The organism is Enterobacter sp. SENG-6 (assembly GCF_001605945.1).
GTDB classification, from domain to species: Bacteria; Pseudomonadota; Gammaproteobacteria; order Enterobacterales; family Enterobacteriaceae; genus Enterobacter; species Enterobacter cloacae.
This window is the reverse complement of the sequence record NZ_LOMM01000007.1, coordinates 1-82,442: the sequence shown is the minus strand read 5'-3', so window position 1 is coordinate 82,442 and position 82,442 is coordinate 1. Positions and strand designations below refer to the sequence as shown.

The following is an 82,442-nucleotide window of genomic DNA, read 5'->3' as shown; positions in this document are numbered from 1 at the left end:
TCTCCCACGGGCTGATGGACGAGCCGGTACAAATTCACTCTCACGGCGGGCGCGTAAAGCTGCTGCAGGACGGTGAGCTGAACATTGACGTGGCGTTTCTTGGCGTGCCGTGCAGCGATGAGTTTGGTAACGCCAACGGCACGCACGGGAAATCATGCTGCGGCTCGCTGGGCTACGCGATGGTGGACGCCCATTTTGCCCGCAAGGTGGTGTTGTTGACGGAAGCGCTGGTGCCGTTCCCCAATATGCCTGCCAGCCTGGTGCAGGATCAGGTGGACTACATCGTGCAGGTGGAGAGCGTGGGCGATCCGGCAAAAATCAGCGTCGGCGCGGCGCGCGTCACCAGTAACCCGCGCGAGCTGATGATTGCCCGCTATGCGGCGGATGTGATTGAGCACTCCGGCTATTTTAAACCGGGCTTCTCGATGCAGACCGGCTCCGGCGCGGCGGCCACCGCCTGCACCCGCTTTATGGAAGAGAAGATGGAGCGCAGCGGCGTGAAGGCACGCTTTGCGCTGGGTGGCATCACCGGCAGCCTGGTAGATCTGCACGAGAAGGGGCTGATCGAAAAGCTGCTCGATACCCAGTGCTTCGACGGCCAGGCGGCGGCCTCGCTGGCGCGCAACCCGAACCACGTGGAGATCTCCACTAACGTCTATGCCAACCCCGGCAGTAAGGCGGCAAGCTGCGACCAACTGGACGTAGTGATCCTCAGCGCGCTGGAGATTGACGTCGATTTCAACGTTAACGTCATTACCGGCTCCGATGGTGTGATGCGCGGCGCGTCCGGCGGGCACTGCGACGTGGCCGCCGCGGCGAACCTGACCATCGTCGTTGCGCCGCTGCTGCGTAGCCGCATTCCGACGGTGGTGAAGCGCGTTACCACACGCCTCACGCCGGGCGAAAGCATCGACGTGCTGGTCACCGATCACGGCATTGCGGTCAACCCGGCGCGCCCGGAGATCCGCGAACGCCTCATGGAAGCAGGGCTGAAGGTTGTGGATATCAACGCCCTCTATGAGCGGGCAATTTCGCTGACAGGCGTACCGAAACCGATTGAGTTCACCGACAAAATTGTCGGGGTGATCCGCTACCGCGACGGCAGCGTGATCGACACCGTTCGACAGGTAAAGGAGTGAATATGACCATTGCGACACCCGTGCGGACGGGTGTCAGCCTGGACGCGCTGCTGGCGGCGAAAGAGCGCCGCGCAGCCCGTCAGGCTGACTGGCTTACGCACTATCAACAACCGGTGATCTCCCTCACGCTGGTAACACCCGGGGAGATCAAAGACAGCCTGCGCTATCGCAACACCATGGGCGTGGCGTTACAAATGTGCGACCAGCTGTTGTGGGAAAACCGCTGGCAGGTGCTGGACCGCCAGGTGCTGTGGCTCCCGACCGGGCCCGAAGCGCTGTGGTGTGTGGCCCATCCCGCGGCAGAAATCAAAGCCCACTGTGCGGAGCTGGAGCAGACGCACCCGCTTGGCAGGCTGTGGGATCTGGATGTGATTTGCCCTGAAAACGGCCACGTTGGACGTCAGTCGCTGGGCTCCCATCTCAGACGCTGCCTGATTTGTGATGAACCTGCCCACGCCTGTTCCCGTTCGCGCAAACATCCTGTGGAGCAGGTGGTGGCGCGCGTGGAGAAGATGATCGATGACTGGTTTGCTCGCGACTAAACCGCGCCCGCTTGACGTCCCCGCGCTTGCCGCAGAGGCGCTGTGGCAGGAGCTGGCGCTGACACCGAAACCGGGGCTGGTGGACAGGCTCAATAACGGCTCTCATCGTGATATGGATCACGCGCTGTTTGTCCGCAGCATTATGGCGATTACGCCGTGGTTTTCGCGCTTTGCTGAGTTGGGTAACACGCATGCCGATAAACCCGCAGGCGAACAGTTACGGCTCCTCCGCCCGATGGGGATGGCCTGTGAGCAGGCGATGTATGCCGCGACGAACGGGGTGAACACGCACAAAGGGGGCATTTTTGCCCTTGGTTTACTCTGCTTCGCCGCCGGGCGTGTGAAAAATATCTCCGCAGAAAGCCTCTGTTGTGAGGTGAGTAACATCTGCCACGGGCTGGTTTCGCGGGAGCTGGCCGAACGCAGCGGGCAGGCGACGGCGGGGGAGCGGCAGTTCCGGCAGTACGGCTTAACCGGCGCGCGCGGCGAGGCGGAGAGTGGATTTGCGACGGTGCGTAAAGCGCTGGCGCAGTGGAACGGACATTCACTTCACGGCCTGCTGTTACGCCTGATGGCAATCAATCAGGACAGCAATCTGGTGTCGCGCGGCGGCATTGAGGGGCTGGGCTACGTTCAGGGCTATGCGCGGGAACTGCTGGCTGACGGCTGGGATGGTGAAGCGTTGCGTAGAATGGATAACGCATTGATTGAACGCAACCTGAGCCCGGGCGGCAGCGCGGATTTGCTGTCGGTGGGGTGGGTGCTTGCTGCAATAAAATAGCCGGGTGGCGGCTTCGCCTACCCGGCACAATAATCAATGCGCGACTGGCTGTGCGCCGTGCGGTTCGCGTACATGCTTGTACTGGAACAGCACGATAAACGCGAAGAACAGCACCAGCGAGTATGCGGCGAAGATAAGCCACACTGGCTGCCAGTCGGTAATGCCGTTGGTGGTATACATCTCAACCACTTTACCGCTCACCACGCCGCCCAGGATACAGCCGAAGCCGTTGGTCATCATCAGGAACATACCCTGTGCGCTGGCGCGGATTTCAGGTTTCACCTCTTTTTCCACAAACACCGAACCGGAGATATTGAAGAAGTCGAAGGCGCAGCCGTAAACAATCATCGACAGAACCAGCAGCACGGTGCCGAACGGGCTTGGGTCGCCGTAGGCGAACAGGCCGAAGCGCAACATCCACGCGGCAATACTGATCAGCATGACGTTCTTGATGCCGTAGCGGCTCAGGAAGAACGGGATGGTCAGGATGAACAGCGTCTCAGAGATCTGCGAGATGGACATCATTACCGAGGCATGTTCAACGATAAAGCTGCCTGAGAACAGCGGGTTATTATCGAAGCTGTGCAGGAAGGTATTGCCGAACATGTTGGTGATTTGCAGTTCCGCGCCCAGCAGCATGGAGAAGATAAAGAAGATCGCCATGCGTTTGTTTTTAAACAGCGCGAAAGCGTCCAGGCCGAGCATGGTGCTCCAGCTCTGGTTTTTCTGCTGGTTAGATACCGGAATATGCGGCAGCGTCAGGGTAAACAGTGCCAGCACCACGGAGAGCGCCGCACCGATGTAGAGCTGCATATGGCTCAGTTCAAAGCCCGCGAAGCTCACGCCCCACATTGCCATAATAAAACCGATGGTGCCCCAGATACGGATCGGCGGGAAGTCGGTCACGATATCCATATCGGCGGATTTCAGGCGGTAGTAGGAGATGGTGTTGATCAGCCCAAGCGTTGGCATGTAGGCCAGCGAGTTAAGCAGGATCACCATAAACATCGCCCCCGGCGTGGTGACCTGGGCTGCCATAAACAGCGTGCCCGCGCCCACCAGGTGGCAAAGCATGTATAGCCATTTCGCACTCAACCATTTATCCGCCACGATCCCCAGCAGCGTTGGCATAAAGACCGCCGCGATACCCAGCGAGCTGTAGACGGCACCGATTGACGCACCATCGAACTTGAGCGTCACAAACATATAGGAGCCGAGTGTAGTCAGCCAGCTACCCCACAGGCAGAACTGCAGAAACGACAATATTTTAAGCTGCAGCTTAAGGTTCATGTTACTTTCCTCACAAGTGAGCGGGAGATATGTTGTTATAGGAACATTCAGGGTTGTTATTTGATGCAATTCTATCAGTTGGCAACGATATGTTTTGTTACCTCCCGCAAAAAAATGCAATCCACATTAATTTGCAGTTTGGATTGTGATGCAAATAACATTTTCGTATGGGTGGGGTGAGATGGGGTAGGTGCGGCCTGATGCCCTCTCCCACAGGGAGAGGGGAAGCAGAACACCTTCTCCTTGCAGGAGAAGGTGTGTTGATTATCGGCGACGATAGTTCTTCTGCGCCGTATTCACCTTATACAGATAACGACGGGATTCCGCAGACGGGTGGCGGGTGGTGAGGGTGGCGTACACATCCCCCGGCGCCATGCTGTTGATGATATTTGCGGCCTGCACTTTGTCATTCGAGAAGACACGCAGCACGCTGCCTGCACCGCCGTTGTACGCGGTAATGACCGCATAACGACGTGAGGTTGGGTTATCAATCCCGCCCAGATAGACATTATTCAGCATCGCCAGATAGGCCGTACCGGTATCAATGTTGCTTTGCGGGTCAAACAGATAGCTACGGCTCGGCGTGCCCGATTTCCCCTGTGCGCGGAACACGTCTTTTCCGGCGCTGTGCTGGACAACCTGCATTAGCCCCAGCGCGTCGGAACGGCTCACGGCGTACGGGTTAAAGGACGATTCGGTCTGCATGATCGCCAGGATCAGCGACTCATCCACGCCATATTTACGTGACGCCTGACGCACCATGCCCAGATACTTATGCGCACGCTTGTCGAGGTGGTTCGGCACCAGGTTAATTGTGACGCTATAAATCACTTTCAGGCCGTTGGTACGGCTTTTCAGACGCGTTTGCAGCAGATAGTCGGCGAATTTCGTGGCGCGGCCTTCCCAGCGGATTGGCTGACCGGTCTGGTCCACGACCTGACCGTACAGGAACGGCTCTTTAGAAATGGTAATGTCGTCGGCGTCGGAGTAGAGATCGATAGAACCCGGATCGTCGCCCATCAGCAGGGTTTTGATAATGGCCTGCCGTAAATGCGCCGCAGGGTCAGTCCCCGCGATGGTTTCAACCGTGATCGTACCGTCATCGAAGTTGATGTGGCTACGGGTCTGGTAGGCGTCGGTGTACTTAACGTAATCCTTAGGTCCGGCGATAAGAACTTCGTTAAATCCCCATATGTTCTCGATGTTGTGGGCAAACTGCCCCATCAAAATATCAAAACCGTTGGTGTCCTTAACCCAGGCTTCGTTGTATTCATCGCCTTTTTTGGATGAACACGAGACAAGCAACGGCGCAACAAGGGCTAGCGCTAAAATTTTTTTCATCATTCCGGGAGTGCGTGTTGTGTTTGCTTGAACGGCGGGGTTTCCCCCGCGCGCTGTTATTTTTCCGGCGGCGTATAGCCTTCGATGTGCACGTCTTTACCTTCGAACAGGAAGTTCACCATCTCCTGCTCCAGCAGCTTGCGGTGTTCCGGGTTCATCATGCTGAGTTTTTTCTCGTTAATCAGCATGGTCTGTTTTTTCTGCCACTGTCCCCAGGCTTCTTTGGAGATCTCGTTATAAATGCGCTTACCCAGTTCGCCCGGATAGAGCTGGAAGTCCTGGCCTTCAGCGTCGCGCTGCAGGAAAGTACAAAAAATGGTTCTGGCCATACTCATTCCTCTTTTTTAGCCGATGCTAAACCATTGCACCGGCACGTAATTGTTGTAACAGGCGCTCCACGGGAGCCGCCAGCCCGACTGATGGCGGTTGCGCTAAGTTATACCAGAGAGCGGTGCCTTCATCCATGCACGAGGCGAAGGAGGACACGGGAAGCCACATCGGCACAATATCCAGATGGAAATGGCTGAAAGTGTGGCGAAACGCGGTCTGCTGCGTCAGGTTATCGGCAGCAATGCCGCGCTGTTTAAGCCAGGCCCGCAGCGTGGCTTCATCTTCAAACTGTGGGAAGCAGTATAGACCACCCCAGAGGCCGCTCGGCGGGCGCTGCGCCAGAAAGACCTCGTCCCCGTGCTGCATCAACAGCATGTAACCGGTGCGCTCCGGCAGCGCCTGCTTCGGCTTTTTACCGGGATACTGCGCCCATGAATGATTTGCGTACGCCACGCACAGGTTATTGAGCGGGCAGAGCTCGCATTTTGGTTTCGAGCGCGTGCAGACCATCGCACCGAGATCCATCATCGCCTGGTTAAACCGCTCCACGCCCTTTGCCGGGGTCACCGCTTCGCTGATCTCCCACAGCCGTTTTTCGACCTCTTTTTTCCCCGGCCAGCCGTCAACCGCATAGCAACGTGCCAGCACGCGCTTCACGTTACCGTCAAGGATCGGGAAATGTTTGCCGAGGGACAGTGAGAGGATGGCACCCGCGGTGGATCGCCCAACGCCGGGTAAATCCGCCACCTCGTCGAAGGTTTCCGGGAATTTACCGTTGTGGCGCGTCGCGACCTGCTGTGCGGCTTTGTGCAGATTGCGCGCGCGGGCGTAGTAGCCAAGCCCTGTCCACAGGTGCAGCACCTCGTCTAACGGCGCGTTGGCCAGATCGGTTACCGTGGGAAAGCGCGCCATAAAACGCTCAAAGTAAGGGATCACCGTGGCAACCTGCGTTTGTTGCAACATCACTTCGGAGAGCCATACTTTGTAAGGCGTTTTTTCAATTTGCCAGGGCAGGGTTTTACGCCCGTATTTGTCGTACCAGTCCAGCACCTGGGCTGAAAATTGAGAGGCTTGCATGGTCATCGATTCGTATAATCAGGGACGCCGATTGCAGCACAGCGTCAATCTGCTGTAAACCGGATCTTTCCCATGCTTGCATAGAAGCCTTAACTTTGGATAATGCCCGTTTCCCGAACATTCTCACAAGCAGACAACTCTTTTATGAAAAACGACGTCATTTCACCGGAATTTGATGAAAACGGTCGCCCGCTGCGCCGTATTCGCAGCTTTGTCCGCCGTCAGGGTCGCCTGACAAAAGGGCAGCAACACGCGCTGGACAACTACTGGCCGGTGATGGGCGTTGAGTTCAGCGAGCAGCCGCTCGACTTTGCCGACCTGTTCGGTCGCGATGCGCCAGTGACCCTGGAGATCGGCTTTGGTATGGGCACCTCGCTGGTGACCATGGCGAAAGCCCGCCCGGAGCAGAACTTCCTCGGCATAGAAGTGCATTCCCCAGGCGTTGGCGCGTGTCTGGCCACCGCCCACGAAGAGGGGGTCGAGAACCTGCGCGTGATGTGTCACGACGCGGTGGAAGTGCTGCACAAAATGATTCCTGACAATTCTTTGAACATGGTTCAGCTCTTTTTCCCTGACCCGTGGCACAAAGCACGTCATAATAAGCGCCGTATCGTTCAGGCGCCGTTTGCTGAGCTGGTAAAAAGTAAGCTGAAACTGGGCGGTGTCTTCCATATGGCGACCGACTGGGAACCTTATGCGGAACATATGCTGGAAGTGATGTCGTCTCTGGACGGGTATAAAAACCAGTCAGAGAGCAACGACTATGTACCGCGTCCGGAATCGCGTCCGGTAACGAAATTTGAACAGCGTGGCCATCGTCTTGGTCACGGCGTATGGGACTTAATGTTCGAGAGGGTGAAATAATGGCAAAGAATCGTAGCCGTCGTCTGCGTAAAAAGATGCACATCGAAGAATTCCAGGAAGTGGGCTTCTCCGTTGCCTGGCGTTTCCCGGAAGGCACCAGCGTTGAGCAGATCGATCAGGACGTTGATGCGTTCATCAACGAGGTGATCGAGCCAAACAAGCTGGCCTTCGACGGTAGCGGCTATCTGGCGTGGGAAGGCCTTATCTGCACCCAGGAAGTGGGTAAATGCACCGAAGAACATCAGGCGCTGGTACGTAAATGGCTTGAAGACCACAAACTGGAAGATGTTCGCGTCAGCGAACTTTTCGACGTTTGGTGGGACTAATAAAGAAGTCAGGGGCCAGCATTAGCTGGCCCATTTTGTCTGAGGGAGTGTTAAAGATGCGCAAAACGTTGCTGGCTGTTGCCTTAATGGCAACCGGATTCACCGCCCATGCGGAGTATAAATGTAGCGTCACCCCGCGTGATGACGTGGTGTTAAGTCCGCAAACCGTTCAGGTTAAAGGTGAGAACGGCAATCTGGTCATCACGCCGCAGGGTGATGTCACGTTCAATGGCAAGCAGTACAACCTGACCGCCGCGCAGCGTGAGCAGGCCAGAGACTACCAGGCCGATTTGCGTACCGCGCTGCCGTGGATTGACGAAGGCGCCCTGACCCGCGTTGAAAAAGGCCGCGTCGCGCTGGACAAGATCATTACCAAAGAGGTAGGTGAGAGCAGCAACATGCGCACCCGCCTGACGAAGCTCGACAAACAGCTGAAAGAGCAGATGAACCGGATTATCGAGCATCGTACCGACGGCCTGACGTTCCACTACAAAGCGATTGATCAGGTGCGTGCTGACGGCCAGCAGCTGGTGAATCAGGCCATGGGCGGCATCCTGCAGGACAGCATTAACGAGATGGGCGCCAAAGCGGTACTGAAAGGCGGCGGTAACCCGTTGCAGGGCGTACTGGGTAGCCTGGGCGGTCTGCAGACCTCGATTCAGAACGAGTGGAAGAATCAGGAAGCCGATTTCCAGCAGTTCGGTAAAGACGTGTGTAAACGCGTGGTGTCGCTGGAAGACAGCAGGAAGGCGCTGGTGGGGACGTTGAAGTAGCCCCTCTGCGCGCAGGGCCCCTCACCCCAGCCCTCTCCCCATGGGAGAGGGTGTAATCGTTCCCTCTCCCTGTGGGAGAGGGTTAGGGTGAGGGCATCAGGCTCTGCAGTCGTTGAAGAATGATATGCAACACTTCCTCTTCGTTAACGCGAAACTCATTATTCCAGAACCGTACGACTTCCCATCCGTTGGTATTTAAAAACTCGGTACGATGCGAGTCATATTCCTCTTTATCCTGATGTTGCCCCCCCATCCAGCTCAACAATTAGCTTTGTCTTAATGCAGGCAAAATCCACGATATACGCACCAATCGGCATCTGACGGCGAAACTTATACCCAAAGAAGCGACGACCTCTGAGTAAATACCAGAGGCGTATCTCTTCGGGTGTCATTTGTTTGCGGAGTTGTTTTGATTTTTCCATCCCCACACTCTGCCAGCCTTTCCCTCAGCTGGCAGAACGGGATGCAAAATCCTGAATCAGCCTTCAGATTCTTCGGCGAGGAACAGCTCAAGAAGGGAGTTTAAGAACAGTTTGCCGTGCTCGGTGATCTGCCAGTATTCCTCACATTCCGTGAGATACCCCTGTGCCAGCGCCTCGTCAATTTGTGGGCGAATCACGGTTTCCGCCAACCCGGTATAAAGGGCAAACTCTTTACGCGGCGCGGCTTCCAGCAGGCGGAAGCGGTTCATAAAGAACTCAAACGGCTTATCCACCGCCTCGACATCGTGCTGACGTTCGAGATAACGACCTTCCATATACCCGCGCGGATGGCGCGTTTTTGCGGTACGCAGGATACGCCCGTCAGGGAACGTCACTTTACCGTGCGCGCCGCAGCCAATGCCCAGATAGTCGCCAAAGCGCCAGTAGTTCAGGTTGTGCTGGCACTGGTAGCCCGGCTTCGCATAGGCCGACGTTTCGTACTGCTGATAGCCTGCGGCGGTCAACAGTTGATGGCCCTGCTCAAAGATATCCCACAGCGCATCGTCATCCGGCAGCACCGGCGGACGAGAGCCAAACAGCGTATTGGGCTCGATGGTCAGCTGATACCACGAAAGATGCGGCGGGTTCAGGGCAATCGCCTGACGCAAATCGTCCAGCGCCTCTTCCAGCGACTGATCCGGCAGGCCGTGCATCAGGTCGAGGTTAAAACTGCGCAGACCCAGCCCAGTAGCCAGCTTTGCCGCCCGCTTCGCCTCTTCCGGGCCGTGAATACGCCCCAGTCGTTTTAACTTCGGTTCGCTAAAGCTTTGCACGCCGATGGAAATCCGGTTCACGCCCGCCCGCTGATACTCGACAAAACGGTCGGCCTCAACGGTACCGGGGTTGGCTTCCATCGTAATTTCAGCATCCGCTGCCAGATTCAGGCGCGCACGCACGCCGTCCAGCAGCGTCTGCATCGCCGGGCCTGACAGCAGGCTCGGCGTACCGCCACCAATAAAAATGGTCTTCACTTCACGTCCCTGTGCGTAAGGTACATCGGCATCCAGGTCGGCCAGCAGATGCGCAACGTAATCATCGTGCGGCACTTCACCTTTCAGCGCATGCGAGTTGAAATCGCAGTACGGACATTTCTGCACGCACCAGGGGATATGAATATAAAGACTCAGAGGCGGCAAATTAGCCATTACGCAGGGCTTCCAGTAACAGTTTCAGGGCGCGTCCTCGGTGGGAAATCGCGCTTTTCTCTTCGCGGGTCAGTTCCGCGGCGGTTTTGCCCTCAGTCGGGACAAAGAAAATCGGATCGTAGCCAAAGCCGCCGTTACCGGCGGCTTCACGGGTAATCACCCCCGGCCAGCTGCCGTGGCAGACGACAGGTGTGGGGTCTTCAGCGTGACGCATATAGACCAGCACGCAGTGGAACTGCGCGGTACGCTGTTCGTCTGGCACATCCTTCAGGGCGACAAGCAGCTTTTCCAGATTCTGCTGGTCGGTGGCGTCCACGCCTGAATAGCGGGCAGAGTAAATGCCCGGAGCACCGCCCAGAAAATCAACCGCCAGACCGGAATCATCGGCAATCGCGGGCAGGCCGGTGACCTGTGCGGCATGGCGTGCTTTCAGGATCGCGTTTTCGATAAACGTCAGGCCGGTCTCTTCGGCGGACTCCACGCCAAGCTCGGTCTGCGCCACCACATCCAGCCCAAAATCATTTAATAGCGAGGCCAGCTCGCGCACTTTACCGGCGTTGCCGGTAGCGAGAACAACTTTCTGCATCGTTTTATCCTGTTAAATCAGAGCCGCGACTTCCGTCGGGATGGATTGCGGATTAAGGATTTTTACCTGTTTATGCCGCCCAAGTTCACCCTTTTCTATGATGACCTGGCTTTTAGCAACGCGAAACTGTTTTGCCAGATATTTGGTCAGATGCGCATTTGCCTGGCCATCTACCGGTGGGGCGGTGATGGCGACTTTTAACTCGTCGCCATGCAGTCCAACAATATTGTCACGGCTGGCTTTCGGCTGAATATACAGCCGTAAAACCAGCCCATCAGTGCAGGTGCTTACTGCACTCATAGCGCCATCCACAGCCCCGGCAGCAGCATATCGCCCGTGGACTGTAACAGCTCGGCAATGCCCATATTAACGACATACAGCAGCAGAACCAGGATCATCGGGGAAAAGTCGATGCCGCCCATTGACGGGAGCAGGTTGCGGATAGGGCGCAGCAGCGGTTCCGCCAGCTGAATCAGTGCATATTCCACCGGGCTGCGGCCCTGGCTGACCCAACTCATGATGGCCATGACCAGCAGCACCCAGAAGATCAGCAGACCGATGGTTTTAATCAGGATCAGGACGGCAGCAATCCAGATGATCGGCTGGAAGGTGATGACCATAAACAGCACAATCGCTTTGATAACGCTCAGAATAAACGCTACCAGCAGAGATGCGCTGTCAATGGGGCCCATCGCCGGAATAATACGGCGCAGCGGCCCCACAACAGGTTGGGTGATTTTCACGACAAACTGCGAGAACGGGTTATAAAAATCACAGCGGGCCCACTGCATCCAGACGCGCAGCAAAAGCGCCATCGTATACAGCTCAATGACCGTTGAGAGCAGGAAAGTCAACGTCTTCATGGCGTTCCTCAGGTTTCCTTATTATTGGGTGTAGTCGCGCGCACCGAATATTGCCGTGCCGATGCGCACCATAGTGCTGCCTGCCGCGATGGCGGCTTCCATATCATCCGACATGCCCAGAGAAAGCGTGTCTACCGTTTCGTAGCGCGCTTTAAGCGCCCCAAATGCTACAGCCATTTGCTGTGCCACGGCAAACTGCCTTTCATAACTTGACTCAGGCGCCGGGATTGCCATCAAACCGCGCAGGGTTAAGCGCGGCAGCGCGGCCACTTCAGCCGCCAGCGCATCCAGCTCGCTCAGCGCAATGCCGGACTTGCTGTTTTCATCACTGATGTTGATTTGAATCAGCACGTTAAGCGCGGGCATCTCCGCCGGGCGCTGATCGTTCAGACGTGTGGCAATGCGCAGACGGTCGATGGTATGGCACCAGTCAAAGTGCTCTGCCACCAGACGGCTTTTATTCGACTGCAGTGGGCCAATAAAGTGCCATTGCAGGCCGGTATTCCCCTGCTCCTGGAAGTAGCGAATTTTATCCACGCCTTCCTGCACGTAGTTTTCACCAAATGCACGCTGGCCTGCATCAATCGCTTCTGCGATGGCGCTCGCAGGCTTGGTTTTGCTCACTGCAAGTAACGTAATTTCTTCTGAAGCACGGCCGCAACGTGTTGCTGCGGCTGAGATTTTGTCCCGGACCTGTGCCAGGTTATGCGCAATGTTGTTCATTTTCCGAGGAGTAATGTATGGATGTGGAAGAAATTGTGGCCCTTAGTGTAAAGCATAATGTCTCCGATCTACACCTGTGCAGTGATTCGCCACCGCGCTGGCGCAGAGTAGGCCGCCTTGAACCGGCTCCCTTTCCCTCTCCCGATGTGGATGCGTTACTGAAAACGTGGCTCAACGATGAGCAGCAGGGGGCATGGTGGGCAAGCGGGCAGGTGGATTTTGCCGTGACCCTTACGGGAAACCAGCGCCTGCGCGCAAGCGCCTTTAAACAGATGAAGGGCAACTCCATCACGCTACGCCTGTTGCCCCGGGCCTGTCCGCAGCTCTCCGCTTTGGGTGTTCCCCGGGCTATCCCGGAACTCTTATCCCACGACAGTGGGCTGATACTGGTGACGGGGGCAACCGGCAGCGGCAAATCTACCACCCTTGCGGCATTGGTGGATTTTCTTAATCACCAGACGGATGGGCATATTCTGACGCTGGAAGATCCGGTGGAGTTTGTCTATCAGAGTGAACGTTGCCTGATTCAGCAGCGAGAGATTGGCCTGCACAGTCTCTCATTTGCCGAGGCGCTGCGCGCTGCGTTGCGTGAAGATCCGGATGTCATCCTGCTGGGAGAACTGCGCGACAGCGAAACGATCCGCCTGGCGCTGACGGCCGCTGAAACCGGGCATCTGGTGCTGGCGACGCTGCACACGCGCGGTGCCTCTCAGGCGATTGAACGGCTGGTCGATACGTTCCCGGCGCAGGAGAAAGACCCGGTGCGTAATCAGCTGGCCGGCAGCCTGCGGGCGGTGCTGGCGCAAAGACTGCTTCCCGACCTGCAGGGTGGGCGCGTCGCGCTGTATGAGCTGCTGGTGAATACGCCAGCGGCAGCGAACCTTATCCGCGAAGGTAAAACGTGGCAGTTGCCCGGGATTATTCAAACCGGTCAGCAGGCGGGGATGCAGAACTTTGACCAGAGCCTGGCAGAGCGACGGGCGCAGGGGCGGTTGTAAGCCCCGGCGCTCAGTAACCCTGTTCGAAATAGCTTTCGAGGATAATGACGGCAGAAGCCGAATCGACGCTGCCTTTGTTGAGTGCGCGGAAACCCCCGTGCTCAAACAGGCCGGCACGCGCTTCGACGGTACTCAATCGTTCGTCGTGGAGTTTCACGGAAACGCCAAAGCGACCGTGGATTTTATTGGCAAACTTACGCGCGCGGGCGGTAAGCGGCTGTTCAGTGCCATCCATGTTCAGCGGCAGACCGACAATCACATCGTCTGGCTGCCACTCTTTGAGCAGACGCTCAATGAGGTTCCAGTCCGGTGTGCCGTCGTTCGCCTTAAGGGCCGTGAGCGGGCGAGCGGTGCCGGTGATACGCTGGCCGACGGCGACGCCAATGCTTTTCGTGCCAAAGTCGAAGGCCAGAAGTGTGCCGCTCATTACGCGTGCCCCGCTACGCCTGGCATGGTCAGAATATCAATGCCAATCAGTTTCGCCGCATCACGCCAGCGATCGGCGATAGGGGTTTTAAACAGGATATTCATATCCGCAGGTGCGGTGAGCCAGGCGTTATCCAGGATCTCCTGTTCAAGCTGACCCTTCTCCCAGGAGGCGTAACCCAGTGCCACCAGCACTTCGGAAGGCTGCTCTGCGGTGCCCAGCGTTTCCAGCACATCGCGGGAGGTGGTGATTACCGTGTTGTCAGAGATACGAATACTGGAAGAGAAAATGGGCGGCGTATGCAGGATAAAACCGCGATCCTCTGCAAGGGGGCCACCCAGCATTACCGGTTTATCAAGACGGATTTCCGGCAGGCGCGCTTCAGCTGTAATTTTCAGCTTTTCCAGAATCCCTTCAACCTGCAGGTTTTCCAGCGGTTTGTTGATGATAATGCCCATCGCGCCGTCTTCATTGTATTCACAAATATAAACCACGGAGCGGCGGAAAATCGGGTCCTGGAGAGCAGGCATGGCAATAAGAAAGTGATGCTGTAAATTCATTGTCAGAGGTACTGTTTCCTGGTTTAAAAAGCGACAGCCCCAGTATGCGGACAAACCGGGGTGCTGTCACTAATAGTATTGGTAAGTTATTTCTGGAGACGTTTTTCGATGGCGTCCATCAGCATTCCGGTGATCGAGACCGGGAATTCCGCTTCAATTTCACGAATGCAGGTCGGGCTGGTAACGTTCACTTCGGTCAGACGATCGCCAATGATATCCAGGCCAACAAAGATCAGGCCTTTGGCTTTCAGCGTTGGGCCGACGCGGCGGGCAATTTCCCAGTCGCTTTCGGTTAACGGACGCGGTTCACCACGGCCACCGGCCGCCAGATTGCCACGGGTTTCGCCCCCCTGCGGGATACGTGCCAGGCAGTAAGGCACGGGTTCACCATCCACGATCAGGACGCGTTTATCGCCATCTTTAATCGCGGGCAGATAGTTCTGTGCCATGCAGTAACGCGTACCCAGTTCGGTCAGCGTTTCGGCAATCACGCCGATATTCGGGTCGCCTTCTTTTACGCGGAAAATAGACGCACCGCCCATGCCGTCCAGCGGCTTCATGATGATATCACCGTGCTTCTGCCAGAATGCCTTAAGCTGTGTTTTGCTGCGGGTCACCAGCGTTTCCGGCGTCAGATCGGAGAACCAGGCGGTATAGAGCTTCTCGTTGCAGTCGCGCAGGCTCTGCGGTTTATTGACGATAAGCGTCCCTTTTTCTTCTGCGCGCTCAAGGATATAGGTGCAGTAGATGTATTCGGTGTCGAACGGAGGATCTTTACGCATCAGGATGACGTTGAGATCGGCGAGCGCAATATCCTGCTCGCTGCCGAATTCGTACCATTTGTCGTAATTCTGCTCGACGTTAACGATGCGGGTGCGTGCGCGGGCTTCACCGTTGATCAGATAAAGATCGTTCATCTCCATATAGTGGAGCTCATAGCCGCGACGCTGCGCTTCCAGCAGCATGGCGAAGCTGGAATCTTTCTTGATGTTAATGTTTGCGATGGGGTCCATCACGATGCCGAGCTTGATCATGTTCTTCTCCGTTAATGGGTCAACCCAGATCGCCAAACCGCACCTGTAGCGCGGTGATGGCTGTGAGTGCCGTTGTCTCAGTGCGCAGAACGCGAGGTCCCAACAGAATATCAGTAAACTGGTAACGCGCCGTCATGGCAATTTCATCTGCCGACAGGCCGCCTTCCGGGCCAATCAGCAGGCGTACACGCTCAACGGGCAGCGGCAACGTATTGATGCTGGCGCTGGCGCGCGGATGGAGATTAAGCTTGAGCCCGCTCTCCTCTTCTGCACACCAGTCTTCCAGGTCCATCGCCGGGCGGATCTCCGGAATACGGTTGCGGCCACTCTGTTCGCAGGCAGCAATGGCAATTTTCTGCCACTGCTGGATCTTCTTGTTCAGACGTTCCGCGTCCAGTTTAACGCCGCAGCGCTCAGAAAAAAGTGGCGTAATGAGGCTTACACCCAGTTCAATGGATTTCTGAATGGTGAACTCCATCTTTTCCCCGCGCGACATCACCTGGCCCAGATGAATGTGCAGCGGCGATTCACGGTCATCGATTTCGCCGCGCAGCACATTGACGTGCACGCTTTTTTTATCCGCCCGCGTAATTTCCGCGTCGAAAACCTGGTTGGAGCCGTCAAACAGCTGAATCGCCTGGCCTGCCCCCATGCGCAGCACGCGGCCAACGTGGTTGGCGGCATCGTCAGACAGGGCGATTTCGCGGCCAGCGGTAATCAGTTCAGGGTGATAGATGCGAGGAATACGCATAGTCAAAAATTCCATGTGTCATGCTGTGTAAGCGAATTGCCGCTAGTGTAGGTTAGCTCTTTTGCGCCTGGCAAGCCCGCTGGACGTAAGGGTTATGATTCCCCTGGACCCTGGCGATGCGTTCGTCGCGCTGACATTCCCACTCGGTGACCGGGTATTGTTTATTCCAGGCGTTAAACAGTTGGGTTTGCTGGCGGGAAAGGTTGAGGTTGTAACGATCGCGCATATAGAAGTACGTGCGGGCAATGCTGCCGCGTGCCCGGGCGGGTGGCTCAGCGACTTTCTCTTTAAAATCAACCTTCATACCGCACTGGCCATACTGACCTTCGCCACCGTTCCACTGGCTGTACATAAAGTTGCCGCGATCGCCATTGACTTCGCCAACCGCCGGCTGCAGGTTGTGCATATCGCTTTCCATCTGACGATAGACCGGATCTTTGGCGCAGTTTTTACGTCCGCCATCCTGCCAGCACTGGCGCTGATGACCAAACTGCCATGCCGGAACCACATGTTCCCACTCGATGCGGCTGGCGCGGTTTTCGTTTTTACGCACCTTATAGCCGCAGGATTCAAGGTCAACGATCCCTTTTTTACCCTGCCAGTTAATTTTGCAGCCACAGTAGAAATCGCCCGGCACGTCGGCGTTGACCTTCACGCCTGCCGCTTTGGCCTGGGAAAAACTGTTGATACCGTCGGCCAGAGCCTGGCCGGAGAAGGCCGTTGTCAAAAAGGCAACCGCGAGAGAGAAATTACGGGACATCTTACACTCCGTGTCAAAACGAGCCCGCAACGTAGCGAAAGTTGTTCCGGTATGCAATCAGCCAGATCAGGAAAGTTCCTGAAAGTTCAGTTGGTTATTCTGCGACCAGTGGCTCGCCGCACTTCACGCAGCGGTAGGTTGCCTCGCCGCGTACCACACGATTATGGCGACGAACGGTGAGCTGATGCTGCTGGCACTGGCAGCGGTAGGGGAAGGTATTACGGCGTACCGATTCCAGTTCAAACTGGTGAGTCCGGCGTGCCGGAACGCCGAGCACCGCCTCCATCATCCATTTCCACTCTTTGCCGTGCGGAGCCACGCGGCCGAAGTGTTTCCATACCAGAAGGTGTGCCAGTTCGTGCGGTACCACCTCCTCGATAAACGCCTGCTGGTTTTCCATCATCAGAACCGGGTTCAGGCGGATCTCATAGGATTCCAGCCAGGCGGTACCCGCCGCGGTTCCTCGCTGCTGGTAGACGAGTTTCGGCTCCGGATAATTACGGCCGAGCTTCAGGTTGGCCTGGGCGAGTTTTTCCCGCAGGCTGCGCATAACGGCTTGCTGAATGGCGATGGGGAGACGGGGTGCTTTCATAGGGGCAGAGCATAAAGCGCGAAGCGGGGAGGCGCAAGAGGCGCCTCCCGCAAGAGGATTAGTCGTGTGCGCCGATTTCGCGCAGCGGACGACCTTTCATCAGATTACGTTCAATGTGTTCCAGTGAAACGTGTTTGGTTTCAGGAACCAGCCAGACGGTGAGAACAATAAAGAACAGGTTCAGACCGGCGTAGACCCAGAAGGTGTTCGCATTACCCAGCGTGTTGAGCATGGTGAGGAACGTGGCACCGACGATCATGTTGGCAATCCAGTTGGTCGCGGTAGAGCAGGTGATACCGAAATCACGCCCTTTCAGCGGCTGGATTTCAGAGCACAGAACCCAAATCAGCGGACCGGCACTCATTGCAAACCCGACGATAAACATCAGCAGCATACCTACCGCCAGGTACTGCGCGGTTGGAGAGTGAATGCCCATGTGCATCATGGTACCGAGAATCCCCATACCGGCGGCCATCACCAGGAAGCCCAGGGTCAGCGTTGGCTTACGTCCCCAGCGGTCGACCAGACCGATCGCGATGAAGGTCGCCAGCACGTTGGTCAGCCCCACGATCACGGTGCCCCACATCTGCTCGGTGGTATTGGTATAACCCGCCAGTTCAAAGATTTTTGGCGCGTAATACATGATGACGTTCATCCCGGTGAACTGCTGCATTACCTGTAACAGCACGCCAAGGAACACCGCGCGGCGGAAGTTGCTGTTCTCTTTGAACAGCGCCCAGCCAGACTGTTTCACCTTCAGGCTTTCGCGGATCTCTTCCAGCTCGTTCTTCGCCTCTGCGCTGGTATCTCGCAGGCGCAAAAGTACCCGTTCAGCATCGTGGAAGCGGCGTTTGGCGGCAAACCAGCGCGGGCTGTCCGGCAGGAAGAAGACGCCAATCAGCAGCAGAACGGCTGGAATGATGATCACGCCCAGCATCCAGCGCCATGCGCCGCTGTAGCTGAACGCGGTATCGGACAGGTAAGCGCCCAAAATACCGATGGTGATCATCAGCTGGTACATCGAAATCATACTGCCGCGGATTTTCTCCGGCGCGATTTCTGACAGGTAAAGCGGCGCGGTATAAGACGCGACGCCCACGGCCAGCCCCAACAGCACGCGGGAAAGAATAAGCACTTCAACGTTAGGAGCGGCGGCAGAGAAGAGGGAACCGGCGACGAAGAGGATCGCGCCAATCATCAGGCTCTTTTTACGTCCCAGTTTGAAAGAGAGCCAGCCGCTGCCGACGGCCCCGACGGCCGCGCCAAACATCATGGAGCTGACCACCCATTCCTGGGTATGTGCGTTAATCTGGAATTCGTCTGCGATGAAGGGAAGAGCGCCGGCAATCACGCCGATATCCAGGCCAAAGAGTAATCCTGCCAGGGCGGCAAGGAAGCAGACGAAGAAAGTCATCGCCTTGTTGGACGTACGCCCCTGTTTATTATTGTCAGGCATTATGCCCTCCAGTTGGGTTATCAGTTTTATCGATGTTAAGGGTAGGTGAGCGACCCGTAAAAATATGTGAGACAAATCACAATGGTGTAATCGGTTACACTAAGCTGCAACCGTAAAAATAATTAAAGCTTTGAAAATATAGAGGTAAATTAATTGATGTGCATCGCGTTTGTTTGAATTTCAGACTTAACTGAAAGGAAATGTAACAGCAGAAGAAAGGCGATCATGCAAAGAGAATATTCTGAAAGCGGGGTATAGAAAGTGAGGTGTAAGCGGTTCCAAACATTGCCGCCACCCGCCATAAAAAAGGCCAGCACAAAGGCTGGCCTGTTTAAGCAGCGGGTAGTCGATTACTTCAAACCGGCAGCTTCACGCAGCAGAGCGGCTTTGTCGGTTTTTTCCCATGGGAAATGTTCGCGACCAAAGTGACCGTATGCAGCGGTTTCTTTGTAGATTGGGTGCAGCAGATCCAGCATCTGAATCAGGCCGTATGGACGCAGGTCGAAGAACTCGCGCACCAGCAGGGTCAGCTGTTCTGAAGGCACTTTTTCAGTACCGAAGGTTTCAACCATGATGGAGGTTGGCTCTGCCACGCCGATGGCGTAGGAAACCTGGATCTCACAGCGGTCAGCCAGGCCTGCAGCAACGATGTTTTTCGCCACATAGCGTGCAGCGTAAGCAGCAGAACGGTCCACTTTTGATGGATCTTTACCGGAGAATGCACCGCCACCGTGACGCGCCATGCCGCCGTAGGTATCAACGATGATTTTACGACCGGTCAGACCGCAGTCACCCATTGGGCCACCAATCACAAAGCGTCCGGTTGGGTTGATGAAGTATTTAGTTGCGCTGCTCAGCCATTCGGTTGGCAGAACAGGCTTGATAATCTCTTCCATCACTGCTTCCTGCAGGGATTTCTGATCGATATCTTCGGCATGCTGGGTAGACAGAACCACCGCGTCAATGCCGACGATTTTGCCGTCGTCGTACTGGAAGGTCACCTGGCTTTTTGCATCCGGGCGCAGCCATGGCAGGGTGCCGTTTTTACGCACTTCAGCCTGGCGCTGCACCAGACGGTGCGCGTAAGTCACCGGTGCTGGCATCAGCACGTCGGTTTCGTTGGTTGCATAGCCGAACATCAGGCCCTGGTCGCCCGCGCCCTGTTCCAGCGGATCGGCACGGTCAACGCCCTGGTTGATGTCTGGAGACTGTTTACCAATTGCGCTCAGAACCGCGCAGGAATTGGCATCAAAGCCCATATCAGAATGTACATAACCGATCTCACGTACCGTGTTACGGGTGATCTCTTCGATATCAACCCATGCGCTGGTGGTGATCTCACCGCCAACCAGAACCATGCCGGTTTTGACATAGGTTTCACACGCTACGCGCGCTTTCGGATCCTGAGTCAGGATCGCATCCAGCACCGCATCGGAGATTTGGTCAGCAATTTTATCAGGATGTCCTTCTGATACGGACTCGGACGTAAACAGGTGTTTTGCCATGTTTTATTTCACCTAAGAGGAATTTGGTTAGCTCAAGCTGCTGTGTGGAATAGCCAAAGGAGATAATTCTACCAAGGCCGCAGGTTTTTTGACACTGGCAGTATGAGTGTTAATCAGTATAGATGGATTAACATCTGGATGGCTATTTTAGGTCACTTCTTCGCCCGATTTCCAGTTTTTTTTGACAACGCTCTCACTGAGTTGAATTCATTACTGGAAATTTTTCCTGACGCTCCTGGCAACCCGCGTATTTATCTTTTGCTTTTTACCCCTGTTCTCGGTATAAAACGCGGCGCGCGGCTCATACCAAAAAAGCGCTCGATGAACTCATCGTGTCGCCACTTCCAGCCGGGTTAAGCAGTGAACTTTTAGCTTTGGCTTGTGGTCCGTTTCAGCAGAGGCGGCCGTGGAGGTGATACGAGATAATGAACCATCGTTTTCCGCTAATTCAGCGCAGCCGTTCTGGCGCGCATTTGATTCCCGCAACCCGCACTTCTAGTCTGCAAACCTGCCGATGTTATACCCATCTCGGCGCTTCTCAGGATTCCAGAGCCGGTCACGCTTTGTGAAAACTGAACAAGGGCGCTCTTGTTAATACAAGAGTTTTCTCGTGGTTTCGCCGAACCTTGTCATACAGAGTTCGGATACGTGTTTTACAATGATATGAATAAGAAACCGGTCGCACGGTCTGGATTTCAGCATACTCTGCTGGGAAACGGAGCCGTTTATGGGTTGTTATCGCCGTATAACGCTGCGATAGTAGTCAACTGTTTTACACTTAATACAAAGAGTTGAGGTTCGCTATGTCTGACGACATGTCTTCTTTTTCGCCTTCGTCAGCGGGCGAACAGGGTGTACTACGTTCCATGCAGGAGGTTGCGATGAGCTCCCAGGAAGCCAGCAAGATGCTGCGCACTTACAATATTGCCTGGTGGGGCAATAACTACTACGACGTCAACGAGCTGGGCCACATCAGCGTCTGCCCGGACCCGGACGTCCCTGAAGCGCGCGTGGATCTCGCCAAACTGGTGAAAGCACGTGAGGCGCAGGGCCAGCGTTTGCCTGCACTGTTCTGCTTCCCGCAGATCCTGCAACACCGTCTGCGTTCTATTAACGCCGCGTTCAAGCGTGCGCGTGAATCTTACGGTTACAAAGGCGACTACTTCCTGGTTTACCCCATCAAGGTGAACCAGCACCGCCGCGTCATTGAATCCCTGATCCACTCCGGCGAACCGCTGGGCCTGGAAGCGGGTTCAAAAGCAGAGCTGATGGCCGTACTGGCGCATGCGGGCATGACCCGTTCAGTGATCGTCTGTAACGGCTATAAAGACCGTGAATACATTCGTCTGGCGCTGATTGGCGAGAAGATGGGCCATAAGGTCTATCTGGTTATCGAGAAGATGACAGAAATCGCTATCGTGCTGGAAGAAGCCGAGCGCCTGAACGTGGTGCCACGTCTTGGCGTGCGTGCGCGTCTGGCCTCGCAGGGTTCCGGTAAATGGCAGTCCTCCGGCGGTGAAAAATCTAAATTCGGTCTGGCGGCAAACCAGGTACTGCAGCTGGTGGAAATTCTGCGCGAGCGCGGTCGTCTGGACAGCATTCAGCTGCTGCACTTCCACCTCGGTTCGCAGATGGCCAACATTCGTGATATCGCTACCGGCGTGCGTGAGTCAGCGCGTTTCTACGTTGAGCTGCACAAGCTCGGCGTCAATATTCAGTGCTTTGACGTGGGTGGCGGCCTGGGCGTGGACTATGAAGGTACCCGCTCGCAGTCCGACTGCTCCGTGAACTACGGCCTGAACGAATACGCGAACAACATTATCTGGGCGATTGGCGATGCCTGTGAAGAGCACGGCCTGCCGCACCCGACGGTGATCACCGAGTCTGGCCGCGCGGTGACCGCGCACCATACGGTGCTGGTCTCGAACATCATCGGCGTTGAGCGCAGCGAAATCACCGAAGCGACGCCTCCGCAAGACGATGCCCCGCGTTCGCTGCAAAGCATGTGGGAAACCTGGCAGGAGATGCACGAGCCGGGCACGCGCCGTTCACTGCGCGAATGGCTGCACGACAGCCAGATGGACCTGCATGATATTCACGTCGGCTACTCTTCAGGCACCTTTAGCCTGCAGGAGCGCGCGTGGGCCGAGCAGCTTTATCTGAACATGTGCCATGAAGTGCAGAAACAGCTGGACCCGAGCAACCGTGCGCACCGTCCGATTATCGACGAATTGCAGGAACGTATGGCGGACAAGATTTACGTCAACTTCTCGCTGTTCCAGTCGATGCCGGATGCCTGGGGTATCGATCAGCTGTTCCCGGTTCTGCCGCTGGAAGGGCTGAATCACGCCCCGGAACGTCGTGCGGTGCTGCTGGACATCACCTGTGACTCCGACGGTGCCATCGACCACTATGTTGACGGCGACGGTATCGCAACGACCATGCCAATGCCGGAATACGACCCGGAGAACCCGCCAATGCTGGGCTTCTTTATGGTCGGCGCGTATCAGGAGATCCTTGGCAACATGCATAACCTGTTCGGTGATACCGAAGCGGTTGACGTGTTTGTCTTCCCTGACGGCAGCGTGGAAGTGGAGCTGTCTGACGAAGGTGACACCGTGGCGGACATGCTGGAATACGTGCAGCTGGATCCGAAAACCCTGCTGACGCAATTCCGCGATCAGGTGAAAAACACCGGTCTGGATGACGCGCTGCAGCAGCAGTTCCTGGAAGAGTTTGAAGCGGGTCTGTACGGGTACACCTACCTGGAAGACGAATAAGGCAAACCTCCCTCTCCCTGTGGGAGAGGGTTAGGGTGAGGGGCAAAGACCGCACAATGCCCTATACTCACTTGAACCCGTATGAATTAACGGCGATAATTCGCCCCAATAAGCGATTTACGAATCAATCCCTTCCTCGTCGGGTTTAACGACGCGGAGGGGATTTTTTTTCATCTGTTTTTAACGCATCGACTTTAAAAGAGGTCAGGACATGAGCACTTTAGGTCATCAGTACGACAACTCTCTGGTATCTAACGCGTTTGGTTTTTTACGCCTTCCGATGAACTTCCAGCCGTACGACAGCGATGCTGACTGGGTGATCACCGGCGTGCCGTTTGATGTGGCCACATCAGGCCGTGCGGGCGGTCGTCACGGCCCGGCGGCGATCCGTCAGGTTTCCACCAACCTGGCCTGGGAGCATAACCGCTTCCCGTGGAACTTCGACATGCGCGAACGCCTGAACGTGGTGGACTGCGGTGACCTGGTGTACGCCTTCGGTGACGCGCGTGAAATGAGCGAAAAGCTGCAGGCCCACGCCGAGAAACTGCTGGCTGCCGGTAAACGCATGCTCTCCTTCGGTGGCGACCACTTCGTGACCCTGCCGCTGCTGCGCGCCCACGCGAAACACTTCGGTAAAATGGCGCTGGTGCACTTCGATGCGCATACCGACACCTACGCGAACGGCTGCGAGTTCGACCACGGCACCATGTTCTACACCGCGCCGAATGAAGGTCTGATCGATCCTAACCACTCCGTGCAGATCGGTATCCGTACCGAGTTTGACAAAGACAACGGCTTCACCGTACTGGACGCCTGTCAGGTGAACGATCGCGGTGTGGATGACATCATCGCGCAGGTTAAGCAGATCGTCGGTGATATGCCGGTGTACCTGACCTTCGACATCGACTGTCTGGATCCGGCGTTTGCGCCGGGCACCGGTACGCCGGTGATCGGCGGGCTGACCTCAGACCGCGCCATCAAACTGGTGCGCGGCCTGAAGGATCTGAACATTGTCGGGATGGACGTGGTGGAAGTGGCGCCTGCCTATGACCAGTCCGAGATCACCGCGCTGGCCGCGGCGACCCTGGCACTGGAAATGCTCTATATCCAGGCTGCGAAAAAAGGCGAATAAGCCTTACGCGCTGATTGCTGCTGCGCGACGCATGCGCAGCAGCAACATTCCCCCCGCCAGCAGAGTGATAATCTGCGACACCACCAGCACGGAAAAGCCAGAGCTGACCGACCCCACCGATCTCATCACCATCCCCATCAGCAGTGGAATAAAGGCGGCACAAATATTGCCGATCCCATTAATGATGCCGTACGCGCTTCCCACCGCCTCCCGCGGGGCGTGATGTTGGATCACCGCCGGAATGGCCGCGCCCTGAAGTCCCCAGAAGACGTTAGCCGACAGCATAAACAGCGCCAGCCAGGCAGGCTGATGGCTGAGCATCAGCGCGATCACGGACAATGCCGTCAGCGCCCCGCCCGCGACAAACAGCAGCGGTGCCTGTTCCGGCCGCATTTTATCGAGCAGTACCCCGCCAAGGAATTTTGAGCCCAGGCTCAACAGGAAGGGGATGGCCGCGAGCATGCCCGTGGCGTGCAGCGAGAAGTGATGTTCGTCGCGTAGCCACGCCGGGAGCCAGGCGCTGCTCCCCCAGAGATAGCTCAGCGTGGCGATTTCAACCAGCAGGATCCAGCCCAACAGCGGGGTTTGCCACGCAAGCATCACTGTCTCTGCAAGCCCCCGTTTGTGCATTTTTACTGTACCGCGCGGTGCCGGCAGGAAACGCCAGATCAGGCCGCCACCGAGCACCAGGTTGATTGCCGCCAGCGCATAAAACGATCCGGCCCAGCCCAGATGGGCCATCAGCCAGGTCACCAGCGGAAAGCCCACAGCCAGACCGAGCGAGACGCCCAGTGCGGTCACGGCGTTGGGTTTGCCAACCTCTTCCGCACGAAAGTTATCGCTGATAAAGCGGGTTTTCAGTGAAAAGAGCGGTCCCTCAGCGATCCCCAGAATCACACGGGCGATGAGCATTCCCATTAGCGATCCGAGTAAGGGAGAAATGGCGCAGACCAGAGCCCAAATCGCAATGCTGCTTAATAATCCATGTCGATAATGCAGTTTGCTTTCGATAACCGGTGTTAATAATAAAGCCGATAATCCATAACCCAGAAGAAAGCAGGTCATTAACATTCCTTGTAACATTCTGTTTTCATTTAACTGAAAATGTTCGGCAAATTCCGGGTTTAAAATCATCACCGAGATATTTACCCGGTCAATGTAGGAAATAATAATGAGAAATAACAGTGCAATTGTGCCTTGCCATCTTGCCGTCATATTGCCCGCCTTATGCGTTCTCGCATTTATATTTTTATCAATGTGATTGTCACGGATGTAAAATGGTTCACCAGTGAAACTTGTTGTTTTTAAAGATGTATTTTTAAATGTGTTTCACAGGTGAAACACGGTGCTTTTTCAGTTGTTTATTTTTAAGGAACAAAAAGAAAAGAAGTCAATATTTTTTATTTGCGCTTTGAGTTCATCACTAAAACGTATTCATTCACGCCTTAATAATGAAAATTTCATATCGCTGCATTTTTTCGTGATCCCTTGCACACTTAGCTTATTAATTGTCGATTGATTAACAAATTCGTCACATTGATGCTTGACGAAACATTCATCGCTTTTATATTGACCGTATTAAATAAGAAACAGAGTTTCATATATGAAACAAAAGCCTGGAGGATCGTGATGAGCTGGATAGGCGTATGTGACGCAGAACAAGTACAGGAAGATTTCCCTTTTAGCGGCAACGTTGAAGGTAAAGAGATCGGCGTTTATTTAATCGACGGCGAATATTACGCGCTGGAAGACGTATGCCCGCACGCCTATGCGCTGCTGAGTCAGGGCTTTGTCGAGGACGGCAAAGTGGAATGCCCGCTGCACGAGGCGGTGTTCGACGTCAAAACCGGCCAGTGCCTGCACGGCCCCGGCGGCCGAAACCTCAACCGCTACCCGGTTCGGGTATTTGAAAACCAAATCCAGATTACTTTTGTCGAGGAGACCGTGGCATGAGCGACATCCTGAACTTCAACCCGGCGCTGCCTGAAAGCCGCCAGTTTACGCCCCCGGCAGAGGGCGGGAACGGTGCCATTCATAAACCGGGTGAGTATCAGAACCTGATCTGGCAGACCCGCAGCCGGGTGCCGGAAAACTGGGAAATGAGCCTTATCGCCACGCTGGAAGATCTCTTTGAGCAGGGCGTTGAAACCTTGCCGGAGCTGGTCAACGGGCTGAACGCGGTGCGCATGCATGACCAGCAGGGCGAGCCGTGGAGCGACGCCAGCTTCCAGGCATTCTTACAGGTTAACGGCTACTGAGGACGACGCGATGACAACTACCGTACAAAACTATCTCGATAAAGGTCTGCGTGGCCTCTGGTATCCGGTGCTGGCGAGCTGGGAAGTGCAGTCTGCGCCCGTGGGCATTACTCGTCTGGGCGAACAGATTGTGGTCTGGCGCAATAAAGATGGTCAGGTGCAGGCGCTGGAAGACCGCTGTCCGCACCGCGGCGCGCGTCTGTCGATGGGCTGGAACCTTGGCGACCGCATCGCCTGCTGGTATCACGGCGTGGAAGTGGCGGGAAACGGTGAAGTGAAAGACGTGCCCGCCGTGGACAAATGTCCGCTGGTCGGCCAGCAGTGCGTGCGCAGCTATCAGGTGCAGGAGGCGCACGGTGCCATCTTCCTGTGGTTTGGCGTCACCGCCGATCAGCAGCCGGACGAGCTGACCTTCCCGGATGAACTCGCCGACACGGAACATTTCAGCAACTTCCTCTGCACCGCAGCCTGGAAATGTAACTACCAGTACGCGCTGGAAAACGTGATGGATCCAATGCACGGTACGTATCTCCACTCCTCCTCGCACTCGATGGCGGAAGGGGATCGCAAGGCCGACATGGTCCTGCAGCCGACGAAGACCGGCTTTATCTTCGAGAAAAAAGGGCAGAGCGGCGTCAACTTCGACTGGGTGGAGCTGGGCAATAGTGGCACCTGCTGGATGCGACTCTCCATTCCCTATAAGAAGCGTTTCGGACCGGGTGGCCACTTCTTCATCGTTGGCATGGTGGTGCCGGAAGATAACGACAACTGCCGCGTCTTCTTCTGGCGTATCCGCCGCGTACAGGGCTGGCAGCGCGATATGTGGCGATTCATGTACCGTAACCGCCTGGAAAAACTGCACTGGGAGGTGCTGGAGCAGGACCGCGTGGTGCTGGAAAGCCTGGCGCCAAACGTCCGCGACCATGAATACCTGTACCAGCACGATGTCGGCCTCTCGCGCCTGCGCCGCATGATGCAAAAGGCCGCTAAAGAGCAACTGGCGATGCGTGAAGCGCAGCAGGGAGCGGCCTGATGAATGCGCTGCTGAGCGGAAAACGCATTGTGGTGACCGGCGCCGCGCGCGGGCTGGGCTATCACTTCGCCAGCGCCTGCGCGGAGCAGGGCGCCGCGGTGGTGATGTGCGACATTCTTGAAGGCGAGCTGGCCGAAAGCGCACACGCTCTGCGGGCACAGGGTTTTACGATCGAATCGCACGTTATCGATCTCGCCGATCCGGCCTCCATTGAGCAGGTGTTCAATGCGATTGGCGAGCAGGGGCAGATTGACGGGCTGGTAAATAACGCGGCGATGGCGACCGGCGTGGGCGGCAAAAACATGCTCGATTACGACCCGGATCTGTGGGACCGGGTAATGCGCGTCAACGTCAAAGGCACCTGGCTGGTGACGCGCGCCGCCGTGCCGCTGCTGCGCGATGGCGCAGGGATCGTGAACGTGGCGTCCGACACAGCACTTTGGGGTGCGCCGCGCCTGATGGCCTACGTGGCCAGCAAAGGGGCCGTGATTGCCATGACCCGCTCAATGGCGCGCGAGCTTGGTGAAAAGCGTATTCGAATCAACGCCATCGCGCCGGGGCTGACCCGCGTCGAGGCAACGGAATATGTTCCCGCCGAACGACACCAACTCTACGAAAACGGCCGGGCGTTAACGGGGGCACAGCAGCCGGAAGATGTCACCGGCAGCGTGGTCTGGCTGTTAAGCGATCTGTCGCGGTTTATCACCGGGCAGCTGATCCCGGTCAACGGCGGTTTTGTCTTTAACTAAGGTAGGGCGATGATGGCAAACGATCAGGAAGTGAAGTATCTGGTACCGGGGCTGGAGCGTGGCCTGCAGCTGCTGTTAGCCTTTGGCGAGCAGCATCGCGAACTGACCTTTGCCGAGCTGCACCGGCTGGTGGATATGCCGAAGGCCACCGCCTACCGCGTGGTGCAGACCCTGGAGTATATGGGCTTTCTGGAGCGCAACACCCGTACCAATACCTTCTCGCTCGGCATGAACGTGCTGCGTCTGGGCTTTGAGTACATCGCCTCGCTGGATGTGGCGCAGGTGGGTCAGCCGGTGATTGAACAGCTGCGCGACGTGAGTCAGTGCAGCAGCCATCTGGCGATCCGCGACGGGCGCGACATCATCTACATCGCCCGCGTCAGCGCCGCCGGATCACGCATCAACCAGGTCAGCATTGGTACCCGTTTGCCGGTGCACTGCACCTCGCTTGGCCGCATGCTGTTGACCGATATTTCCCGCGCCGATTTCGAACAGCTGTTCCCGCAGGAGCGCCTGCCGGGCAACACGCCGGGTCAGCTTCACGATCGTGAAGCCCTGTGGCAGATGGTGCAGCAGGATAAAGCCCGCGGATACGTGATCGGTGAATCCTTCTTCCGCCACGGTATCTCCTCCATCGTTTATCCGGTGTTTGACCGAAGCCATCGCGTGGCGGCGGTAGTGAGCATTCTGGTGCCGTCGGAAGAGATCCCACAAGCCGACCGCGAGCGACTGCAAAACGAGGTTCGTCTGGCGGCGGACAAAATTTCTGGCTTCTTAGGGTATTTATCACAGGCCAGTTAAATCAGTGAGTTAACGTCAGGCGCTTTGCTGCGTCGGGCATGTTTTACGCCCAATTTGGGCCAGATGAGGCAACGAACGATGAGTGTAACCGGAATTGAAAAGCTGGAATTTGGCGTTGAAGACCTGACGCACTGCGCCAAATTTATGCGTGATTTTGGCCTGACGGGCGATGCCAGCGGCCAGCGTTTTACCACCCTGAGCGGCGCGCGCGTGGAACTTAACCCGATCGACAGCCCCGACCTGCCCCCGGCGTTTGAAGCGGGCAACACCCTGCGCCGCATGACATGGGCGGTTGCCGCACAGTCAGATCTGGATGCGCTGCGCCCGAAGCTTGCGCAGCAGCCCGGCTTTCGCGAAGTGGGTGATGCCCTGGAGTGTCTTGACCCGAACGGCATGACGCTGCGTGTGCAGGTCAGCCAGCAGACCGAGGTGGAACTGAATGTTGAGCCGATCAACCAGTGGGGCGACGCTCGCCGTATCGACACCCCCAGCCCGGTTTACGATCGCGCCCAGCCCATTAACGTGGGGCACGTGGTGTTCTTCGTGGAGGAGCTCGCGGCGGTGGAGACATTTTACCGCGAGGTGCTCGGCTTCCAGGTCTCTGACCGCTACATCAACCGCGCCGTGTTTCTGCGCTGCGGCGTGCGCGGGGGTCATCACAACCTGTTCCTGCTGCAGCTGCCGAACCGCAAGCGCGGCCTGAACCACGTGGCCTTTACCGTGCGCGATATTCACGAAGTGATCGGCGGCGGGATTGCGATGAACAAAAACGCCTGGAGCACGTTTATCGGACCCGGCCGCCATCCGGTGTCGTCAGCCTACTTCTGGTACGTCAACAGCCCGACCGGCGGGGCGTTCGAGTATTACACCAATGACGACTACCTGACGGAAAACTGGCAGCCGCGCGAGCTGGAGCATTCGCTGGTCTCCTTTACCGAGTGGGCGGTGGAAGGCGGGATCGATCACGACACGCGCCGCCAGCAGAAAAAACCGGAGGCGGTATGACGTCGCGCATTGTCATTATTGGTGGCGGTCAGGCGGGAGGCTGGGCGGCGAAAACCCTGCGCGACGAGGGCTTTGACGGTGAGATCTGCGTGGTGGCGGAAGAGGCGTGGGATTTCTATGAACGTCCGCCGCTGTCGAAGGCGGCTCTGCTGGAGACGGACGCGACGCTTCCGCGACTCTTTACTGAAGAGGCTCAGCAGGCGCTGAATCTGACCTGGTACCGTCCGCTGCGCGCGGAGCAGATTGACCGCAACGCAAAAACGGTGCGTTTAAGCAACGGCGAACATCTTAGTTACAACATACTTTTAATTGCCACCGGAGGGCGGGCGCGCTTGCCGGGCGAGGCATGGTCTGTGCATCCGCAGGTCTACACCCTCCGCCACTGGCAGGACGCGCAGCGCCTGAAACGTCGGCTTGCGGAAAGTCAAAAGCTGGCGATTGTGGGCGGCGGCTGGATAGGCCTGGAGATTGCCGCTTCTGCGCGCAAAAGCGGCGTCGCGGTCACCCTGTTCGAGCAGCAGCCTGCGCTGTGCATGCGCTCGGTGAGCGGCGAGGTATCGCAGCGCTTAGAGACCATTCACCGTGAGCAGGGCGTGGAGATCCGAACTGGCTGCGGCGCGCTGGAGCTGGAGGACGATAACGGCCTGCCGGTCATTCACTGTGACGGCAAACGTGAAACCTTTGATGCGGTGGTTGTAGGGATCGGCGTCGATCTCAATCTGGAGCTGGCCCGCGACGCGGGGCTGCAAACCGAACGCGGGATCGTGGTGGATGCGCAGGGCCGCACGTCGGATCCGTCCATCTTCGCTGCCGGGGATGTGGCACAGCATCATCATTACGGCCTGTGTATTCAGTCCTGGGCCTTCGCCCAGAATCAGGCGGTGGCGGCGGCAAAAGCGATGCTTAACCCCGATGCCGCAGGCTATGACGACGCGCCGTGGCTGTGGTCGGATCAATACCAGCACAACATTCAGATCCTCGGCATTCCGCAGCCGGGCAGCCGCACCATAGTGCGTGAAGACGCGCTGTACTTCTCGCTGGACGAAAACGGGCGTCTGACGCAACTGGTGGCGTTCAACGATGCGCGCACCGTCAAGCTGGCGAAGCGCTGGATGGCGGCCGGGCGGGATTTATCAGACGTGCCGCTCGCCGACCCAACTTTTTCACTGATGTCATTGCGATAGCTAACCCGCACCCGTAGGGGGAGACATGACCACATTAGAGACCAACACCGCGCCCGTTGAGGCGAGCGGTGAGGGGACCCGCACGCCTGAAAAAGCGGTGCGCTGGGCCATCCCGCTGTCGCTGCTGGCCTGCGTGCTGCTGGCGTTTTTCGACAAAATCAGCATTGCCGCACTGTTTTCTGACGGCCACTTCCAGCAGGCGATGGGCATCGATTTTGACACCACGCGCCTCGGCATTCTGATGAGCGCCTTCCTGTTGAGCTACGGCTTTTCATCGGTCTTTCTCAGTGGGCTGGGGGACAAAATCGCCCCGCTGCGCCTGCTCACCGGGATGATGGTGGTGTGGTGCGTGCTGATGGTGGCGATGGGCTTTACCCATAACTACACGCTGATGATCGTGCTGCGCATTCTGCTGGGCGTGGCGGAGGGGCCACTGTTCCCGCTGGCCTTCGCCATTGTGCGCCACAACTTCCCACAGCATCTGCAGGCGCGCGCCACCATGCTGTGGCTGCTGGGCACGCCGGTAGGGGCGGCGATTGGCTTCCCGCTCTCACTCTGGCTGCTGAACACCTTCGGCTGGCAGAGCACCTTCTTCGTGATGGCGATGCTGACCGTACCGGTGCTGATCTTCGTGCGCGTCGGTCTGCGCGGGATCCGTCTGGAGGCGAAGAGTGGTACGTCACAGACCTCCCGGGACGAACGGCGTGCCGCACGGCGCGAGCTGTTTGTCAGCCCGCACTTCTGGATCATCTGCATCTTTAACATCGCTTTCCTGACCTACCTGTGGGGCATTAACGGCTGGCTGCCGGGCTACCTGATCAAGGGGAAGGGCATTCACCTGGAACATGCGGGCTGGCTGTCGTCGATGCCATTCATCGCCATGCTGGCGGGGGAAGTGATTGGCGCATGGCTCTCTGACCGGGTCGATAAGCGCGCAGCGGCCTGCTTCATCTCCATGGCGGGGGCCGCTGTCGGGCTCACGGCCGTAATGCACCTCGATACCCCGCTGACCATCATCGCGGCGATGAGCTTCAGCACCTTCATGTGGGGCACCGGTGCACCCAACATTTTCGCCCTGCTGGCAAAGGCCACCCATCCACGGGTGAGCGCCACGGCGGGCGGCATTTTCAACGGGCTGGGAAACTTTGCGGGCGCGCTGTCGCCAGCGGTGATGGGCGCGCTTATCGCCTTCACCCACAGCATGGATTCCGGGCTGATTTTTCTGGCGGTGATGGCGGCGGTGGGCTGCGTCCTGTTACTGCCGCTGCTGAGACGTTACTGAGGAGAGTGTCATGACTGATTCAACCGTAACCAACCCATCTGGTATCAAACCTGACCACCTGACGATGGAAGAGTGGATCGAGTCCCGTATTGCGCGCTTTGAGGGCCGCAAATACGACTGGAACGCGCTGAAGTTCCAGGCCGATTTTGACCCGAAATACCGCCGCGCGCAGATGCGCTATATCGGCACCGGTGCTACCGGCGTGGCGAGCGACACCAATACCGTACAGGCGGAGCATTTTACCTTTTCCACCATGGTACTGCCGTCGAAGTGCGAAGGGCCGCTGCACCTGCACGACGATGTGGAAGAGGTGTTCTTCATGCTCAAAGGGCAGATCACGCTGATGATCCAGGACGGCGATAACTACACCGAAACCGTGCTGCGCGAGCGTGACCTGATCTCCGTTCCGCCGGGGATCTATCGCGGGCTGTTTAACCACGGCGAAGAAGAGGCGCTGATGTGCGTCATGCTGGGCACCAACAAGCCGGAAATTCCGACCTACCCGGCGGACCATCCGCTCTCGAAAGTGAAGCGGAACTAAGGGGGCATGATGACGGGTTTTCGTGAACAGGGAAGCGGCATTCCGCTGATGCTGCTGCACGGGATCAGCTCTGGCGCAGCCTCCTGGCACAAGCAGATGGCGCTGAACGGTTTTCGCGTGCTGGCGTGGGACATGCCCGGTTATGGCGAAAGCCCGATGCTGGCCGCGGAACGGGCGAACGCGGGGGATTACGCCGATGCGCTGGCGGCGATGCTTGACCGGGCTGGCGTGTGGCAGGCGGTGCTGGTGGGCCATTCACTCGGGGCACTGGTTGCCAGCGCCTTTGCGGCGAAATATCCGGATCGTGTGCTGCATCTGGTGCTGGCGGACGCCGCGCAAGGTTACGGCCGCGCCGCGCCGGAGCAGCGCGAGCAGGTCTGGCGCAGTCGCGAGCAGCAGATGGCACTCGGCGGCGAAATCCTCGCGCAGACCCGCGCCGCAAAACTGCTGCGTCCCGGCGCGCGTGAAGCGGATATCGCCACCGTGGCAGCGGGCATGCGCAGGCTTCGCCCCGAGGGCTACCTCGCCGCCGCGTGGATGCTGGCGCACGACGATATTCATGGCTGGCTGAAGCGCTATTCAGGCAACTTTGAAGTGTGGTGCGGCGAGCAGGATGCGATCACGCAACCCGAGCTGGTGCAGGGGCTGGCGCTGCGCTACGGCATGCCGTTTATCGCCATTGCCCAGGCGGGACATGCCAGCTATCTCGATAACGACGCGTTTTTTAACCAACAGCTTTTACGTATTAACGAAGAGGTGCGCGATGAATGCACAAATTGACGGACGCGTAGCGGTCGTCACCGGCGGTTCTTCTGGTATTGGCTTTGAAACGCTACGCCTGCTGCTGGGCGAGGGGGCAAAAGTGGCCTTCTGTGGCCGCGATCCGGATCGCCTCGCCAGCGCCCATGCCGCGCTGCATAACGAATACCCCGACGGGGAGGTTTTCTCTTATCGCTGCGACGTGCTGAACGCTGACGAGATGCAGGCCTTCGCGGATGCCGTTCAGGTGCGCTTTGGTGCCGTGGACATGCTGATCAACAACGCCGGGCAGGGATACGTGGCGCACTTTCATGACACCCCGCGCGAGGCGTGGCTGCATGAAGCTGAACTCAAACTGTTTGGCGTGATCAACCCGGTGCAGGCGTTTCAGCCTTTGCTGGAGCAGTCCGACATCGCTTCCATCACCTGCGTGAACTCCCTGCTGGCGCTGCAGCCGGAGGAGCACATGATTGCCACCTCTGCCGCCCGCGCTGCGCTGTTGAATATGACACTGACGCTCTCAAAAGAGCTGGTGGGCAAAGGCATCCGCGTGAATTCGATATTGCTGGGCATGGTGGAGTCCGGGCAGTGGCAGCGTCGCTTTGAAAACCGGACAGACAAAAGCCAGAGCTGGCCGGAGTGGACGGCGGAGATCGCCCGCAAACGCGGTATTCCGATGGCGCGTCTCGGCAAGCCGCAGGAGCCCGCGCAGGCGCTGCTGTTCCTCGCCTCGCCGCTGGCTTCGTTTACCACCGGTGCGGCACTGGACGTTTCCGGCGGCTTTTGCCGCCATCTGTAAGGACACATCATGAAAAAGATTATGTTGATTGGTTTTGGCGCCATGGCGCAGGCGGTGATTGAGCGCCTGCCCGCTGGCGTGGCTATCGGCTGGATTGTGGCGCGCGAGGTCCATCATGCGGCGATTCACGCGCAGCTTGGTGATGCGGTAGTGGCATTGACCTCACCGCTGGAATGCGCGCAAACGCCCGACCTGGTGCTGGAGTGCGCCAGCCAGCAGGCGGTAGCGCAGTACGGTGAGGATATTTTACGTCGCGGCTGGCATCTGGCGGTTATTTCGACCGGCGCACTGGCGGACAGCGCGCTCGAACAGCGCCTGCTCAACGCCGGCGGCAGACTGACGCTGCTCTCCGGGGCGGTAGCCGGTATCGACGGGCTGGCGGCGGCGAAAGAGGGCGGGCTGGCGCGCGTGACCTACCAGTCGCGTAAAAGCCCGGCCAGCTGGCGCGGCAGCTATGCCGAGCAGCTTATCGATCTTAATTCGGTATCTGCTGCGCAGGTCTTTTTTGAAGGCAGCGCCCGCGAGGCGGCACGACTGTTTCCGGCCAACGCCAACGTGGCGGCCACCGTGGCACTCGGCGGCGTGGGAATGGACGACACGCGCGTACAGCTGATGGTCGACCCGTCAACGAAACGTAACACCCACACGCTGCACGTTGAAGGCGCGTTTGGTGAATTCCATCTGGAGCTAAGCGGCCTGCCGCTTGCCTCTAACCCGAAAACCTCCACCCTGGCGGCACTCAGCGCGGTACGCGCCTGCCGCGAGCTGGCCATGAGCTGAGGAGTGACGATGGACGATCTGAAGATATTTATCGGCGGCCAGTGGCGACACGGTGGCGGCAACCCGATGCAGAGCTATTTCCCGGCAGACGGGTCGATCAACGCGACGTTGAATGCGGCCAGTCCCGACGATCTGCATGACGCGATCGAGGCCGGCGAGCGCGCGTGGCGCGATCCCGCCTGGCGCCACAGCCTGCCGCATACACGGGCGAAGATCCTGCACAAGGTGGCAGATCTCATTGAATCCCGCGTCGACGAGCTGGCGCAGATGCAGAGCCGCGATAACGGCAAGCCGCTGGCGGAGGCCCGCGGGCTGGTAATGAGCGCGGCGGGAACGGCGCGCTACTTTGCCGCCGCCTGCGAGCTGCTGGAAGGGGAACTTCCGACGCCGCGCCAGCCGGATTTACTGACCCTGAGCCGCTATGAGCCGCTCGGCGTGGTGGCGGCCATCACGCCGTGGAACTCGCCGATTGCCAGCGAGATGCAGAAGGTCGCTCCGGCCATTGCCGCGGGTAACGCGGTGATCCTCAAGCCCGCCGAAGCCACGCCGCTGATGGCGCTGGAGCTGGCGCGGATATTTGAACAGGCCGGGCTGCCCGCCGGGCTGCTGAGCGTGCTACCGGGCAAAGGCTCGGTGATTGGCGACGCGCTGGCACGCCACCCTAAAGTACGCAAAATTTCCTTTACCGGCGGTACCACCACGGGCCGTCACCTGGCGCACGTGGCGGCGGAAAAACTGATCCCGGCATCGCTGGAGCTGGGCGGAAAATCGCCGACTATCGTGTTGGAGGATGCGGATATCGAGCAGGCCGCGCGCGGGATCTGCTACGGCATTTTCAGCTCGGCGGGGCAGGCGTGCATCGCCGGTTCGCGGCTGTTTATCCACGAAAGCCTTTACGCCCCGCTGATGGCGCGGCTGCTGGAGTTAACCCGCGGTCTGCGCGTCGGACATCCGTTTACCGACGGTGTCCACGTTGGGCCGCTGATCAATGAAAAACATCGGCAGAGCGTACAGGCGTACGTTGAGCTGGCAAAGCGTGAAGGGGGCCGCGTGCTGTGCGGTGGAGAGATCCCGGCCGATCCCACGCTGGCAAGCGGCAGCTTCTTCCTGCCAACGATTATCGAAGGGCTGAGCAACAGCGCCCGTGTCTGCCAGGAGGAGATCTTTGGCCCGGTGCTGGTGGCGATGCCGTTTCGCGATGAAACCTCGCTTATCCGCGAGGCCAACGACTCGGTTTACGGCCTGGCCGCCGGGATCTGGACACGCGATACCGGGCGCGCGCTGCGCTTAAGCGAACAGCTTGAGGCCGGCACGGTGTGGATCAACACCTACAAAGTATTTGCGATTTCGACCCCGTTCGGGGGCTTTAAAGAGAGCGGTCTGGGCCGCGAGAAGGGCATTCAGGGGCTGAAAGCCTGGATGCAGCAAAAGAGCATTTATCTGGCGACGGGTAACAGCGTCAACCACTGGTGCGACTGAGAAAGGGTGAGCAATGAGCGAAATGATAACCGTCGGCGACGCCATCGCCAGAACGCTGGAGCAGTATCAGGTTGAGGCCATCTACGGCGTCATCTCTATTCACAACCTGCCCATCGCGGATGCAGTAGGGCAGCGCGGCAACATCCGCTTTGTACCGGCACGCGGCGAAGCGGGGTCTGTCACCATGGCTGATGCCCACGGACGTTTTTCCGGCCTTGGCGTGGCGCTGACCAGCACCGGCGCGGGCGCGGGTAACGCCGTAGGCGCGCTGGTGGAGGCGATGAACGCCTGCACGCCGCTGCTGCACCTGACCGGGCAGGTAGAAAAAGCCTGGCTGGATGCCGACACCGGGTTTATCCATGAAACCCGCGACCAGCTGACTTTCCTGAAGGCCAGCTCAAAACGGGCGTATCGCATCAGCAATGCCAGTCAGGCGATAGCGATTTTGCATAAAGCGATTCAGGAGGCGCAGACGCCGCCGTGCGGGCCGGTCTCCGTGGAGATCCCGATTGATATTCAGGGGGCGAAAATTCCGCTGTCGCTGGTGACCGCACCGGTGAAACCGGCGTCGGTTTCGCCGGTAGATGCCGGGAGTGTTACTGCGCTTTGGGCGCAACTCAAGCAGGCGAAACAGCCGCTGCTGTGGCTGGGCGGCGGTGCGCTGGGCTGCGCGGACGCAGTGAAAAAGCTGGCGGATGCAGGTATCACCGTGATCTCCAGTACTCACGCGCGCGGCGTACTGCCGGACAGCCATCGCGCCAGCCTGCGGGCATTCCACAACTCGCCATCGGTTGAAGCGCTGATCGCGCAGTGTGACTTTACGCTGATCGCCGGTTCACGTCTGCGCAGCAATGAGACCCGTTCATGGACGCTCGAGCTGCCTTCTCCGCGCGTACAGATCGATATCGACCCGGCGGCGGCAAGCCGTAACTATCTGATGGATAACACGCTGGTAGCCGACTGCTCAGCGTTGCTGAGCGCGCTGGCTGAAAAAGCACAGGGGCGTGAATGGGGGAATGCTCAGTGGGATGGTCTGGTTCAGGAGGCGGTGACACAGGCAGAACGTGGGCTGCGTGAACAGTGCGGCGTCTATACGCAACTCAACGATGCCATAGAGAAAGCGCTACCTGAAGATGGCCTGCTGGTGCGCGATATTACCGTTTCCGGCAGCCTGTGGGGCAGCCGACTGTTCCGCGCCAGAGGGCCGCTGATGAATATTCACTCTCTGGCCGGGGCAATTGGCATGGGCCTGCCGATGGCGATTGGCACCGCGATTGCCAACCCACAACGCAAAGTGGTGGGGCTGGTGGGGGACGGCGGTCTGAGCCTGAATCTGGGCGAACTGGCGACACTGGCGCAGGAGAAGGCCAACGTGACGTTGCTTATCATGAATGACGGCGGCTACGGCGTTATGCGCGGTATACAGGACAAGTATTTCGGTGGCCGTCAGTACTATAACGAGCTGCATACGCCGGACTTTACCCTGCTGTCACAGGCGATTGGCCTGCAGGCATGGAGCGTTGAGCGGGCAGAGGATTTTGATGCGGTGATGACGGAAGCGCTGGCGATGCCGGGACCGTCGGTAGTGGAAGTGCGGATGGGACAAATTGGCGCGCTGAAGTTTGCCGGGCCCCCACAGAAGACGCTTTACTAGCTGTTTTTCCCTCACCCCGGCCCTCTCCCAAAGGGAGAGGGTGATCGCGTTCCCTCTCCATTTGGGAGAGGGGTAGGGTGAGGGGACAAACTCAGAACACGTTAAACGGGTATTCCACGTAAGCGCGGATCTCATCCCCGCCCACGTTGTAATCGCTGGCGTTGCTGGAGACGCGCAGTACGGAATAGCGCAGTTTCAGCTTCAGATCTTTCGCCGGGCCGTCCTGCACCTGATACTGGATCTGGTTAAACCATTCATGCTCTTTGCCGTTACTGGTTTCAGCGGTTTTAATGTTGTCGCCACGAACGTAGGCGGTGGTCCAGCTCAGACCCGGCAAACCAAGACCGCCAAAGTCCAGCCCGTAAGACGCCTGCCATGAACGTTCGTCTTCACCGTTAAAATCAGACCAGTAGGAGTTCGCCAGCCAGATGGTGTTGCCGCCGTCACCAACACCGCCCTGGTCGCGGTAGCCGCCATAGTTGTAGCCGGTGCTTCCGCTGCTCTGCTGGTACGCCACTTTGAACGTATGGATATCCCAGATGTAGCTCGCCGCCAGGCTCCAGATGGTGTTGCTGCGGCCTGTGTCGAGGCTGTCCGCGTAGCCCTGATCCAGACGCGAGTTGTAGCCGTTAAAATCGAGTACCAGCTGCTGGCCGGTGCTGAACGGCTGTTTGAAATTCATGCCCAGATATTGCTTGTTCATCACCTCTTCATTATGGGAGGCGTACAGCGCGCCGCTGAACTGGTCATTGAACTGGTAGCTCGCCCCGCCGAAGGAGAAGCCCTTGAGGCCGCTGTCGTGGCGATCGTCACTTTTACGCTGCTCGTCGGTGAAATAACCGGCGTTGATTTCCAGACCGTCGATCTCCTTAGAGGTCAGCATGGTGCCGGTGTAGCTTTCAAACAGCAGGCGGGAACTGTCGGCGTTAATGATTGGCAGCTCGGGACGCTGATTACCGTAGCTGAGTACGGTATTCGAGATGCGCATTTTGGCGGTCGCGCCAAATTTCGCCAGATCGGATTTTGCGCGTCCGTCGTCTTCCTGTTTAAAGAAGTCAATGCCACCTGCGCCGCTCTTACCGCGGCCACCGTCCAGACGCACGCCATACTGCGCAATGCCGTCCACGCCAAAGCCAACCACTCCTTCGGTATAACCTGATTCAAAGGTGGCGATGATACCCTGACCCCATTCTGCTTTATCTTGCTGGCCCTGATGATAATCACGGCTGATATACGCATTGCGTAAAAACAGATCTAAATGGCTGTCATTAATAAAACCCTGGCTGTCTGATTGTTGGCTTGCAACGGCAGGTAATGTGGCAAATATGCTTAACGCAACTAACGATAATTCTTTTTTCACGGAGGGAACGTCTCTGTCTTAATATATTAATTTGAATTACTGCGGATTCGATAATTACCCGAAAAGTAACCGATTGCAATAATTATGTGACCAGACATTTCAATGGTGAAGATCAGGTGTGACGGGGCTTTTGTGGGTGTTACCGATATGTGCGGTTAAGTTAGCAATTCATGCGAAATAAAAAGGAGGCAAATTTGCCTCCTTCCAAAATTATTTAATTCCGTCTGCGGCCATACGGTCGCGAATATGTTGTGCACGCGCTTCTGAGGCGGGGTGATCGTCAAACATGGAGCTTTGACGTCCGGCTTCCAGTTTAGCCAGCTTTTCAAAACTGGTGGCTAAACCTGCTGGATTGATACCGCGTTTGCGCAACAGATCGTAGGAGTAGTCATCCGCTTCGGACTCCTGACGTTGAGAGAACTGGGAGTTAACCAGCTTTTCGCCCACATCGCCAAGCTGTGACTGGGACAGGCTGCCCACAATACCGCCCGCAGAAGCCGCCGCCGCGCGGATGGCGTTAGTGCCTAAGGCGACCTGCATCCCTTTCTTCACGTGGCCGAGGGCAACGTGGCCCATTTCATGGCCGATCACCGCTTCCACTTCGTTGTCGGTCATCATGTCCATTAACCCGCTGTAAACGCGGATACAGCCGTTCGCCATGGCAAAGGCGTTCACGTCTTTCGCGACGTACACTTTATAGTTTACCGGCTGACCGTTAATGTTATCGCCAAGCGCAGAGGCAATTTTATTCAGACGCTGCGTGTAGGGACTGTTGGCCGGGGCAATCGTAGCCTTTCCATCCATATCTTTACAGGCCTGGTCGCTCAGGGCTTTAACCTGCGCGTCGCTCAGGGAATAGGCCTGAAAAGCTTCTGCGCCTGAGGACATCAGGCCGTTAGAATCCATATTCTGACAACCGCTCAGCAGGAACGTTGTACCCAGGGCCAGCACTAATGCACGCATTTTCATGAGGTTGCTTCCGTACTCGTTAATCTGAATAAAATCCGAAAAGTACACCGACAGCGAAGCCGGGGTCGGGCTAAGTATAAGGAATATCGACGGGCCCGGGCGAGCAGATTGCGCAACATGCGAGCATGATCCAGAGATTTCTTAAGCGGCAAAAGAATGCTCCATGTACATGGCATGCCGCTTGGGTTACATTGTTGGCACTTTTTTCCGGCGTAGCCCAAAACGCGCTGTCGTCAAGGGCATGGCCTTTAACAGTCCGATCTGGAGTTAAAATGTCCTCACGTAAAGAGCTTGCTAATGCTATTCGTGCGCTGAGCATGGACGCAGTACAGAAAGCCAAATCTGGCCACCCAGGGGCCCCTATGGGTATGGCTGATATCGCCGAAGTCCTGTGGCGTGATTTCCTGAACCACAACCCGCAGAACCCGGCATGGGCTGACCGCGACCGTTTCGTGCTGTCTAACGGCCACGGCTCAATGCTGATCTACAGCCTGCTGCACCTCACTGGCTACGATCTGCCTATCGAAGAGCTGAAAAACTTCCGTCAGCTGCACTCCAAAACTCCGGGTCACCCGGAAGTGGGTTACACCGCCGGTGTTGAAACCACGACCGGCCCACTGGGTCAGGGTATTGCGAACGCGGTGGGTATGGCGATTGCTGAGAAGACCCTGGCGGCGCAGTTCAACCGTCCTGGTCACGACATTGTTGACCACTTCACCTACGCGTTCATGGGCGACGGCTGCATGATGGAAGGCATTTCTCACGAAGTGTGTTCCCTGGCAGGTACCCTGAAGCTGGGCAAACTGGTTGCGTTCTACGACGACAACGGTATCTCCATCGACGGTCATGTTGAAGGCTGGTTCACTGATGACACTGCGGCACGTTTCGAAGCCTACGGCTGGCACGTTGTGCGTGGCGTTGATGGCCACGATGCTGACTCGATTAAACGTGCAGTAGAAGAAGCGCGTGCGGTCACTGACAAACCATCCCTGCTGATGTGCAAAACCATCATCGGCTTCGGTTCTCCGAACAAAGCGGGCACCCACGATTCCCACGGTGCGCCACTGGGCGACGCGGAAATCGCGCTGACTCGTGAAGCGTTGGGCTGGAAACACCCTGCATTCGAAATCCCATCTGAAATCTATGCTCAGTGGGATGCCAAAGAAGCGGGTCAGGCGAAAGAAGCGGCCTGGAACGAGAAGTTCGCGGCTTACGCTAAAGCCTTCCCACAGGAAGCGGCTGAATTCACCCGTCGTATGAAAGGTGAAATGCCGTCTGACTTCGACGCGAAAGCGAACGAGTTCATCGCTAAGCTGCAGGCGAACCCATCTAAAATCGCCAGCCGTAAAGCGTCTCAGAATGCGATCGAAGCGTTCGGTCCATGGCTTCCAGAATTCCTCGGCGGCTCCGCTGACCTGGCACCGTCTAACCTGACCCTGTGGTCTGGCTCTAAGCCAATCAACGAAGATGCGGCCGGTAACTACATCCATTATGGTGTACGTGAATTCGGTATGACCGCTATCGCGAACGGTATCTCCCTGCACGGTGGTTTCCTGCCGTACACCTCTACCTTCCTGATGTTCGTGGAATATGCACGTAACGCCGTGCGTATGGCTGCGCTGATGAAACAGCGTCAGGTGATGGTTTATACCCACGACTCCATTGGTCTGGGCGAAGATGGTCCAACTCACCAGCCGGTAGAGCAGGTTGCTTCTCTGCGTGTCACCCCGAACATGAGCACATGGCGTCCATGTGACCAGGTGGAATCTGCAGTGGCATGGAAATACGGCGTTGAGCGTCAGGACGGTCCAACCGCGCTGATCCTCTCCCGTCAGAACCTGGCACAGCAGGATCGTACCGAAGAGCAGCTGGCGAACATCGCCCGCGGTGGCTACGTGCTGAAGGATTGCGCGGGACAGCCAGAGCTGATCTTCATCGCAACCGGTTCTGAAGTTGAGCTGGCTGTTGCAGCCTGGGACAAACTGACTGCCGAAGGCGTTAAAGCGCGCGTGGTTTCCATGCCGTCTACCGATGCGTTCGACAAGCAGGATGCTGCTTACCGTGAATCCGTACTGCCTAAAGCCGTTTCCGCACGCGTGGCGGTTGAAGCGGGTATCGCTGACTACTGGTTCAAATACGTGGGTCTGAACGGCGCTATCGTCGGTATGACCACCTTCGGTGAATCTGCTCCGGCAGAGCAGCTGTTCGAAGAGTTCGGCTTCACCGTTGAGAACGTTGTCGCTAAGGCGAAAGAACTGCTGTAATTGCATTTTTTGGGAAAAGGACGCGTGAGCGTCCTTTTTTTTCTGAAACAGAGGTACCAAAGTAAAGAGTATCAGTTAGTACTTTCTCCCTTATTTATTTGATGAATGTATATGGGTATAAATGCCAATATATATGTATTAGTTATCCCTTTAATCGTTTGTTATTTTATAAGCGCTGTTTAGGTAGGTAATAATGTATATGCAAAGGTTATGTATTTTATCAATATAATAAATCAATTGAAATTAATAAGGATATTGCATGAAAGTAAAGCTATCGATAATTGCTTTAGCGGTTTCGTCATGTTTGTTTTCCGCCAGTACGCTGGCTGAATTGAAAGCAAATGATGATACTAACCGGCTGGAAGGTACCTATAACAATGCGCTTATGCGTTCAACGGATAATGGAGAAAGCTGGCTTGAGCTTGAGGCGAGTAACGGTAATAGTACAGGAGTCAATAACGACTTCCCGGGCACCGAGAAAGTCGTTGTAGCCAATAAGCTTGCTGATGTCATGGCGACACCGCTTTATGACAGTACACGGACCTACAGCACCCCCAATACTAAAGTCCGTTACAATGGATATTATTGGACCAATCAGTGGTGGGCTAACCCTGGTGAAATGCCGGGAAGTAACGGGGTATGGTTAAAAGGGGCGGCGACCCATCTCGAAGAGAATGTGATAGGTACCTACAATTTTACCCCATGGACCGGGCAAATGGCTGAGGATTATCAGTCCACGCAGAAAGAAAAAGTATCTAAGCAGATTAAAGTCTATGGTTATTTTCCTGAGTGGGGTGTTTACGAGGCGCATAACTACTTTACTCCTGATAAAATTGCGTGGGATCAATTAACACACCTGACCTATGCATTTGGTGTGGTCAAAAATGGTGTGGTTGTTATGAATGACACCGAGAAAGGTCCACAGTTGATGAAAGATATTGCCAGTGCCAGTAAACAGGCAGGGGTGAAAAATATTTTGTCCGTTGGTGGCTGGAGTAATTCCGAAGAGGGCTCTTTTGAATCGGCTACGGCGACCGACCAGGGCGTCGAAAAACTTGCACAGAGCATTGTGGATTATGTTGTTACGTGGAAATTCGATGGGGTAGATATTGACTGGGAATACCCTGATACCAGTGTTGAAAAAACGCAGTTCACCAACCTCATCACTAGTCTGCGCAATAAACTGGATGCGCTAGGTAAACAAAACGATATTTATTACCAACTCTCTGCTGCAGTAACGATTAACCATAACAATATGGGTTATATCAACCCAGCGGTAACGGCCACATTGCTGGATTCTGTTAACGTTATGGCTTATGACATTCACGGTGCATTTGATGCCATTACCGGACATAATGCACCACTGTATGCGAATAGTAAGGATCAGGATGCTAAGCTCAACGTCGCTGCTGCGATGAATGAATATGCGACGACCTGGAGTGTACCGAAGAATAAACTGACGATGGGGGTTCCTTTTTATGGTCGCGGCTGGGGGGATGTGGAACCAACAGAGATTGTGAAAGGGCTTCCAGGTCTGTTTGCTCCTGGCAGTGCAACAGTACACGGGGCCTGGGATGATAAAGATCAGTACACCGGCACTAATCCGTTCTATGTACTGCAACAGAAGCTAGCCAGTGGTGATTACACCCGTTACTGGGATTCAGAATCGCATGTTCCCTATCTGTACAATGCGAAGACCAAAGAATTCCTGACGTATGATGATGAAGCGTCTATTACGGACAAAGTCAATTACATCAAAAACCAAGGTTTTGGTGGCGCGATTATATGGGATATCAGTGGTGATTCCAGCGACCATAAGTTGGGTCAAATTGTGGGGACGTTGATCCAGAAGGACAGTGATGATGGTGATGGCGGTGATGATGGTGATCAAACTCACGTCGTTTCCTATCTAAATCTGAATCGTAGTGCCAAAGGGGGGCTGAGTTATGATGGTGACTCCGCTCGCTTCATTATGAACCCAGGCATTGAAATTGAAATGCCTTTGAGTGATTTCCAGAATGGCGTCTTCGATATTCGCCTCAATGACATTTCTGTTGGGACCATTGACAAGGGAAAAGTCATGAATGGTGTGGTCAGTATTGAGGGGCAAACTGCTTCTGTCATTACTAACACCCTGACAATTAAAGTGGGGGATCTTATCGCCGTCACTCGTCAGGATGCGGATAAGGAATACGTCGATGCTTCCAAAACTGTCACAAGAGAAATGCTTGGGCACGCTGTTTTTGATGAGAGCGGTCAGTTGAAAGATGTTTATATTGCCAACAATCAACAGGTCGAAAACGCAATTCAGCTGATGATGGATGGCTATGCTGACTCTCAGTACGATGTGTATGTAAATGATCGGTCTGTTGCAACAGCGTATGCCCAAAAAACGGGGAAATGTGTGACGAAAAACATGACCTGTGGTTACCTAGGCGGAGAAAAAATCTATTACTACACTGATTCCAGTGTTGTCGTTCGCCAGGATGACACCATTAAGATTTACCAGGTCAATGAGGGTAGCAAAACGTTAGTCGCTTCACTGACCGTCCCGCATGGCATCACCTATTATTGATTTTTACTGTCTCCTGCCCGGGGCCATTTCCCGGGCTGTTCTCTCTTGTTACCTTTAAAAAAACGCGTTCTGTTATTTGCCCTAAAATGTGACGCAAGTCATATAGCTCGCTTATTCATCTGGACAGACATTCCTTTTATTCCCCGATTCGCTTATTCTTGCTGAAGCGTTTCAGTCGATTAAATGTTCGACAATTGACCAATCAATCGCAGTTTGTGATAGCAAAGATTCCCCTTCGGGCGTAGCTGGATTACTCTTTCAGCCACCTCGAACTCAGGGATAGCTTTGCAGGAGATCTATGACCGTACGCGTAGCGATTAATGGCTTCGGTCGCATCGGGCGCAACGTGGTTCGTGCTTTATATGAATCCGGGCGTCGGGCGGAAATTACCGTGGTGGCAATCAATGAACTGGCGGATGCTGCGGGCATGGCGCATTTATTGAAATATGACACCAGCCACGGACGCTTTGCCTGGGACGTGCGCCAGGAAAGGGATCAGCTGTTTGTCGGTGACGATACGATCCGCGTACTGCATGAGCGCAGTATTGCCGCGCTACCGTGGCGTGAACTGGGTGTGGATGTGGTGCTTGACTGTACCGGCGTATATGGCAACCGCGAACACGGCGAAGCGCATCTCACCGCCGGCGCGAAAAAAGTCCTGTTCTCTCATCCCGGCAGTAACGACCTCGACGCAACGGTCGTTTTCGGCGTCAATCAGCATGAGCTGCAACCCGAACACCGTATTGTCTCCAACGCCTCCTGCACCACCAACTGCATTATTCCGGTCATTAAACTGTTAGACGATGCATATGGCATTGAATCCGGCACCGTGACCACGATTCACTCCGCCATGCACGATCAGCAGGTCATCGACGCCTACCACCCGGATTTACGACGCACGCGTGCTGCGAGCCAGTCAATCATCCCGGTGGATACAAAACTGGCTGCCGGGATCACCCGAATTTTCCCGCAGTTTAATGACCGTTTCGAAGCGATTGCCGTGCGTGTACCGACGATAAACGTCACCGCAATTGACCTCAGCGTGACGGTAAAAAAACCGGTAAAAGCCTGTGAAGTCAACCTGTTGCTGCAAAAAGCGGCACAGGGGGCATTTCATGGTATAGTTGACTATACGGAATTACCGTTGGTCTCAGTGGATTTTAACCACGACCCGCACAGCGCCATTGTTGATGGCACGCAAACGCGCGTCAGTGGCGCACACCTTATCAAGACGCTGGTCTGGTGTGATAACGAATGGGGCTTTGCTAACCGAATGCTCGACACCACGTTAGCAATGGCTGCCAAAGGTTTCAGGTAAGACGCATCGTGCGTCTGCAAAACTTTAAGAATCAACGAGAGGATTCACCATGTCTGTAATTAAGATGACCGATCTGGATCTGGCTGGTAAACGCGTTTTCATCCGTGCGGATCTGAACGTGCCAGTTAAAGATGGCAAAGTGACCAGTGACGCGCGTATCCGTGCATCTCTGCCAACCATCGAACTGGCTCTGAAGCAGGGTGCGAAAGTGATGGTGACCTCCCACCTGGGTCGTCCAACTGAAGGCGAGTACAACGAAGAGTTCTCTCTGCTGCCGGTTGTTAATTACCTGAAAGACAAACTGTCCAGCCCGGTTCGCCTGGTGAAAGATTACCTGGATGGCGTGGAAGTGGCTGCCGGTGAGCTGGTGGTGCTGGAAAACGTTCGCTTCAACAAAGGCGAGAAGAAAGACGACGAAGCACTCTCCAAAAAATACGCGGCGCTGTGCGACGTATTCGTAATGGATGCATTCGGTACTGCGCACCGTGCGCAGGCGTCTACCCACGGTATCGGTAAATTCGCAGACGTTGCGTGCGCTGGTCCTCTGCTGGCTGCGGAACTGGATGCGCTGGGTAAAGCCCTGAAAGAACCTGCTCGTCCAATGGTTGCCATCGTGGGTGGTTCTAAAGTTTCTACCAAACTGACCGTTCTGGATTCCCTGTCTAAAATCGCTGACCAGCTGATCGTTGGCGGTGGTATCGCGAACACCTTCGTTGCCGCTCAGGGCCACAACGTTGGTAAATCCCTGTATGAAGCAGACCTGGTTGACGAAGCCAAACGCCTGCTGGGTACCTGTGATATCCCGGTTCCAACCGATGTTCGCGTTGCCACTGAGTTCTCCGAAACGGCGACTGCTACCCTGAAATCAGTGAACGACATCAAAGATGAAGAGCAGATTCTGGACCTGGGCGACGTTTCTGCACAGAAACTGGCTGAAATCCTGAAAAACGCAAAAACTATCCTGTGGAACGGTCCTGTTGGCGTGTTCGAATTCCCGAACTTCCGTAAAGGGACTGAAATTGTTGCTAACGCTATCGCAGACAGCGAAGCGTTCTCTATCGCAGGCGGTGGTGACACCCTGGCAGCAATCGACCTGTTCGGTATCGCTGACAAAATCTCCTACATCTCCACTGGTGGCGGCGCATTCCTCGAATTCGTGGAAGGCAAAGTTCTGCCAGCAGTAGCAATGCTCGAAGAGCGCGCTAAGAAGTAAGCCATTCAAGGGCAGGGAAACCTGCCCAATTTTCAGCGCGCTTTAAGAGCTCGCACCTTTTCTAACGGCCGAAGATACAGGACTAAGCAACATGTCTAAAATTTTTGATTTCGTAAAACCTGGCGTGATCACTGGTGATGACGTTCAGAAAGTGTTCCAGGTAGCTAAAGAAAACAACTTTGCTCTTCCAGCAGTTAACTGCGTGGGTACTGACTCCATCAACGCCGTACTGGAAACCGCTGCAAAAGTTAAAGCGCCGGTTATCGTACAGTTCTCTAACGGCGGCGCTGCGTTCATCGCAGGTAAAGGCGTGAAAACTGACATTCCTCAGGGTGCTGCAATCCTGGGCGCTATCTCTGGTGCGCACCACGTACACCAGATGGCTGAACACTACGGTGTTCCAGTTATCCTGCACACTGACCACTGCGCGAAGAAACTGCTGCCGTGGATCGACGGTCTGCTGGACGCGGGTGAAAAACACTTCGCGGCTACCGGTAAGCCACTGTTCTCTTCTCACATGATCGACCTGTCTGAAGAGTCTCTGGAAGAGAACATCGAGATCTGCTCCAAATACCTGGCGCGCATGTCCAAAATGGGCATGACCCTGGAAATCGAACTGGGTTGCACCGGCGGTGAAGAAGACGGCGTGGACAACAGCCACATGGACGCTTCTGCTCTGTACACTCAGCCAGAAGACGTTGATTACGCTTACACCGAGCTGAGCAAAATCAGCCCACGCTTCACCATTGCAGCGTCCTTCGGTAACGTACACGGCGTTTACAAACCAGGTAACGTGGTTCTGACCCCAACCATCCTGCGTGACTCTCAGGAATACGTGTCCAAGAAACACAACCTGCCGCACAACAGCCTGAACTTCGTCTTCCACGGCGGTTCCGGTTCTTCTGCTCAGGAAATCAAAGACTCCGTAAGCTACGGCGTAGTGAAAATGAACATCGATACCGACACCCAGTGGGCAACCTGGGACGGTATCCTGCAGTACTACAAAGCGAACGAAGCTTACCTGCAGGGCCAGCTGGGCAACCCGAAAGGCGAAGACCAGCCGAACAAGAAATACTACGATCCACGCGTATGGCTGCGCGCAGCGCAGACGTCCATGGTGACCCGTCTGGAGCAGGCATTCAAAGAGCTGAACGCGATCGACGTTCTGTAATTTGAGCTGCTGACAGCATCAGGAGGCCCGCAAACGCGGGCCTTTTTTTATGCTTTTTCAATACCCTGTCAGATCGGTTTTTGTGATCTGTTTGGCAAAACTTGCGCTTTTTGTTTACCCTTTACGGACCTGCCTGTCTCCATGGGGGATGGATTTGTGTTTTGGTTTAACAAAAGGAAGAATAAATGGAACAACTCGATGTTGTAGACAGCATCAATAACGCCGGTAACTGGCTGGTGCGCAACCAGGCGCTGCTGCTGAGCTACGCCGTGAATATCGTTGCGGCGATTGCCATCATCATCGTCGGGATGATCGTGGCGCGTATTGTATCGAATGCGGTCAACCGGGTGATGGTAGCGCGACACATTGACGCTACGGTGGCTGACTTTCTCTCTGCGCTGGTGCGCTATGGCATCATCGCGTTTACGCTGATTGCTGCACTGGGGCGCGTGGGGGTACAAACGGCATCGGTGATCGCCGTGCTTGGTGCCGCGGGTCTGGCTATTGGTCTGGCGCTGCAGGGCTCGCTCTCGAACCTGGCGGCAGGCGTTCTGCTGGTCACCTTCCGTCCGTTCCGCTCGGGTGAATACGTTGACCTTGGCGGCATTGCCGGTACCGTACTGCAGGTACAAATTTTCTCTACCACTCTGCGTACCGTTGACGGGCGTATCGTTGTGGTCCCGAACGGGAAAATCATCGCGGGCAACATTATTAACTTTTCTCGCGAGCCGGTGCGCCGTAACGAGTTAATTATCAGCGTGGCGTATGATTCCGATATTGATCAGGTGAAATCGCTGATTGCTAACATCATCGCCTCCGACGATCGCATTCTGAAGGACAAAGAGCAGACCGTGCGCCTGCATGAGCTGGGTGCTTCCTCTATTAACTTCGTGGTGCGTATCTGGAGCAAAAGCAGCGATCTGCAAAACGTGTACTGGGACGTGCTGGAGCGCATTAAGCGCGAGTTTGACGCCAACGGCATCAGCTTCCCGTATCCGCAGATGGACGTAAACGTCAAAAAAGTAAAAGAAGCCGAATAACGTCTCCCGTAGGCCCGGTAAGCGCTAGCGCCACCGGGCTTTTATTTTATTAGCTATGCTAATACCCAATTAATATTATCAATTTCCTCTAATGTTCTTCTCGCAGTATAGTCTGCTCCAAAGACAATTCTGCGAGATAAATGTCATGTTATCGTATTATTTTCAGGGGCTTGCGTTAGGTGCAGCCATGATCCTTCCCCTCGGTCCGCAAAATGCGTTTGTCATGAACCAGGGGATTCGCCGTCAGTTTCATCTGATGATTGCCCTGCTGTGCGCGGTAAGCGATTTACTGCTGATTTGTGCCGGGATTTTTGGCGGGAGTGCGCTGCTGATGCAGTCACCCTGGCTGCTGGCGCTGGTGACCTGGGGCGGGGTCGCCTTCCTGCTGTGGTACGGATTCGGTGCGTTAAAAACGGCCATGAGCAGTAACCTGGAGCTGGCGAGCGCAGAAGTGATGAAGCAGGGGCGCTGGAAGATCATCGTCACCATGCTGGCGGTAACGTGGCTTAACCCGCACGTCTATCTCGACACGTTTGTGGTGCTCGGGAGCCTGGGTGGGCAACTGGACGTTGAGCCGAAGCGCTGGTTTGCCCTGGGCACAGTGAGTGCCTCCTTCCTCTGGTTCTTTGGCCTCGCCATTCTGGCGGCGTGGCTGGCACCCCGTTTGCGTACCGCTAAAGCCCAGCGGATCATCAACACGCTGGTGGGCGTGGTGATGTGGGTCATTGCCTTTCAGCTGGCGAAAGAGGGGATTCATCATGTTCAGGGATTGTTCAACTAAGCGTTGTCTTATGGACAACTGAGCAGGACCCGCTAAGCTTGCTGGCATGCGCCCTGTTGTTGGGGCACTCTTCGCAACATGGAGGAATGACAGTGAAGTTTAATGTGATGGCCCTGGCGGCATTAGTAAGTTTGGGTGCGGTGTCTGTTCAGGCGAATGAATTGCCAAATGGTCCGCACATCGTCACTTCCGGCACCGCCAGCGTGGATGCGGTACCGGATGTTGCGACGCTGGCAATTGAAGTCAACGTGGCCGCGAAGGATGCCGCTTCCGCCAAGAAGCAGGCTGACGATCGTGTTGCGCAATATCTCTCTTTCCTGGAGCAGAACGGTGTTGCCAAAAAAGACATCAGCTCTGCGAACCTGCGTACTCAGCCTGATTACGACTATCAGAACGGCAAAAGTATCCTGAAAGGCTATCGCGCTGTGCGTAGCGTTGAAGTGACCGTCCGCCAGCTGGATAAGCTGAACTCCCTTCTGGATGGCGCGTTGAAGGCGGGTCTGAACGAAATTCGTTCCGTCTCACTGGGCGTTGCGCAACCGGAGAAATACAAAGACGAAGCGCGTAAAGCGGCAATTGACGATGCGATGCATCAGGCGCAGCAGCTGGCCGCTGGCTTTAAGAGTAAGCTCGGCCCGGTGTATAGCGTGCGTTACCACGTCTCTAACTATCAGCCAAGCCCGATGGTACGGATGATGAAAGCCGATGCGGCGCCGGTATCTGCTCAGGAAAGTTATGAGCAGCCGACCATTCAGTTCGACGATCAGGTTGATGTGGTGTTCCAGCTGGAGCCGACGCAAACTCAGCAAACTGAGACGGCTAAGGCGCAGTAATTTGCCCTCACCCTAACCCTCTCCCTGTGGGAGAGGGAATTCAAGCGATTAATCCTGTCTCAACACCTTGTGCCCGTATGCCAGCAGCGCGTCGGTGACGTTGCGCATCATGCGGCTTTCCGGCGCAAAACGGTGCCAGTAAAGCATCCGGCGCTGATACAGCCCCGGCGTCAAATCAATCAGCTCACCGCTTTTCAACTCCTTTTCAATCTGCAGGTGCGGGATCATGCAGCAGGTGGTTCCCTGACGCGCAAGCTGCACGAAGGCCTCAGACGAGTTCACGATGTGGCACGGCACGCTGCCCGGTGGCAGGTCAAAGTTTTGTTGCAGGAACGCCTGATGCATATCGTCCAGATGGTCGAACGCCACGGCAGGCGCCTTAAGCAGCGCGGCGCGGGTGACGCCATTGGGGAAGTAGCGCTCCGCAAAGGCTTTTGAACCGACAAACAGGTAATCCAGCGCGCCCAGTTGATCGACCAGGCAGCTTGGCAGTGCCTGAGGCTGAATACTGACCGCCCCGACCACTTCACCGCGACGCAGGCGTTCCTGGGTGCGGGTTTCATCTTCAACCTGAAGATTCAGACGGATAGGGGAATCGGCCAGGACCGGGGCGAGGGCGGGCAGCAGCCAGGTTGCCAGACTGTCGGCGTTCACCGCCAGCGACAGCAGCAACGGCGTAGAACCCGTTTGTTCATCACCCAGCCATTCGTCTTCCAGCAGTTCAACCTGACGCAGCAGGGCGAGGAGCTTTTGTCCTTGCTCTGTTGGACGCGGTGGCACGGTACGCACCAGCAGTGGCTGCCCGAACATGTTTTCAAGCTGTTTGATACGCTGTGATACGGCGGACTGAGTAATACACAGCTTTTGCGCTGCGCGCTCAAAACCGCGTTCACGAATAACTGCATCAAGTGCCTGTAGTGTTCTGTAGTCCGGACGTTTCATTGCTCTGGCTTACTCCTTAATTTTGCTTAATCTGCACTATGACACAATTTTCCCTTTGTGGCAGACGAATTCCACCTCACGTGTTCTATAATGCGCCCTAAGTTTTCATACCACAGGCAAAACGATCATGACGCAGGATGAACTGAAAAAAGCAGTAGGATGGGCCGCGCTCCAGTACGTGCAACCGGGTACTATCGTCGGTGTGGGTACGGGGTCGACGGCGGCACACTTTATCGATGCGCTGGGCACGATGAAGGGGCAAATCGAGGGCGCGGTTTCGAGCTCCGATGCTTCCACGGAAAAGCTGAAAAGCCTCGGCATTACCGTTTTCGATCTGAACGAAGTGGACCGTCTGGGGATCTACGTTGATGGCGCGGATGAAATCAACGGGCATATGCAGATGATCAAAGGCGGCGGCGCAGCGCTGACGCGTGAAAAGATCATCGCCTCCGTGGCCGATAAATTTATCTGTATCGCGGATGCATCCAAGCAGGTTGATATTCTGGGTAAATTCCCGCTGCCGGTTGAAGTGATCCCAATGGCGCGCAGCGCCGTGGCACGTGAGCTGGTAAAACTCGGCGGACGTCCTGAATACCGTCAGGGTGTGGTCACCGATAACGGCAACGTGATCCTCGACGTTCATGGCCTGGAAATTCTCGACGCGATCGCGCTCGAAAACGCCATCAACGGCATTCCGGGCGTGGTAACAGTAGGGTTATTCGCCAACCGTGGCGCGGATGTTGCGCTGATCGGCACGGCTGATGGCGTGAAAACCATCGTAAAATGATCTGACGGGGGGAGTCCTCCCCCCGCTAAAAAAATTTTGAAAAGCTAAATTCGGTGACTTGTGTCACGTTTTTTGCCCCTCTCTTGCTGAACCTTCCGCATTCACAAATATTTACAGCATTTTACTCTGCTATTTTGCGCTGTATGACTTTTCTTCAGAGTGCCGACGCAAACGTTCATATTGCTGCAATAGTTTTTTTTGATATGTTGGCTAAGCGGATTTCAATCCAGCACAACATCAGTTCAGACAAAAAAACAGGGTCGGGTAAATGGCAAAGGTATCACTGGAGAAAGACAAGATTAAATTCCTGCTAGTAGAAGGCGTGCATCAAAAAGCACTTGATAGCCTTCGCGCGGCAGGTTACACCAACATCGAATTTCACAAAGGCGCGCTGGATACTGAAGAGCTGAAAGCGTCCATCCGTGATGCCCACTTCATCGGCCTGCGATCCCGTACTCACCTGACTGAAGATGTTATTGCTGCGGCGGAAAAGCTGGTCGCTATCGGCTGTTTCTGCATCGGTACCAACCAGGTTGACCTGAATGCTGCCGCAAAACGCGGTATCCCGGTCTTCAACGCCCCGTTCTCCAACACCCGTTCCGTGGCGGAGCTGGTGATTGGCGAACTGCTGCTGCTGCTGCGTGGTATTCCGGAAGCCAACGCCAAAGCCCACCGCGGCGTGTGGAACAAACTGGCCGCGGGCTCTTATGAAGCGCGCGGTAAAAAGCTGGGTATCATCGGTTACGGCCACATTGGTACCCAACTGGGTATCCTGGCTGAATCCCTGGGCATGCATGTTTACTTCTACGACATTGAAAGCAAACTGCCGCTGGGGAACGCCACTCAGGTTCAACATCTTTCTGACCTGCTGAACATGAGCGACGTGGTAAGCCTGCATGTGCCGGAAAACGCCTCAACCAAAAACATGATGGGCGCGGAAGAGCTGGCGCTGATGAAGCCAGGTTCCCTGCTGATCAACGCCGCACGCGGTACGGTTGTCGACATTCCCGCGCTGTGCGATGCCCTGAAGCGTAAGCATCTGGCGGGGGCGGCTATCGACGTCTTCCCGACGGAGCCTGCAACCAACAGCGATCCATTTAACTCTCCGCTGTGCGAGTTCGACAACGTGATCCTGACGCCACACATCGGTGGCTCTACTCAGGAAGCGCAGGAGAACATCGGCCTGGAAGTGGCGGGTAAACTGAGCAAATACTCCGATAACGGTTCAACGCTCTCTGCCGTTAACTTCCCGGAAGTGTCACTGCCGCTGCACGGTGGCCGTCGTCTGCTGCACATTCACGAAAACCGTCCGGGCGTGCTGACCGCCATCAACCAGATCTTTGCTGAGCAGAGTGTCAACATTGCCGCGCAGTATCTGCAAACCAACTCGCAGATGGGCTATGTGGTTATTGATATCGAAGCAGATGAAGATGTGGCCGAGAAAGCGCTGCAGAGCATGAAGGCCATTCCGGGGACGATTCGCGCGCGTCTGCTGTACTGAGGGTGTGAGGTAAATGCAAAACGGTAACGATAGTTACCGTTTTTTATGTTTTCTCCCTCTCCCGGTGGGAGAGGGCTGGGGTGAGGGCATCAGGCTGCACGCCTGTTTCACCATTCCCACAACTTTGATGGCGTCACCACCGCCGGCAACGGTACATCCCACTTCTCGACCGGCAAGGCTTCTACCGCCTGACAATCATGCGCATAACCCACCGGCTGCAACCCGTACTGCTGCCAGTTTTGCAACGTTCTGTCATAGAAGCCCCCGCCCATTCCTAAACGCTGGCCCTGTTCATCAAACGCCACCAGCGGCGTAATCAGCACGTCCAGCTGTGACAGCGGCAGCACGTCGCGCACATCCAGCTTCGGCTCGGTGATTTTCAGACGATTCACAACCAGTTCGCTGTGCGGGTGGTAGTGCAGAAACAGCAGGTTCCCTGCGCTAAACGGATGCAGCACCGGCAGATAGACCCGCTTTCCGGCTCGCCAGAGTTGTTCGATGAGTGGCTGCGTATCCAGCTCACCATCAAAAGAGAGAAACAGCGCGACGGTATGCGCCATCACTACAGGCGGATACGCCATCATGCGTGCCGCGGCCTGCTGGGCAAAATGCGCTTGCTGTTCAGGGGTTAACGCCCGGCGACGTTGTCGAATGAGTTGACGAATATCCTGGCGTGAGGCAGAAACTTCAGGGAATTGAGTCATGGTAGTGGTAGAAGAAGAGTGAGGGAATCTCCGAGATGCCGCCGCAGGCTGTAACCCTTGAACCCTTGGTTCAAGGTGAATGTGTCGTCATAGTTTTAAGGCTTCTCGGACGAACCGAGCATGCTCACCAACCATGGAGCGCCACATTCTTGTGGTATGAAATATCGGCTCAGGGGACTGGCCCGCTTGCGAACATCTCAGAGAAATTTTGTCTTCACAGTTACTCTACCATAGTCAACTGAGAAGTGTTATTCAAACTTTGGTCCCGGTCTTTCGGGATTGCGACCTTGATCAAGCAACGCCTGTTCTATGGTCTGCTGGAGCATTTTAATGCGCTGCTCCATGCTTGCCGCGTAGTCGCGGGTCTTCGCTTTTTCCTGAGTCAGTTCATAGCTGATGTTCAACGCGGCGATAAAAACCAGCTGCTCAGTATTTGTGACTCTAGTGCGTTCTTTGAGATCTTGCAACCGCTGATTCAAATCGTCCGCAGCCTGATTCAAAGCATCCCTTTGTTCAGGAGGACAATTCACTCGCAGTGAACGGCCAAAAATCTGGAGATCGACGGGTTGTGCAGACATGCCACCTTCCTGCTGATTGACTGCGCTGCCTTCGCTTACTGCCCCGGGGGCTGCGAAGGGGCGACACTATAGCTACCCTGATGTGAAGATACAAGCCCTTTTCTGGTATCACCAGGGTCCAAAGTGGTAGCATATCATGAATATTCCTCCCTTTGATGACGAAAGCTCATGTCTATACAGAACGAAATGCCTGGTTACAACGATTTAAACCAGTTACTGAACCAGCAGGGTGTGGGTTTAACCCCTGCCGAAATGCACGGTCTGATCAGTGGCATGCTATGCGGCGGAAACAGCGACAGCTCATGGCAGCCGCTGATCCACGACCTGACGAACGAAGGGCTGGCGTTTGGTCATGAACTGGCGGAAGCGCTGCGAAAAATGCACTCGGCAATCAGCGATTCGCTGGAGGATGATGGCTTCCTTTTTCAGCTTTATCTGCCTGAAGGCGACGATGTCAGCGTGTTCGATCGCGCCGATGCGCTGGCCGGTTGGGTAAACCACTATCTGTTGGGGCTGGGCGTAACGCAGCCTAAGCTTGATAAAGTGACCGGTGAAGCGGGTGAAGCGATCGACGATCTGCGTAACATCGCGCAACTGGGTTACGACGAAGAAGAAGATCAGGAAGAGCTGGAGATGTCTCTCGAAGAGATTATCGAGTACGTTCGCGTGGCGGCACTGCTGTGCCACGATAACTTCACCCGCTCGCAGCCAACCGCACCGGAAGTTCGTAAGCCAACCTTACATTAAGAAAAATAACGCACAGGAGGGTGTCATGGTTATCTCGAATCAAGAGTATTCCCGTCGTCGTCAGGCGCTGCTGGCAAAAATGCAGCCCGGAAGCGCTGCGCTGATTTTTGCCGCGCCCGAAGTGACGCGCAGTGCCGACAGTGAATACCCCTATCGCCAGAACAGCGATTTCTGGTACTTCACCGGGTTCAATGAACCGGAGGCGGTACTGGTGCTGATCAAGAGCAATGACACCCACAACCACAGCGTGATTTTCAACCGCGTACGGGATCTCACCGCGGAGATCTGGTTTGGTCGCCGCCTGGGGCAAGAGGCCGCGCCCGCGAAACTGGGTGTGGACCGTGCGCTGGCGTTCAGTGAAATCAACCAGCAGCTCTATCAGTTGCTGAACGGGCTGGATGTGCTTTACCACGCGCAGGGTGAGTATGCGTACGCCGATGAGATAGTCTTCACCGCGCTGGATAAGCTGCGTAAAGGCTCCCGGCAGAATCTCTCCGCCCCGGCCACGCTGACGGACTGGCGCCCGGTGGTCCACGAGATGCGCCTGTTTAAATCGCAGGAAGAGCTGGACGTGATGCGTCGTGCAGGCGAAATCAGCGCGCTGGCTCACACAAGGGCGATGGAAAAGTGCCACCCCGGCCTGTTTGAATATCAGCTGGAAGGCGAGATTCACCACGAGTTCAACCGCCACGGCGCGCGTTATCCTTCTTACAACACCATTGTCGGCGGCGGTGAAAACGGCTGCATTCTGCATTACACCGAAAATGAAAGTGAACTGCGTGACGGCGATCTGGTGCTGATTGATGCAGGCTGCGAATATCAGGGCTATGCGGGCGACATTACCCGTACCTTCCCGGTGAACGGTAAGTTCACTCCCGCGCAGCGCGAAATTTATGACATCGTTCTTGAATCTCTTGAAACCGCGCTGAAGCTTTATCGCCCCGGCACCTCCATCCAGGAAGTGACCGGCGAAGTGGTGCGCATCATGATTACCGGCCTCGTAAGGCTCGGGATTCTGAACGGTGATGTGGATACCCTGATTGCTGAAAATGCGCATCGCCCCTACTTTATGCACGGCCTGAGCCACTGGCTGGGGCTGGATGTGCATGATGTGGGTGCGTATGGTTCAGAACGTTCTCGCGTGCTGGAGCCGGGTATGGTGCTGACCGTTGAACCGGGGCTCTACATTGCGCCGGATGCCGACGTGCCGGAAGCGTACCGTGGAATTGGTATTCGCATCGAAGATGACATTGTCATCACCGAAACCGGTAACGAAAACCTGACCGCGGGCGTGGTGAAAAACGCCGATGACATTGAGGCGCTGATGGCAGCGGCACGCCCATGAGCGTGATTATCGTTGGTGGGGGGATGACGGGAGCTACGCTGGCGCTGGCCATCTCGCATTTGACGAAAGGGCAACTTCCGGTCCATCTGGTGGAGGCCGTGGCGCCAGAGGCGTCCGACCATCCCGGGTTTGATGCCCGCGCCATTGCCCTGGCTCAGGGGACCTGCCAGCAGCTCGCTCGAATTGGCATCTGGCAGGCGATTGCGGATTGTGCGACGGCAATTAACACCGTTCACGTCAGCGATCGTGGCCATGCCGGGTTTGTGACGCTGGACGCGCAGGATTACCGCATTGATGCCTTAGGTCGGGTGGTTGAACTTCACGACGTCGGGCTGCGTCTGTTCCGTTTATTGCAGGATGCCCCGGGTGTGACGCTCCATTGCCCGGCACGCGTCGCCAGCTTCAGCCGCAGCGAAGCGGCGGTCAGCGTGACGCTGGAAAACGGCACGGTTCTGGATGGCCAGCTTCTGGTCGCCGCCGATGGTTCACGTTCTGCGCTTGGCACCCAGTGCGGCGTGGAATGGCGCGCTCAGCCTTACGGACAGGTCGCCGTTATTGCTAACGTTTCTACGGCGGGAGAACACAACGGCAGGGCGTTTGAACGTTTCACTCAGCACGGCCCGCTGGCCATGCTGCCGATGTCAAACGGACGCTGCTCGCTGGTGTGGTGCCATCCCCAGGATAAAGCGGCTGACGTTGAGGCCTGGTCCGACGACCGTTTTTGTACCGAGCTGCAAAAAGCCTTTGGCTGGCGGCTGGGGCGTATTACCCATGCGGGAAAACGCGCTGTTTACCCGCTGTCGCTGACCACGGCATCTCAGTCCATCTCCCATCGCGTGGCGCTGGTCGGCAATGCCGCGCAGACGTTGCACCCAATCGCCGGGCAAGGCTTCAACCTTGGGCTACGCGACGTGATGAGCCTGGCAGAGACTCTGTCCCAGGCGTGGCATGAGCAAAAAGATTGCGGCGCGTATCCGGTGCTCAGCCATTATCAGAAGCGACGCCGGGCGGATAAAGAAGCGACTATCGGCGTCACCGATGGCCTGGTGCATTTGTTTGCCAATCGCTGGGTACCGCTGGTTGCAGGCCGCAACCTTGGGCTGATGGCGATGGAATTATTCATTCCGGCACGTGACGTGCTGGCGCAGCGGACCCTTGGTTGGGTCGCGCGTTAAGGAGTTATCATCGTGCAAAATGTTGATGTCGCCATTGTAGGCGGCGGAATGGTAGGGCTGGCGCTGGCCTGTGGTTTACAGGGCAGTGGTCTGCGCGTGGCCGTGCTGGAGCAAAATCTGCCTCAGCCCGTTGCGCACGATGCGCCGCCGGAACTGCGCGTCTCAGCAATCAATGCCGCCAGCGAAAAACTACTGACGCGCCTTGGCGTCTGGTCAGATATCGTGGCGCAGCGTGCCAGCTGCTATCACGGAATGGAAGTGTGGGACAAAGACAGCTTTGGTCATATCGCGTTTGATGATGAAAGTATGGGCTATAGCCATCTGGGTCATATCATCGAAAATGCCGTCATTCACCATGCGTTATGGCAAAAAGCGCAATCCTGCAGCGATATCAACCTGATGGCGCCCGCGCAAATCCAGCAGGTGGCATGGGGCGAAAACGAAGCGTTTCTCACCCTGCAGAGCGGCGACATGCTCACCGCGCGGCTGGTGGTGGGCGCGGATGGCGCAAACTCGTGGCTGCGTAACAAGGCGGATATTCCCCTGACCTTCTGGGATTATCGTCATCATGCGCTGGTAGCAACCATCCGTACTGAAGAGCCGCACGGCGGCGTTGCGCGCCAGATTTTCCATAACGACGGTATTCTGGCATTTCTGCCGCTGAGTGATCCGCACCTGTGCTCGATCGTCTGGTCTCTGGTGCCGGAAAAAGCACAGCTGATGCGCGAGGCGACGCCAGAGGCGTTTAATCAGGCGCTATGCATGGCGTTTGATAACCGTCTTGGTCTGTGCACCCTTGAGAGCGAACGCCTGGTATTCCCGTTGACCGGCCGCTACGCGCGCCAGTTTGCGGCGCACCGTCTCGCGCTGGTGGGTGACGCGGCGCATACCATTCATCCGCTGGCCGGACAGGGAGTTAACCTTGGCTTTATGGATGCGGCAGAGCTGGTGAATGAGCTGCGCCGTCTGCACCGCGAAGGTAAAGACATCGGCCAGCATCTCTACCTGCGTCGCTACGAACGCAGCCGCAAGCACAGCGCGGCGGTGATGCTGGCAGGTATGCAGGGCTTCCGCGAGCTGTTTGCCGGGGCAAATCCGGCGAAAAAACTGCTGCGCGACATCGGCCTGAAACTGGCCGACACCCTTCCGGGCGTAAAACCTCAACTCCTTCGTCAGGCGATGGGTCTTAACGATCTTCCCGACTGGTTACGTTAATCTCGATCCCCGTCACACTTTATTTACCCGGCCTCTGCGCCGGGTAAATATCCTCGTTTGAAATAATCTAATTTCACGCCATTTTTCGCATTAGATAATCTAATCTGGCTATTTTTACGTTACGGAAATTTGGCCCGTTTTTCCGCATGAAATATCACCATGTGCTAAATATTGTTAGATCGTTGTTAATTTTATGCGGGTTGAATCGCATTTTACCAGTGAATAACTCTGTAGGCTTTTCAGCGTTTTTTGGTCATAAGCTAATGTGATGACCTGTTTTACCTTATGGTTAACCGTCGGTTTCGGTGGTAAGTTCAGGTAAAAGAGAACGTTTGCGTCGGTGCCGAATGACGGGGCCGATACCGGGATTCACGGTGAATTTTTCAACGAGGAAAAGATGGCTCAACAGACTCCTTTGTACGAACAACACGTGTTATGCGGTGCACGTATGGTGGACTTTCATGGCTGGATGATGCCGCTGCATTACGGCTCCCAGATTGATGAACACCACGCAGTGCGTACCGATGCCGGTATGTTCGACGTCTCCCACATGACAATTGTCGACCTGCGCGGTAGCCGCACCCGGGAGTTTTTGCGTTATCTGCTGGCAAACGACGTCGCAAAACTGAAGACGCCAGGTAAAGCGCTCTATACCGGCATGCTAAATGCCTCTGGCGGCGTGATTGACGACCTTATCGTCTACTACTTCACTGAAGATTTCTTCCGCCTCGTTGTAAACTCCGCCACCCGCGAAAAAGACCTCTCCTGGATTACCCAACACGCTGAACCGTATGCCATCGACATCACCGTCCGTGATGATCTGTCGCTGATCGCCGTGCAGGGGCCGAACGCGCAGGCGAAAGCCGCCACGCTGTTCAACAACGAGCAGCGTGAAGCCACTGCTGGTATGAAGCCGTTCTTCGGCGTGCAGGCGGGCGATCTGTTTATCGCCACCACCGGCTATACCGGTGAAGCGGGCTATGAAATTGCCATGCCGAATGAAAAAGCCGCCGACTTCTGGCGTGCGCTGGTGGAAGCGGGCGTCAAGCCAGCAGGACTGGGCGCGCGCGATACGCTGCGTCTGGAAGCGGGCATGAACCTTTATGGTCAGGAGATGGACGAAAGCGTCTCTCCACTGGCCGCTAACATGGGCTGGACCATCGCGTGGGAACCGGCTGACCGCGAATTTATTGGCCGTGAAGCGCTGGAGATGCAGCGCGAAAAAGGCACTGAACAGCTGGTTGGCCTGGTGATGAAGGAAAAAGGCGTGCTGCGCGGCGAACTGCCGGTACGTTTTACCGATGCAGACGGCAATCCGCGTGAAGGCGTGATCACCAGCGGTACCTTCTCCCCGACGCTGGGCTACAGTATTGCACTGGCACGCGTGCCGGCCGGCATTGGCGAAACGGCGGTGGTACAGATCCGCAACCGCGAAATGCCGGTCCACGTGACCAAACCGATTTTTGTTCGCGCCGGTAAGCCGGTCGCCTAATCATTTTTATCAGGAGAAATTCAATGAGCAATGTGCCAGCAGAACTGAAATACAGCAAAGAACACGAGTGGCTGCGCAAAGAGGCGGACGGCTCTTATACCGTTGGGATCACCGAGCACGCGCAAGAGCTGCTGGGCGACATGGTGTTTGTTGACCTGCCGGAAGTGGGCGCGACCGTTAGCGCGGGCGATGACTGCGCTGTCGCGGAATCTGTTAAGGCGGCATCCGATATCTATGCACCGGTGAGCGGCGAAATCATTGCCGTCAACGACGCGCTGAGCGACTCCCCGGAACTGGTCAACAGCGAACCGTATGAAGGCGGCTGGATCTTCAAGATCAAAGCCAGCGACGAATCACAGGTTGCTGCGCTGCTGGATGCCACCGCATACGAAGCCCTGTTAGAAGACGAGTAAGCCATTATCCCTCTCCCTTCGGGAGAGGACAGGGGTGAGGGTGCCCATCTTCCCCTCACCCTAACCCTCTCCCACAGGGAGAGGGAACTTATATTCACTGCACGTTTCAGGAACCATCGCTCATGACACAGACTTTAAGCCAGCTTGAAAACCGTGGCGCCTTCATTGAACGTCACATAGGGCCGGATGCTCAGCAACAGCAGGAGATGCTGAAGACAGTTGGCGCGGATTCATTAGACGCACTGATCGGCCAGATCGTGCCAAAAGACATCCAGCTTGCCACGCCACCACAGGTGGGCGAGGCGACGACTGAATTTGCTGCGCTGGCAGAATTAAAGGCCATTGCAGCCCTTAACAAGCGCTATAAGTCTTACATTGGCATGGGTTATACCAACGTGCAGTTACCGCCGGTGATCCTGCGCAACATGCTGGAAAACCCGGGCTGGTATACCGCGTATACCCCCTATCAGCCGGAAGTGTCCCAGGGCCGTCTGGAAGCGCTGTTGAACTTCCAGCAGGTGACCCTGGATCTGACCGGTCTCGACATCGCCTCTGCGTCTCTGCTGGATGAAGCGACCGCCGCGGCAGAAGCCATGGCGATGGCGAAACGCGTGAGCAAGCTGAAAAACGCCAACCGCTTCTTCGTGGCGACGGATGTTCATCCGCAGACGCTGGACGTGGTACGCACTCGTGCGGAAACCTTTGGCTTCGACGTGATTGTCGACGATGCCGACAAAGTACTGGATCACCAGGATGTCTTTGGCGTGCTGCTACAGCAGGTGGGCACCACCGGCGAAGTGCATGACTACAGCGCGCTGATGACCGATCTCAAATCCCGCAAAGTCGTTGTCAGCGTCGCCGCTGATTTGATGGCAATGGTACTGTTGACGGCGCCTGGCAAACAGGGTGCGGATATCGTCTTCGGCTCTGCGCAGCGCTTCGGCGTGCCAATGGGCTACGGCGGCCCGCACGCGGCATTCTTTGCGGCAAAAGATGAATTCAAACGCTCCATGCCTGGCCGTATTATCGGGGTGTCAAAAGACGCTGCCGGTAACACTGCGCTGCGCATGGCGATGCAGACGCGTGAGCAGCATATCCGCCGCGAGAAAGCGAACTCCAATATTTGTACCTCGCAGGTTCTGCTGGCTAACATTGCCAGCCTGTATGCGGTGTTCCACGGTCCGGTTGGCCTGAAACGCATCGCCAGCCGCATTCACCGTCTGGCCGATATTCTGGCCTGCGGTCTGCAGCAGAAAGGCCTCAAACTGCGTCACGCTCACTACTTCGACACCCTGTGTGTTGAAGTGGCGGACAAAGCGGCGGTGCTGGCGCGTGCTGATGCGGCGCAAATCAACCTGCGCAGCGACATCCATAACGCGGTCGGCATCACCCTCGATGAATCCACCACCCGTGTAGATATCGTCAACCTGTTTAACGTGTTGCTGGGCGACGCGCACGGTCTGGATATTGATACGCTGGACAAAGAGGTCGCGCTCGACAGCCGCTCAATTCAGGAAAGCATGCTGCGTAACGATGCGATCCTGACGCACCCGGTCTTTAACCGCTACCACAGCGAAACCGAGATGATGCGTTACATGCACTCTCTGGAGCGCAAGGATCTGGCGCTGAACCAGGCGATGATCCCGCTGGGTTCCTGCACCATGAAGCTGAACGCGGCGGCGGAGATGATCCCTATCACCTGGCCTGAGTTTGCCGAGCTGCACCCGTTCTGCCCTGCCGAACAGGCGGAAGGGTATCACCTGATGATCAACCAGCTCTCCGACTGGCTGGTGAAACTGACGGGTTACGATGCGCTCTGCATGCAGCCAAACTCTGGCGCGCAGGGTGAGTACGCCGGTCTGCTGGCGATCCGCCACTATCACGAGAGCCGTAACGAAGGCCACCGTGATATCTGCCTGATCCCAAGCTCTGCCCACGGCACCAACCCGGCCTCCGCCCAGATGGCGGGGATGGAAGTGGTCGTGGTGGCGTGCGATAAGAACGGCAACATTGACCTCGCTGACCTGCGTGCGAAAGCCGAACAGGCGGGCGATAAGCTCTCCTGCATCATGGTGACCTACCCGTCGACTCACGGCGTGTACGAAGAGACCATCCGTGAAGTATGTGAAGTGGTGCATCAGTTTGGCGGCCAGGTCTATCTCGACGGTGCGAACATGAATGCGCAGGTGGGCATCACCTCGCCGGGCTTCATCGGTGCGGACGTTTCGCACCTGAACCTGCATAAAACCTTCTGCATTCCGCACGGCGGTGGCGGCCCGGGTATGGGGCCAATCGGCGTGAAAGCGCACCTGGCACCGTTTGTTCCAGGCCATAGCGTGGTGCAGATCGAAGGGATGCTGACCCGTCAGGGCGCGGTGTCAGCGGCACCGTTTGGTAGCGCCTCTATCCTGCCAATCAGCTGGATGTACATCCGCATGATGGGCGCGGAAGGGCTGAAAAAGGCAAGCCAGGTGGCGATCCTGAACGCTAACTACATCGCGACCCGCCTCAAGTCGGCCTACCCGGTGCTCTACACCGGTCGTGATGGCCGCGTGGCGCACGAGTGCATTCTGGATATTCGTCCGCTGAAAGAGCAGACCGGCATTAGCGAGCTGGATATTGCCAAACGTCTTATCGACTATGGATTCCATGCGCCAACCATGTCGTTCCCGGTTGCGGGTACGCTGATGGTGGAGCCAACGGAGTCCGAGAGCAAAGCCGAGCTGGACCGCTTTATTGATGCGATGCTGGCCATCCGCATGGAGATCGACCGCGTGCAGGACGGCGAATGGACGCTGGAAGACAACCCGCTGGTCAATGCGCCGCACACGCAGCATGAAATGGTGGCGGAGTGGAATCACCGTTACAGCCGTGAACTGGCGGTCTTCCCGGCCGGTGTGGCAAACAAATACTGGCCAACCGTGAAACGTCTTGATGACGTCTACGGTGACCGTAATCTGTTCTGCTCCTGTGTACCGATGAGCGAATACCAGTAATCGTGTTGATGTAGTAACGTAGGCCGGGTATGGCGAAGCCGCCATACCCGGCTTTTTTATTGGGAGAAAAGAATGGGTATTGCACTTGTAACAGGCGCCAGCCGCGGTATCGGTAAAGCCACCGCGCTGCAGCTGGCAAACGAAGGCTACACCGTGGCGGTGAATTATCACCACAATATCAAGGCTGCGACGGACGTTATCAACCAGATCGTCGGGGCGGGCGGTAAAGCCTTTGCCCTGCGCGCGGATATCAGCGATGAAGCGCAGGTACTGGCGATGTTCGACAGTCTTGACCGAGAAGCTGAGCCGCTGACCGCGCTGGTGAATAACGCCGGGATCCTGTTTGAGCAATCCACCATCGAAAATCTTTCGGCTGAACGCATTAATCGCGTGCTGGCAACCAACGTCACGGGGTATTTCCTTTGCTGCCGTGAAGCGGTAAAGCGTATGTCGCACAAACATGGCGGTAAGGGTGGGGCGATTGTGAATGTCTCCTCCGCGGCGTCACGACTGGGCGCACCGGGTGAGTATGTGGATTACGCGGCGTCCAAAGGGGCGGTGGATTCACTGACAACCGGGTTAGCGCTGGAAGTGGCGGCGCAAGGTATCCGCGTTAACTGCGTGCGCCCTGGGCTTATCTATACCGACATCCATGCCGACGGTGGAGAGCCGGGACGTGTGGATCGCGTTAAGTCGTTGCTGCCGATGCAGCGCGGCGGCCAGCCTGAAGAGGTAGCCCAGGCGATTGTCTGGCTGCTGAGCGAGAAAGCGTCGTACGTGACGGGCAGTTTTATTGAGTTAGCGGGCGGGAAGTAAACCCCTTACCCTAACCCTCTCCCCAAAAGGGAGAGGGGATCAAGCGGAGCGCCGCCCGGCGTTACAGAGTTAAAGCGTCTCACCGTTACTGGCAATCACACCTTTATACCACTCGAAGCTTTTCTTACGGGAGCGCGACATGTCGCCCGTGCCGTCGTCGTGCTTGTTCACGTAGATAAAACCATAGCGCTTGCTGTACTGGCCGGTGGTGAACGACACGCAGTCGATACAGCCCCACGGCGTATAACCCATCAGGTCCACGCCATCGTGCGTCACGGCTTTGATCATCTCTTCCACGTGAGCGCGCAGATAGTCGATGCGGTAGTCGTCGTTAATGCTGCCATCTTCTTCCACTTTATCGTAGGCGCCAAAACCGTTCTCGACGATAAACAGCGGTTTCTGATAACGCTCGTATAGCTCACACAGAGAGTAGCGCAGACCCACAGGGTCAATCTGCCAGCCCCAGTCAGAGGCTTTCACATGCGGGTTGGGCACGCTGCCTTCAAAGCCTGAAATTGCATCGCCGGTACCGCCTTCTGCTTTGACGGCGTTAGTCATGTAATAGCTGAAACCTAAGTAGTCGCAGGTACCTTCACGCAGGATCTGCTCATCACCCGGCTCCATGTTAATGGTAAAACCACGGCGCTCCCACTCATTCAATACATAAGACGGGTAATAACCGCGCAGCTGAACGTCGGTAAAGACATAGCGTTCACGCATGGATTCCTGGGCAAACATCACGTCCTCCGGTTTACAGGAGAACGGATAGAGCGCCACCATCGCCAGCATACAGCCGACCTTCATTTCAGGGTTAATACGACGCGCAGCTTTCACCGCCAGGGCGCTGGCCACAAACTGATGATGCAGCACCTGGTACATGGTCTCTTCCGGGTTGTCGTGCTCGGTATAGACCACACCGGAGCAGCAGTAACCGAACAGCGGGGCACGCCAGTTACGCTGGTTGTTGATTTCGTTGAAGGTCATCCAGTATTTGACCTTGTTTTTGTAACGCTCGAAGACCACTTCCGCGAAACGGACAAAGAAATCGACCACTTTACGGTTGGTCCAGGCGCCATATTCCTGCACCAGGTGCAGCGGCATTTCGAAGTGGGAGAGGGTGATCACCGGCTCGATGTTGTACTTCAGCAACTCATCGAACAGATCGTCGTAAAACTTCAGCCCTTCTTCATTGGGCTGCGTTTCGTCACCTTTCGGGAAGATGCGCGTCCAGGCGATAGAGGTGCGGAAACATTTGAAGCCCATCTCGGCAAACAGCTTGATGTCTTCTTTGTAGTGGCCGTGAAAGTCGATGGCCTCGTGGTTTGGGTAGTATTTACCCGGTACCACTTCCTGGGTGATTTCACGGGGAACGCCATGCGCGCCACCGGTCAGCACGTCACAGATGCTCGGCCCTTTGCCGCCTTTGTTCCAGCCGCCTTCCACCTGGTGAGCAGCAACCGCGCCGCCCCATAAAAAATCTTTTGGTAAGGTTAATTTTTTCATCGTTGCTATTCTCAATTCATGACTTATTGGAATCGAGTCTACCAAAGCGACATTAAATGTCACGATATAACAATTTGCCTGAATTGTAATTTGTTACATGCAAAAAACAGGATGTTTTATTCTGTTAATTTCTTCGCCAGTTTACGCCCGAGCGACTCCAGAATATAAATAACGGGGATTTGGGTGGTGATATCATACACGCCTGCAATACGCGTCTGGGGAACATGCCAGGAGAGATTAAAATCGGCCAGTTTTGCCAGCCGCGAATGCTCATGGCTGGTAATGGAAAGTACCTTGCAGTGATGCAGGCTGAACTGGCTGGCGAAGCGCAGGATCTCTTCCGTTTCACCGGATACCGACAGTACAATCGCCAGCGCATTTTTGGCCATATCATTGGTCACCGGGAAATAAGGATCGTCGATATGGTTGCTGAATTTACCGATATTAGAAAAGAAGCGTGCACCATATTTTGCCAGCGAGCCTGAGGTCCCTGCGCCGACAAAGATAATTCGCTCGGACGATAATATTATCTCCACCGCTTCATCTAATAATGTATCGAACTCTTCATTATTAACGCTTTTAAAGAAGCTGATAATTTCACTGGCACCAAAATTTATCTGCTGAGGCTCATTCTGCTCCAGATAGAGCTTAAAGCGTACGCGAAATTCAGAGTAGCCTTCGCAGTTGAGTTTGCGGCAAAAGCGCAGGATAGTGGTGGTGGAGACACCCGCCGCGTCCGCCAGTTCGCGGATAGTCATGTACATCACTTTGTCACGATTTTTGATGACATAGTTGTAGACCATCATCTCCAGATTATTGAGACTGGCAATGGCGGCGTGGGTGAACATACTCACAGTGGCATAACTCTCATTCAGACTTCATTGGCCCATCATAACATGCAGCCACAGGGCAGGATCCATTTTTATGCCTTTGATTCATAATGATTAAATTTTAATGTGAACAAATGTAAGGTGAAACTGTTTTTTATATCTATGATTTTTATATATAAATTATGGATTGAAATTATTTTAGCTAACAGGTGTTCACTGGAATCATTCTCAGTTAGCATAGTCATGCGATGAATAATCATCTTTCGTTTTCCCGGAGTTTTGTATGGTGAGCAGACCATTAATCGCACAGGGATATTCACTGGCTGAGGAAGTAGCCAACAGCATCAGCCACGGCATTGGCCTGGTGTTTGGGATTGTCGGTTTAGTGTTATTACTGGTGCAGGCGGTGGACACCAACGCCAGTGCCATGGCCATTACCAGCTACAGCCTGTATGGCGGGAGTATGATCCTGCTGTTTCTGGCGTCGACGCTGTATCACGCCATTCCGCATCAGCGGGCAAAGATATGGCTCAAAAAATTTGACCACTGCGCTATCTATCTTCTTATTGCAGGCACCTACACGCCATTCCTGCTGGTGGGGTTGAACTCACCGCTGTCGCGTGGCCTGATGATTGTGATCTGGAGCCTGGCACTGCTGGGGATCCTCTTTAAGCTGACCATTGCGCACCGGTTTAAGGTGCTGTCGCTGGTGACCTACCTGACGATGGGCTGGCTGTCGCTGATAGTGGTTTATCAGCTGGCGATTAAGCTGGCGGTAGGGGGCGTGACCCTGCTTGCCGTAGGCGGCGTGGTCTACTCGTTGGGCGTCATTTTCTATGTCTGCAAGCGCATCCCTTATAACCATGCTATCTGGCACGGCTTTGTACTTGGGGGCAGCGTGTGTCACTTCCTGGCCATTTATTTGTATGTGGGGCAGGTGTAGTTTTTACATCTTGCGGCCTGTTGCCCTCACCCTAACCCTCTCCCACAGCGAGAGGGAGAACACTAAAACCGTAGGCCCGGTAAGCGCAGCGCCACCGGGCGATACAGCATCACTCTTCCAGTGAATACGGCAGCGGCTCAATACTCAAGGTATTGGCATCATCACGCACGCGGAACACGCTGTCGGCTTCCATGTCGTTGTTCATCACTGCCTGCACCAGCAGACGGCCATCATCCAGCTGAACGGCGGCTAACACGGTGCCGGTACGGCGCCAGTTTTCACCCATCTTCAGTTCTAAATCTTCACCCGCTTCCGGTACACGGCTGGCGTGACCCGCCAGTGTCCACAGCGCGCGCTTATTCGCGCCGCGGAATTTTGCCCGCGCGACCATCTCCTGGCCGGTGTAACAGCCTTTTTTAAAGCTGATGCCGCCCAGCGCCTGCAGGTTGGTCGCCTGCGGAATAAACTGCGCGCTGTTGGCCGCGTCAATCACCGGCAGACCCGCTTCAATGTTCAGTGCCAGCCACTGCTGGCTGTTATTGAACTGGGCTTCACCGCGCAGGGCCTCAGTAACGCGCTCGGCGGTCGCGGCGTCGGTCACCAGCAGGAAACGCTCTGCAGGGTGTTCAAACCACAGGATGGAGGTCTCACCTTCGCTAACCAGCTGTTTTTCTGCATCCGGCAGTTCGTTGAACAGGTTTTTCAGCGCGGCACGCGCCTGAAAACCGGCCACGCCCAGCAGCACGTGCTCGTCATCTGGCGCAATGGTGACTTTAGAAAAGACCGCGTATTTCTTCAGCTCTTTAAGCTGGTCATCACGCAGGCTGCGGCGCTCAATAAAGGCAAAGCCATCCTGACGGCGGAACAGACGCAGGTTGCTCCACATTTTGCCTTTTGGATCGCAATGCGCAGCCAGCAGGTGCTGATGTTCGGTCATCTGGCTCACGTCTGCCGTGACCTGGCCCTGAAGGTATTTTTCGGCGTCGGCACCAACGAGTGTGGCCAGTGCCCAGTCATCAAGAGAAATAAGCGTCAGCGGCAGACGCGCAGAGGCGGCGGGCTGGCGAGGAGAAAATGGTGTAAATGCCATAACGGTATCCTGAATTGCTTAACGCTTTGATAATGCCTAATGGTAAAAGAGACTACAGCCATTGCAAGCGCTTTCAGCAGGCCATTCGTGCCATAACGCAGCAATGCGTAGCGCCACGCAAAATAGTGTAATCCGCTGTCTTTATAGGGGTTATTCTGGAAGCCCACTTCAGCTACGCAATATTCCAGTAAAGAAACGGTCAAAAACACGTTACACTAGCGAGTGTCCCCGCAGAGAAATAAAGAAGACTGAACGGGGTACCGACTGTGCCAAACGTAATGCAGGAAACAGAACATGGATATTAACAACAAGGCCCGTATTCACTGGGCATGCCGACGCGGCATGCGTGAACTTGATATCTCCATCATGCCTTTCTTCGAATATGAGTATGACAGCTTAAGCGATGAGGATAAGCGTCTGTTTGTTCGCCTGCTTGAGTCTGACGATCCCGATTTATTCAACTGGCTGATGAACCACGGCAAGCCCGCCGACACCGAGTTGCAACGGATGGTGCAATTAATTCAAACACGGAATCGGGAACGTGGTCCTGTGGCAATCTGATCTTCGCGTCTCGTGGCGCTCGCAGTGGATGTCGTTATTGCTCCACGGCCTGGTCGCGGCATTTGTTTTACTGATGCCGTGGCCGCTTAGCTATACGCCGCTGTGGCTGTTGTTGCTGTCGTTCGTCGTTTTTGACAGCGTGCGCAGCCAGCGCCGGATCAATGCCCGCCAGGGTGAGATCAAATTACTGATGGACTCCCGCCTGCGCTGGCAGGGTAAAGAGTGGGATATCCTCGGTATGCCCTGGATGCTCAGTTCCGGCATGATGCTACGGTTACGCCAGGTGGGCGGCGGTAAGTGCCAGCATCTGTGGCTGGCCGCCGACAGTATGGATATTGCGGAGTGGCGGGAACTGCGCCGGATGCTACTGCAGCAGCAACCGACGCAGGAATAATACGCGTTAACTGAACTTCTCGGCCATTTCGCCCAGAATCTGTTCGCACCAGGTTTGCAGACGCTCGTCGCTCAGATCGTACTGGTTGGTTTCATCCAGCGCGAGCCCGACAAACAGCTGGCCGTCTGCGATAATCGGTTTTTTACTGGTGAATTCGTAACCTTCCGTTGGCCAGTAGCCGATAAACGTGACGCCCTTCGGTGCCAGCTTATCGTGCAGCATGCCGAGAGCATCCAGGAACCATTCCCCGTAACCGAACTGGTCGCCCATACCGTACATGGCAATGATTTTGCCGTCGAGGTTGAGCGTATCGAGCTGATCCCAGATGGCTTCCCAGTCTTCCTGTATCTCACCGAAATCCCAGGTCGGGATGCCGAGGATCAATACGTCGTACTGCTCCATCAGCGTGAGCGCATCGTCCTTCAGGTTATGCAACGTCACCAGTTCCGGGCCAATGATGTCGCGAATTTTCTCTGCCGCCATTTCGGTGTAGCAGGTGCTGGAACCATAAAACAGACCAATATTCATCGCGTATCTATCTCAATTCTTGCTATGACTTTGCGCGTAGTGTACCAGAAACCGCTCGCAATCAGGCATAATGCCCGGATTGCAGAATCAAAGGGGCTGATGTGGAAAAGGATCTCGCACTCATCGAACAGTTTCTCGACGCGCTGTGGCTGGAGAAAAACCTGGCCCAAAATACGCTGAGCGCCTATCGGCGGGACCTCACCATGCTGGTGGAGTGGCTGGCACACCGGGGACTGTCGCTGGAGAGCGCACAAAGCGACGACCTGCAGGCGCTGCTGGGCGAGCGTATGGAGGGGGGCTACAAAGCCACCAGCTCTGCGCGTCTGCTCAGTGCAATGCGTCGACTGTTCCAGCATCTCTACCGTGAGAAAATTCGCGCGGACGATCCCAGCGCCCTCCTGGCATCGCCTAAACTCCCGCAGCGGCTACCGAAAGATCTCAGCGAAGCACAAGTTGAGAGATTATTACAATCACCGGCTGTTGACCTGCCGCTGGAGTTACGCGATAAAGCCATGCTTGAGCTATTGTATGCTACCGGCTTGCGCGTTTCGGAACTGGTTGGCCTGACGATGAGCGACATCAGCTTGCGTCAGGGCGTGGTTCGTGTGATCGGTAAAGGGAACAAGGAACGGCTGGTCCCGCTGGGAGAAGAGGCGGTGTACTGGCTGGAAACGTATCTGGAGCACGGTCGTCCGTGGTTGCTGAACGGCGTTTCTATCGATGTCTTGTTCCCCAGCCAGCGTGCGCAGCAGATGACGCGGCAAACGTTCTGGCATCGCATCAAGCATTACGCCACACTGGCGGGCATTGACAGCGAAAAGCTGTCGCCGCACGTGTTGCGGCATGCCTTTGCGACACATCTGCTGAACCACGGCGCCGATCTGCGCGTGGTGCAGATGCTGCTGGGACACAGCGATCTTTCCACGACGCAAATTTACACCCATGTCGCGACGGAACGCCTGCGGCAGCTACACCAACAGCACCACCCTCGCGCGTGAGTGCCGACGAATTGTTACAGGATCTTATATGAAAAAGTCTTTTGAGCTGTTCACCCTGCTGGCAGCCTCTTTTACCGGTTTTGCCCATGCGGATGACGCCGCTATCAAACAGTCGCTGACGAAACTCGGCGTAACCAGCAGCGATATTCAGCCTGCGCCGGTGGCGGGGATGAAAACCGTTTTAACCAACAGCGGCGTGCTGTACGTGACCGAAGATGGCAAACACATTATTCAGGGGCCGATGTACGACGTAAGCGGCGCGCAGCCGGTGAACGTGACCAACCAGCTGCTGATGAAAAACCTGAATGCGCTCGAAAAAGAGATGATCGTTTATAAGGCGGCGCAGGAAAAACACGTTATAACCGTCTTTACCGACATCACCTGTGGCTACTGCCACAAGCTGCATGAAGAGATGAAAGATTACAACGCACTGGGTATTACCGTGCGTTACCTGGCTTTCCCTCGCGCGGGTGTGCAGAGCCAGCCTGAGCAGGACATGAAGGCCATCTGGTGTGCAAAAGATCGTAACAAAGCGTTTGATGACGCGATGAACGGTAAGGGTGTGCAGCCGGCTTCCTGTGATATTGATATTGCCAACCACTACGCGCTGGGCGTGCAGTTTGGTGTGACCGGTACGCCAGCCATTGTCTTAAGCAACGGCTACGTTGTCCCGGGCTATCAGGGGCCAAAAGAGATGAAAGAGTTCCTCGACGCGCACCAGAAACAGTTTGGTGGTAAATAATCCGCGTGAAAGCCCCAATAAAATTGCGCCGCCGCGACGCGGTTGAACAGGTTGATTTGCCAGCCGATCTTCCGCCGCTGTTAAAGCGGCTCTACGCCAGCCGCGGCGTGCGGAGTGCAGGCGATCTTGAGCGCAGCGTCAAAGGGATGCTGCCCTGGCAGCAGCTGAACGGCATCGAAAAAGCCACTGAAATGCTCTACAACGCGCTTCGTGAAGGCACGCGCATTGTGGTGGTGGGGGATTTCGATGCCGACGGCGCCACCAGCACCGCGCTGAGCGTGCTCAGCCTGCGCGCGCTGGGCTGCGAAAACGTCACCTATCTGGTGCCTAACCGCTTTGAAGATGGTTATGGCCTTAGCCCGGAAGTGGTCGATCAGGCACATGCCCGCGGCGCGCAGATGATCCTGACCGTAGATAACGGGATCTCCTCCCATGCGGGTGTCGATCACGCGCATCAGTTGGGGATCCCGGTGCTGGTTACCGATCACCACCTGCCGGGTGAAACGCTGCCGGCCGCTGAGGCCATTATTAACCCGAACCTGCGCGACTGCGATTTCCCGTCGAAATCACTGGCGGGCGTGGGGGTGGCGTTTTATCTGATGCTGGCGCTGCGTACTCTGCTGCGGGATAAAGGCTGGTTCGAGTCCCGCGGGATCGCCGTGCCCAATCTGGCCGAGTATCTCGATCTTGTTGCGCTCGGCACCGTGGCGGACGTGGTACCGCTCGATACCAATAACCGTATCCTCACCTGGCAAGGGTTAAGCCGCATTCGTGCGGGCAAGTGTCGTCCGGGTATTAAGGCGCTGCTGGAGATTGCGAACCGCGATCCGCTCAAGCTCGCCGCCAGCGATTTGGGCTTTGCCCTCGGCCCGCGCCTGAACGCGGCTGGCAGGCTGGACGATATGTCCGTCGGCGTCGCGCTGCTGCTGTGCGATAACATTGGTGAAGCGCGCGTGCTGGCGAATGAACTGGATGCGCTGAACCAGACCCGCAAAGAGATCGAACAGGGAATGCAGGCTGAAGCACTAACCCTGTGTGAAAAGCTTGAACGCAGCGGTGAAACATTGCCGGGCGGGCTGGCGATGTACCACCCTGAATGGCATCAGGGGGTGGTGGGCATTCTGGCGTCGCGTATTAAAGAGCGTTTCCACCGTCCGGTGATTGCATTTGCGCCCGCAGGCGATGGCACGCTGAAGGGCTCCGGTCGTTCGATTCAGGGGCTGCACATGCGCGATGCGCTGGAGCGTCTGGATACGCTCTACCCGGGCCTGATGCTCAAATTCGGTGGTCACGCGATGGCGGCAGGCTTGTCGCTGGAAGAGGCGAAATTCGACGAGTTTCAGCGTCTGTTTGGCGAACTGGTGACTGACTGGATCGACCCGGCTCTGCTGCAGGGGGAAGTGATTTCCGACGGTGAGCTCGCACCGATGGAGATGACCATGGAAGTGGCGCAAATGCTACGCGATGCAGGCCCGTGGGGACAGATGTTCCCGGAGCCACTGTTCGATGGCCGCTTCCGTCTGCTGCAACAGCGCATCGTGGGCGAACGTCACTTGAAAGTGATGGTGGAACCGGTGGGCGGCGGCCCGCTGTTGGATGGTATTGCCTTTAACGTCGATACCACTGTCTGGCCGGACAATGGCGTACGCGAGGTCGAACTGGCCTACAAACTGGATATCAACGAGTTTCGCGGTAACCGCTCCCTTCAAATCATCATCGACAATATCTGGCCAATTTAGCGGCAGTAATCTCTATAAAAAAGGGCGTGGATTCGGTACAATCCCGCTCTTATCACCGCATTTTGACAAGTCCATAAAAGAAAACAGATCATGTTTGAAATTAATCCGGTAAAAAACCGTATTCAGGACCTCACGGAGCGCTCTGACGTTCTTAGGGGGTATCTTTGACTACGATGCCAAGAAAGAGCGTCTTGAAGAAGTAAACGCCGAGCTGGAACAGCCGGACGTCTGGAACGAGCCTGAACGCGCGCAGGCGCTGGGTAAAGAGCGTTCCTCTCTCGAAGCTATCGTAGATACGCTGGATCAAATGGCTCAGGGGCTGGAAGACGTTTCCGGTTTGCTGGAGCTGGCTGTAGAAGCCGACGACGAAGAAACCTTTAACGAAGCTGTGGCAGAGCTCGACGTGCTGGAAGAGAAGCTGGCGCAGCTTGAGTTCCGTCGTATGTTCTCCGGCGAATACGATAGCGCTGACTGCTATCTCGATATCCAGGCAGGTTCTGGCGGTACTGAAGCGCAGGACTGGGCCAGCATGCTGATGCGCATGTATCTGCGCTGGGCTGAAGCGCGTGGCTTCAAAACCGAGATTATCGAAGAGTCTGAAGGCGAAGTGGCTGGCATTAAGTCCGTCACCATCAAGATCATTGGTGACTACGCCTACGGCTGGCTGCGTACCGAAACCGGCGTTCACCGCCTGGTACGTAAGAGCCCGTTCGACTCCGGTGGTCGTCGTCATACCTCATTCAGCTCCGCGTTTGTTTACCCCGAAGTTGACGAAGATATCGATATCGAAATCAACCCGGCAGATCTGCGTATCGACGTTTACCGCGCATCTGGCGCGGGTGGACAGCACGTTAACCGTACGGAATCAGCGGTACGTATTACCCACATTCCAACCGGGCTGGTAACACAGTGCCAGAACGACCGTTCCCAGCATAAGAACAAAGACCAGGCCATGAAGCAGATGAAAGCGAAGCTTTATGAGCTGGAGATGCAGAAGAAAAATGCTGAGAAACAGGCGATGGAAGACAACAAGTCTGATATCGGCTGGGGCAGCCAGATCCGTTCTTACGTCCTTGATGACTCCCGCATCAAAGACCTGCGTACCGGGGTTGAAACCCGTAACACGCAGGCGGTGCTGGACGGCAGCCTGGACCAATTTATCGAAGCAAGTTTGAAAGCAGGGTTATGAGGAACCAACATGTCTGAACAACAAGCACAGGGCGCTGACGCGGTAGTCGATCTTAACAACGAACTGAAAACCCGCCGCGAGAAGCTGGCAGCGCTGCGTGAGCAGGGCGTGCCGTTCCCGAACGATTTTCGTCGTGACCACACCTCAGACCAACTGCACGCTGACTTCGACGCTAAAGAAAACGAAGAGCTGGAAGCGCTGAACATCGAAGTGGCCGTTGCGGGCCGTATGATGACCCGTCGTATCATGGGTAAAGCCTCTTTCGTTACCCTGCAGGACGTGGGCGGCCGCATTCAGCTGTACGTTTCCCGTGACGATCTGCCAGAAGGCATCTACAACGAGCAGTTCAAGAAGTGGGACCTGGGCGATATCCTGGGCGCGAAAGGTAAACTGTTCAAAACCAAGACCGGTGAACTGTCTATCCACTGCACCGAACTGCGTCTGTTGACCAAAGCCCTGCGCCCGCTGCCGGACAAATTCCACGGCCTGCAGGATCAGGAAGCGCGCTACCGCCAGCGTTATCTGGACCTCATCTCTAACGATGAGTCCCGCAAAACCTTCAAAATTCGCTCCCAGATCATGGCCGGTATCCGCCAGTTCATGGTTAACCGCGACTTTATGGAAGTGGAAACCCCAATGATGCAGGTGATCCCAGGCGGTGCTTCCGCACGTCCGTTCATCACCCATCACAACGCCCTGGACCTGGACATGTACCTGCGTATCGCGCCGGAACTGTACCTGAAGCGTCTGGTGGTAGGTGGGTTCGATCGCGTGTTCGAAATCAACCGTAACTTCCGTAACGAAGGCATCTCCGTGCGTCATAACCCAGAGTTCACCATGATGGAACTCTATATGGCGTATGCAGATTATAAAGATCTGATTGAGCTGACCGAATCCCTGTTCCGCACCCTGGCGCAGGACATTCTGGGCACCACGCAGGTACCTTACGGTGAAGAAGTGTTCGACTTCGGCAAGCCGTTCGAAAAACTGACCATGCGCGAAGCCATCAAGAAATACCGTCCGGAAACCAACATGGCGGATCTGGATAACTTCGATTCTGCAAAAGCGATCGCTGAAAGCATCGGTATTAAAGTGGAGAAGAGCTGGGGTCTGGGCCGTATCGTGACCGAGATCTTTGAAGAAGTGGCAGAAGCGCACCTGATTCAGCCGACCTTCATCACTGAATACCCGGCTGAAGTGTCCCCGCTGGCGCGTCGTAATGACGAGAATCCGGAGATCACTGACCGCTTTGAATTCTTCATCGGTGGCCGTGAAATCGGCAACGGCTTTAGCGAGCTGAACGATGCAGAAGATCAGGCGCAGCGCTTCCAGGATCAGGTTGACGCAAAAGCGGCAGGCGACGACGAAGCGATGTTCTTCGACGAAGACTACGTGACGGCGCTGGAGCACGGCCTGCCACCAACGGCGGGTCTGGGTATTGGTATCGACCGTATGGTAATGCTGTTCACCAACAGCCACACCATCCGCGACGTGATCCTGTTCCCGGCGATGCGTCCGGTTAAATAACGTCTGCAGATCGTAAAAAGCCCCGTGCGATAGTCGCCGGGGCTTTTTTATTTGGCGGCGAAGGCCCGCAGTTTTTCGCGTGCCGCCGTCGCCTCCATCACCATCCAGGGGCTAAAGGCCCACGGTGTGGCATCCAGAGCCTGGAACAACGCGTCCAGATCAACCCATTCGTATGCCATCACTTCATCACTGTTGATCGTCAGCGCATTCGTGATCCTGGCGGCAAAGACCGGACAAATCTCATTTTCGACGATCCCGGAAGGATCGGTTTCACAGTAGCGAAACTCAGCGGCGACAGGGGTGATCCCGGTAATTTCGGCTCCCACTTCATAGCGGCAGCGGCGCACAATGGCCTGATCAATCGCTTCACCAGATTGCGGATGGCCGCAGACTGAGTTCGTCCAGACGCCCGGCCAGGCTTTTTTGCTTAATGCGCGACGGGTGATAAGACACTCCCCTTTGGCATTAAAGAGCCAGGAAGAGAACGCCAGATGGAGTGGGGTATGGGAGGTATGTGCAGCGTATTTTTCCTGAGTGCCAATCACCATTCCCTGGTCATTTACCAAAATAACGTGTTCTTGAATACTCATTGATGCTCCAGTGCTAACCATGCGGATGGTTCAGCACCACCAGCGATGTCATTATACTGCATTCCGGTACGAACGGTTTGTTCCACAGAGCGGAAAAGGGCTGACCCATATCTGTTTGGGCTGGTATTATAGGGCGCCATTCACGCTGACCGAGGATCTGTTTTGTTTGCAGGAAGCCTGACGAGAAACCCCATCACTGCCGTGTTCTGCCTGATGCTGACGCTATTACTGGCAGGCTGTTCAGGGAGTAAATCTTCGGATATGGGCAGCTATTCCGGCGCGGTCTATACCGTGAAGCGCGGGGATACGCTGTACCGGATTTCGCGCGCGACGGGGACCAGCGTAAAGGAGCTGGCGCGTCTGAATAATATCTCTCCGCCATATACCATCGAAGTGGGGCAGAAGCTGAAGGTTAATGGCGGTTCATCTTCGGGCAAAAAATCGTCGTCGAAAGGCAAAACCGCCAAAGTGACGCCATCCTATGCGGTGCCGCAATCCTCCTGGCCCCCTGTCGGACAGCGCTGCTGGATTTGGCCGGCCAGCGGGAAAGTTGTGCTGCCATACTCCTTATCTGAAGGCGGCAATAAGGGAATCGATATTGCAGCCGCGCGCGGTACGCCGGTTTATGCCTCCGGGGCAGGGAAGGTCGTGTACGTGGGCAACCAGCTGCGCGGTTACGGTAATCTGATCATGATTAAGCATGGTGAAGACTACATCACGGCTTATGCGCATAACGACACAATGCTGGTTAATAACGGTCAGAACGTGAAGGCGGGGCAGAAGATCGCCACCATGGGAAGCACGGGGACGGATACGGTGAAGCTGCACTTCCAGATCCGTTATAAGGCCACCGCCATCGACCCGCAGCGTTATCTTCCGGCACAGGGCAGTAAGCCGAAGTGCTAAGTGATTATTTTATCGCCATTTAGTTGCGAAGAGGCTTGTATGAAGAGGCGTAAGGTCTATAATGCTTTACGCACCTCAAAGCGGGCGTAGTTCAATGGTAGAACGAGAGCTTCCCAAGCTCTATACGAGGGTTCGATTCCCTTCGCCCGCTCCAGATCTCTCCCCTTGTGGAGAAGCCTTAAAAGCCTTCTCTGTCAGCACATTAAATAGTTACCTATTGGGTCTATCGTTGTGATCCGCCCTTGGTCACTGTCACGCTACGTTACATGGTGAGATGGCAGTATTACTCAGTGTTGGCGGCAGTTGCATTCTCACACCGCGATAGCAAAACGTGAAGAAAAATCCCACCCAGACATCGTTATGTCATCGACAGATTGATCACATGCATTAAAGCCTGAAGTGCGGCCTTATGAGCTACGTAAACAGGTTTATGGTGATAACTGTACCTACAAACGACATGTAGGCTCTATCTGGGTTTCGCTCACGCTCCTAACGGTTAACGAGCACCTTGATAATGTGTGATCCCACTGACAGTCTGAAGAAGTCGCTCCGCTTGTTGCTGTCCACTAACGGGGCTTTATGGTTGCTATTGTCCAAAATCTATTGGCTACTCATTTTATGTACTCTTGATAACGTGCGATTAATCCTAACCACTCAAGGGCGAGCATGGCTATCGGGGACAGACAGATTCAAGTTGAATCACCTGAGGAAAAGTTTGAGCGCTTGCACCGTCACTGCATTTGATGAATGGCTGATGCTCGTGTATAGACTATTTCGACTCATGATTTTACGATGTAGATAAATCACACAAGGAGGGGTTTATGAGCGCACAGGCAGAAGAAGGAACATTACGCCGGATGACGTTAGGCGAGATAGCAATGGCTCGTAGGGTGTTCGGTGATTCGATAGTGTATAGCCGTGTCTGGATTCATTGCGACAGTTATTTACCATTCGGACTACAAAAACAAAATTACGCGATGACTCCAAACGGGGAGTTATGGTACAGAAAGTCGATGTACAGGGCAGACTTTTCAGCAAACTCGGTTTTCATAGAAGATAAATATGTTTTCATCCATGAACTGGGGCATGTCTGGCAACACCAACACGGGCAATGGGTGAGAATGCGGGGAGCTTTTAGCTGGGCTGCTGAATATACCTACAGGCTGGATAAAAAAAAGCTCACTGATTACTCTCTTGAACAGCAAGCTTCTATTTTAGCTGATTACTGGTTACTGCTGGTTTATGGGATCAGTAAGTGGTCTTACTATCAGAGACCAGGGCGCATGGGGATGTACAGGGGCGTAGATTTGTTGCAGGATGTACCTTCGCTTTACCAGAAAATCGTAACAGGGAAGGGGCGTTAAACATGAAGAACAAAATGTTGTTGGGTGTTGTATTCATCTTGACGGGATGCCCTGGGCCTGGTGATCGAATGGTAGATCGTGAATCTACAACGGCATTTATTAAAGATAATCAAGTTTGTGTGGTGTCACCACTGGAGCCGCAGGAACGGATTACTGCTATTCAAATCAACAGTGATACAAGCGACTCTCTTCATAAGATTTTCGATGACAAGCCTGTTTATGTTCCGAAGGGTGAGTGTCTTCCTGTTTTCGGATTTAAGTTTACACCTGGGAAGCGGTATAACTTCGCGTATGATGTCCAATCTGATAAGTCAGAATCACATTTAGTCACTGCCGAACTTTCTTATCCTTAAGAATAGGGGGCAGACTGCCCCCTTATATTCATTTCAACGCACGTACGTGATCAAGCAACCGTTTAATGCACGTATATCTTTCTTAGATTGGTTGATGGACTGACTCCATTCCCGTAGACAATTCCTGACCTCACGATATTCAGTGCCCTCTGGTCGGCTCGCTTGTATGCCGATGAGCGAAGCTTACAGACAGCCGTCCGGCCTGTAATCTCGCCTCGCGCCAACCTTAATTAACCAGACAGGTCTTGTATCGTTTAGCGATATATCCGCCGTACAATAACCGTGCCTGACCTGCCCCCACGATTAGATACAACACTCAGTTAGTAACGTCGGAATCTTCATTCTCAGAATGACCCTTTCTCCAGCCCG

The 82,442-nt window shown here is 55.7% G+C and carries 84 protein-coding genes, 1 tRNA gene and 1 other RNA gene; 55 read left to right on the top strand and 31 right to left on the bottom strand.

All coding sequences use genetic code 11. The annotated features are described in order from the left end of the window. The 3 genes from citF to citG all read left to right on the top strand — a co-directional run. Positions 1 to 1,139, top strand: a 1,139-nt coding sequence (gene citF, locus AX755_RS04765) for a citrate lyase subunit alpha (protein ID WP_231883348.1), incomplete at its 5' end; no start/stop codon positions are given. Positions 1,140 to 1,141: 2 nt separating this feature from the next. After that, complete coding sequence (citX, locus tag AX755_RS04760) at positions 1,142 to 1,681, top strand: citrate lyase holo-[acyl-carrier protein] synthase (protein ID WP_062856374.1); 540 nt, start codon at positions 1,142 to 1,144, stop codon at positions 1,679 to 1,681. Then, on the top strand, positions 1,659 to 2,462 hold the full coding sequence (gene citG / locus AX755_RS04755; protein WP_047024491.1) for a triphosphoribosyl-dephospho-CoA synthase CitG: 804 nt from the start codon (positions 1,659 to 1,661) through the stop codon (positions 2,460 to 2,462). Before citX ends, citG begins: the two co-directional genes overlap by 23 nt. 33 nt (positions 2,463 to 2,495) lie before the next feature. Here the strand turns inward: citG and AX755_RS04750 are convergent, their stop codons facing one another. The 4 genes from AX755_RS04750 to mutY form a co-directional block, all read right to left on the bottom strand. Next, complete coding sequence (locus AX755_RS04750) at positions 2,496 to 3,752, bottom strand: nucleoside permease (RefSeq protein WP_013098677.1); 1,257 nt, start codon at positions 3,750 to 3,752, stop codon at positions 2,496 to 2,498. A gap of 264 nt (positions 3,753 to 4,016) precedes the next feature. After that, on the bottom strand, positions 4,017 to 5,093 hold the full coding sequence (gene mltC, locus AX755_RS04745; RefSeq protein WP_013098675.1) for a membrane-bound lytic murein transglycosylase MltC: 1,077 nt from the start codon (positions 5,091 to 5,093) through the stop codon (positions 4,017 to 4,019). Positions 5,094 to 5,149: 56 nt separating this feature from the next. Then, positions 5,150 to 5,422, bottom strand: a complete 273-nt coding sequence (locus tag AX755_RS04740) for an oxidative damage protection protein (protein ID WP_013098674.1) — start codon at positions 5,420 to 5,422, stop codon at positions 5,150 to 5,152. Positions 5,423 to 5,447: 25 nt separating this feature from the next. Then, on the bottom strand, positions 5,448 to 6,500 hold the full coding sequence (gene mutY, locus AX755_RS04735) for an A/G-specific adenine glycosylase (RefSeq protein WP_181033767.1): 1,053 nt from the start codon (positions 6,498 to 6,500) through the stop codon (positions 5,448 to 5,450). Between the two features lie 144 nt (positions 6,501 to 6,644). On the opposite strand from mutY, the gene trmB reads away from it, so the two are divergent. From trmB to AX755_RS04720, 3 genes are read left to right on the top strand one after another with little or no spacing between them, the layout of a single operon-like run. Beyond that, positions 6,645 to 7,364, top strand: a complete 720-nt coding sequence (gene trmB / locus AX755_RS04730) for a tRNA (guanosine(46)-N7)-methyltransferase TrmB (RefSeq protein WP_020689542.1) — start codon at positions 6,645 to 6,647, stop codon at positions 7,362 to 7,364. Next, positions 7,364 to 7,690 carry a YggL family protein gene (locus AX755_RS04725; RefSeq protein ID WP_003862421.1) on the top strand — a complete coding sequence of 109 codons (327 nt, stop codon included), beginning with the start codon at positions 7,364 to 7,366 and terminating at the stop codon, positions 7,688 to 7,690. The genes trmB and AX755_RS04725 overlap by 1 nt, the downstream gene beginning before the upstream one ends. A 56-nt stretch (positions 7,691 to 7,746) precedes the next feature. Further along, positions 7,747 to 8,463, top strand: coding sequence for a DUF2884 domain-containing protein (locus tag AX755_RS04720; RefSeq protein ID WP_014833228.1), 717 nt, complete (start codon positions 7,747 to 7,749; stop codon positions 8,461 to 8,463). An 82-nt stretch (positions 8,464 to 8,545) separates the two neighbouring features. Here the strand turns inward: AX755_RS04720 and AX755_RS26030 are convergent, their stop codons facing one another. From AX755_RS26030 to AX755_RS04690, 7 genes are read right to left on the bottom strand one after another with little or no spacing between them, the layout of a single operon-like run. Further along, positions 8,546 to 8,716: a DUF559 domain-containing protein gene (locus AX755_RS26030; RefSeq protein ID WP_373371647.1), complete on the bottom strand. Its 171-nt coding sequence runs from the start codon at positions 8,714 to 8,716 to the stop codon at positions 8,546 to 8,548. Continuing rightward, on the bottom strand, positions 8,694 to 8,885 hold the full coding sequence (locus AX755_RS26025; RefSeq protein ID WP_373371646.1) for an endonuclease domain-containing protein: 192 nt from the start codon (positions 8,883 to 8,885) through the stop codon (positions 8,694 to 8,696). Before AX755_RS26025 ends, AX755_RS26030 begins: the two co-directional genes overlap by 23 nt. A 56-nt stretch (positions 8,886 to 8,941) precedes the next feature. Continuing rightward, entirely contained in the window at positions 8,942 to 10,090 is a 1,149-nt protein-coding gene (gene hemW, locus AX755_RS04710; RefSeq protein ID WP_062856372.1) for a radical SAM family heme chaperone HemW, read from the bottom strand. Beyond that, positions 10,083 to 10,676, bottom strand: coding sequence for an XTP/dITP diphosphatase (locus tag AX755_RS04705; RefSeq protein ID WP_013098669.1), 594 nt, complete (start codon positions 10,674 to 10,676; stop codon positions 10,083 to 10,085). The genes hemW and AX755_RS04705 overlap by 8 nt, the downstream gene beginning before the upstream one ends. A gap of 12 nt (positions 10,677 to 10,688) precedes the next feature. Beyond that, entirely contained in the window at positions 10,689 to 10,976 is a 288-nt protein-coding gene (gene yggU / locus AX755_RS04700; RefSeq protein ID WP_020687057.1) for a DUF167 family protein YggU, read from the bottom strand. Beyond that, positions 10,973 to 11,539, bottom strand: coding sequence for a YggT family protein (locus AX755_RS04695; protein ID WP_013098667.1), 567 nt, complete (start codon positions 11,537 to 11,539; stop codon positions 10,973 to 10,975). Before AX755_RS04695 ends, yggU begins: the two co-directional genes overlap by 4 nt. A gap of 21 nt (positions 11,540 to 11,560) precedes the next feature. Beyond that, positions 11,561 to 12,262, bottom strand: a complete 702-nt coding sequence (locus tag AX755_RS04690; RefSeq protein WP_023620785.1) for a YggS family pyridoxal phosphate-dependent enzyme — start codon at positions 12,260 to 12,262, stop codon at positions 11,561 to 11,563. Positions 12,263 to 12,279: 17 nt separating this feature from the next. Here AX755_RS04690 and AX755_RS04685 point away from each other — a divergent pair, with 17 nt between their 5' ends. Beyond that, complete coding sequence (locus tag AX755_RS04685; RefSeq protein WP_062856371.1) at positions 12,280 to 13,260, top strand: type IV pilus twitching motility protein PilT; 981 nt, start codon at positions 12,280 to 12,282, stop codon at positions 13,258 to 13,260. Between the two features lie 10 nt (positions 13,261 to 13,270). Here AX755_RS04685 and ruvX read toward each other — a convergent pair whose 3' ends face one another. From ruvX to metK, 8 genes are all read right to left on the bottom strand, one after another. After that, entirely contained in the window at positions 13,271 to 13,687 is a 417-nt protein-coding gene (gene ruvX / locus AX755_RS04680; protein ID WP_006811925.1) for a Holliday junction resolvase RuvX, read from the bottom strand. Beyond that, positions 13,687 to 14,247, bottom strand: coding sequence for a YqgE/AlgH family protein (locus tag AX755_RS04675; protein WP_013098664.1), 561 nt, complete (start codon positions 14,245 to 14,247; stop codon positions 13,687 to 13,689). Before AX755_RS04675 ends, ruvX begins: the two co-directional genes overlap by 1 nt. An 86-nt stretch (positions 14,248 to 14,333) precedes the next feature. Then, positions 14,334 to 15,281 (bottom strand): glutathione synthase, encoded by a 948-nt coding sequence (gshB, locus tag AX755_RS04670; RefSeq protein WP_023620782.1) that lies wholly within the window; start codon positions 15,279 to 15,281, stop codon positions 14,334 to 14,336. A 19-nt stretch (positions 15,282 to 15,300) separates the two neighbouring features. Beyond that, positions 15,301 to 16,032, bottom strand: coding sequence for a 16S rRNA (uracil(1498)-N(3))-methyltransferase (rsmE, locus tag AX755_RS04665; RefSeq protein ID WP_013098662.1), 732 nt, complete (start codon positions 16,030 to 16,032; stop codon positions 15,301 to 15,303). Positions 16,033 to 16,084: 52 nt separating this feature from the next. After that, positions 16,085 to 16,792, bottom strand: a complete 708-nt coding sequence (gene endA / locus AX755_RS04660; RefSeq protein WP_062856370.1) for a deoxyribonuclease I — start codon at positions 16,790 to 16,792, stop codon at positions 16,085 to 16,087. Positions 16,793 to 16,886: 94 nt separating this feature from the next. Continuing rightward, positions 16,887 to 17,384, bottom strand: a complete 498-nt coding sequence (locus AX755_RS04655; RefSeq protein ID WP_003860035.1) for a SprT family zinc-dependent metalloprotease — start codon at positions 17,382 to 17,384, stop codon at positions 16,887 to 16,889. Positions 17,385 to 17,442: 58 nt separating this feature from the next. Further along, complete coding sequence (gene galP, locus AX755_RS04650; protein ID WP_020687062.1) at positions 17,443 to 18,840, bottom strand: galactose/proton symporter; 1,398 nt, start codon at positions 18,838 to 18,840, stop codon at positions 17,443 to 17,445. Positions 18,841 to 19,190: 350 nt separating this feature from the next. Beyond that, positions 19,191 to 20,345: a methionine adenosyltransferase gene (gene metK / locus AX755_RS04645; protein WP_013098658.1), complete on the bottom strand. Its 1,155-nt coding sequence runs from the start codon at positions 20,343 to 20,345 to the stop codon at positions 19,191 to 19,193. A gap of 425 nt (positions 20,346 to 20,770) precedes the next feature. Between metK and AX755_RS26020 the strand changes: the two genes are divergently transcribed. The 4 genes from AX755_RS26020 (at position 20,771) to speB (ending at position 24,257) form a co-directional block, all read left to right on the top strand. Beyond that, positions 20,771 to 20,914 carry a hypothetical protein gene (locus AX755_RS26020; RefSeq protein ID WP_419763060.1) on the top strand — a complete coding sequence of 48 codons (144 nt, stop codon included), beginning with the start codon at positions 20,771 to 20,773 and terminating at the stop codon, positions 20,912 to 20,914. A gap of 94 nt (positions 20,915 to 21,008) precedes the next feature. Beyond that, positions 21,009 to 21,140 (top strand): acid stress response protein YqgB, encoded by a 132-nt coding sequence (yqgB, locus tag AX755_RS24285; RefSeq protein WP_127312443.1) that lies wholly within the window; start codon positions 21,009 to 21,011, stop codon positions 21,138 to 21,140. A gap of 8 nt (positions 21,141 to 21,148) precedes the next feature. Further along, on the top strand, positions 21,149 to 23,125 hold the full coding sequence (speA, locus tag AX755_RS04635) for a biosynthetic arginine decarboxylase (RefSeq protein WP_014833212.1): 1,977 nt from the start codon (positions 21,149 to 21,151) through the stop codon (positions 23,123 to 23,125). Between the two features lie 211 nt (positions 23,126 to 23,336). After that, positions 23,337 to 24,257, top strand: a complete 921-nt coding sequence (speB, locus tag AX755_RS04630; protein ID WP_062856369.1) for an agmatinase — start codon at positions 23,337 to 23,339, stop codon at positions 24,255 to 24,257. A gap of 3 nt (positions 24,258 to 24,260) precedes the next feature. Here the strand turns inward: speB and AX755_RS04625 are convergent, their stop codons facing one another. Continuing rightward, positions 24,261 to 25,472, bottom strand: a complete 1,212-nt coding sequence (locus AX755_RS04625; protein ID WP_062856368.1) for an MFS transporter — start codon at positions 25,470 to 25,472, stop codon at positions 24,261 to 24,263. 414 nt (positions 25,473 to 25,886) lie between these two features. Here AX755_RS04625 and AX755_RS04620 point away from each other — a divergent pair, with 414 nt between their 5' ends. From AX755_RS04620 to AX755_RS04555, 14 genes are all read left to right on the top strand, one after another. Further along, positions 25,887 to 26,210 (top strand): Rieske (2Fe-2S) protein, encoded by a 324-nt coding sequence (locus AX755_RS04620; protein ID WP_013098654.1) that lies wholly within the window; start codon positions 25,887 to 25,889, stop codon positions 26,208 to 26,210. Next, positions 26,207 to 26,515 (top strand): recombinase-like helix-turn-helix domain-containing protein, encoded by a 309-nt coding sequence (locus AX755_RS04615; RefSeq protein ID WP_020687064.1) that lies wholly within the window; start codon positions 26,207 to 26,209, stop codon positions 26,513 to 26,515. The genes AX755_RS04620 and AX755_RS04615 overlap by 4 nt, the downstream gene beginning before the upstream one ends. Before the next feature lie 10 nt (positions 26,516 to 26,525). Then, positions 26,526 to 27,548: an aromatic ring-hydroxylating oxygenase subunit alpha gene (locus tag AX755_RS04610; protein WP_062856367.1), complete on the top strand. Its 1,023-nt coding sequence runs from the start codon at positions 26,526 to 26,528 to the stop codon at positions 27,546 to 27,548. Continuing rightward, positions 27,548 to 28,297 (top strand): SDR family oxidoreductase, encoded by a 750-nt coding sequence (locus AX755_RS04605; RefSeq protein WP_013098651.1) that lies wholly within the window; start codon positions 27,548 to 27,550, stop codon positions 28,295 to 28,297. The genes AX755_RS04610 and AX755_RS04605 overlap by 1 nt, the downstream gene beginning before the upstream one ends. Positions 28,298 to 28,309: 12 nt before the next feature. Further along, positions 28,310 to 29,098 (top strand): IclR family transcriptional regulator, encoded by a 789-nt coding sequence (locus AX755_RS04600; RefSeq protein ID WP_028028063.1) that lies wholly within the window; start codon positions 28,310 to 28,312, stop codon positions 29,096 to 29,098. Between the two features lie 78 nt (positions 29,099 to 29,176). Further along, positions 29,177 to 30,103, top strand: coding sequence for a VOC family protein (locus AX755_RS04595; RefSeq protein WP_020687066.1), 927 nt, complete (start codon positions 29,177 to 29,179; stop codon positions 30,101 to 30,103). Next, positions 30,100 to 31,287 (top strand): NAD(P)/FAD-dependent oxidoreductase, encoded by a 1,188-nt coding sequence (locus tag AX755_RS04590; protein WP_062856366.1) that lies wholly within the window; start codon positions 30,100 to 30,102, stop codon positions 31,285 to 31,287. The genes AX755_RS04595 and AX755_RS04590 overlap by 4 nt, the downstream gene beginning before the upstream one ends. 25 nt (positions 31,288 to 31,312) lie before the next feature. After that, the gene (locus tag AX755_RS04585) at positions 31,313 to 32,569 is read left to right on the top strand and encodes an MFS transporter (RefSeq protein ID WP_014833205.1); all 1,257 of its coding nucleotides are present in this window, start codon (positions 31,313 to 31,315) and stop codon (positions 32,567 to 32,569) included. Positions 32,570 to 32,579: 10 nt separating this feature from the next. Continuing rightward, positions 32,580 to 33,110 carry a cupin domain-containing protein gene (locus tag AX755_RS04580; protein WP_058660750.1) on the top strand — a complete coding sequence of 177 codons (531 nt, stop codon included), beginning with the start codon at positions 32,580 to 32,582 and terminating at the stop codon, positions 33,108 to 33,110. Between the two features lie 9 nt (positions 33,111 to 33,119). After that, positions 33,120 to 33,890, top strand: coding sequence for an alpha/beta fold hydrolase (locus AX755_RS04575; RefSeq protein WP_057071838.1), 771 nt, complete (start codon positions 33,120 to 33,122; stop codon positions 33,888 to 33,890). Next, positions 33,874 to 34,668, top strand: a complete 795-nt coding sequence (locus tag AX755_RS04570; RefSeq protein WP_020687070.1) for an SDR family oxidoreductase — start codon at positions 33,874 to 33,876, stop codon at positions 34,666 to 34,668. Before AX755_RS04575 ends, AX755_RS04570 begins: the two co-directional genes overlap by 17 nt. A 9-nt stretch (positions 34,669 to 34,677) precedes the next feature. Then, entirely contained in the window at positions 34,678 to 35,448 is a 771-nt protein-coding gene (locus AX755_RS04565) for an aspartate dehydrogenase (RefSeq protein WP_038983560.1), read from the top strand. Positions 35,449 to 35,457: 9 nt separating this feature from the next. After that, entirely contained in the window at positions 35,458 to 36,927 is a 1,470-nt protein-coding gene (locus AX755_RS04560) for an aldehyde dehydrogenase (RefSeq protein WP_038420547.1), read from the top strand. A gap of 13 nt (positions 36,928 to 36,940) precedes the next feature. Next, a complete protein-coding gene (locus AX755_RS04555; protein WP_062856365.1) occupies positions 36,941 to 38,581 on the top strand; it encodes a thiamine pyrophosphate-binding protein in 1,641 nt (546 codons plus the stop codon). 91 nt (positions 38,582 to 38,672) lie between these two features. Here the strand turns inward: AX755_RS04555 and AX755_RS04550 are convergent, their stop codons facing one another. Together AX755_RS04550 and AX755_RS04545 are read right to left on the bottom strand one after the other, a co-directional pair. Then, entirely contained in the window at positions 38,673 to 39,941 is a 1,269-nt protein-coding gene (locus tag AX755_RS04550) for an OprD family outer membrane porin (protein WP_062856364.1), read from the bottom strand. 210 nt (positions 39,942 to 40,151) lie between these two features. Beyond that, on the bottom strand, positions 40,152 to 40,910 hold the full coding sequence (locus AX755_RS04545; RefSeq protein ID WP_013098638.1) for a M48 family metallopeptidase: 759 nt from the start codon (positions 40,908 to 40,910) through the stop codon (positions 40,152 to 40,154). 272 nt (positions 40,911 to 41,182) lie between these two features. Here AX755_RS04545 and tkt point away from each other — a divergent pair, with 272 nt between their 5' ends. The 8 genes from tkt to AX755_RS04505 all read left to right on the top strand — a co-directional run bounded on the left by tkt (position 41,183) and on the right by AX755_RS04505 (position 52,105). Continuing rightward, positions 41,183 to 43,174, top strand: coding sequence for a transketolase (gene tkt / locus AX755_RS04540; RefSeq protein ID WP_038420542.1), 1,992 nt, complete (start codon positions 41,183 to 41,185; stop codon positions 43,172 to 43,174). Positions 43,175 to 43,433: 259 nt separating this feature from the next. Next, complete coding sequence (locus tag AX755_RS04535; RefSeq protein ID WP_073971412.1) at positions 43,434 to 45,749, top strand: glycoside hydrolase family 18 protein; 2,316 nt, start codon at positions 43,434 to 43,436, stop codon at positions 45,747 to 45,749. Between the two features lie 298 nt (positions 45,750 to 46,047). Further along, positions 46,048 to 47,067: an erythrose-4-phosphate dehydrogenase gene (gene epd, locus AX755_RS04530; RefSeq protein WP_045293229.1), complete on the top strand. Its 1,020-nt coding sequence runs from the start codon at positions 46,048 to 46,050 to the stop codon at positions 47,065 to 47,067. Positions 47,068 to 47,116: 49 nt separating this feature from the next. Next, positions 47,117 to 48,280: a phosphoglycerate kinase gene (gene pgk / locus AX755_RS04525; protein ID WP_013098635.1), complete on the top strand. Its 1,164-nt coding sequence runs from the start codon at positions 47,117 to 47,119 to the stop codon at positions 48,278 to 48,280. A 91-nt stretch (positions 48,281 to 48,371) separates the two neighbouring features. Further along, a complete protein-coding gene (gene fbaA, locus AX755_RS04520; protein WP_013098634.1) occupies positions 48,372 to 49,451 on the top strand; it encodes a class II fructose-bisphosphate aldolase in 1,080 nt (359 codons plus the stop codon). 185 nt (positions 49,452 to 49,636) lie between these two features. Further along, positions 49,637 to 50,491 (top strand): small-conductance mechanosensitive channel MscS, encoded by an 855-nt coding sequence (locus tag AX755_RS04515; protein ID WP_013098633.1) that lies wholly within the window; start codon positions 49,637 to 49,639, stop codon positions 50,489 to 50,491. 145 nt (positions 50,492 to 50,636) lie between these two features. Next, entirely contained in the window at positions 50,637 to 51,272 is a 636-nt protein-coding gene (gene argO / locus AX755_RS04510; RefSeq protein WP_045293227.1) for an arginine exporter ArgO, read from the top strand. A 92-nt stretch (positions 51,273 to 51,364) separates the two neighbouring features. Next, positions 51,365 to 52,105, top strand: a complete 741-nt coding sequence (locus AX755_RS04505; protein ID WP_013098631.1) for an oxidative stress defense protein — start codon at positions 51,365 to 51,367, stop codon at positions 52,103 to 52,105. Positions 52,106 to 52,153: 48 nt separating this feature from the next. Here AX755_RS04505 and argP read toward each other — a convergent pair whose 3' ends face one another. Beyond that, positions 52,154 to 53,047, bottom strand: coding sequence for a DNA-binding transcriptional regulator ArgP (gene argP / locus AX755_RS04500; protein ID WP_008499727.1), 894 nt, complete (start codon positions 53,045 to 53,047; stop codon positions 52,154 to 52,156). Positions 53,048 to 53,174: 127 nt separating this feature from the next. Between argP and rpiA the strand changes: the two genes are divergently transcribed. After that, the gene (gene rpiA, locus AX755_RS04495; RefSeq protein WP_013098630.1) at positions 53,175 to 53,834 is read left to right on the top strand and encodes a ribose-5-phosphate isomerase RpiA; all 660 of its coding nucleotides are present in this window, start codon (positions 53,175 to 53,177) and stop codon (positions 53,832 to 53,834) included. Positions 53,835 to 54,102: 268 nt separating this feature from the next. Further along, positions 54,103 to 55,335 carry a phosphoglycerate dehydrogenase gene (gene serA / locus AX755_RS04490; protein WP_013098629.1) on the top strand — a complete coding sequence of 411 codons (1,233 nt, stop codon included), beginning with the start codon at positions 54,103 to 54,105 and terminating at the stop codon, positions 55,333 to 55,335. 107 nt (positions 55,336 to 55,442) lie between these two features. Here the strand turns inward: serA and AX755_RS04485 are convergent, their stop codons facing one another. The 3 genes from AX755_RS04485 to zapA form a co-directional block, all read right to left on the bottom strand. Beyond that, positions 55,443 to 56,039 (bottom strand): 5-formyltetrahydrofolate cyclo-ligase, encoded by a 597-nt coding sequence (locus AX755_RS04485; RefSeq protein WP_057071752.1) that lies wholly within the window; start codon positions 56,037 to 56,039, stop codon positions 55,443 to 55,445. A 23-nt stretch (positions 56,040 to 56,062) separates the two neighbouring features. Beyond that, positions 56,063 to 56,246: non-coding RNA, 6S RNA (gene ssrS / locus AX755_RS04480), on the bottom strand. A 41-nt stretch (positions 56,247 to 56,287) separates the two neighbouring features. Next, positions 56,288 to 56,617, bottom strand: a complete 330-nt coding sequence (gene zapA, locus AX755_RS04475) for a cell division protein ZapA (protein ID WP_006811891.1) — start codon at positions 56,615 to 56,617, stop codon at positions 56,288 to 56,290. 168 nt (positions 56,618 to 56,785) lie between these two features. Here zapA and AX755_RS04470 point away from each other — a divergent pair, with 168 nt between their 5' ends. The 8 genes from AX755_RS04470 to AX755_RS04435 all read left to right on the top strand — a co-directional run bounded on the left by AX755_RS04470 (position 56,786) and on the right by AX755_RS04435 (position 66,816). Continuing rightward, complete coding sequence (locus AX755_RS04470; RefSeq protein ID WP_013098627.1) at positions 56,786 to 57,364, top strand: YecA/YgfB family protein; 579 nt, start codon at positions 56,786 to 56,788, stop codon at positions 57,362 to 57,364. Positions 57,365 to 57,395: 31 nt separating this feature from the next. Further along, positions 57,396 to 58,709 carry a Xaa-Pro aminopeptidase gene (gene pepP / locus AX755_RS04465; RefSeq protein WP_104668930.1) on the top strand — a complete coding sequence of 438 codons (1,314 nt, stop codon included), beginning with the start codon at positions 57,396 to 57,398 and terminating at the stop codon, positions 58,707 to 58,709. Next, positions 58,706 to 59,884 carry a 2-octaprenyl-6-methoxyphenyl hydroxylase gene (gene ubiH / locus AX755_RS04460; RefSeq protein ID WP_062856363.1) on the top strand — a complete coding sequence of 393 codons (1,179 nt, stop codon included), beginning with the start codon at positions 58,706 to 58,708 and terminating at the stop codon, positions 59,882 to 59,884. The genes pepP and ubiH overlap by 4 nt, the downstream gene beginning before the upstream one ends. A 12-nt stretch (positions 59,885 to 59,896) precedes the next feature. Next, positions 59,897 to 61,099, top strand: coding sequence for an FAD-dependent 2-octaprenylphenol hydroxylase (gene ubiI / locus AX755_RS04455; protein ID WP_013098624.1), 1,203 nt, complete (start codon positions 59,897 to 59,899; stop codon positions 61,097 to 61,099). Between the two features lie 397 nt (positions 61,100 to 61,496). Continuing rightward, on the top strand, positions 61,497 to 62,591 hold the full coding sequence (gcvT, locus tag AX755_RS04450; RefSeq protein WP_028028158.1) for a glycine cleavage system aminomethyltransferase GcvT: 1,095 nt from the start codon (positions 61,497 to 61,499) through the stop codon (positions 62,589 to 62,591). A 23-nt stretch (positions 62,592 to 62,614) separates the two neighbouring features. After that, positions 62,615 to 63,004 carry a glycine cleavage system protein GcvH gene (gene gcvH / locus AX755_RS04445; RefSeq protein ID WP_013098622.1) on the top strand — a complete coding sequence of 130 codons (390 nt, stop codon included), beginning with the start codon at positions 62,615 to 62,617 and terminating at the stop codon, positions 63,002 to 63,004. A 122-nt stretch (positions 63,005 to 63,126) separates the two neighbouring features. Next, complete coding sequence (gene gcvP / locus AX755_RS04440; protein WP_062856362.1) at positions 63,127 to 66,000, top strand: aminomethyl-transferring glycine dehydrogenase; 2,874 nt, start codon at positions 63,127 to 63,129, stop codon at positions 65,998 to 66,000. 72 nt (positions 66,001 to 66,072) lie between these two features. Then, a complete protein-coding gene (locus tag AX755_RS04435; protein WP_013098620.1) occupies positions 66,073 to 66,816 on the top strand; it encodes an SDR family oxidoreductase in 744 nt (247 codons plus the stop codon). A 69-nt stretch (positions 66,817 to 66,885) separates the two neighbouring features. On the opposite strand, the gene AX755_RS04430 is transcribed toward AX755_RS04435, so the two are convergent. Both AX755_RS04430 and AX755_RS04425 read right to left on the bottom strand, forming a co-directional pair. After that, on the bottom strand, positions 66,886 to 68,319 hold the full coding sequence (locus AX755_RS04430) for a 6-phospho-beta-glucosidase (protein WP_020687084.1): 1,434 nt from the start codon (positions 68,317 to 68,319) through the stop codon (positions 66,886 to 66,888). A 116-nt stretch (positions 68,320 to 68,435) separates the two neighbouring features. Continuing rightward, positions 68,436 to 69,167 (bottom strand): MurR/RpiR family transcriptional regulator, encoded by a 732-nt coding sequence (locus AX755_RS04425; RefSeq protein ID WP_020687085.1) that lies wholly within the window; start codon positions 69,165 to 69,167, stop codon positions 68,436 to 68,438. Positions 69,168 to 69,432: 265 nt separating this feature from the next. On the opposite strand from AX755_RS04425, the gene trhA reads away from it, so the two are divergent. Continuing rightward, positions 69,433 to 70,092, top strand: a complete 660-nt coding sequence (gene trhA / locus AX755_RS04415) for a PAQR family membrane homeostasis protein TrhA (RefSeq protein WP_003863433.1) — start codon at positions 69,433 to 69,435, stop codon at positions 70,090 to 70,092. A 109-nt stretch (positions 70,093 to 70,201) separates the two neighbouring features. On the opposite strand, the gene ygfZ is transcribed toward trhA, so the two are convergent. Then, positions 70,202 to 71,182, bottom strand: a complete 981-nt coding sequence (gene ygfZ / locus AX755_RS04410; RefSeq protein WP_023620448.1) for a tRNA-modifying protein YgfZ — start codon at positions 71,180 to 71,182, stop codon at positions 70,202 to 70,204. 294 nt (positions 71,183 to 71,476) lie between these two features. Between ygfZ and sdhE the strand changes: the two genes are divergently transcribed. Both sdhE and AX755_RS04400 read left to right on the top strand, forming a co-directional pair. Then, entirely contained in the window at positions 71,477 to 71,743 is a 267-nt protein-coding gene (sdhE, locus tag AX755_RS04405; protein ID WP_013098615.1) for an FAD assembly factor SdhE, read from the top strand. After that, complete coding sequence (locus AX755_RS04400; protein WP_023620447.1) at positions 71,724 to 72,137, top strand: protein YgfX; 414 nt, start codon at positions 71,724 to 71,726, stop codon at positions 72,135 to 72,137. The genes sdhE and AX755_RS04400 overlap by 20 nt, the downstream gene beginning before the upstream one ends. A 6-nt stretch (positions 72,138 to 72,143) precedes the next feature. On the opposite strand, the gene fldB is transcribed toward AX755_RS04400, so the two are convergent. Beyond that, positions 72,144 to 72,665 carry a flavodoxin FldB gene (gene fldB / locus AX755_RS04395; RefSeq protein WP_013098613.1) on the bottom strand — a complete coding sequence of 174 codons (522 nt, stop codon included), beginning with the start codon at positions 72,663 to 72,665 and terminating at the stop codon, positions 72,144 to 72,146. Positions 72,666 to 72,766: 101 nt separating this feature from the next. On the opposite strand from fldB, the gene xerD reads away from it, so the two are divergent. From xerD to lysS, 5 genes are all read left to right on the top strand, one after another. Continuing rightward, positions 72,767 to 73,663, top strand: a complete 897-nt coding sequence (gene xerD / locus AX755_RS04390) for a site-specific tyrosine recombinase XerD (RefSeq protein ID WP_013098612.1) — start codon at positions 72,767 to 72,769, stop codon at positions 73,661 to 73,663. A gap of 28 nt (positions 73,664 to 73,691) precedes the next feature. Continuing rightward, positions 73,692 to 74,405 (top strand): bifunctional protein-disulfide isomerase/oxidoreductase DsbC, encoded by a 714-nt coding sequence (dsbC, locus tag AX755_RS04385; RefSeq protein WP_062856361.1) that lies wholly within the window; start codon positions 73,692 to 73,694, stop codon positions 74,403 to 74,405. 5 nt (positions 74,406 to 74,410) lie between these two features. Then, on the top strand, positions 74,411 to 76,144 hold the full coding sequence (gene recJ, locus AX755_RS04380; protein ID WP_045902722.1) for a single-stranded-DNA-specific exonuclease RecJ: 1,734 nt from the start codon (positions 74,411 to 74,413) through the stop codon (positions 76,142 to 76,144). Positions 76,145 to 76,234: 90 nt separating this feature from the next. After that, positions 76,235 to 77,333 (top strand): peptide chain release factor 2 gene (gene prfB, locus AX755_RS04375; RefSeq protein WP_095908218.1). Its coding sequence is split into 2 segments (ribosomal slippage): positions 76,235 to 76,309 and positions 76,311 to 77,333, totalling 1,098 coding nucleotides; the frame shifts between segments, so codons are not numbered across the junction. A gap of 9 nt (positions 77,334 to 77,342) precedes the next feature. Beyond that, positions 77,343 to 78,860: a lysine--tRNA ligase gene (gene lysS, locus AX755_RS04370; RefSeq protein ID WP_013098608.1), complete on the top strand. Its 1,518-nt coding sequence runs from the start codon at positions 77,343 to 77,345 to the stop codon at positions 78,858 to 78,860. 47 nt (positions 78,861 to 78,907) lie between these two features. On the opposite strand, the gene idi is transcribed toward lysS, so the two are convergent. Next, positions 78,908 to 79,450 carry an isopentenyl-diphosphate Delta-isomerase gene (gene idi / locus AX755_RS04365; RefSeq protein WP_013098607.1) on the bottom strand — a complete coding sequence of 181 codons (543 nt, stop codon included), beginning with the start codon at positions 79,448 to 79,450 and terminating at the stop codon, positions 78,908 to 78,910. 162 nt (positions 79,451 to 79,612) lie between these two features. Between idi and actS the strand changes: the two genes are divergently transcribed. The 4 genes from actS (at position 79,613) to AX755_RS04345 (ending at position 82,073) form a co-directional block, all read left to right on the top strand. Then, a complete protein-coding gene (gene actS / locus AX755_RS04360; RefSeq protein WP_013098606.1) occupies positions 79,613 to 80,356 on the top strand; it encodes an amidase activator ActS in 744 nt (247 codons plus the stop codon). Between the two features lie 80 nt (positions 80,357 to 80,436). Further along, positions 80,437 to 80,510 (top strand) — tRNA-Gly (locus AX755_RS04355). Between the two features lie 667 nt (positions 80,511 to 81,177). Next, a complete protein-coding gene (locus tag AX755_RS04350) occupies positions 81,178 to 81,720 on the top strand; it encodes a hypothetical protein (RefSeq protein ID WP_040021677.1) in 543 nt (180 codons plus the stop codon). A 2-nt stretch (positions 81,721 to 81,722) separates the two neighbouring features. After that, entirely contained in the window at positions 81,723 to 82,073 is a 351-nt protein-coding gene (locus AX755_RS04345) for a putative T6SS immunity periplasmic lipoprotein (RefSeq protein ID WP_045902724.1), read from the top strand. The last annotated feature ends 369 nt before the right edge of the window (positions 82,074 to 82,442 follow it).

Bases quoted from the DNA above. Each gene is read 5' to 3' on its own strand.
- citG (WP_047024491.1), top strand. From the start codon at position 1,659: ATGACTGGTTTGCTCGCGACTAAACCGCGCCCGCTTGACGTCCCCGCG.
- AX755_RS04705 (WP_013098669.1), bottom strand. From the start codon at position 10,676: ATGCAGAAAGTTGTTCTCGCTACCGGCAACGCCGGTAAAGTGCGCGAG.
- endA (WP_062856370.1), bottom strand. From the start codon at position 16,792: ATGTCCCGTAATTTCTCTCTCGCGGTTGCCTTTTTGACAACGGCCTTC.
- AX755_RS04555 (WP_062856365.1), top strand. From the start codon at position 36,941: ATGAGCGAAATGATAACCGTCGGCGACGCCATCGCCAGAACGCTGGAG.
- tkt (WP_038420542.1), top strand. From the start codon at position 41,183: ATGTCCTCACGTAAAGAGCTTGCTAATGCTATTCGTGCGCTGAGCATG.
- dsbC (WP_062856361.1), top strand. From the start codon at position 73,692: ATGAAAAAGTCTTTTGAGCTGTTCACCCTGCTGGCAGCCTCTTTTACC.
- AX755_RS04430 (WP_020687084.1), bottom strand. From the start codon at position 68,319: ATGAAAAAATTAACCTTACCAAAAGATTTTTTATGGGGCGGCGCGGTT.
- AX755_RS04535 (WP_073971412.1), top strand. From the start codon at position 43,434: ATGAAAGTAAAGCTATCGATAATTGCTTTAGCGGTTTCGTCATGTTTG.
- AX755_RS04545 (WP_013098638.1), bottom strand. From the start codon at position 40,910: ATGAAAATGCGTGCATTAGTGCTGGCCCTGGGTACAACGTTCCTGCTG.
- AX755_RS04685 (WP_062856371.1), top strand. From the start codon at position 12,280: ATGGATGTGGAAGAAATTGTGGCCCTTAGTGTAAAGCATAATGTCTCC.
- ygfZ (WP_023620448.1), bottom strand. From the start codon at position 71,182: ATGGCATTTACACCATTTTCTCCTCGCCAGCCCGCCGCCTCTGCGCGT.
- gcvP (WP_062856362.1), top strand. From the start codon at position 63,127: ATGACACAGACTTTAAGCCAGCTTGAAAACCGTGGCGCCTTCATTGAA.
- AX755_RS04350 (WP_040021677.1), top strand. From the start codon at position 81,178: ATGAGCGCACAGGCAGAAGAAGGAACATTACGCCGGATGACGTTAGGC.
- citX (WP_062856374.1), top strand. From the start codon at position 1,142: ATGACCATTGCGACACCCGTGCGGACGGGTGTCAGCCTGGACGCGCTG.
- AX755_RS04620 (WP_013098654.1), top strand. From the start codon at position 25,887: ATGAGCTGGATAGGCGTATGTGACGCAGAACAAGTACAGGAAGATTTC.
- AX755_RS04740 (WP_013098674.1), bottom strand. From the start codon at position 5,422: ATGGCCAGAACCATTTTTTGTACTTTCCTGCAGCGCGACGCTGAAGGC.
- AX755_RS04515 (WP_013098633.1), top strand. From the start codon at position 49,637: ATGGAACAACTCGATGTTGTAGACAGCATCAATAACGCCGGTAACTGG.
- AX755_RS04485 (WP_057071752.1), bottom strand. From the start codon at position 56,039: ATGACTCAATTCCCTGAAGTTTCTGCCTCACGCCAGGATATTCGTCAA.
- idi (WP_013098607.1), bottom strand. From the start codon at position 79,450: ATGAGTATTCAAGAACACGTTATTTTGGTAAATGACCAGGGAATGGTG.
- AX755_RS04655 (WP_003860035.1), bottom strand. From the start codon at position 17,384: ATGAAAGCACCCCGTCTCCCCATCGCCATTCAGCAAGCCGTTATGCGC.
- mltC (WP_013098675.1), bottom strand. From the start codon at position 5,093: ATGAAAAAAATTTTAGCGCTAGCCCTTGTTGCGCCGTTGCTTGTCTCG.
- zapA (WP_006811891.1), bottom strand. From the start codon at position 56,617: ATGTCTGCACAACCCGTCGATCTCCAGATTTTTGGCCGTTCACTGCGA.
- speB (WP_062856369.1), top strand. From the start codon at position 23,337: ATGAGCACTTTAGGTCATCAGTACGACAACTCTCTGGTATCTAACGCG.
- rsmE (WP_013098662.1), bottom strand. From the start codon at position 16,032: ATGCGTATTCCTCGCATCTATCACCCTGAACTGATTACCGCTGGCCGC.
- AX755_RS04345 (WP_045902724.1), top strand. From the start codon at position 81,723: ATGAAGAACAAAATGTTGTTGGGTGTTGTATTCATCTTGACGGGATGC.
- AX755_RS04560 (WP_038420547.1), top strand. From the start codon at position 35,458: ATGGACGATCTGAAGATATTTATCGGCGGCCAGTGGCGACACGGTGGC.
- AX755_RS04425 (WP_020687085.1), bottom strand. From the start codon at position 69,167: ATGTTCACCCACGCCGCCATTGCCAGTCTCAATAATCTGGAGATGATG.
- AX755_RS04580 (WP_058660750.1), top strand. From the start codon at position 32,580: ATGACTGATTCAACCGTAACCAACCCATCTGGTATCAAACCTGACCAC.
- argO (WP_045293227.1), top strand. From the start codon at position 50,637: ATGTTATCGTATTATTTTCAGGGGCTTGCGTTAGGTGCAGCCATGATC.
- AX755_RS04585 (WP_014833205.1), top strand. From the start codon at position 31,313: ATGACCACATTAGAGACCAACACCGCGCCCGTTGAGGCGAGCGGTGAG.
- AX755_RS26030 (WP_373371647.1), bottom strand. From the start codon at position 8,716: ATGGGGGGGCAACATCAGGATAAAGAGGAATATGACTCGCATCGTACC.
- gshB (WP_023620782.1), bottom strand. From the start codon at position 15,281: ATGATCAAGCTCGGCATCGTGATGGACCCCATCGCAAACATTAACATC.
- AX755_RS26020 (WP_419763060.1), top strand. From the start codon at position 20,771: ATGAACCATCGTTTTCCGCTAATTCAGCGCAGCCGTTCTGGCGCGCAT.
- yqgB (WP_127312443.1), top strand. From the start codon at position 21,009: ATGAATAAGAAACCGGTCGCACGGTCTGGATTTCAGCATACTCTGCTG.
- AX755_RS04610 (WP_062856367.1), top strand. From the start codon at position 26,526: ATGACAACTACCGTACAAAACTATCTCGATAAAGGTCTGCGTGGCCTC.
- AX755_RS04675 (WP_013098664.1), bottom strand. From the start codon at position 14,247: ATGAATTTACAGCATCACTTTCTTATTGCCATGCCTGCTCTCCAGGAC.
- galP (WP_020687062.1), bottom strand. From the start codon at position 18,840: ATGCCTGACAATAATAAACAGGGGCGTACGTCCAACAAGGCGATGACT.
- gcvT (WP_028028158.1), top strand. From the start codon at position 61,497: ATGGCTCAACAGACTCCTTTGTACGAACAACACGTGTTATGCGGTGCA.
- hemW (WP_062856372.1), bottom strand. From the start codon at position 10,090: ATGGCTAATTTGCCGCCTCTGAGTCTTTATATTCATATCCCCTGGTGC.
- AX755_RS04470 (WP_013098627.1), top strand. From the start codon at position 56,786: ATGTCTATACAGAACGAAATGCCTGGTTACAACGATTTAAACCAGTTA.
- gcvH (WP_013098622.1), top strand. From the start codon at position 62,615: ATGAGCAATGTGCCAGCAGAACTGAAATACAGCAAAGAACACGAGTGG.
- epd (WP_045293229.1), top strand. From the start codon at position 46,048: ATGACCGTACGCGTAGCGATTAATGGCTTCGGTCGCATCGGGCGCAAC.
- ruvX (WP_006811925.1), bottom strand. From the start codon at position 13,687: ATGAGCGGCACACTTCTGGCCTTCGACTTTGGCACGAAAAGCATTGGC.
- AX755_RS04435 (WP_013098620.1), top strand. From the start codon at position 66,073: ATGGGTATTGCACTTGTAACAGGCGCCAGCCGCGGTATCGGTAAAGCC.
- sdhE (WP_013098615.1), top strand. From the start codon at position 71,477: ATGGATATTAACAACAAGGCCCGTATTCACTGGGCATGCCGACGCGGC.
- lysS (WP_013098608.1), top strand. From the start codon at position 77,343: ATGTCTGAACAACAAGCACAGGGCGCTGACGCGGTAGTCGATCTTAAC.
- trmB (WP_020689542.1), top strand. From the start codon at position 6,645: ATGAAAAACGACGTCATTTCACCGGAATTTGATGAAAACGGTCGCCCG.
- AX755_RS04625 (WP_062856368.1), bottom strand. From the start codon at position 25,472: ATGACGGCAAGATGGCAAGGCACAATTGCACTGTTATTTCTCATTATT.
- AX755_RS04695 (WP_013098667.1), bottom strand. From the start codon at position 11,539: ATGAAGACGTTGACTTTCCTGCTCTCAACGGTCATTGAGCTGTATACG.
- AX755_RS26025 (WP_373371646.1), bottom strand. From the start codon at position 8,885: ATGGAAAAATCAAAACAACTCCGCAAACAAATGACACCCGAAGAGATA.
- AX755_RS04600 (WP_028028063.1), top strand. From the start codon at position 28,310: ATGGCAAACGATCAGGAAGTGAAGTATCTGGTACCGGGGCTGGAGCGT.
- trhA (WP_003863433.1), top strand. From the start codon at position 69,433: ATGGTGAGCAGACCATTAATCGCACAGGGATATTCACTGGCTGAGGAA.
- ubiH (WP_062856363.1), top strand. From the start codon at position 58,706: ATGAGCGTGATTATCGTTGGTGGGGGGATGACGGGAGCTACGCTGGCG.
- AX755_RS04570 (WP_020687070.1), top strand. From the start codon at position 33,874: ATGAATGCACAAATTGACGGACGCGTAGCGGTCGTCACCGGCGGTTCT.
- AX755_RS04575 (WP_057071838.1), top strand. From the start codon at position 33,120: ATGACGGGTTTTCGTGAACAGGGAAGCGGCATTCCGCTGATGCTGCTG.
- fbaA (WP_013098634.1), top strand. From the start codon at position 48,372: ATGTCTAAAATTTTTGATTTCGTAAAACCTGGCGTGATCACTGGTGAT.
- AX755_RS04720 (WP_014833228.1), top strand. From the start codon at position 7,747: ATGCGCAAAACGTTGCTGGCTGTTGCCTTAATGGCAACCGGATTCACC.
- metK (WP_013098658.1), bottom strand. From the start codon at position 20,345: ATGGCAAAACACCTGTTTACGTCCGAGTCCGTATCAGAAGGACATCCT.
- AX755_RS04615 (WP_020687064.1), top strand. From the start codon at position 26,207: ATGAGCGACATCCTGAACTTCAACCCGGCGCTGCCTGAAAGCCGCCAG.
- AX755_RS04750 (WP_013098677.1), bottom strand. From the start codon at position 3,752: ATGAACCTTAAGCTGCAGCTTAAAATATTGTCGTTTCTGCAGTTCTGC.
- AX755_RS04690 (WP_023620785.1), bottom strand. From the start codon at position 12,262: ATGAACAACATTGCGCATAACCTGGCACAGGTCCGGGACAAAATCTCA.
- AX755_RS04605 (WP_013098651.1), top strand. From the start codon at position 27,548: ATGAATGCGCTGCTGAGCGGAAAACGCATTGTGGTGACCGGCGCCGCG.
- yggU (WP_020687057.1), bottom strand. From the start codon at position 10,976: ATGAGTGCAGTAAGCACCTGCACTGATGGGCTGGTTTTACGGCTGTAT.
- AX755_RS04725 (WP_003862421.1), top strand. From the start codon at position 7,364: ATGGCAAAGAATCGTAGCCGTCGTCTGCGTAAAAAGATGCACATCGAA.
- AX755_RS04595 (WP_020687066.1), top strand. From the start codon at position 29,177: ATGAGTGTAACCGGAATTGAAAAGCTGGAATTTGGCGTTGAAGACCTG.
- argP (WP_008499727.1), bottom strand. From the start codon at position 53,047: ATGAAACGTCCGGACTACAGAACACTACAGGCACTTGATGCAGTTATT.
- speA (WP_014833212.1), top strand. From the start codon at position 21,149: ATGTCTGACGACATGTCTTCTTTTTCGCCTTCGTCAGCGGGCGAACAG.
- AX755_RS04565 (WP_038983560.1), top strand. From the start codon at position 34,678: ATGAAAAAGATTATGTTGATTGGTTTTGGCGCCATGGCGCAGGCGGTG.
- mutY (WP_181033767.1), bottom strand. From the start codon at position 6,500: ATGCAAGCCTCTCAATTTTCAGCCCAGGTGCTGGACTGGTACGACAAA.
- AX755_RS04590 (WP_062856366.1), top strand. From the start codon at position 30,100: ATGACGTCGCGCATTGTCATTATTGGTGGCGGTCAGGCGGGAGGCTGG.
- pgk (WP_013098635.1), top strand. From the start codon at position 47,117: ATGTCTGTAATTAAGATGACCGATCTGGATCTGGCTGGTAAACGCGTT.
- rpiA (WP_013098630.1), top strand. From the start codon at position 53,175: ATGACGCAGGATGAACTGAAAAAAGCAGTAGGATGGGCCGCGCTCCAG.
- fldB (WP_013098613.1), bottom strand. From the start codon at position 72,665: ATGAATATTGGTCTGTTTTATGGTTCCAGCACCTGCTACACCGAAATG.
- serA (WP_013098629.1), top strand. From the start codon at position 54,103: ATGGCAAAGGTATCACTGGAGAAAGACAAGATTAAATTCCTGCTAGTA.